The sequence below is a fragment of the Coleofasciculus sp. H7-1 genome (assembly GCF_057473865.1).
Genome location: NZ_JBYCCT010000053.1, coordinates 1 through 115,343, shown reverse-complemented (window position 1 = coordinate 115,343; position 115,343 = coordinate 1). Strand labels below are relative to the sequence as shown.

105 protein-coding genes, 1 tRNA gene and 4 pseudogenes (1 of these 110 running past the window's edge) are annotated in these 115,343 nt (G+C 47.3%); 45 read left to right on the top strand and 65 right to left on the bottom strand.

Features of this window, described 5'->3' with window-relative positions; genetic code table 11:
• Together psbQ and AC2VDX_RS13370 are read right to left on the bottom strand one after the other, a co-directional pair.
• Window positions 1–249 carry the 5' portion of a photosystem II protein PsbQ gene (psbQ, locus tag AC2VDX_RS13375; protein WP_378179265.1) on the bottom strand. The gene continues 222 nt to the left of window position 1, outside the view, so 249 of the gene's 471 nt are visible here — the first part of the coding sequence; it begins with the start codon at window positions 247–249; its stop codon lies off the left edge, out of view.
• 79 nt (window positions 250–328) lie between these two features.
• Window positions 329–1,180: an alpha/beta fold hydrolase gene (locus AC2VDX_RS13370; RefSeq protein WP_378179268.1), complete on the bottom strand. Its 852-nt coding sequence runs from the start codon at window positions 1,178–1,180 to the stop codon at window positions 329–331.
• Window positions 1,181–1,619: 439 nt separating this feature from the next.
• On the opposite strand from AC2VDX_RS13370, the gene AC2VDX_RS13365 reads away from it, so the two are divergent.
• Entirely contained in the window at window positions 1,620–2,051 is a 432-nt protein-coding gene (locus AC2VDX_RS13365; protein ID WP_378179271.1) for a hypothetical protein, read from the top strand.
• Between the two features lie 125 nt (window positions 2,052–2,176).
• Here the strand turns inward: AC2VDX_RS13365 and AC2VDX_RS13360 are convergent, their stop codons facing one another.
• Window positions 2,177–2,689, bottom strand: coding sequence for a hypothetical protein (locus AC2VDX_RS13360; RefSeq protein WP_378179274.1), 513 nt, complete (start codon window positions 2,687–2,689; stop codon window positions 2,177–2,179).
• Window positions 2,690–3,144: 455 nt separating this feature from the next.
• Window positions 3,145–3,561, bottom strand: a complete 417-nt coding sequence (locus AC2VDX_RS13355; protein WP_378179276.1) for a thiol-disulfide oxidoreductase DCC family protein — start codon at window positions 3,559–3,561, stop codon at window positions 3,145–3,147.
• 99 nt (window positions 3,562–3,660) lie between these two features.
• Between AC2VDX_RS13355 and AC2VDX_RS13350 the strand changes: the two genes are divergently transcribed.
• Both AC2VDX_RS13350 and AC2VDX_RS13345 read left to right on the top strand, forming a co-directional pair.
• Window positions 3,661–4,374, top strand: a complete 714-nt coding sequence (locus tag AC2VDX_RS13350) for a hypothetical protein (protein WP_378179279.1) — start codon at window positions 3,661–3,663, stop codon at window positions 4,372–4,374.
• A 253-nt stretch (window positions 4,375–4,627) separates the two neighbouring features.
• On the top strand, window positions 4,628–6,316 hold the full coding sequence (locus AC2VDX_RS13345; RefSeq protein ID WP_378179281.1) for a potassium channel family protein: 1,689 nt from the start codon (window positions 4,628–4,630) through the stop codon (window positions 6,314–6,316).
• Window positions 6,317–6,374: 58 nt separating this feature from the next.
• Here AC2VDX_RS13345 and AC2VDX_RS13340 read toward each other — a convergent pair whose 3' ends face one another.
• The 6 genes and pseudogenes from AC2VDX_RS13340 to AC2VDX_RS13315 all read right to left on the bottom strand — a co-directional run.
• Window positions 6,375–7,484 carry a hypothetical protein gene (locus AC2VDX_RS13340; RefSeq protein WP_378179284.1) on the bottom strand — a complete coding sequence of 370 codons (1,110 nt, stop codon included), beginning with the start codon at window positions 7,482–7,484 and terminating at the stop codon, window positions 6,375–6,377.
• A 172-nt stretch (window positions 7,485–7,656) separates the two neighbouring features.
• Window positions 7,657–9,654: an iron uptake porin gene (locus AC2VDX_RS13335; protein WP_378179286.1), complete on the bottom strand. Its 1,998-nt coding sequence runs from the start codon at window positions 9,652–9,654 to the stop codon at window positions 7,657–7,659.
• Between the two features lie 210 nt (window positions 9,655–9,864).
• Entirely contained in the window at window positions 9,865–10,737 is an 873-nt protein-coding gene (locus AC2VDX_RS13330) for an MBL fold metallo-hydrolase (RefSeq protein ID WP_378179289.1), read from the bottom strand.
• A 141-nt stretch (window positions 10,738–10,878) separates the two neighbouring features.
• On the bottom strand, window positions 10,879–11,589 hold the full coding sequence (locus AC2VDX_RS13325) for an SDR family oxidoreductase (protein WP_378179292.1): 711 nt from the start codon (window positions 11,587–11,589) through the stop codon (window positions 10,879–10,881).
• 296 nt (window positions 11,590–11,885) lie between these two features.
• Complete coding sequence (locus tag AC2VDX_RS13320; RefSeq protein WP_378179295.1) at window positions 11,886–12,776, bottom strand: hypothetical protein; 891 nt, start codon at window positions 12,774–12,776, stop codon at window positions 11,886–11,888.
• A gap of 222 nt (window positions 12,777–12,998) precedes the next feature.
• Window positions 12,999–13,266: pseudogene (locus AC2VDX_RS13315) on the bottom strand (pirin family protein); the annotation flags it as partial.
• A 443-nt stretch (window positions 13,267–13,709) separates the two neighbouring features.
• Here AC2VDX_RS13315 and AC2VDX_RS13310 point away from each other — a divergent pair.
• Window positions 13,710–14,270, top strand: a complete 561-nt coding sequence (locus AC2VDX_RS13310; RefSeq protein WP_378179298.1) for an opioid growth factor receptor-related protein — start codon at window positions 13,710–13,712, stop codon at window positions 14,268–14,270.
• A 264-nt stretch (window positions 14,271–14,534) separates the two neighbouring features.
• Here the strand turns inward: AC2VDX_RS13310 and AC2VDX_RS13305 are convergent, their stop codons facing one another.
• On the bottom strand, window positions 14,535–15,320 hold the full coding sequence (locus AC2VDX_RS13305) for a DUF3891 family protein (protein WP_378179301.1): 786 nt from the start codon (window positions 15,318–15,320) through the stop codon (window positions 14,535–14,537).
• A gap of 425 nt (window positions 15,321–15,745) precedes the next feature.
• On the bottom strand, window positions 15,746–16,642 hold the full coding sequence (locus AC2VDX_RS13300) for an alpha/beta fold hydrolase (RefSeq protein WP_378179304.1): 897 nt from the start codon (window positions 16,640–16,642) through the stop codon (window positions 15,746–15,748).
• A gap of 131 nt (window positions 16,643–16,773) precedes the next feature.
• On the opposite strand from AC2VDX_RS13300, the gene AC2VDX_RS13295 reads away from it, so the two are divergent.
• Window positions 16,774–18,828, top strand: coding sequence for an S-layer homology domain-containing protein (locus AC2VDX_RS13295; protein ID WP_378179307.1), 2,055 nt, complete (start codon window positions 16,774–16,776; stop codon window positions 18,826–18,828).
• Between the two features lie 328 nt (window positions 18,829–19,156).
• Here AC2VDX_RS13295 and AC2VDX_RS13290 read toward each other — a convergent pair.
• Window positions 19,157–19,348: pseudogene (locus AC2VDX_RS13290) on the bottom strand (phage integrase N-terminal SAM-like domain-containing protein); the annotation flags it as partial.
• 584 nt (window positions 19,349–19,932) lie between these two features.
• Here AC2VDX_RS13290 and AC2VDX_RS13285 point away from each other — a divergent pair.
• Both AC2VDX_RS13285 and AC2VDX_RS13280 read left to right on the top strand, forming a co-directional pair.
• The gene (locus tag AC2VDX_RS13285; RefSeq protein ID WP_378179309.1) at window positions 19,933–20,175 is read left to right on the top strand and encodes a DUF433 domain-containing protein; all 243 of its coding nucleotides are present in this window, start codon (window positions 19,933–19,935) and stop codon (window positions 20,173–20,175) included.
• Window positions 20,159–20,533, top strand: a complete 375-nt coding sequence (locus tag AC2VDX_RS13280) for a DUF5615 family PIN-like protein (RefSeq protein WP_378179312.1) — start codon at window positions 20,159–20,161, stop codon at window positions 20,531–20,533. The genes AC2VDX_RS13285 and AC2VDX_RS13280 overlap by 17 nt, the downstream gene beginning before the upstream one ends.
• Window positions 20,534–20,648: 115 nt before the next feature.
• Here the strand turns inward: AC2VDX_RS13280 and AC2VDX_RS13275 are convergent, their stop codons facing one another.
• On the bottom strand, window positions 20,649–21,125 hold the full coding sequence (locus AC2VDX_RS13275) for a hypothetical protein (RefSeq protein WP_378179506.1): 477 nt from the start codon (window positions 21,123–21,125) through the stop codon (window positions 20,649–20,651).
• 34 nt (window positions 21,126–21,159) lie between these two features.
• On the opposite strand from AC2VDX_RS13275, the pseudogene AC2VDX_RS13270 reads away from it, so the two are divergent.
• Window positions 21,160–21,264, top strand: a pseudogene (locus tag AC2VDX_RS13270) (hypothetical protein); the annotation flags it as partial.
• 145 nt (window positions 21,265–21,409) lie between these two features.
• On the opposite strand, the gene AC2VDX_RS13265 reads toward AC2VDX_RS13270, so the two are convergent.
• Complete coding sequence (locus AC2VDX_RS13265; protein ID WP_378179314.1) at window positions 21,410–21,940, bottom strand: hypothetical protein; 531 nt, start codon at window positions 21,938–21,940, stop codon at window positions 21,410–21,412.
• A 160-nt stretch (window positions 21,941–22,100) separates the two neighbouring features.
• Between AC2VDX_RS13265 and AC2VDX_RS13260 the strand changes: the two genes are divergently transcribed.
• The 7 genes from AC2VDX_RS13260 (at window position 22,101) to AC2VDX_RS13230 (ending at window position 30,241) form a co-directional block, all read left to right on the top strand.
• On the top strand, window positions 22,101–22,223 hold the full coding sequence (locus AC2VDX_RS13260; RefSeq protein WP_378179317.1) for a hypothetical protein: 123 nt from the start codon (window positions 22,101–22,103) through the stop codon (window positions 22,221–22,223).
• Between the two features lie 81 nt (window positions 22,224–22,304).
• Window positions 22,305–23,669: a hypothetical protein gene (locus AC2VDX_RS13255; RefSeq protein WP_378179320.1), complete on the top strand. Its 1,365-nt coding sequence runs from the start codon at window positions 22,305–22,307 to the stop codon at window positions 23,667–23,669.
• A 62-nt stretch (window positions 23,670–23,731) separates the two neighbouring features.
• The gene (locus tag AC2VDX_RS13250) at window positions 23,732–24,649 is read left to right on the top strand and encodes a histone deacetylase family protein (RefSeq protein WP_378179323.1); all 918 of its coding nucleotides are present in this window, start codon (window positions 23,732–23,734) and stop codon (window positions 24,647–24,649) included.
• 107 nt (window positions 24,650–24,756) lie between these two features.
• Window positions 24,757–25,890: a glutamate--cysteine ligase gene (gene gshA / locus AC2VDX_RS13245; protein WP_378179326.1), complete on the top strand. Its 1,134-nt coding sequence runs from the start codon at window positions 24,757–24,759 to the stop codon at window positions 25,888–25,890.
• Between the two features lie 275 nt (window positions 25,891–26,165).
• A complete protein-coding gene (locus tag AC2VDX_RS13240) occupies window positions 26,166–26,630 on the top strand; it encodes a tRNA (cytidine(34)-2'-O)-methyltransferase (RefSeq protein ID WP_378179329.1) in 465 nt (154 codons plus the stop codon).
• Window positions 26,631–27,495: 865 nt separating this feature from the next.
• The gene (locus AC2VDX_RS13235) at window positions 27,496–30,045 is read left to right on the top strand and encodes a peptidoglycan DD-metalloendopeptidase family protein (protein WP_378179332.1); all 2,550 of its coding nucleotides are present in this window, start codon (window positions 27,496–27,498) and stop codon (window positions 30,043–30,045) included.
• Between the two features lie 123 nt (window positions 30,046–30,168).
• Window positions 30,169–30,241 (top strand) — tRNA-Met (locus AC2VDX_RS13230).
• A 65-nt stretch (window positions 30,242–30,306) separates the two neighbouring features.
• Here the strand turns inward: AC2VDX_RS13230 and AC2VDX_RS13225 are convergent.
• Window positions 30,307–32,364, bottom strand: a complete 2,058-nt coding sequence (locus AC2VDX_RS13225; RefSeq protein ID WP_378179335.1) for an amylo-alpha-1,6-glucosidase — start codon at window positions 32,362–32,364, stop codon at window positions 30,307–30,309.
• 145 nt (window positions 32,365–32,509) lie between these two features.
• On the opposite strand from AC2VDX_RS13225, the gene AC2VDX_RS13220 reads away from it, so the two are divergent.
• Window positions 32,510–33,115: a peroxiredoxin gene (locus tag AC2VDX_RS13220; RefSeq protein ID WP_378179338.1), complete on the top strand. Its 606-nt coding sequence runs from the start codon at window positions 32,510–32,512 to the stop codon at window positions 33,113–33,115.
• 126 nt (window positions 33,116–33,241) lie between these two features.
• Here the strand turns inward: AC2VDX_RS13220 and AC2VDX_RS13215 are convergent, their stop codons facing one another.
• Both AC2VDX_RS13215 and AC2VDX_RS13210 read right to left on the bottom strand, forming a co-directional pair.
• Window positions 33,242–34,564 carry a tetratricopeptide repeat protein gene (locus AC2VDX_RS13215; protein ID WP_378179341.1) on the bottom strand — a complete coding sequence of 441 codons (1,323 nt, stop codon included), beginning with the start codon at window positions 34,562–34,564 and terminating at the stop codon, window positions 33,242–33,244.
• Between the two features lie 4 nt (window positions 34,565–34,568).
• On the bottom strand, window positions 34,569–35,942 hold the full coding sequence (locus AC2VDX_RS13210) for an NB-ARC domain-containing protein (RefSeq protein ID WP_378179344.1): 1,374 nt from the start codon (window positions 35,940–35,942) through the stop codon (window positions 34,569–34,571).
• A 229-nt stretch (window positions 35,943–36,171) separates the two neighbouring features.
• Between AC2VDX_RS13210 and AC2VDX_RS13205 the strand changes: the two genes are divergently transcribed.
• Window positions 36,172–36,504, top strand: coding sequence for a hypothetical protein (locus AC2VDX_RS13205; protein WP_378179347.1), 333 nt, complete (start codon window positions 36,172–36,174; stop codon window positions 36,502–36,504).
• A gap of 168 nt (window positions 36,505–36,672) precedes the next feature.
• Window positions 36,673–37,215: a peroxiredoxin family protein gene (locus AC2VDX_RS13200; protein WP_378179500.1), complete on the top strand. Its 543-nt coding sequence runs from the start codon at window positions 36,673–36,675 to the stop codon at window positions 37,213–37,215.
• A gap of 288 nt (window positions 37,216–37,503) precedes the next feature.
• Here AC2VDX_RS13200 and AC2VDX_RS13195 read toward each other — a convergent pair whose 3' ends face one another.
• The gene (locus AC2VDX_RS13195; RefSeq protein ID WP_378179349.1) at window positions 37,504–38,109 is read right to left on the bottom strand and encodes a hypothetical protein; all 606 of its coding nucleotides are present in this window, start codon (window positions 38,107–38,109) and stop codon (window positions 37,504–37,506) included.
• A gap of 297 nt (window positions 38,110–38,406) precedes the next feature.
• Here AC2VDX_RS13195 and AC2VDX_RS13190 point away from each other — a divergent pair, with 297 nt between their 5' ends.
• On the top strand, window positions 38,407–39,807 hold the full coding sequence (locus tag AC2VDX_RS13190; RefSeq protein ID WP_378179352.1) for an efflux RND transporter periplasmic adaptor subunit: 1,401 nt from the start codon (window positions 38,407–38,409) through the stop codon (window positions 39,805–39,807).
• 74 nt (window positions 39,808–39,881) lie between these two features.
• Window positions 39,882–43,130, top strand: coding sequence for an efflux RND transporter permease subunit (locus tag AC2VDX_RS13185; protein WP_378179355.1), 3,249 nt, complete (start codon window positions 39,882–39,884; stop codon window positions 43,128–43,130).
• Between the two features lie 116 nt (window positions 43,131–43,246).
• On the opposite strand, the gene AC2VDX_RS13180 is transcribed toward AC2VDX_RS13185, so the two are convergent.
• The 4 genes from AC2VDX_RS13180 to AC2VDX_RS13165 form a co-directional block, all read right to left on the bottom strand.
• A complete protein-coding gene (locus AC2VDX_RS13180; RefSeq protein ID WP_378179358.1) occupies window positions 43,247–46,702 on the bottom strand; it encodes a GAF domain-containing sensor histidine kinase in 3,456 nt (1,151 codons plus the stop codon).
• A gap of 273 nt (window positions 46,703–46,975) precedes the next feature.
• Window positions 46,976–47,434 carry a riboflavin biosynthesis intermediates N-glycosidase gene (gene ybiA, locus AC2VDX_RS13175; protein ID WP_378179361.1) on the bottom strand — a complete coding sequence of 153 codons (459 nt, stop codon included), beginning with the start codon at window positions 47,432–47,434 and terminating at the stop codon, window positions 46,976–46,978.
• 558 nt (window positions 47,435–47,992) lie between these two features.
• On the bottom strand, window positions 47,993–48,835 hold the full coding sequence (locus AC2VDX_RS13170; RefSeq protein ID WP_378179364.1) for a tetratricopeptide repeat protein: 843 nt from the start codon (window positions 48,833–48,835) through the stop codon (window positions 47,993–47,995).
• Window positions 48,836–49,065: 230 nt separating this feature from the next.
• Window positions 49,066–50,199 carry a geranylgeranyl reductase family protein gene (locus AC2VDX_RS13165; protein ID WP_378179366.1) on the bottom strand — a complete coding sequence of 378 codons (1,134 nt, stop codon included), beginning with the start codon at window positions 50,197–50,199 and terminating at the stop codon, window positions 49,066–49,068.
• 427 nt (window positions 50,200–50,626) lie between these two features.
• On the opposite strand from AC2VDX_RS13165, the gene AC2VDX_RS13160 reads away from it, so the two are divergent.
• Entirely contained in the window at window positions 50,627–50,806 is a 180-nt protein-coding gene (locus tag AC2VDX_RS13160) for a family 2 glycosyl transferase (protein WP_378179372.1), read from the top strand.
• 86 nt (window positions 50,807–50,892) lie between these two features.
• Here the strand turns inward: AC2VDX_RS13160 and frr are convergent, their stop codons facing one another.
• The 5 genes from frr to speB all read right to left on the bottom strand — a co-directional run bounded on the left by frr (window position 50,893) and on the right by speB (window position 55,231).
• Complete coding sequence (gene frr, locus AC2VDX_RS13155; RefSeq protein ID WP_378179374.1) at window positions 50,893–51,441, bottom strand: ribosome recycling factor; 549 nt, start codon at window positions 51,439–51,441, stop codon at window positions 50,893–50,895.
• On the bottom strand, window positions 51,428–52,156 hold the full coding sequence (gene pyrH, locus AC2VDX_RS13150) for a UMP kinase (protein WP_378179377.1): 729 nt from the start codon (window positions 52,154–52,156) through the stop codon (window positions 51,428–51,430). Before pyrH ends, frr begins: the two co-directional genes overlap by 14 nt.
• 108 nt (window positions 52,157–52,264) lie before the next feature.
• Window positions 52,265–53,476, bottom strand: coding sequence for an RNA-guided endonuclease InsQ/TnpB family protein (locus AC2VDX_RS13145; RefSeq protein ID WP_378179380.1), 1,212 nt, complete (start codon window positions 53,474–53,476; stop codon window positions 52,265–52,267).
• Window positions 53,477–53,686: 210 nt separating this feature from the next.
• Window positions 53,687–54,244, bottom strand: a complete 558-nt coding sequence (locus tag AC2VDX_RS13140; RefSeq protein ID WP_378179383.1) for a thioredoxin family protein — start codon at window positions 54,242–54,244, stop codon at window positions 53,687–53,689.
• 72 nt (window positions 54,245–54,316) lie between these two features.
• Window positions 54,317–55,231 (bottom strand): agmatinase, encoded by a 915-nt coding sequence (gene speB / locus AC2VDX_RS13135; protein WP_378179386.1) that lies wholly within the window; start codon window positions 55,229–55,231, stop codon window positions 54,317–54,319.
• Between the two features lie 352 nt (window positions 55,232–55,583).
• Between speB and AC2VDX_RS13130 the strand changes: the two genes are divergently transcribed.
• A complete protein-coding gene (locus AC2VDX_RS13130; protein WP_378179389.1) occupies window positions 55,584–56,528 on the top strand; it encodes an alpha/beta fold hydrolase in 945 nt (314 codons plus the stop codon).
• Window positions 56,529–56,624: 96 nt separating this feature from the next.
• On the opposite strand, the gene AC2VDX_RS13125 is transcribed toward AC2VDX_RS13130, so the two are convergent.
• The 4 genes from AC2VDX_RS13125 to AC2VDX_RS13110 all read right to left on the bottom strand — a co-directional run bounded on the left by AC2VDX_RS13125 (window position 56,625) and on the right by AC2VDX_RS13110 (window position 61,941).
• Complete coding sequence (locus AC2VDX_RS13125; RefSeq protein ID WP_378179392.1) at window positions 56,625–58,031, bottom strand: LCP family protein; 1,407 nt, start codon at window positions 58,029–58,031, stop codon at window positions 56,625–56,627.
• A 405-nt stretch (window positions 58,032–58,436) separates the two neighbouring features.
• A complete protein-coding gene (locus AC2VDX_RS13120) occupies window positions 58,437–58,835 on the bottom strand; it encodes a hypothetical protein (protein ID WP_378179395.1) in 399 nt (132 codons plus the stop codon).
• Window positions 58,832–60,112: a serpin family protein gene (locus AC2VDX_RS13115; RefSeq protein WP_486928177.1), complete on the bottom strand. Its 1,281-nt coding sequence runs from the start codon at window positions 60,110–60,112 to the stop codon at window positions 58,832–58,834. Before AC2VDX_RS13115 ends, AC2VDX_RS13120 begins: the two co-directional genes overlap by 4 nt.
• Before the next feature lie 185 nt (window positions 60,113–60,297).
• Complete coding sequence (locus AC2VDX_RS13110; RefSeq protein ID WP_378179401.1) at window positions 60,298–61,941, bottom strand: S8 family serine peptidase; 1,644 nt, start codon at window positions 61,939–61,941, stop codon at window positions 60,298–60,300.
• A 166-nt stretch (window positions 61,942–62,107) separates the two neighbouring features.
• Here AC2VDX_RS13110 and rpe point away from each other — a divergent pair, with 166 nt between their 5' ends.
• The 5 genes from rpe to AC2VDX_RS13085 all read left to right on the top strand — a co-directional run bounded on the left by rpe (window position 62,108) and on the right by AC2VDX_RS13085 (window position 65,156).
• Window positions 62,108–62,815, top strand: coding sequence for a ribulose-phosphate 3-epimerase (rpe, locus tag AC2VDX_RS13105; protein ID WP_378179404.1), 708 nt, complete (start codon window positions 62,108–62,110; stop codon window positions 62,813–62,815).
• A 178-nt stretch (window positions 62,816–62,993) separates the two neighbouring features.
• Window positions 62,994–64,229 (top strand): protein kinase domain-containing protein, encoded by a 1,236-nt coding sequence (locus AC2VDX_RS13100; protein ID WP_486928176.1) that lies wholly within the window; start codon window positions 62,994–62,996, stop codon window positions 64,227–64,229.
• Window positions 64,230–64,268: 39 nt separating this feature from the next.
• Window positions 64,269–64,469 carry a hypothetical protein gene (locus AC2VDX_RS13095; protein ID WP_378179407.1) on the top strand — a complete coding sequence of 67 codons (201 nt, stop codon included), beginning with the start codon at window positions 64,269–64,271 and terminating at the stop codon, window positions 64,467–64,469.
• Window positions 64,470–64,725: 256 nt separating this feature from the next.
• Complete coding sequence (locus tag AC2VDX_RS13090) at window positions 64,726–64,965, top strand: DUF2283 domain-containing protein (protein WP_378179410.1); 240 nt, start codon at window positions 64,726–64,728, stop codon at window positions 64,963–64,965.
• A gap of 23 nt (window positions 64,966–64,988) precedes the next feature.
• A complete protein-coding gene (locus AC2VDX_RS13085) occupies window positions 64,989–65,156 on the top strand; it encodes a hypothetical protein (protein ID WP_378179413.1) in 168 nt (55 codons plus the stop codon).
• A gap of 103 nt (window positions 65,157–65,259) precedes the next feature.
• Here AC2VDX_RS13085 and AC2VDX_RS13080 read toward each other — a convergent pair whose 3' ends face one another.
• The 3 genes from AC2VDX_RS13080 to AC2VDX_RS13070 form a co-directional block, all read right to left on the bottom strand.
• Window positions 65,260–65,784: a hypothetical protein gene (locus tag AC2VDX_RS13080; RefSeq protein ID WP_378179416.1), complete on the bottom strand. Its 525-nt coding sequence runs from the start codon at window positions 65,782–65,784 to the stop codon at window positions 65,260–65,262.
• 147 nt (window positions 65,785–65,931) lie between these two features.
• Window positions 65,932–66,384: a hypothetical protein gene (locus AC2VDX_RS13075; protein WP_378179419.1), complete on the bottom strand. Its 453-nt coding sequence runs from the start codon at window positions 66,382–66,384 to the stop codon at window positions 65,932–65,934.
• A 130-nt stretch (window positions 66,385–66,514) separates the two neighbouring features.
• A complete protein-coding gene (locus AC2VDX_RS13070; RefSeq protein WP_378179422.1) occupies window positions 66,515–66,703 on the bottom strand; it encodes a CsbD family protein in 189 nt (62 codons plus the stop codon).
• 729 nt (window positions 66,704–67,432) lie between these two features.
• On the opposite strand from AC2VDX_RS13070, the gene uvrB reads away from it, so the two are divergent.
• Complete coding sequence (uvrB, locus tag AC2VDX_RS13065) at window positions 67,433–69,430, top strand: excinuclease ABC subunit UvrB (protein ID WP_378179424.1); 1,998 nt, start codon at window positions 67,433–67,435, stop codon at window positions 69,428–69,430.
• A 41-nt stretch (window positions 69,431–69,471) separates the two neighbouring features.
• Here uvrB and AC2VDX_RS13060 read toward each other — a convergent pair whose 3' ends face one another.
• From AC2VDX_RS13060 to AC2VDX_RS13050, 3 genes are read right to left on the bottom strand one after another with little or no spacing between them, the layout of a single operon-like run.
• Window positions 69,472–69,849, bottom strand: a complete 378-nt coding sequence (locus tag AC2VDX_RS13060) for a type II toxin-antitoxin system PemK/MazF family toxin (RefSeq protein ID WP_378179427.1) — start codon at window positions 69,847–69,849, stop codon at window positions 69,472–69,474.
• Complete coding sequence (locus AC2VDX_RS13055) at window positions 69,842–70,255, bottom strand: hypothetical protein (RefSeq protein ID WP_378179429.1); 414 nt, start codon at window positions 70,253–70,255, stop codon at window positions 69,842–69,844. The genes AC2VDX_RS13060 and AC2VDX_RS13055 overlap by 8 nt, the downstream gene beginning before the upstream one ends.
• Window positions 70,252–70,449 (bottom strand): hypothetical protein, encoded by a 198-nt coding sequence (locus AC2VDX_RS13050; RefSeq protein ID WP_486928175.1) that lies wholly within the window; start codon window positions 70,447–70,449, stop codon window positions 70,252–70,254. Before AC2VDX_RS13050 ends, AC2VDX_RS13055 begins: the two co-directional genes overlap by 4 nt.
• 11 nt (window positions 70,450–70,460) lie before the next feature.
• Here AC2VDX_RS13050 and AC2VDX_RS13045 point away from each other — a divergent pair, with 11 nt between their 5' ends.
• From AC2VDX_RS13045 to AC2VDX_RS13010, 8 genes are all read left to right on the top strand, one after another.
• Entirely contained in the window at window positions 70,461–71,030 is a 570-nt protein-coding gene (locus AC2VDX_RS13045; RefSeq protein WP_378179502.1) for a Uma2 family endonuclease, read from the top strand.
• A gap of 180 nt (window positions 71,031–71,210) precedes the next feature.
• Window positions 71,211–71,780: a Uma2 family endonuclease gene (locus tag AC2VDX_RS13040; RefSeq protein WP_378179504.1), complete on the top strand. Its 570-nt coding sequence runs from the start codon at window positions 71,211–71,213 to the stop codon at window positions 71,778–71,780.
• A gap of 772 nt (window positions 71,781–72,552) precedes the next feature.
• Window positions 72,553–73,521 (top strand): hormogonium polysaccharide biosynthesis glycosyltransferase HpsE, encoded by a 969-nt coding sequence (gene hpsE / locus AC2VDX_RS13035; protein WP_378179434.1) that lies wholly within the window; start codon window positions 72,553–72,555, stop codon window positions 73,519–73,521.
• Window positions 73,522–73,775: 254 nt separating this feature from the next.
• Window positions 73,776–74,921 (top strand): DegT/DnrJ/EryC1/StrS family aminotransferase, encoded by a 1,146-nt coding sequence (locus tag AC2VDX_RS13030; RefSeq protein WP_378179437.1) that lies wholly within the window; start codon window positions 73,776–73,778, stop codon window positions 74,919–74,921.
• Between the two features lie 119 nt (window positions 74,922–75,040).
• Window positions 75,041–75,925 (top strand): cyanoexosortase B, encoded by an 885-nt coding sequence (gene crtB, locus AC2VDX_RS13025; protein WP_378179439.1) that lies wholly within the window; start codon window positions 75,041–75,043, stop codon window positions 75,923–75,925.
• Entirely contained in the window at window positions 75,922–76,680 is a 759-nt protein-coding gene (locus AC2VDX_RS13020; RefSeq protein ID WP_378179442.1) for a cyanoexosortase B system-associated protein, read from the top strand. Before crtB ends, AC2VDX_RS13020 begins: the two co-directional genes overlap by 4 nt.
• Window positions 76,681–76,725: 45 nt before the next feature.
• The gene (locus AC2VDX_RS13015; RefSeq protein ID WP_378179445.1) at window positions 76,726–78,183 is read left to right on the top strand and encodes a polysaccharide biosynthesis/export family protein; all 1,458 of its coding nucleotides are present in this window, start codon (window positions 76,726–76,728) and stop codon (window positions 78,181–78,183) included.
• Window positions 78,184–78,350: 167 nt separating this feature from the next.
• Window positions 78,351–80,531 (top strand): GumC family protein, encoded by a 2,181-nt coding sequence (locus AC2VDX_RS13010; protein ID WP_378179447.1) that lies wholly within the window; start codon window positions 78,351–78,353, stop codon window positions 80,529–80,531.
• A 221-nt stretch (window positions 80,532–80,752) separates the two neighbouring features.
• Here AC2VDX_RS13010 and AC2VDX_RS13005 read toward each other — a convergent pair whose 3' ends face one another.
• From AC2VDX_RS13005 to leuB, 11 genes and pseudogenes are all read right to left on the bottom strand, one after another.
• Window positions 80,753–81,478: a rhomboid family intramembrane serine protease gene (locus tag AC2VDX_RS13005; protein WP_378179450.1), complete on the bottom strand. Its 726-nt coding sequence runs from the start codon at window positions 81,476–81,478 to the stop codon at window positions 80,753–80,755.
• A gap of 204 nt (window positions 81,479–81,682) precedes the next feature.
• Entirely contained in the window at window positions 81,683–82,015 is a 333-nt protein-coding gene (gene petJ, locus AC2VDX_RS13000) for a cytochrome c6 PetJ (protein WP_378179453.1), read from the bottom strand.
• Between the two features lie 157 nt (window positions 82,016–82,172).
• Window positions 82,173–82,592: a plastocyanin gene (gene petE, locus AC2VDX_RS12995; RefSeq protein ID WP_378179456.1), complete on the bottom strand. Its 420-nt coding sequence runs from the start codon at window positions 82,590–82,592 to the stop codon at window positions 82,173–82,175.
• A 137-nt stretch (window positions 82,593–82,729) separates the two neighbouring features.
• Window positions 82,730–83,221, bottom strand: coding sequence for a photosystem II cytochrome PsbV2 (gene psbV2, locus AC2VDX_RS12990; RefSeq protein WP_378179459.1), 492 nt, complete (start codon window positions 83,219–83,221; stop codon window positions 82,730–82,732).
• 84 nt (window positions 83,222–83,305) lie between these two features.
• Window positions 83,306–83,797 carry a photosystem II cytochrome c-550 gene (gene psbV / locus AC2VDX_RS12985; protein ID WP_378179462.1) on the bottom strand — a complete coding sequence of 164 codons (492 nt, stop codon included), beginning with the start codon at window positions 83,795–83,797 and terminating at the stop codon, window positions 83,306–83,308.
• Window positions 83,798–83,975: 178 nt separating this feature from the next.
• Window positions 83,976–84,170, bottom strand: a complete 195-nt coding sequence (locus tag AC2VDX_RS12980) for a translation initiation factor IF-2 N-terminal domain-containing protein (RefSeq protein WP_190414291.1) — start codon at window positions 84,168–84,170, stop codon at window positions 83,976–83,978.
• Between the two features lie 72 nt (window positions 84,171–84,242).
• The gene (gene accD, locus AC2VDX_RS12975; RefSeq protein WP_378179466.1) at window positions 84,243–85,181 is read right to left on the bottom strand and encodes an acetyl-CoA carboxylase, carboxyltransferase subunit beta; all 939 of its coding nucleotides are present in this window, start codon (window positions 85,179–85,181) and stop codon (window positions 84,243–84,245) included.
• 42 nt (window positions 85,182–85,223) lie between these two features.
• Window positions 85,224–85,437, bottom strand: a pseudogene (locus AC2VDX_RS12970) (hypothetical protein).
• A gap of 54 nt (window positions 85,438–85,491) precedes the next feature.
• Complete coding sequence (locus AC2VDX_RS12965) at window positions 85,492–86,313, bottom strand: prepilin peptidase (protein ID WP_378179469.1); 822 nt, start codon at window positions 86,311–86,313, stop codon at window positions 85,492–85,494.
• A gap of 90 nt (window positions 86,314–86,403) precedes the next feature.
• Window positions 86,404–86,667 (bottom strand): hypothetical protein, encoded by a 264-nt coding sequence (locus tag AC2VDX_RS12960; protein WP_378179471.1) that lies wholly within the window; start codon window positions 86,665–86,667, stop codon window positions 86,404–86,406.
• A 100-nt stretch (window positions 86,668–86,767) separates the two neighbouring features.
• The gene (leuB, locus tag AC2VDX_RS12955; protein ID WP_378179474.1) at window positions 86,768–87,856 is read right to left on the bottom strand and encodes a 3-isopropylmalate dehydrogenase; all 1,089 of its coding nucleotides are present in this window, start codon (window positions 87,854–87,856) and stop codon (window positions 86,768–86,770) included.
• Window positions 87,857–88,787: 931 nt separating this feature from the next.
• On the opposite strand from leuB, the gene AC2VDX_RS12950 reads away from it, so the two are divergent.
• On the top strand, window positions 88,788–89,738 hold the full coding sequence (locus tag AC2VDX_RS12950; protein WP_378179476.1) for an ABC transporter ATP-binding protein: 951 nt from the start codon (window positions 88,788–88,790) through the stop codon (window positions 89,736–89,738).
• Here AC2VDX_RS12950 and AC2VDX_RS12945 read toward each other — a convergent pair.
• Window positions 89,735–89,872, bottom strand: a complete 138-nt coding sequence (locus AC2VDX_RS12945; protein WP_378179478.1) for a hypothetical protein — start codon at window positions 89,870–89,872, stop codon at window positions 89,735–89,737. The genes AC2VDX_RS12950 and AC2VDX_RS12945 overlap by 4 nt on opposite strands.
• A gap of 49 nt (window positions 89,873–89,921) precedes the next feature.
• On the opposite strand from AC2VDX_RS12945, the gene AC2VDX_RS12940 reads away from it, so the two are divergent.
• Both AC2VDX_RS12940 and AC2VDX_RS12935 read left to right on the top strand, forming a co-directional pair.
• Window positions 89,922–91,643, top strand: coding sequence for an ABC transporter permease (locus AC2VDX_RS12940; RefSeq protein ID WP_378179480.1), 1,722 nt, complete (start codon window positions 89,922–89,924; stop codon window positions 91,641–91,643).
• Between the two features lie 112 nt (window positions 91,644–91,755).
• Complete coding sequence (locus AC2VDX_RS12935; protein WP_378179482.1) at window positions 91,756–93,351, top strand: hypothetical protein; 1,596 nt, start codon at window positions 91,756–91,758, stop codon at window positions 93,349–93,351.
• 62 nt (window positions 93,352–93,413) lie between these two features.
• Here the strand turns inward: AC2VDX_RS12935 and AC2VDX_RS12930 are convergent, their stop codons facing one another.
• The 3 genes from AC2VDX_RS12930 to AC2VDX_RS12920 form a co-directional block, all read right to left on the bottom strand.
• Entirely contained in the window at window positions 93,414–94,328 is a 915-nt protein-coding gene (locus tag AC2VDX_RS12930; RefSeq protein WP_378179484.1) for a succinate--CoA ligase subunit alpha, read from the bottom strand.
• 182 nt (window positions 94,329–94,510) lie between these two features.
• Window positions 94,511–95,812, bottom strand: coding sequence for an ATP-grasp domain-containing protein (locus AC2VDX_RS12925; protein ID WP_378179486.1), 1,302 nt, complete (start codon window positions 95,810–95,812; stop codon window positions 94,511–94,513).
• A gap of 132 nt (window positions 95,813–95,944) precedes the next feature.
• Window positions 95,945–96,856 (bottom strand): SDR family NAD(P)-dependent oxidoreductase, encoded by a 912-nt coding sequence (locus AC2VDX_RS12920; RefSeq protein WP_378179488.1) that lies wholly within the window; start codon window positions 96,854–96,856, stop codon window positions 95,945–95,947.
• A gap of 231 nt (window positions 96,857–97,087) precedes the next feature.
• Here AC2VDX_RS12920 and AC2VDX_RS12915 point away from each other — a divergent pair, with 231 nt between their 5' ends.
• On the top strand, window positions 97,088–98,995 hold the full coding sequence (locus tag AC2VDX_RS12915) for a hypothetical protein (RefSeq protein WP_378179490.1): 1,908 nt from the start codon (window positions 97,088–97,090) through the stop codon (window positions 98,993–98,995).
• A gap of 395 nt (window positions 98,996–99,390) precedes the next feature.
• Here the strand turns inward: AC2VDX_RS12915 and AC2VDX_RS12910 are convergent, their stop codons facing one another.
• Window positions 99,391–100,170: an ABC transporter permease gene (locus AC2VDX_RS12910; RefSeq protein WP_486928174.1), complete on the bottom strand. Its 780-nt coding sequence runs from the start codon at window positions 100,168–100,170 to the stop codon at window positions 99,391–99,393.
• Between the two features lie 138 nt (window positions 100,171–100,308).
• Window positions 100,309–100,512 carry a hypothetical protein gene (locus AC2VDX_RS12905; protein WP_486928173.1) on the bottom strand — a complete coding sequence of 68 codons (204 nt, stop codon included), beginning with the start codon at window positions 100,510–100,512 and terminating at the stop codon, window positions 100,309–100,311.
• A gap of 103 nt (window positions 100,513–100,615) precedes the next feature.
• Between AC2VDX_RS12905 and AC2VDX_RS12900 the strand changes: the two genes are divergently transcribed.
• A complete protein-coding gene (locus tag AC2VDX_RS12900; RefSeq protein ID WP_378178119.1) occupies window positions 100,616–101,740 on the top strand; it encodes a DegT/DnrJ/EryC1/StrS family aminotransferase in 1,125 nt (374 codons plus the stop codon).
• Window positions 101,741–101,835: 95 nt separating this feature from the next.
• On the opposite strand, the gene AC2VDX_RS12895 is transcribed toward AC2VDX_RS12900, so the two are convergent.
• Window positions 101,836–102,585: a DUF561 domain-containing protein gene (locus AC2VDX_RS12895; RefSeq protein WP_378178117.1), complete on the bottom strand. Its 750-nt coding sequence runs from the start codon at window positions 102,583–102,585 to the stop codon at window positions 101,836–101,838.
• A gap of 228 nt (window positions 102,586–102,813) precedes the next feature.
• Here AC2VDX_RS12895 and AC2VDX_RS12890 point away from each other — a divergent pair, with 228 nt between their 5' ends.
• Window positions 102,814–103,929 carry a protein kinase domain-containing protein gene (locus tag AC2VDX_RS12890; RefSeq protein WP_378178115.1) on the top strand — a complete coding sequence of 372 codons (1,116 nt, stop codon included), beginning with the start codon at window positions 102,814–102,816 and terminating at the stop codon, window positions 103,927–103,929.
• Between the two features lie 124 nt (window positions 103,930–104,053).
• The gene (locus tag AC2VDX_RS12885) at window positions 104,054–104,218 is read left to right on the top strand and encodes a hypothetical protein (RefSeq protein WP_378178113.1); all 165 of its coding nucleotides are present in this window, start codon (window positions 104,054–104,056) and stop codon (window positions 104,216–104,218) included.
• 27 nt (window positions 104,219–104,245) lie between these two features.
• Here AC2VDX_RS12885 and AC2VDX_RS12880 read toward each other — a convergent pair whose 3' ends face one another.
• Window positions 104,246–105,481: an isomerizing glutamine--fructose-6-phosphate transaminase gene (locus AC2VDX_RS12880; protein ID WP_378178111.1), complete on the bottom strand. Its 1,236-nt coding sequence runs from the start codon at window positions 105,479–105,481 to the stop codon at window positions 104,246–104,248.
• A 228-nt stretch (window positions 105,482–105,709) separates the two neighbouring features.
• The gene (locus AC2VDX_RS12875) at window positions 105,710–106,765 is read right to left on the bottom strand and encodes a hypothetical protein (protein ID WP_378178109.1); all 1,056 of its coding nucleotides are present in this window, start codon (window positions 106,763–106,765) and stop codon (window positions 105,710–105,712) included.
• Window positions 106,766–106,919: 154 nt separating this feature from the next.
• Between AC2VDX_RS12875 and AC2VDX_RS12870 the strand changes: the two genes are divergently transcribed.
• Window positions 106,920–107,855 (top strand): phosphodiester glycosidase family protein, encoded by a 936-nt coding sequence (locus tag AC2VDX_RS12870; RefSeq protein ID WP_378178107.1) that lies wholly within the window; start codon window positions 106,920–106,922, stop codon window positions 107,853–107,855.
• 10 nt (window positions 107,856–107,865) lie between these two features.
• Here the strand turns inward: AC2VDX_RS12870 and AC2VDX_RS12865 are convergent, their stop codons facing one another.
• The 6 genes from AC2VDX_RS12865 to AC2VDX_RS12840 form a co-directional block, all read right to left on the bottom strand.
• On the bottom strand, window positions 107,866–108,720 hold the full coding sequence (locus tag AC2VDX_RS12865) for an MBL fold metallo-hydrolase (RefSeq protein ID WP_378178105.1): 855 nt from the start codon (window positions 108,718–108,720) through the stop codon (window positions 107,866–107,868).
• Window positions 108,721–108,727: 7 nt separating this feature from the next.
• A complete protein-coding gene (gene aroC / locus AC2VDX_RS12860; RefSeq protein ID WP_378178103.1) occupies window positions 108,728–109,822 on the bottom strand; it encodes a chorismate synthase in 1,095 nt (364 codons plus the stop codon).
• Between the two features lie 389 nt (window positions 109,823–110,211).
• Complete coding sequence (locus AC2VDX_RS12855) at window positions 110,212–110,772, bottom strand: Uma2 family endonuclease (RefSeq protein ID WP_378178101.1); 561 nt, start codon at window positions 110,770–110,772, stop codon at window positions 110,212–110,214.
• A gap of 163 nt (window positions 110,773–110,935) precedes the next feature.
• Window positions 110,936–112,090: an outer membrane beta-barrel protein gene (locus tag AC2VDX_RS12850; RefSeq protein WP_486928172.1), complete on the bottom strand. Its 1,155-nt coding sequence runs from the start codon at window positions 112,088–112,090 to the stop codon at window positions 110,936–110,938.
• Complete coding sequence (locus AC2VDX_RS12845; protein ID WP_378178099.1) at window positions 112,087–112,815, bottom strand: C39 family peptidase; 729 nt, start codon at window positions 112,813–112,815, stop codon at window positions 112,087–112,089. Before AC2VDX_RS12845 ends, AC2VDX_RS12850 begins: the two co-directional genes overlap by 4 nt.
• Window positions 112,816–112,824: 9 nt before the next feature.
• The gene (locus AC2VDX_RS12840) at window positions 112,825–113,214 is read right to left on the bottom strand and encodes a hypothetical protein (protein WP_378178097.1); all 390 of its coding nucleotides are present in this window, start codon (window positions 113,212–113,214) and stop codon (window positions 112,825–112,827) included.
• Between the two features lie 200 nt (window positions 113,215–113,414).
• Between AC2VDX_RS12840 and AC2VDX_RS12835 the strand changes: the two genes are divergently transcribed.
• Window positions 113,415–114,812 carry a helix-turn-helix domain-containing protein gene (locus AC2VDX_RS12835; protein ID WP_378178095.1) on the top strand — a complete coding sequence of 466 codons (1,398 nt, stop codon included), beginning with the start codon at window positions 113,415–113,417 and terminating at the stop codon, window positions 114,810–114,812.
• 85 nt (window positions 114,813–114,897) lie between these two features.
• Here the strand turns inward: AC2VDX_RS12835 and AC2VDX_RS12830 are convergent.
• A partial coding sequence (locus AC2VDX_RS12830) for a photosynthetic reaction center family protein (RefSeq protein ID WP_486928099.1) occupies window positions 114,898–115,343 on the bottom strand: 446 nt, incomplete at its 5' end.

Genomic DNA, 115,343 nt, shown 5'->3' with positions numbered 1-115,343 from the left:
CATAAATGTACCCACATCTACCCACTGCCGTTGTTGGATTATGGTTTGCAATTGATTGATGCGATCGCGCTGTTCTTGAATTGCCGGAAGCGATCGCCCAATCTCCTCAATCTGAGCCGCCGTGTAGCTAGGAGCCGATTTTGTTGCTGCAGTCCCACTACCGCAACTAATCGTAAATGTCGCTACCACTGCCAAAATTAAACCCAAAATAGACCGATAACGTGCCATCATCCTTTTTTTTGAAACCATGAATCAAATTTCCCCTGTCATTTTAGAGAAAAATGGGGAAAGCGCGAGAAGGAAAGAGAAAAAGAGATGATATTACCCATTACCCAATTGCCTGACGACGCAGAAAGCCTTGAATCGCATCGCTGACCTTGTCCGACCAATGGTCTTGAGGATAATGCCCGACTTCTTCCATCTTCATGATTTCTGCCTTCTGGATGGAACTAGCCAGCTGTTGCGCTTGAGTGAAGGGAAGCCAAGGGTCTTTCATCCCCCAGGCAATTAAAGTTGGCTGCGTCCAGCTACGAAAACCGGATTCTATTTCTGCCATAGACTGCTGAAGTTGGAGATTCCGCACGGTAAATAGGAGACTTCGCCCCGCATCCGAACTTTTGAGGTAGGGACGGCGGTAAATGTCTAAATCCTTCTCTGAGATCACGTAACGGCTACCACCTTCTAAGGTTCTGTCCACTAACAGCGGGTCTTGCGTTATCATATCGCCGACAAAAGGCAGACCCAGTTGTTGAATCTTCCAAGGCAGCTTGGCAGTCGTTGACACAGGTGTATTGAGGATAACCAAGCGCTCGATTTGGTCTGGATGACGCAGCGCATACTGAAGTCCCACAGACCCCAAAAATCCCTGAACTACCAGATAGAATCGCTCGATTTCCAGGTGTTGGATGAATTCTGCTAGCGCGTTAATGAAGGTATCGGGTGTATAAGCAAAGTCTCGTCGGTCTGGTTTCGCCGAGAAGCCAAAACCAATCCAGTCAGGCGCGATCGCTCTATACCCTTTCTCTGCTAATGCGGGCATTACCGCACTCCAGCTGTAACTCTGCGACGGCAACCCGTGCAGCAGCAAAACTGGCAGTTTATCAGTCCTACCAATCGGATTCTCTTCTCGGTAAAACCATTCCAAGGAACCGATTTTGATTAATTGCTCATTGGTTGACACTATCTTTGCCTGCACATCTCCCGGTTGGAAAGAGCTTACCGCAAAAGCGGGAATCTCCGGCAAACCAAGTCAACTTTTAATTTTACTATTCTGGTTAAAATTGCATCTAAGATTCCGCTGCTGAAATATTAAAAGTTAAATGATTTTTTGATAACTTGGCATTTTTTTATGGTATAGTTATTATTAGTTTAAATTTATTTTCAATGCTCATTCTTTATAATGAAAATCTGAGCGAAACTTTGAAAAATGGACAGATTTCCATTCTCTAAGTATACCTTAAAAAAAGACAATTGTATAGTATCCAGCTTTACCATTCTTATCGCGTCACCGAATAAACTTAAAAAAGGATGCTCAACCAAGTTGCGAAGTGGAGAACATCCTGTTATATTTAAACGCCAAAACAACTGAAAAAGCGCAAGTTTAGGGGAACCCAAACGAAGTGAATGCAGCTGAACAGGCCACAAACATACAAGTCGCTAGTAAGATTGCTGCTATTGTCAATCTCTTCAAATCTGAGTTTTCTGATGCAAAGGCAGATTTAAAACCTTGGGCAAATGACCCGGATACTAGAGAGTTAGTCGATCCCGATTCAATTGATATCGGCTTCCATTTTCCTGGCAGAAGTCGCTTATTTCAAAGCCGCAGCATCTTGGTGCAGATTCGGTTTTACGAAGACCCCGTGACAGGTATTCGCCGCGCTATCGGTGTCGAAGCAGCGGGTTTTGACCATAAAGGCAAACAGTGGCTTCTATCGACCGTTGAAGAGTGGCAGTTTGTAGGGGAATCACAGCCAGCGGCTGAAGTGAGGGAAAAGCTGAAGCACTTTTGTCGGCAAATATTTGAACTGTTCAACAGCGAAGAAATCGCTTAAACCGAATTAGGTGATACCCGTTGCCAAGTCTTTGGAAACCCCATCCCAACCGTCCTGAATAAAAATTTATTCCCGATCTTCCCTCGCAAAAGCGGGGGATACGGGAAGAGAGAAATTTTAGCTAATTACTCGACGACTTGGGTTGTCTGAGCAATAATTACCGGCTTGCCTTCAAATTCGGCTTCCATTTTCTTCTTGACATTCAAATCGTTGGTGAAGTTATAATCTTTCTCAAAATCAGCCAGGACGAACTTACGAACTTGCCCTGTCACCGTAACATTCTTGCCTTCAGTGATAGGAACTGCGGCAGGAACTGCATTCAAAACCAACACTTTTTCGCCACTGAATATTTTTTCGTCTTCTAACCGAAACGCTTTGGGACCAACAATTTCTTCAACTTTGCCACTTACCGTCACAGTCTGACCGATCAGTTGATCCGTGTTTTGAGCAACTTTTTCAACGGCTGTGGTAGGTTCAGGGGCAGCCGCTTCTTTCTCGACAGTTACGCAAGCAGGAACAAGCATGACAAGCAGCGAAGCTGCGATCGCGCCGCCACTGTTCCACAACCCTTGGGAAAATCTCTTCGTTATGACTTGCTTTCTATCGGCAACCCGGTTATTCGTAAATCTATTGTTCATCGCCAAAATCTCCTCGCATCTACTCGCAGCTAGTCGCTACAGCAGTAGATAACCCCCCGATATAACTCGATCTGGACTTACGCAAATATCACCACATCTGCCACCGCAACCCCCTGGGGATTGCCTCTACAAAAGGCTATATGTATAAGCTTTGCGTAAGTCCTGTTGATAAAGTTTTTCCCACTGTTTTTAAATGACCGCCCCAAGGCAGCAATTGTAAAGCCACGTCACCAGCTTTTAATCGGCGACTTGTCGCAATGGGACAGCAACTGCTAACAATTATTTTAAAAGCGAAAACTACTGCTTAGCGTCTACCTGGAGAAGGAAAACTTTGAAGCGAGCATCCCAATTCTGTATGGGAGAAGCATTCGGATAGATAAATTATCTTTTCACAGCAGTAATTTAATGCCCGAATGCTTCGCCCCTACTTTTCCACCTAATGTTTTTGTGGTTTCTTACTCCGTCACACATCCTGTGGAACAAAAACTAACTGGGTAACTAGATTGATAAGTAGAAGAACGCTTGCCAAAGATGGTGTAACGGTTATCGCGGATTTGTTCGTAAGTGCGATCGCCCATCCACTTCACTCCCGGTAAAGTTCGATATGCATCCACAAATACGCTGCCCATTGGCAACAATCGCCCAATTTCTTCTGCCGCATCACTTCCCTGCCACCGTCTCCCAGGCGTATCGGCATCAATCAAAATCATCCCCATTTCACAATCTTGGGATGTAATTCCAAAGTGGTTGAGGGCTTCTGGATCTTGCATCGGGATGTACTGAAACATCTGCCCCTTATCTAAACCTTCCAGCAGTTGCACGAGGGTGACGCAGAGATTGCAGTTGCCGTCATAAATTACGTGGTAAGTCATTGAGCTAACATATTTTTTTAGAATTAATTTGAAACGGATTTTCGACTCATACACCCAGGCTGTAGAGTAAATTTAACTTCAATAACTCAACATCTGAATATGGAAGATACACCCTTTGATATCCATCAACTTGACGATCTCGACTACGACGCAGCAGAGCCAATTCTGGATGATTACCAGGATACCCTAATCAACCTGTTTGCTAATTCTCCCGAAGGGCAGACCTATCTTGAAACTAACCCAGAAATGGGAGCTTGGATAGCACAACTTATTTACTACGGCTACTGCTACGAAAGCTTCACCCTGCCCAAGATGACCAAGAATGATGTCAAAACCGTTGTAGAAGGTCTGTTCCCCAGAAAAGTTTCCCTCCTCTCCCCGGAAGAAGCTGATGATGCAATTCCAGAACTAATGGCGTTTTGGCAATTTCTGAAGCGCGAATTTAAACTCAGCAATGCAGGCTCAATCTTGACCTATCTGCGCCAAATTCAACCCAAATTCAAGAACATCATGAATGACTCCTCCAGATTTGGTCTGGCAAAGTCATTCTTTGCGATGGGTCAACAAGCAGGCTTTGATATGACGACTCCAGAAGGATTAGAAAAATTCCAGCAGTTCTATAATGCCAACATTGCCCCTAAAATTGCGGCTCAAAACTCTGAATCTTTTGGAATGTTCGGTGGACTACTAGATTCTTTAGCAGCTGAGGCTGGTGCAAGCAAAGCCACAAGCTCTAAAGTTCCCAAGGAAAAGCAGAAAAAGACACGCAGCACCAAGCAATCCCGCACGCGCAACAGCGCAAAAAAGAAGTGAGTTTGACATCTTGCATCATTCTCAATTAGCCTCAAAACCCGCCAAGAAATAGATTTTTTGGCGGATTATTGTAACTGGTGCAAAATCTAAAGGATTTCAAAGCGCGATCGCCTGCGTGGTGTACTCAGCGCATTGCTTGTCGCGATCGCCTGAAGGCAAGCAATGCCTTAGCGGTGTATTCAGCTACAGTCCTTTGAGCAGAACTCAGTAAGAATATTCAATTGCACGAATATTTAGGCAGTGATTAGGCGGGATGAAACCCAAAATTATTGTCTGCGGCTTGGGTCTGACTGGGTATAAAATATTTTGCTTGCTAAGACAGCAGGGAGCGAGCGTGATTGGCATCCACGCCGAATCGATTCCTGATGAAGATTATGATGTCGTAATAGGAGAATTACGGGCAGCTTCTACCCTGAAAGCAGCGGGGATTCAGGAAGCCCAAACGTTAGTGCTGGCTGGGGAAGACGAGGCGCTGAACTTAGCGATTCTCACCCAAGCACGAATTCTCAATCCTCGGATTCGGATTATCAATCGGTTGTTTAATACTAGCTTGGGCGATCGCCTCAACCAGACGCTTGCAGATCACGTCACCATGAGCGTTGCTGCCCTAGCAGCACCCGTGTTTGCCTTTGCCGCCTTGGGAAGTCAAGCGATTGGGCAGTTGCGGCTGTTTAACCAAACTTGGCCCATCCACGAAGAATATATCGATGAAACGCATCCTTGGATCGGTTGCAAGTTAAGTGACTTGTGGGATGACCGTTCTCGGATGCTGATTTACTATTTGCCGGTAGACAGTCAGATGGATCTGATTTCTGCCGTAGTGTATGGGCAAAAGTTGCAAATAGGCGATCGCTTAATTGTTGGCACCCAACCCAGCGTCCGCACCTCCCGCAAACCCGCACTTCCAAAACTGCTCAAAGTCTTTACCAACCTACGACAGTTTCAGCAACACGGTCAACCGATAGCGGTTGTTACCCTTGTCCTCCTGATCACAGTTTTTATTGCCACGCTCACTTATGTTTGTGTCGATGCAAAAATTTCTGTAGTTGACTCCCTTTATTTTTCGGTTGGCATGATTACGGGTGCCGGTGGTAACGAGAAAGTCGCAGAACACGCACCCGACAGCATTAAAATCTTTACCGCAATGATGATGCTAGTCGGTGCTGGTGTAATTGGGATTTGCTATGCTCTCCTCAACGATTTTGTTTTAGGCACCCGGTTCAAACAATTTTGGGACGCCGCAAGGGTTCCAGCGCGAAATCACTACATTGTGTGCGGACTCGGTGGCATCGGGGTTCAAATCGTCAACCAACTCCATACCCACGGACATGAGGTAGTTGTCATCGAACGCGACGCCAACAATCGCTTTCTCAACACTGTCCGCGCTTTGAAAGTGCCAATAATTCAAGGAGATGCCAGTTTATCTGCCACCCTAAAAGCTGCCAATGTTGACAAGGCAGACGCCCTCTTAGCTGTCACCAGCGACGATATGGCGAATTTAGAGATTGCCCTCAGCGCCAAAGGGATTGCACCGAAGTTAGCCGTCGTAGTGCGTAATCAAGACCCCCAGTTTGCATCCCAAGCGCAAAAGGTGTTTGAATTTGATGCCGTGCTGAGTCCGACTGAATTAGCCGCACCTTCCTTCGCAGCAGCGGCTTTAGGAGGACGAATTTTAGGCAATGGAATAACTGGCGATAGTCTTTGGATTGCCTTAGCCACCATGATTACACCGGGGCATCCGTTTTGTGGCAAGCGCGTTCAAGAATCGGCAATGGATGCCGACTTTGTGCCTTTGTATATTGAAACCAACTGCCAAACGATTCACGGCTGGGATGTTTTGGAAACTTGCCTCAGTGCTGGCGATATTTTGTATTTGACGATGCCAGCAAATCGGCTAGAGCAATTGTGGCGCGTGACGCCTTCTCAACTTCTAGCTAGTTGATGAGTCTGTACTAGCTAGAAGCTTTGGTCAATAATGTTTTGACGCTTTGTAGGGACGGTTAATGCAGCAGCACTCGACTCCGAGGCCCAACGGGTTGCTCAGATGTCGTCAGCTCAATGGGGCAGCCTGCCGTCGGCTCGTTGGCAGAAGATGGGACACTTGTTGAGTTGCTGCCTTGCTTGGGCGTACAACTGGTTGCGGCTGTCGTGGAATCTAAGATCGCATGATTGACCGCAGTAGAGTCATTGCGGCTGAAGAGTGAGGGAGGCACATTTGTCCCGGATGGGGATGGGGTTCCTCCACTGGCTGGACTACCGCCACTGCTGATGGGTGCTGGGGCGGGTGTTGCGGAAGATGTGGGTGCTGGGACAGGTGTTGGGGCAGGCGCAGGTGTTGGGGCAGGCGCAGGCGCTGGCGCTGGTGCAGGGGCTGGTGCAGGGGCAGGGACAGGTGTTGGGGAAGGTGTTGGAGTAATCAAGACGGCATCCGCAGGCACTTTCACCTGTAATTTCACCGGCATACCACCGGCAGGGATAGTAAAGGTCGGAAGCGGTTTTGGCACGGTGGGGGGCAGACCATTGCCGAAATTGTATTCAGATCCAAAATCAAATACCGTGGGGCTAGTGCCTCCATTGGCAGCGCTATATCTAGGCCCTTGACCCCTAATTTCAAATACACCTTGATACTGTTGCCCGGTTTTGGGATCGGTGACAACGCCTTCCCAGTAACCTCTGGCGACAAATTCATCCTGAATTGTTCCAAATAAGGTGGTTCCTACTTGTCCGGTTTGGTTTTTGGGTTGAAGATTGCCGCTAGTCAGAACCGGAGAGGTAATGGTTCCATTCGTAGAGACAACGGGAATGCCGCGAAAGTCTACATACTGAGTGCCATCCGCTTTGGTTCCTACATAGCCAGGATTGGGTGCAGTGTACACGAGGACGCCGTTGCGGAAATATTGCCCTGCGGCATTGGTGTCAACTCTAGTTGTGCTTTGGTTAAAATTTGGGTTAGCGGGGGGAAGGGTAAAGGTACCCGTGACTGTGCCAGTACTGTTAATGGTTACTTGGGCAAAAGCACCATTCGCTCCCAAGCCAACGATCGTAGCGGTTAAACTACTGCTAATCAGTAAGCTCAAACTCAGGTGAGTTTTTGAAGATAGCGATCGCATAAATATTCTTTCCTATCAGTGTTAGCCAAAAAATAGAGCGATCGCATTGATGGCAAAGCAAAGCTTCCACCAATTTGTGCCTCACTCAATCACATATACTGGGGAAATTTGCCGAAACCGCAACGGGTTATTTCATTTATCAGAGCTTTTTCGCTTTTACTAGCTTTTGTCCTTAAAACCGGAAAGTTGCTCTCACCGTTCCCACTACTAACGTGTCATTTGCCGCATTATGGTCGGGGTTGAAAACCACCAACACCCCTGGAGTCAGGAAAATGTTATCCGTCAATCTGGCTCGATAAAACAGTTCTAGGTGCAAAGCAGTGTCACGACGCCCTCCCGGCGTTCCACTCAAATTGGTCAAAAAGTTGGGAAGATTGAAGCCATCCGGCAAGGTACTGGAAGTAATTTTCGGCGGCTGTCCAAACAAAATCCCCCCCAAATTTCCTCTCCCCAATAAGTCAGGAAACGCAGAAAATAACATCCAATTTGTAGTTTCCACAGAACCCGAAAGATTCACCGGATCTGAAGAAGTCCAGCCTCCCCAAGTTCCCAAAGTCAATCTAGGGTTAACGCGCCAAGCCAAAGTCGCTCCCACGGCGTGAGTATTAAAGGCAAAAGAAGTAGATGGCGAAATAATCGGTGCCAGGGGCGAGATTAATTGATTGTCGCCGGTGCCGATACCCAGCAAACCATCGGGAGAGTGAGAATAGATATAGTGCAACCCGATATCTAGATTATTCGTAGGTGCAATTGTTAACTGCACGCCTGCGCTGGTTCTACCACCGAATAATCCACCTTGGCTGCTATTAGTTGTAAAGCTAGGAAGTTCAGCACTATAGACGGCTTGTAAACTTAGGCGCTTGTTAATTTGCCAGTCAAATCCAATGCCGCCCGTACCGTTGCCAATTGACAGAATGGGGTTGCGCTGACCTAATAAGGAAATGGAACCATCTCCCGAACCTTCCAAAGGATTGATGCCGCGAAACGTATTAGCAGGGTTAACACCAGCCGCACCAACAATAATGCCAAAGTTATCCGTGACTGGAAACCGATAGGAAAGGTCGCTCAAAATCAGGTCGTTGTTGGTTTCTAACTCAGTCGATAACCGACCCATATTCGTGAAAACATAGGGTGCAGAAGAGGCGAGATTTCCACCCTGAAGACCCGTCAGCAGTAAATCCTGCCCTGTAAACGAGGTTGCCAGAGATACTTGAACGTTACTTGCCAGAGTCAACTGAGCCTCACCAGAACGTTCCGGCACCCCATCTCTGGGGAACAAATCTACATCCACTTGATTGCTTCCCTGCAAGCCAAAAATTGCTTGCCCAAATAGTCGAGTATTGGTAGAAAATTGCTGATTTTCGAGCTGTGCGGTGCGACTTTCTAAGTTATCGACTCGACCTTTAACTTCTGCTAGTTCGGCGGCATAATCTTGTTGAAGCCGTTGCAGGGTCGCCAAATCATCTTTAGGAATGCCTTGGAGTTGTGACAAAATTGCTTCCAGGGCAGCATTCAGGGCGGCGGCAAATTCGTAGCGACTGAGGGCACGGTTGCCGCGAAAGCTGCCATCCGGGTAGCCGGAGATGACTCCATACCGTTCTGTCAGGTTTTTTAGGGCTTGGTAACTCCAATCTGCGGGAGTAACATCTGTCAGTTGATCGACTGATGTCATTTGCGCCATTGGATCGTCTGATTCATCGCCGTCAGTCGTGTCTTCTAATACCAATTTACTGTTTTGCTGCCACCTATCAGATCCCCCGCCCCCCTGATTAAGGGGGGTTGGGGAGATCGTCTGTTGCACAGGATCGTTCGGCTGAGTTGTTGCGGGTATCTCTTGGGAGGCATTCGTAGAACTCATTTCCACCAACGAACCTCTCCCCCAACCCTTCTCCTGCAAGGAGAGGGGAGTAATATTCCCCCTTCCCTGGTAGGGAAGGGGGCGGGGGGTTAGGTTCTCCAATCGACTGGTTTGAGAAGTCAGGCGATTGGAGGTTGAGAATTCTGGCTGCGTGACTTCAACCGTGACGGCAGGCTGCAAAATGGGTTGAGGCTCAGTTGCATCGAGCGATCGCGATCGCTCGGATGGCTGAGGCATTGCTGCTGAGAGTGGCAAAGTTGAGTTTTTCCCAGCAGTTAACAGTCCGACAACTACCAGGCTGAAGTCGCTCATGAGATTCTAGTCATTCTGGATACATAGCCGTTACCTTTGACAAGCGAAATTACTAACTTCAGGAAATCAAGTAAAAAAAACGGCACCCCCGTCGGGAATGCCGTTGCGATATCAGCTTTTCGCGTCAAAAGTTACGCATTTAAGCGCTATCTTTCTTACATGGTGTGCTTTTAGCTCCCTTGTTCAAGGGGTTGGGAAATCAAAAAGACCTTAACGCGCTTCCATCCAGGCGATACACTGCTGCATCTGCTGGCGCATCGTTTCGGCGTCAGCATGGTATCGGCGTCCGTGACCGGGTAGCACCCACTCAAAGGAGTAATTAGCTAGCGATCGCATTGATTTGAGCAATTCAGGCCACGAGTACCAACAGACATCGGGGAAGGCAAACAGGTGATTTAGACTTGGCGACCAAGCGAGATGATCTCCCGCGAACAGAAATTTATTTTTGTACAGTAAAACAGTGTGACCTTTTGTATGACCGGGCACTGGGATAATTAACAAATCTGGCTCCAACTGTACTGGTTCTAAGCCAGTTAGTTGAATTTCCACATTGCGAGTCCCAGCATCGATATCATCGGTGTGAAGGATGCGCTGACACCCAAAATGCTCGGCATACTTTTGATGATCCGCCACATCATCTCGGTGCGTCAAATACATATAGCGAATCTCCCCCATTTCCTCTAGTCGCTTCACCAGAGGAGGCGTAAAACGGGGAGAATCAACTAACACATTGCCTTCCGGTCGCACAATTAAGTAGCTGGCAGCGCCATAGGAATTTTCTGCATGATAGCCGCAATGATAGACATTTTCAGCCACTAAAATCGGAAAACTGTGCTGAGCGTCTTTAACGTCTTTTGGCTTCTCGACAGTCCCAATCGAAGCGGTAGGACAAGACAAAAGAGCCTGCATTGCTCTTAATCTTTCAGCCTCATTTTCTGGCTGATGATAAACTGCTGACTGCTCATCGGTGCGATAAAATACCTCTGGAGTCATCCAGCGACAAGTATCGCAATCAATACAAGTAGTATCGACGTAAAAATCGCCACTAACATTTTCCGGGTGACGCTGAGTTAAATGAGCCATAATCTAACCTAATTGGATTTTTTTAAAAAACTTTTGGTGCAAAATCAATGCCTTAAAGTGGTTGATGCAGCCATCAATATTGGACGCTCGAACCAGGGAGATAGAAAATGCTCAATTTGCAGAAATAGGATGCTATTGTGCTTACCAAGGGATGGGTTGGCGATCGCGGAAAAATCCACCTGTGGGGCCATCATCAGGAAGGGTAGCCAGCCACACAATTGTTTCAACTCCTTGCTCAACAGACCTTGTAGCATTTGAGCCACCCATATCAGTTCTCACCCAGCCAGGACACACAGAATTCACTAAAATATTGGTGCCTTGCAACTCATTGGCAAAAACCCGCGTGAGGGCATTTAATGCGGTTTTGGACATTCGATAAGCGGGAAATCCAGTTTTCATGTCGGATAACTGTCCTGCTCCTGATGATACGTTAACAACGCGCCCATAGTGATGTTTCATCAGCGGAATTAACGCTTGGCAAAGTAGTAATGGACCGTGTAAATTTGTCTCCATCGTTTCGCAGATGGTACTAACCTTGGCGTTGAATATACTACCCTCTGAATCTCCTAAAGGATCTCTAGCAATTCCAGCATTGTTCACCAGAATATCTAATCGCCCAAACTGATTGCGAATAAACTGAGCAAGATGCTCAATACTCTCTGCATTGGTGACATCAAGCGGATGAGCAACCACATTCAAGCCTTCAGCTTGCAATTTCTCAACCGCTGCTTTCCCCTTTGCTTCGTCACGACTGGTAAGAATAACTTGGATATCTCTCTTTGCCAGTTGTCGGCAAGTTTCAAACCCCAGTCCCCGATTGGCACCCGTGACAATTGCGGCTTTCTTCATCATATCTCCTCTGCTCCCGCTGATTCCTCTGTTTCTACTCTAGACTTTTTTGCTTTTATTGAGTGTTCAGTGAAAGCTTCAGGATTGATTTATAAATGAAGTCTCAGCCGATTCTTTGGCAAGTTGCTCAGAATCTGGTTAACTGCTGGTAATTGCTATAGCAATCCTATTTAAGTTGTGCGCGAGTATTCGCCTTAGTGTAGAGACGCGATTAATCGCGTCTCTACAGGGAGAGTGCGAATCTATAGATGAGCGTACAGGAGCAAAATTAGCAACACGAATACGGTTCCCTGCACGCATTACGGCGCAAGCCACAAAGCAACATTACGCACATAAGTTTTGATATTTTCTAGGGCGCGTGGCTCTTTGTTCATGCCATCGCCGGGAGGCTCATCCACAAAGCTGGGACAACCCTTTTCGATGTCCCAGTTGTAATCGACAAAATGGTGAAAACTTGATGCAGCAACTGCACGTCCTAGGGTGTTACCGCGAGCGTCTTTTTCACGTTCGATAACAACAGCCAGATTAAAGGGACGACCTGTAATTAAGCTTTTGCCCATTGCAATAACACGAGCATTCTTTGCGCCTGCGGGAACTCCGATTGCGCCCTCGTGGGGATGAGTTGGAAAATATTCGACCAATCCAGAAGGTGAATTGGGATTGTGTAGAAGTTCGTGAATGGGTTCTGTGGGCGTTATTTTTTGATAGTCGCCGTTGCGTCCAGAATGATAGTTAGGCCAGGAAATATAGGTTGTGTAGGGGTCGTCAATGCACCAGCGAGATTCGTCGGGGTCTGGATTTTTGGTGTTGAAAAAGTGGATCGCGCCGATGTCACCCAGACCGCACATTGAGCAACCCATATCTTGATGATCGCGGGTGGTGAGGATACCTCCACCGCGTTGGCGAAATGCATTGATTCCTGCACAATCTTTTTCCGTCAGACCTTCGCCAGTATCTAATGCAAATAGCCATAGCTGGTCAAAATCTGAGCGGTCGAGGGTGCTTAAAATCGGGTCGTTGCCATCTGTATCTGACACGCGATCGCGTTCTGTCACTTCAAACAGGAGATTCCCCGCTTCATCTGTCAGGGACGCGAGATAGTCGCGTAACAACGAGAAGCGCCAAATGCTCCAGTCATCTTCTGTTGTCGGGATGGTTGTCTGTAGGAGAATGCGAATTGGTTGTGTCATAGTTTTCTACTCTTTTTAGATTAATTGGATTGGCGAGAATCCTCGGATGGCTGGGGAGACTCCGCCCCTACAGCATTCCCTTTTGCTGACTCACAGGTTGGCTAACAATCGGAGACAAAAACTGACCCAAGAAAAAAAAGGTGGTGAGTCCGCCCAAAAGACGCTAGCACAGTGCCTCTGGTGACTCAGCAGACAGCCACACGGTCAGATTTGGCATAAACACACTTTCCCATTACTCAAGCTATCTTGATGCTCTATAGCACCTTCTAAGACGTAGGTGAGGATTTCCATGTCATGATGGCTGTGGGCACCGAAACCAGAACCGGGTACGACTCTATCTTCGTTAATCACCCTGAGAGTGCGAAATCCCATCCGCTTCGGGTCAAACAAACCCCCAAAGGAAAAGGTGTGATAGCTATCCAGCTTGCCCCAGCTTGGTGTAACCGCGATTCTGCCTGTCGTGGATTAGGTTGAGCGGATCTTGACTCATAGCTTGCACCTCGGTTTGAGTAGTTAGGCACGGGTGTCAGTTCATGCGATCGCTAAAGCGCTAGCAGCTACATTGGCATAGTTGAAATCATCAATGGTTATTTTAACTAATGCAACTGTTAATAACTGTTTTTAGCGCTACTGGGCGACTGTGGCTTTTGTGAGGGAGGCGAGATAGTTCCATAACGAGAAACGCTAAATACTCTAGTTATCTCCTCGGATCTGAATGGTCGGAAAGCAACAGAATCAGGACTTACGCAAAGCTTATACATATAGCGTTTTTTCGGGTTCAATCCCCCTGTGGTTGCCCTTACTATGTGGTGATGTGCGGCGAGTCCTAAGAATGCTCCCTCGATCTTTCTCTAGCCTCTCTCGGCTTACAATGAGCGCAAATCTAGCTGATTGCCCAGATGTTAACATTCGATTAATTGCAGAGGAACACTTATGACAAAATCATCTGACAAAGAATTGGTTGCTAAACCATCCCCGGCTCTTGTAGCTTTCTATCTTAGTCAGCGTCCCGATTCAGAAGGACGGATGATCGACGATATCTGGTCATGGAATTACGAAAAACTTGAGCGAATTCATGACTACATTCAGTGGCTTTTTCCCCTGAAAGATAAAAGTGGTTACAATCCTAATGCACTGGTTCTAGATGATGAAGTTGTTCAAGCTTTTCGGACAGATGCCCTACTCAAAACACGTCTGCAAAAGTCATTTAAAATAATGCTCAGGTTTTATGGACTGAAATGTAATGAAGGAAATATCAACAATATTCAAATAACAAAATCTGACAAATATCAAGATAGGAAACGGACTTGGATTGAGCCTCTGAATCATAATTACCTTCGGATTGCCAGAATTTTAAAATGTTTAACAACTCTGGGATTGGAAAATTACGCTCAAGCTTTTTTCAAATGTTTAGATAATATCTACTCAGAAGATAGTCAAAAAATTGGAAGCGACACTTATGCTTTTTGGAAAAGGGCAATTGAGATGAGTTAATTTGGCGGGGTTTATTGTTCAAATGATAATGGCAATCAACCCCGAACATTCTCATAAAAACCGCCGATAAAATCTCCTGTTCTTTTATAAAAGAACGGGCGATATTCATTTCCCTAGAAAATCTGTCTAGTAGAAGTATTTGACAAAAAAAGCAAAATATATAGTCAGTAGGGGCGAATGCGAAAGCCCCTACCGAATCCTTTATCGGTAAGCACAATATGTTGCTTTGATCAATACCGATTAATTACATAATCCAGTCGGTACTTACACAGGGTGCAGGTGAGTTTTAATCGTCACCCAAGGTGCTTTAGCGATCGCGTTCCGCATCGTCTCCTCGTCTCGGAAGGTTTCCGATAGATAGCGTCCTTCGCAAACCAGCGTCACCGCGTTCTCTGAAAAAGGCCAAGGACTCACCGCCACCTGGGTGGGATCGCCTGCTACTGGCGTCAGCTTCAGGGTAATTTCGCCGTCAGCGGTGGGAACCTTCTCCACTGAACGCTCTTTAGTCAGCTTCATGCACAGGATCAGCGATAAGCAATCCCAGATTGCCACTAACTGCCGATTCCGAGCGATCGCTTCTGGTGTGCTGTAGGGTGCGTAGTTCGGATCGTTGCGGAGGGTCGCAATTAATTCCTTCTGGAAAGCCTGTTCGCGCCCCAGGAAGTCCTGCACGAGATGGACATCTTCTGGCGAGTCATTGCTAGCGTCATAGTTCTCGTAGAGGCGCGTACCGTGCAGCGAAGCCAACAGCGCTGGATATCTTCCTTGCGCGATCGCTAATTGTCCGGCTTTTGACCAAATATCTATATGGATTTTTCTCGGTAATTCCGTGAAGCTGTGCGGCAAACCTGTTTTTGGGTTGAAGGTGGGCGTTGTTTCCCAGGACAGCCAGCCAATATCATGTTGCTCGGCACCTAAGCAAACCTCTTCTCTAGGTGCCAACTTCCCAAAATACTCATTTCCCCAAGCTTGTGCCAATTGACCCGATACCCACGCATGGGCAAGCTGCGCGATCGCTATCAGCCCCTCTGGTTCTTTGCGATATAGCATTAATCGTTCCTACCGCATCTTCCTAAATATACTCGGAATGAGTTTGATGTATCGCGATCGCAGCAAGCCGTGCTGCATCCATTTAAACCGTTCGCGCCCCACGAGTCTGTCCACTCCGGGATTGATTTCCTCGAACGGCATCGGCGGTGAATGGGGTAATCGTAATTTCCCTCCTTTTTAAGGAAGGCAAGAAGGGATCGAGGATGTCGGATACAACGTTAGGTTAACAGGACTTACGCAAAGCTGATACATATAGCGTTTTTTCGGGTTCAATCCCCCTGTGGTTGCCCTTACTATGTGGTGATATTTGCGTAAGTTTTGGTTAATGAAGCGCGATCAAACTTGAGGGGACGCTCTAGCGAAGCGTGTGCTAGAGCGTCCCCTCAAGTTCAAAAGTAGGCGCAACAACAGATGAACCGGAAGTTTTATTGACTGCTCATCTGAGCCAACCAATCCAAAATCAAAGGATTCACCACGTCCGGTCGTTCATCATGGGGACAGTGACCCGTTTTGGGAATGCCCACAACCTTCACGGGTTGCCCATTCTCACTTAGCTCTTTGTAAATCGCCGCACCCTGAATCGGCGTCCAGGGGTCATCTTCTCCCCAAAGTACCAGCAGCGGGTGTTGTATTTTTGGCAACAACTGGGCTGGGCTAGGGCCAGGAGGTGCCGTGAGAATTGAGGCAAAAACCTGCTGAGCGCCCGTGTCGCAGGAAGGATCGTAAAGCATATCCACCAGTTCATCAGTGATGGCTTCAGGGTTCACGTAGACCTGTCTGAGAGTGCGACGGAGACGATCTTTCTGACGGATGCGGTTAAACAGGAACGGACCTGCGACTTTGGAACTTACCAGCTTGGTGAAGGCTCCCATCACCAGCCGCAGGGGTAGATTTAGCTCATCGGGGCGATGATTCAAGCCACCGGCACAGTTAATCAGCACGCCACCAGCGGAAATTTCTGGATAATTCACCACTACCATCAAGCTGAGTAATGCCCCAATCGAGTTGCCCACAAAGACTGCCGGTTCCTGAATATGAGTTTCCCAGAAATCCTTAATCAGTTCTTCCCACAACTGGAGAGTGTAATCTAGGGCTGGCTTGTCCGAACCGCCAAATCCGAGTAAATCCAAGGCAAATACCCGGTAGCCCCCGGCGGCTAGGGCTGGCATATTCTTGCGCCAGTGTCCAATGGAAGCGCCAAAGCCATGAATCAGCACCAGAGGGCGACCCGTGCCCATGACTGTGTACTGAATCCGGTAGCCTCGCCAAGTCCAGTTTAATTTTTCAAAGGTACTTGCTGTTTTTAGCTGCTGAGTCGTCACGATAATTATTAAGATTAGTTAACTATTTTTCTATCGTAATCGTCTCTATCATAAAAAAAAGGTAAACCAGGAACATCTAACCGACTTTAAAAGTCACGCTACCCGTTTTGATTAGGTGTGAGAAGAGATTAATGAAGCGAAGTTCCTTGGTGTTTTTAGGCAGCGTGGCATTGGCTGCTGCCGGTTTAAGTATGACAACGGTTGCCCCGGCGATCGCGCAAGTTGGACAAACAACTGGCAATCTGCCCTTATCGGGTCGAACTCTGCTCAGCCAAGCCGAAGACGATACCGCCCAGCTGCCAAAAGCAGTTGCTGAAGCTGTTTTAAAGGATGCTGCCCAACGGACAGGAATGCAAGGTTCTGACTTAACCATTCTTCAAGTGGCTAAGCAAACTTGGTCAAATGGTTGCCTGGAGTTGGCAGAAGCGGGTGTTTCCTGCACCGAGGCAATGGTTCCCGGCTGGCTGGTGCTGGTAGCTAGCGCCAAAGAACAAGGATTTTGGGTTTATCGCACCAACGAATCTGGTTCGCTGGTGAAGTGGGATGAAACGGCGACCCAGACGCTGACGGCTCGACTCCGGTCGGAAAGCACAACTGGGCAACAGACGACAACCCGTCGCACGGAAACCACCGAGCAAAGGAGTACCGTCCGCACACAGCGGTCTACGGTGGCAATGACCGAATCGGCAGGGAACTTTAGCCTTGCCGTTCTGCAACCTTCTGGCAGCCTCACAGAGGTGATTACTCGCGTATCCGTGAAGGCGAAACAAGGCAACAGCTATTCCCAAGAGCGGTATCTCGGCGACTTCAAATACAAAATCAAGCAAAAAGCGAAGTTTGTCAAAGGAGTGAATCCGGGCGATCGCGTTGTGGTGCGTCTGTACGACCAAAACCGCTTGATTGGCTTTAGCGAGTTTGAATGCTTGTCTGAAAACGCCGCCGTTAACCTAATTTTGTCAGGAAATCCGTCTGAATCCCGTGTGGTACGGACTGTGTACGGCATTGACGCCGACGCAGATGGCAACATCGACAGCGGTGCCACCACCTACAACTACTACACCCAAATCGACTCTCAGGAACGAGTCACATTCCTGAGCAGCGTCGAGCAAATTAACGTCAGTCAGTTCCAATCGAGCGAGATTTCGACCTCGGCGGCGACCAGCGTTTATTCCAGCTCATTTACCAGCGGTGAATCGGCGCTGGCGGGTGAGACAATGAGCATTTACAGCTCAGAAATGGCTGCCTTGTTGACATCGGCTCCCGGTCAGCTGGTGCAGGTGATTGAGGTAGAAGCCGATAACGCTACCTACGAAGTCAGCCAGCTGCTGGCAAAATATCAAAACGTGGGAATGAGTCGAGCCATCCAGACGAGTTTTCCAGATGTCCCGCAGGGCTACTGGGCAAAAGATTTTATTGCCCAACTGGCGGAGTTAGAGATTATCGAAGGCTTCCCCGATGGTCGCTTCCGACCGGATCAGCCGGTGACTCGTGCCCAGTTTGCGGCGATGCTGCGAAAAGCGTTTGAGATGAATAAAGTCCGGAATGCGATCGCCTTCCGTGATGTCTCCTCCGATTATTGGGCGTACAGTGCTATCCAAGAAGCTTATGAAATGGGCTTTTTAGGCACTGTTTCCCGCAATGCATTCAACCCCACCCAAAACCTTTCTCGCCTGGATATCTTAGTGGCATTGGCGAAGGGAATGAATTACTCTTCTGCCAGTAGCACCACCGAAACGCTGCTGCAAGTTTACAGCGATGCCTCTACCATCCCTAGCAACGTCCGCAGTTTGGTTGCGGCGGCGACAGAACGGGGTCTGGTGGTTAACTATCCCAATGTCCAGTCACTCAAACCCAATCAAGTAGCCACCCGTGCAGAGGTGTGTGCTTTCCTCTACCAAGCCTTAGTCAGCACTGGGAAGGCTCAGAACATCGCCTCGCCTTACGTGGTGGGAGAAGGTGCGAAACCCCCCAAAGTGCGCGAAGCTGTTGATACCCGCGAAGAAGAAATCCCCGGTGATAACCGTGAGGTAGATGACACCCGACGCCCAAATCAGCGTCAGAATTGCAACCAAGGGGTCGGTAATGGGCCTGAAGGTTGCGATCCGGGCAATTCCAATCGGAACAAGCCCAGTAACGACGAAGGAGCAGGCGCAGCACCTGGAAATCCGGGTCGTCAGGGTCGGTAACAGTTAGTCTGACGACTAAATAAAGTCGCAGCTATCCAAATAAAGCTTGCCAGCGCGGGCTTGATAAAATCAACCGTTACTCCACAGTTTTCAACAACTGTGGAGTAATCGCTTTTACAGGCAGATACATTGGCGAAAAACTAATATCAAATTTAGTTGCTCGTTACTCTTTTTCTTAGCCTGCTCTCGTCAGGCTTTGTTTGTATAGCCGCGACTTCTAGTCGTTCGGCGTTTATGTTAGTCTCTACAAACCCAACACAATCCATGAGTTGTGTTGGGTTTCGTTCCTCAACCCAACCTACGTGAACTTTGGTGTTTTTAGCTTTAACTGTTGGACTGCCAGATCGGTCAGAAATGCCTCAATCTCTGCTCGCCCCATCTCACGCGGATGCCGCTTTTCATGGAAGAGGATAAAGCGCCTCACCCATTGCACGTAGGTTTCTTCCGTCCGGTAGGCATAATGCTTGAGCCTGATCACTTCACGCAGTTGATCTAAGAGCTTTTTGGGGCGAGGTTCCATAACCATGCAGTCACAACAAAGTATGTGTCTAATAATACTCGTAGTGCTAGCCGTACACATCTGAAGATATGCGGAAATTTTCCTGATATCCACCTCGATCGGCGTATTATGAAGAATCTTTCCTCAGATCCACCTGTTGTGGAGGGATCTGAGGAAACAATCTGCCTATCCCCTTTTTTGGATGGATCTGCGGAAAAATTCCGTCTAATCAGTTGTTAGACATCTTGTAAAAATGGTAACTCTGTTAAGTAGTCGTACAGAAATAAGTGAGCTACTATGTCCACGTCCAATCTATGTCCCAAGTGTCAAACTACGCAGACAATTGAACATAATGGGGGCAGTGGTGTTCAAATTGTGGCAAGTTTGCAGTTCCTCCCACATTGCGTCATCCTCCCACCTCTTACTCTGAGCAAAAGCAAAAATCCTCGCAGCCGATTTTACTGACTTGCTCTAGTTGCGGGCGCAAAGATAGCATGGGAGACGGTTTATATGATGATGGAGAATGGATATGTGGAGCTTGTATTGCAGGCATGGCTTATCCTCGTTGAAGGTTAAAATAATAATGAAACGCTGGAATTACTCTAATGAGACTAGATCGTATTACGAGCAACCCAAAACGGATGAATGGGCAACCCTGCATTCGTAATCTTCGCCTTACGGTTCGTCGGGTGATTGAGCTACTAGCAACTTATCCTAATCGAGAAGAATTACATCAAGAGTTTCCAGAGTTAGAGGATGAAGATATCCGACAAGCCCTAATTTTTGCCTCTTCCTATTTGGATGATCGCATCATTGAGCTTCCTAATCGCTATGAAACTGTTGCTTGATCAGGGATTGCCACTCTCTGCGGCAGCATTGTTACGTGATGCAGGTATCGACACTATCCATGTTGGTGAAATCGGGATGTCTGAAGCTGAAGATGCAGACATCATCCAGAGAGCCAGAAATGAGGGGCGTATCCTTGCTACTCTTGACGCAGATTTTCATACACTGCTGGCCCTTGATGTAGCGATCACTCCTTCGGTCATTCGCATTCGGATTGAAAGATTACGTGCCCAGGCGCTCACAAATCTTTTGTTGACAGTAATCGCTGAATGCGAGGAGGATTTAGAACAAGGAACAGCTATTACGGTTGAGCCGAGCCGTATTCGTATTCGCCGTTTGCCGTTGGTGCCAGATGTCTAACAATCCCGTTGCACACCGACCGTACAGAGTCTCTTTATTGAGTCCGAGAAGCTACTAGCGGCGGGTGAACGGGGGCGTTAGGCTTATCCTGAAAAGTCCTCTCAGGATGAGAAAGTCATAACTGGTTTGTATCCAGGGAGATTACCTGATCGGGTGCCAGAATACCTCCAACTGCGATCGCTTCCAGTCTTTCAGTTTCCTGGGGATGCTGAGTCTTGACTTTGGCGATCGCCTCCTCAATCCCTGCTGCCTGAGCAATGTATATCTGCGTCTCGCCTCGCAACACCCAGATTGGCTTAGCCCAGGTATGTCGGGGCTGTAGTACTGCTTTGTGGATAATTTGGTGGCTTACCTGAATGAATTGCTCTAAAGCATCTTCAGAACAAAGCTCAGCAATTTGCGACTGCAATAGTTCTTTGAGTTCTTCTGTTGGAATATGTTCTGTGACGTTTGTTGAATCTAGCAAAGATGCAGAACTCAAAGACTTACCGGGAGCTTGAGGAACCAAGGATTCAATTTGGTGCTGAATCTGGATTGTAATGGAATCAAAATCCGGCTCTATCAAAATCTGCCCTAAATGCTCTCGTAACAAACGCTTCAGTTTCTCATCGTCGAGAACTATTCCGCTTTTTATTCTGGATGAGTGCCATCAATTAACCACCCAGTCCCAAAATGCCCTCCTCAAGTGCATTGAGGAGCCACCCCCTCATGTGGTCTTTATGCTCTGTACCTTGGTTAAAAAGTCGCATCCGCAAAAAACTGGAGCAGTTTGATTGTCTACGAGATGCCATTGAAGATGTGCTTCGCACAGTGTCCTAACCGCCTTGGCGGTTGCTATATAATAATTCTGGATTTTATTTAATCCACATTCCTTAGTTACGACAATTGTTGCTTCAACTGCTCGATCAACTGTCTCAGATTTTCTGGGCTGAGAATGGCTTTCACTTCCACCTGTTGCTGAGTATCCCGCAGAGTGAGGATGTGGTTTTCACCTTCCTTGGCAGCAAATTGCAATTGGGGATATTTTAATTCAATCTTTTGATAGATGGTTTCTGGTATCCCTACCCGAATGACAAGTTCTTTTTGAGATTGGGGATAGATATAAAGTTGCTGGCGAAGGGTATCGAGTTCGAGTTTGATAGGCGTAGTGCTGCGTTCTCGATCTTCGTTGATTTTACGCCAGTAGAGAGTGATACCGCGAATTTCAGGGATTTGAATCTCAAATACTTCGTCAAAGCGTTGGGGTTCCCAGTCGAGTTCGGTGGCATTGCCTGTCTGAGGAATGATTCGCTGTCGCCAAGTGATTTTATTGTCGGCGAGACTTGCCCACCATTCGCGGATGGTAGCAAAGTTGTTGGTATTGTCGGGGTTATTGCTGCCCTGTTCCCAGATGATTTTGTGTTGCATTTTCTCTCCTCCCTCCCATCGCTTGCTGATTTCTCTTCTCTCCATCCAGTTTAAACTTCTTCCCTTGCCGGAAGTTGCTGTGACATGCAGATGTAGAGGCGTTGTATACGGCGTATCTACAGCGATCGCTCGTTTGCCCTATCTTCAAGTCTAAAATCAGATGAATTCTGTGCGGGTAAGAGATGCTACGCCAGATTTAGCGATCGCTTCTAAACCTACCTTGAGCAGGTTTCATCATACACTTTATATTGGTTCTCAGTCCGCACCGGCAGACTTTGTTTAAAAGTTCTCGCAACTTCTGCTTCCTTGCTTCTGAAGTGGGGTTGGCATAGCCGTGATTTGAATCGCCAGGTATTGTGGCAATATGTTTACTCTTCCGATGAACCTGTTATTTCTTCCTAACGTGGATCTATTTGTTTACCACCTGAGAAACGGGTTGGGAGATGATGCAGAGCAAATCAACCAAAACCAGCTCGCGTTTTGGGATAACTTCCCGTTAGAATTGCAAAGAATACTTGTCTGTGCTGACGATTCAAATTTTAACGATCCAGAATATTTAGAATTATTGCGCCTAGCTGGGGAAACTGAAGCTTATTATACTTTTCAAGATCGCAGTGAAGGATATCCAGTCAAAGGCTTTTATTATCCCGTGCGATTTAGCGATAGTTATGGGCTTTTGTTTAATTGCCACATTAACGATCGAGACTATCTGCAATCTTTTAAATGCTTTCCCACCCTCAAACATCTAGCTGCTGATAAACAAGGCAATCTCGGAAAAACCTGGATTGTTTCCGGAATTTTGCCTCGGAACTGTGAAACCCCTTTAGAAACTCTCGCCCAAGAAGCTTACGAGATTCTGAGGTTTGGGAGATGGCAACAGCAAAAGCCAAGTCAAGGAAAATTTTTAGGGGCAACAGTTTTTGAAGTGTGGCAACCTCCCCAGGGTTGGGACATGGAAGAGAATCGCCATGTCCTGGTTATCTTTTATCCCGATGTAGCCGCCGAAACCGAAGCTGCTAAATATTATGAGGTCTGGATGCGGTTATTTTACTACCGCAATAAAATTCTTTGGGCTTATTGTGAAGCGCAAAAACTCAGACAACAATTGCAAGAGAATTTTGGCTATATTTTTCAAGCTGGTGAAATGCTGAAGCAGCTACCTTTAAAAGAATTACAGAGAATTTTAGAAGTTAATATAAAAATATTGTCCCAGTATGCTTCAGACTTAAACCATCTAGAAATTCAGTTGCACGCGATTGAGACAAATCAGAAAAAATACCAAGAACATTTAAATTATCTGCTTCAGGAATCTAGCAAATATGGGGAAACCGAGCTGGATTTTCTGGCACATTTTAACCAAATAGTCAAGCAATATGAAATTCAAATTCAACAAGATCGTGGCAGCTTTAGCCCGGCGCTGAGAGTGCTAGAAGATGTGATTAATACGATTCGAGGCATCGTCGAGATTGAACAAGCTAAGCGCGATCGCAACCTGGAAAATATTATCGCCGCTGCCAGTTTGGGAGTCGGAACCGCCTCAGTCGCCGCCTCTGCTTCCTCAGCGCTAATAAAAGATTTTACCCAGCCTTACCCCAACCAAATCGACAACAACCAACTATCCGCAGTCATCCCCTTGGCGAATTTGCTCATTGTCATATTATTCAGTATTGGTTTAGGTTGTCTGGTTAGCGGGTTTGCCTGGAAAATTTTGCGATCGCGTAGCGTCTGAGGAAGAGAATCGCGCCGTTAATCCTCTCTTCCTTTGCGTCTGGGCAGTTCAAAATCTTAAATATGGACTTGCCAATTATTTACCACCCCGATTATGTCGCACCTCTCCCCGAAGGGCATCGCTTCCCCATGCCCAAATTCAGCAAACTCTACGAAATGCTCTTAGGCGATCGCGTGGCGCATCCAGAGCAAATTCATTCACCCGAACCTCCCCCACCAGAGTGGATAGAACTCGTTCACACCCCAGAATATGTCCAAGCATACCGTGAAGGCACCCTCGACGCCAAAGCCCAGCGACGAATCGGCTTGCCCTGGAGTCCCGCACTGGCGAATCGCACCTGCGTGGCGGTGGGAGGTACGATTCTCACCGCTAAACTAGCACTTAGTCACGGTTTAGCTTGCAATACTGCGGGTGGCACTCATCACGCCTTTCCCAGTTATGGTTCTGGTTTCTGTATTTTCAACGATTTAGCCATTGCTGCCCGTGTGCTTCAACATCTGGGACTGGTGCGCCAAATCCTGATCGTGGATTTAGATGTCCATCAAGGAGACGGTACAGCCGTTATTTTCCAAGAAGATAGCAGCGTCTTCACCTTCTCAATGCACTGCGAAGTTAATTTTCCCGGTACCAAGCAACAAAGTGACTTAGATGTTCCTCTACCGATTGGGATGGAAGATGACGCCTATCTGCAAACTTTAGCAAAATATCTCCCAGATTTGCTGTCACAAGTCAAGCCCGATCTCGTTTTATACGATGCTGGAGTCGATCCTCATGCTGGCGATCTCTTGGGCAAACTCGCCCTCACAGACACCGGAATATTCCGCCGGGAGATGCAAGTTTTGAGTACCTGTGTGGCACTCGGCTACCCAGTCGCCTGTGTGATTGGCGGGGGTTATGCTGACGATCTTGATTCCCTAGTTTATCGGCACTCCCTTCTCCATCGAGCCGCCAGCAGTGTCTATCATCAGTACCAACTTTGATGCCAGACTAGGGGCAGAGGAGCCGTTTCGTCTTCCTCGATACACTTTTAAACGGTAACGCTATACCGTGCCCGTAGTTCCTACTCACTCATCTGAGGAAAAACCCCTTGCTATCAAAAGGCTTTGAAATTGAAATGTATACTGGCACCCCCAATGGTGACATTGTGGGTTTATCCGATCGGATTGTGGCTGACCTAGACGGGTTCATGCGGGAGCCAGATAGCCGCAACGTGGAATATATCACAGAACCCTTTTATTGTTACGACCGATTATTGTGTGCCTTGCTACGTCCTAGACGGCAACTCCGAGAGTATCTAAAACGCCTGGGAAATTACACCCTGATTCCAGGGAGTACGCTGTCTTTAGGAGGAAGCGATCGCTTCTGCCGATCTGATCCCAGCAATCCTTACCACGACTACATTGAGAATACTTACGGTACCAAAGTTGTCACCGCCAGCGTCCACATCAACATCGGCATCAGCGATCCAGAAACCCTAATGCGGGCGATTCGTCTCGTCCGTCTAGAAGCACCCTTATACCTCGCCCTCAGTGCTTCTTCCCCGTTTTTGGAGGGTAAAGCCACTGGCTATCACTCGACTCGCTGGGGATTGTTTCCCAAAACCCCAGCCCGCGTCCCCTTATTTGAAAGTCACGCCCACTTTATCCAGTGGACGGAAGCCCAATTAGCCGCCGGGACAATGCAAAATGTCCGCCACCTCTGGTCATCCGTGCGACCGAATGGCAACCAGCGCCCCTACGACCTCAACCGCCTGGAACTGAGAATTTGCGACCTAATTATCGATCCGGTTGCCTTGCTGGCTGTTACAGCCTTGCTAGAAGCCCGACTTTTGCAGCTGATTGATGACCCCAGCCTCGATCCGCTGGAAATGAGTCAATTGTCTTCAGAAGACTTGATTACTTTGACAGACGCCAACGAAGACGCCGCCGCCCGTCAAAGTTTGGATGCAACTCTGAGACATTGGCAAGACGGCAGACCTATTCTGGCGCGAGATTGGATTGAAGAAATAACCGGCGAAGTTTGGGACATTTCTAAACAGATGGGCTTTCGCTGTTTCCTGTCACCCCTGAAAAAAATTCTCCGGGAAGGAAATTCTGCTCAGCGGTGGTTAAATCTCCAAAACCAAGGTTTTGACACTCCCAGCGTGATGATTGACGCCATTCAAGCGGTGGCAGACCAAGAACGCGAACTGGAAGACAAATTGTGCCACCTAGTTGCCTGAAGCACTTCAAGGATCGAGAATGAAGCCTGAAGGCAGAAATTTATCCTCAAGGCTTCATCTTTTATCCTCGATCCTTGCTTAGCCCTTCATTTCTTTTTTTGCCTTTTTATGGTTTAATTTTTTGGCGAAAAAGAATCCTTCGGAAATTAGAATATTTAATCAATTTGATCTGGGTGAGTCATATAACAAATATGTATAGGTTCCTCTCTCTTTAGGTATAATTTGGGTTCCCAGGGTGGATTTTAGTGTTAGAGCCAGAGTAATTAGTAAGTCTCATGCCGTTTGTTGTTCTCTACAAGCCGCAAATTCCGCCCAACACCGGCAATATTGCCCGGACCTGTGCTGCGACTGGGACGGAATTGCATTTAGTCGGGCCGTTGGGTTTTGAAATTAGCGATCGCTATCTGAAACGTGCCGGTCTAGATTACTGGCCCTACGTCAATCTGCACTACCACGTTGGTTTAGAGGATTTTCAGGCATTCCATCAGCAGCGAGGGGGGCGATGGATTGGCTTCAGCGTTTCTGGAAGCCATAACTACCTTCAGTTCCAGTTTCGGGCGGATGACTGGCTATTATTTGGCAGCGAAACAACTGGACTACCCCCAGAAGTTCTCGCCCTTTGTGCCAATACTGTCTATATTCCGATGTCACAGCCTCACGTTCGGAGCCTGAACCTTTCTGTTAGTGCCGCAGTCGGTTTATTTGAAGCCCGTCGCCAACTGGGCATTTTGTCCGGCTGAAGGAGGCAAAGATGTCCTTTGCTCATTGACAGTTATCAGTCTTTAGTCAGGTGTCCGCGAATTGAGTTAAAGGTTAGAAAATTGGTTTGACCTTTTATCCGGTAATCTGCAACGTGTTGATAGGCAACTGTTTGTGACCATTGCTGGCTGACCCATTCCTCATGACTTCTGACTCAACGCTCGGTGACTAATGACTCTTTTTCCTTCCTAGAGAGAGTTTATTCTCCGTCCTTTAGCTATCTAGAATACCGAATGAGTGCGGCTTTGATAAGAAATTTCTATGAACAAAAGGAGCTGTAACGTCAAATTGATTGATAGATTTTTTTATCCAAAATCTTTCAATGCTGAGTGTCTAAAACCATCTCAAATCAATCTTTAGGAAGATTTTTAGTAGGATTAGGTGAGTGCGACCTACCTCTTTTGTTAGAGCAATCGCCATAATTCTACGGTTGTTGTTACAGGCAAAATCAGCTTAAAGTCTCATGTTGTAATGAATCAACAGCAGGATGCCAACACTGAAAAAGTTGTTTTCTCAGTCTTCCGGAGTCAAGCAAGTCAAACAAGTATGTTCCAATATGCACGCCTTAAGAAGGAATACACCCTTAACTTGCCAGCTCTTGACAAAAGGCTCCTGATTAACGCAATGATGAAGTCTTCAGCAGGGTGGGTCGAATGTAGGCCGTGCATGATTGAAAATTTTCCCAGTCATGTAAACTTGTCTAAATCAAAAAAGCAGGGTAATCTTGCCTAGGTATCATTACCGGCAGTGATCCTGATCACTTCTTTGATGTGATTTGTCCCATTGACTGGTAAAAGAAAATCATTCAGGGACAGTTAAGCGCTCGTCATAAGTAGGAGGTCGTGTTTGAAACGCCCATTCACGCACAAGATTAAATCAGTTCCTTCCTGTGCAGCAGACAAAGATGCGAAAGCGAATCTGTCCGCAGGAAAGCTTTCCGGGGGAGAGTCAGGTTTATTGAAGCCAATTTCTCCAGAGGTTAACCGTCGGGCTCGCACCTCTGCCGCCATGATTGGATTGGCAATCTCAATGGGCACCTCCAGCCTATTGCTGCCGCAACAAGGCGATGAAGCAAAGGCAGCCGATCCGGTTGCCGCAGAGCCAAGTGTTAGCAACGCTCCAGATGCAACGGATATTGCTGTTGCCGCCCCTGCCTCAAAGGTGGAGCCAGAAACAACTTCTTCAGTCGCGCCATCGTCAGCAATAAAGCCGGAATCCACATCTGTCGCTGCTTCCCCGAAGGTAGTAGAGCCGGAATTCACATCTGTCGCCGTTTCCTCGAAGGTAGAGCCGGAAGCTAAAGCAGAATCGATCCCAGCACCGCGCGTCATCGAACACAAGGTGCAGCAGGGGCAGACGATTTGGCAATTGTCGAAGAACTATCAGGTAGAACCTGCCGCGATCGCCACTTCCAACAACATCAAATCCAGCTCAGTTCTTCCAGCTGGACAAGTGGTGAAAATTCCCTCAGTGAACGGCATTGTTCACGAAATTAAACCAGGCGATACCGTCGAAAAGCTATCTGAGTCTTATGGTGTTCCCCCGACCCAGGTGCAGCAATCATCTGGAGTGACAACATCGGATGGACTGCCGGTGGGTCAATCAGTCACGATTCCCGGCAACGTAAATGAGCTATTAAAAGCAAGACAAGACGCTGCCATGAGCCGCTTAAAGGAGCAGCGGGGCCGCTTGCAGAATAGTCTGGCGGAGTTGCGGTCTGAGGAGCCTACAAAAGCATCTGCTGGGCAATTAGAAGTCACTAAACCAGCCCAAATTGATAACCCTGAAGCTGCTGAGGTAGAAATAGCCGCTCCCAGGGTGCAAATTCCGGTCGTGGTGCAGACGCCAGGGGAAAATGCCCCCAATCAGGTAATTAACCAACTCCCGTCCGCACAGCCACGAAATATCGCGGTGCAGATGCCAGGGGAAAATGCCCCCAATCGGGTGATTAACCACCTCCCGTCGGCACAGACACGGGAAGCGCTAGAAGCATCCCCGCTGCCGATAGGGGTGAATGAAAGCGTACCAATCCCAGTACCGACCTTAGCGACCAACCAAGCGCTGCCAATCCAGACAGTGGCACCCGCACCGATTGCCGTCGTCGAACCCAATGGGGTAACGGCAGATGTGTACCAGGTCAAGCCGGGAGATACGCTGGATGCGATCGCTCGCACCTACGGCGTTTCCAGGGCAGAACTGCTCCGGGTAAATCAGTTAGATAACCCGAACATGATTCGAGTTAATCAGCCACTGAAAATCCCCCAAAAACAGACTGTAACTTTAATCCCTGGTCTTAATACCGCACTTAGACAATCCAAGTCTAATGTTGCTGTACCGAATCTCTCCGTTCCTACTTTGCCAACCACTGTTCCCTTACCAGTGGCAGCAACACAGGTACGGGTGCAAAGTAGTGCTAACGTACCTAGTGCTAACGTACCTATCGTCAAACCAGTGCTGTTAGCGGATAATCCGTTACCCATTGCCATACCCATTGCCGATAGGAAGCTTCCTCAGTCTGCTGGCTTGAAGCAAAACTCCGAGTACAGCACGCAGATTGAGAAACTACGGGAAGACATCATCAAACTACGGCAGCAGTATCGTTCCCAGCAAAACGGGGATACCGCTAACTCACAGAACGCTCGTGTTGCTAACATCGCGGTGCCAGTTACTCCCGCACCCGTGCTAGTTGCACCTGTAGTCAACAACCAGTTGCAACGCTCTGAATACCCGACTCCTATCAATCCAGAATTCAGCCCCAATCGTTACAACGAAGCCGTACAAGCAGAAATCCAAAAGCGGCAACGGCAACAACAGCGATCGCAGGCTGCAATCGAAATCAAAGTGCCCCCACCTGCTACACCACGGGCTAGAACCCAGCAGCCACTGGTGGCAACGGCACCCGCCGGAGCGGACACTTATAACCCGACCCTCCGACCCCCCTTCGGACAGCAAGTTGCTCCAGAGCTACCACCCCTCCCTGGTTCAAATCCCTACCTGCCGGATAGCCCAGTCCAATTCAATGGCTACATCTGGCCCTCAAAGGGCGTTTTGACCTCAGGTTATGGTCGGCGCTGGGGACGGATGCACAAGGGGATTGATATTGCTGCTCCGGTTGGCACACCTGTAGTGGCGGCAGCTCCTGGTGTCGTGGTCTATGCACGCTGGAATTCTGGTGGTTATGGAAATTTGGTGGACATTCAGCATCCTGATGGCAGTTTGACTCGCTATGCCCACAACAACCGGATTCTAGTGCGAGAAGGGCAAACGGTCGAGCAAGGAGAGCAAATTTCTGAAATGGGCAGTACCGGACGCAGTACCGGGCCACACTGTCACTTTGAGTTGCATCCATCTGGAAAAGGAGCTGTCAACCCGATAGCTTTGCTACCCCGACGCTAAAAAAAGGCAAAAGTAAAAAGACAAAAGAAAATATATTTTCTTTTGTCTTTTCTCTTTTCTGGAGTCAGGGGTAGCAATAATCCCGCCATTATGCTACGATGATAAGGTTGTTCAAGAAAAGTTGGCTCTGTAGCTCAGTGGTTAGAGCAGGGGACTCATAAGCCCAAGGTCGCAGGTTCAAATCCCGCTAGAGCCATTTAAAAGTGAAGTCAGGACTGAAGAATGAGTGAGCTGGTTATTGTACTCATTCCTCGGTTGTAATTAGTCGGAATAGTGCCGGATGAGTTCGGCAACAGACCAAGCTTGAGCGATCGCTCCTTGAGCTACATGAGGCGGATCGCCATCAAAAATTTCCGAAACCGAACCCAGGCAGGCTGAGGACTGCAAGTGTTCAATCATTGGCTGCCAATCAAAAGGGACGGGTTCTGAATCGTAGAAGCGCGTCCTGGCTCGAATAAAAGGGCCAATCAGCCAACTCCAAACCGTGCCTTGGTGGTAGGCGCGATCGCGATATTGGGGATTCCCAGCATAAGTCCCCACATAGTTGGGGTCAGCGGGGTCGAGACTGCGGAGACCGTAAGGTGTCAGTAAGCGATCGCTTGCCACCTTGAGGACAGACCGCCCTTGCTCGGCGGGAAACCCGCAATGATAGAGCGAAAGAGCCAAAACTGCATTGGGACGAATTGAGGGGTCCCGCACGTCATCCGGTGCGATTGTATCGTAGAAATATCCCACAGTCGGATTCCAGAACTTTTGCAGCGACCCCTTCACCTGTTGCGCCTGCTGAATATAGCGTTCTCGCTGATTAATTCGCTTCTCTGAATTCGCTCCCCCTTCCCTTAATAACAATTCTGCCCACCGGCTAGCCCAACACAAAGCAGAGTACCAGAGAGCGTTAATTTCTACAGGTTTACCCCGACGAGGCGTCACCGGCTGACCATCAACCACCGCATCCATCCAGGTAAGCGCCACTCCTGGCGCATCCCAGGTAACTAGCCCATCGGTGGCATCAATGCGGACATTGTAGAGGGTGCCAGCCATAAAGCTTTTGTAAATCTGCCGCACCACAGGATATTGCTGAGCCAGAAAATCCCAATCCTGCGTTGCTTCCAGGTAAAGTCCCAAAGTTTCAATCCACCACAGCGATGCATCAATACTGTTGTAGAATGGCTCAGCTCCAGTATCTGGAAATGCATTGGGAATCAAACCATTGCGACAATAGCGCCCAAAAGTTTCCAGCAGTCCCTTAGCTTCCTCATAGCGCCCAGTCGCTAAAGCCAGTCCTGGTAGAGCAATTAGCGTATCGCGTCCCCAGTCATTAAACCAGTGGTAGCCAGCAATAACAGTCGAGCCAGCAATAGATGCGCGGTAGACGATAAAGCGATCGCCTGCTCGCAACAGCTGCTGCCAAATACCATTGTCCCTTGTTGATGGTTCGTTGCCATGAACCATCAACAAGGAACTATCAACCGCTTTGGGTCGTTGTTGTACCTGCACTGCTTGCTCAAAGTCTAGGGAACTGAGGTGTGGTTGTTTGGAGTTGCATAATCCCACTTTCGCTTCTAGGGTGAGGGAGTCTCCCGGTTGTAGGGGTACTGTCAGGTATCCAGGGCTGTAGAGGTCTTCCTTGTCGCCCAATCCCCGCCGGTTCTCTTCTGGATAGTGATAATGCCAATACCAAACCGTGTCTGGTTGATAGCGACCCTTACTCCAGCGCAATTGCCAAGGAGTCCCAGTCCAGTCAGAACGCATCGCTTGCAGATAAATTTGCTTTTGACCGACTAATTGCGAGAAGGACAATCCTGAGGCTGCGGATTGCTGGTGGTGAAAGTCGCGATCGCCAATCACCGGGCGTAACCTCAGCGTAGCCAACTCAGTGCCTTCATAGCGGTACTGGATCAAAATCCGGTTACAAAACTGGGGAGTGGCTGATTGCTCAGTCTGTTTTCCGCTACCTACTATCTCTGACCTACTTTCTATTAAGCCATAGGGCATCACCAGCTGCCTGCTTAGCTGCCAGTTATCCTCACCCCAAACCCAACAGGGAAAGGGGTCAATCTTAAAAGAACGCAGCAGCTGGTACCCCCAAGGGTCAATCTTGCCATCTGTCCAAAAATTGGTTCCAAGTGCAAATACCCGTCCTCCTACATCCAAACTGGCATCCAGGTGAGACAGTAATAAAGTGCGCTGACTCGGCGGATCGAGGGCGGCAATTAACCAACCGTGATAAGTCCGAGTCCGAGCATCACAAACCGTTCCACTGGCAAAACTTCCTAACCCGTTGGTGAGTAGCCACTCGCGCGTATCTAAATTCTTCATTCCTACTCAAACTCGTTATGAGTATGATATAGTTGTTACAGTTCGTAAATCAGCCGTCGTTGCGTCTAGGGTAGACCTCAACTAGATTACCCTTGACTCAGCACGAGTCAATGCAAAATCTATTCCATTTAAGGAGAATCCATTCATGACCCACCACACAGAAGGCTGTCTTCGGGTTGGACAAACCGCCCCAGACTTTACCGCAACCGCTGTGGTCGATCAGGAATTCAAGACCATTAAACTGTCTGACTATCGTGGCAAATATGTAGTCTTGTTCTTCTATCCTCTTGACTTTACATTCGTTTGTCCTACAGAGATTACAGCTTTTAGCGACGCTTATCCAAAATTTCAGGATCTCAACACTGAAATCCTTGGCATCTCTGTTGACAGTGAATTTTCCCACTTGGCATGGATTCAAACAGACCGCAAGTCCGGCGGCGTCGGCGACCTGAACTATCCCCTCGTTTCTGATATTAAGAAAGAAATTAGTGCTGCTTTCAATGTCCTCGATCCAGAGGCAGGCATTGCACTCCGGGGGCTGTTCATCATTGATAAAGAAGGCGTGATTCAGCACGCTACAATTAACAACCTGGCTTTTGGTCGCAACGTCGATGAGACTCTGCGGACGCTGCAAGCAATCCAGTACGTACAAACTAACCCCGATGAAGTTTGCCCCGCTGGTTGGCAACCGGGCGACAAGACGATGGTTCCCGACCCCGTTAAGTCAAAGGTCTTCTTTTCTGCCGTCTAAAAAATTTCTAGTGGCGAGTCAGTTTTATAACTGATTCAGTTGTGAATAAATCAAAACCCCAAGACATCTGATGAGATTTTTCTTATCAGATGTCTTGGGGTTTATTTTTTTATGATTGCGATCGCGTTAACTCCTGTAACGCCAGCGCACGATATCTAGATGCTGGTGATTGTATGCGATCGCTTTTTCATACTCTCCCAAGGCGCAATAGGTAGCACATAAATTGAGTAAGAGCCGCTCCTGTTCTGAAAAGTCATGGATTTTTTGTGCGATTGCTAAACTATTCTGCTGGTACTCAATTGCCTTATCATATTCTCCTAGAGAGCCATAGACACATCCTAGATTTCCCAGAATACCTAGCTCTCCCTTATCGTTTTCGAGTTCACGATAAATAAGCAAACTCTGCTGCCAGTATTCAACTGCTTTAGTATAGTGGTGAGATGGAAGATGATTTTGTGGCTGATGCGAAATACCAAGTTTACGATAATTAAAGTAAAATAATTTTTTATTTTGTGTTAATTTGTTTATATATGGATTTGTTGAAGACATACTATGATAATAGTCTCCCAAATTAAAATGAGCGCCGCCCAAAATTCCTAAAACATCTGCTTCCCCTCGACGATGTTGAATTTTTTTACAAATAGCTAAACTTTGGTTAAGGTAATCAAGCGCTTCAATATCTCGGTTTAAGAAACAATAAATTCCTGCCAAATTTCCTAAAGCTGCTGCCTCTGATCGGTAATTTTGGAGTTCTCGTGCAATCTCTAAGTCCTGCTGTGTGTACTTAATTGCTGTGTCATAGTTCTCTAGGGAACGGTATACAAGTCCAATATTTCCTAGAGCCTGTCCTTCTAACTGACGATCTCCTGATTTCTGTGAAACGGCTAAACATTTCTCATGGTATTCAAGTGCTTTAGCATAGTTTCCAAGTGAATCGTAGGCATTCCCTAAGCCTCTCAAAGCTAGACCTTCCAACTGCTGGTCTCTATTTTCCCGTGCGACAGCTAAACACCACTGATATCCCTCAATTGCTTTGTTGTAGTTCTCCAAGTGATAGCAGGAATCACTTAAACCATATACGAGCTGAACATCTAAACGGGAACCTAATTTGTCTAGAAGCCTGCTGTATAAACTAGCACGTTCATGATAAATACCCCAAAGTTCTAGTTGATTATGTAATTGCTCATTGGTAGGTGTATTGAGGCGAGTTAAGAGTATTCTACTAGCTTCTTCCCAAGCTTCCACTTCGCAGAGATGGTGAAATGCTTCCAAGTAGCCCCGCACTTTCTCTAGATTGGTTGCATCTGGCTTGGGTTTGTACTTTGTTAGCCAGTTGATGACGGCTCTGTAACGGGTGCGTTTCCAATGCGGATGAATAAATTTAATGGCTGCTGAATCGATACCTAGCTCAGCCAAAACCAATTCACTAGGCGGTAAAATATTACTCATTTTATTAATCCAGTTGTTTTAAGTGTTCAAGTGCTACACTGCGGATTAAATTGTGCTGTCTTAGTAGGAATTGATCGTCTTCAACAACTTCCTCAGCTAGATGGCGATTTCTTAACACCTCCAGCGCAGTCTCTTGCTGATCCTCATTGCAGTCCCAATCTTCCAAATGACTCAGCCAAAACTCCTCCGGTACTGGACAGCGATACACAGAAGCTTCGCAAAGCAATCGATAGGCATTAAGGACATCTCTCTTCAAGCGTCCAAAAGTTTTTTCCAGCCGATGTCGCACATTTTTTCTCAATTCACGAGTATATCGATCTAGCTGCCACTGGTCATCTGCTGATGCTGTTATTCCTTTCGTTTTGGCTTCCTCAATTGCCTTCTCGACTTCTTCAATTTCATGCCCATATTTGTTCCAGTAAACCACCACATTGCCATAAAAAGGCTTACTGCAAATTTCTCCTGAAATCACTCGCAAAGCTAAAGGATGTCCCTCATAAGCACCGCCAATCCGTTTTAGATACGGTGTGTTTGGTGAATCTGTGTCAACCTCTAGCCCAGTTTTATCGAACAACTCTAACCGTTCTGGTTCTGTAAGTCCACTCAAGACTGTACAATCCCAAAAGTTTTTGTAACGTGCTGGAATTTGCTCTGGCAAATCCTGGGAAGTCAGAAGAATTCGACTTTGGCAAGATTCTGCTGCTAGCAAACTTTCAAAAAATCTTACCCACCACTCATCTTTAAAATCATTCCATCCTTCTTCTTCATTCCCTTCTAAAATAAGTTCCAGCGAATCTATCAGCACCAGATACCGATTCTCTCGCAATCGCTTGACTAGCAAATTTAGCAACCGATTTGTATCTTTGCGGTCTTCTGGCGTAATGGGTTCTCCCCACTTTTCCAGCCATCGAGTTGCAACGCTGGCAAAGTCTGAAGTTTGCTGCTCGTTTTCAAAATTTTCTTGGTGAAACTTAGCCCACTCAGGCTGCAATTCCACTACTAATCGTTCAGCCAAAGCTGTTTTACCAATTCCCGTGATGCCAAGAAGGATTAATAAGCGGCACGAACTTTGAACTTTCTCAGTAAGTTTGGTAACTAGCTGCTCTCGACCAACCCAGGCATCATCATAAGCAAAAAACTCTGCTCTCGAATTTGTGTTAGACAATGGACTGTTATCAACAATCTCTTCCCAATCCTCAATTCCTACAGCTTTACAAATCCCGACGAAGGCATCTCGGTCAATTGGTATGGAGCGCCAAAATCGCTTCAAATTATGCTTTTCACCCCAGATAGCAGCTTGTTTGTTCCATCCTTTCCTCCTTCTAGCTTGATTGACGATTTCTATCCCCTGCTGGGATGCTCTGATAGTAGCTGCCATGCTTATCCTGTAATCTCTATCGACACATATTTAACTTTTATAACTTCTCCCGACTTCTAACTTGGCTCAGTTTTGGCTCAGTTTTGAAATCTGAGCCAAAGTTGCTACCAAACCAGAGCCATCAAGCCCAGACAGCTCAGGCATTGTAGATATGTCGGCTCTAGGAAGCAGCCAACAGCAAATCGCTTCTTCCTGGTAAAAACAATCGCTCTGAATTAGGACTAAGACAATGCAAGCTGAAAAATTCGTCCAACTGGAACTGCCTGTAAACCTGGAGAAAATTGACTACCTCAAGCCAATGCAAGAAGCAATTCAAAATATCCTAGACTTAATCTGGAAAGGGGTAATTTTGCAGATTTCGCCACCTGCTACGAAACAGCTAATGAGTCAGCATGGAAAACTCATCGCTTTTAGTAATGGCGAAGCTTACATTAAAGTTTCATCACTGGCGATTTTCCGAATGGCTGAGAAGAAGTTGCCAGATGTAGAAGCAGCTTTCAAGAAAGCTTTCGGTTACAAAGTCAAAGTTAGTTTAGTCATTGGCAAAACTCTCAATGGATAAAAAGGACACGCCAAGAGCTTAAAATTAAGTCGCATTTCTAACTTAAGAGGGATGCGATTTTTGTTGGGGATGAAGGATGCGATCGCTCTCTCGTCCACGATTCGCCCCGGTTCGCAAAAAAGTAAAGAACTATTACAATTACAGCAATCAAACCAAAATGATATACCAATGCTGACATCTACTGACTTTAGCGGACTGTTAAATCAACGCTTCTTTCAGAATTTCTTGCCGATTCCAGCAACCAGCCGTTTAAACCTGGGAGAAACGACTCCAGCATTTGAACTGCCGGACATTACTAATGGGGGTAAAGTCAAGTTATCGGATTACAGGGGAAAGCAACCCGTCATCCTTGCCTTCACCCGCATCTTCACCGAAAAGCAATATTGCCCATTCTGCTTTCCTCACATCAAAGCGCTGAATGAAAACTACGAGCGCTTTACCAGTTTGGGCGTCGAGGTGTTGATGATTACCAGTACCGACGAACAGCAGAGCAAAATTGTTGTCAAAGATCTGGGTTTAAAGATGCCCTTGCTCAGCGACCCCAGTTGTCGGACGTTTCGAGCTTACTGTACGGGTCAAGCTTTGGGTGCGCCTCTGCCAGCCCAATTCGTACTTGATAAACAGGGAATTCTGCGCTATAAACATTTGTTCTCCTTCCTCGACCATAACGCTGAAGTGGAGAAGCTGCTAGAGACGCTCAGCGGATTGTAGATTACTGGAATCATCCCAACAAGTTGTTTTCAGACCCTACTCTGTCTGAAGGCAACTTGGTCAGGACTTACGCAAAGTTATGGAAAGACGAACCGCGAAGGACGCTTCAAGACACAAAGGAATAAGAGTTTCAGAGAGTTCTTGCGTAAGTCCTATTGGTATTAAGTAGGCGGGATTAATTATTTGTAGTAGTGGTTAGCGATAGCGTAACCCATGCAGGTGTTGGGTTTCCTACGTCAACCCAACCTACGAAAATGTACTATGTCTGAAGGCAACTTGGTATTACTATCAGGGAAGTGGACGAGAAACCCTGTGGAAAAGCGGCACATCGTTAGCCATTGAATTAGCCATCAACAGGATATTTGACCGTTCTATGGTGGGAAAACTAACGCGATAAATGAAGTCATCCTGCTGCCACATTACTGAGGAAAATTCATAGGATGGCTTTTGCTTTGGTCCTTCTAACAGATATCCTCTAATATCCTTCCTTAAAGTGATGCGATCGCCTGCTGCTTTATGTTTTTCTAATTCTCTCATGGCATTCAGAGAAGTCTTTCTCTCAACCGAAAAACTTCCGACTAAGCACGGTTGGGGGTTACTGTAGCAGGTAAAAAGGCTAACAGTATAAATTAAGGGAGTTTCTGACGGGAAGACGCGGACAATCAACTCAGCAGGATTTACATCGGAGGGGCCGCTGAGTCGAATTTGGGACGGCAAGCGCATGACCAACCCAGGCGGGATGCTGCTTTGAATTTTCTCTAAATGGGAAGTAAATACAGGAGCGGGACGAGCTTGTACGGGCACGTTCTCAGATACCCTAATTACTACACTCCCAGCCACTGCCAGAACGACTGACAGATATAGATTTTTAACCCGCAAGAATTGGTAATGCAAGGATTTGAGAATTTGTCAAGGGTTTTAAAAAAAGCATAGCATCTGGAATCCTGCTCTGGGCGATCGCTCGCTGAAAACCAGAAGGCAGATGCCAAAGATCCGCCCTTAAGGCTGACCAATAGAACTGTCTTTGCACTTTATGATTTGTAAAGTGAACGTTTGTAAACTATCAGCAGTCTAAATAGATAGGCAGGCACAGAGCTAACCTGTTGCCTGTGCATCTCACCGCTGGACTGCCCCGCCGAATGCGAGTCCGAACAGTGTCCTGATTGGAACACCCAAGTGCAACTTAAGCGTATGTCTCCTGATGTATCTGCTGCTCTCTCTAGGCAGCAAGCGAGTCAAAAATCAACAAGCAAACTGCAAAATCAAAAAATTTCCCTATTTATATTGATATTTGCTGTTTTAGGGATGCCTTGGTTGACCAGTTGTGGCATTCTGCCGAAAGCTGAAGCGGAGGCTCAATCTCCAAGAGGACAACAAGGGGAGGCAGGAAAACCTACGCCAGTGGATGTCGCGATCGCTCGCAGCGAATCTCTCCAAGAAGATGTACAATACATCGGCACCACTCGACCAATCAGAGAAATATCGGTGCAACCCCAGGTGGAAGGACGACTGCTCTCGCTTAAGGCAGATGTGGGAGATGCGGTGGCTCAGGGTCAAATTGTTGCCCAGTTAGATGACACAACATTGTTAACTAGCGTGAATCAGGCGCAAGCAGAACTCGCAACGCTCCAAGCGGAAGTTGCCCGCGCCCGAACTCAGGTAGCCAATGCCCGGACACAGGTGGAACAGGCAAAAGTTGAATTGCAGCAAACACAGCGGGATGCGGCTCGACTGGCTGGATTGGCGAGACAAGGCGCGATCGCTCAGCAACAAGCAGAATTAGCCCAAACAGAAGCTCAAACGGCTCAACAAGCTTTGCTCTCTGCTCAGGCACAGGTGGGTACAGAACAGCAAGCAGTCGCAGCGGCTCAAGGCAGAGTCAAGGCGCAACAATCTGTACTGGCTCAAAGTCGCGAACGTCAATCCTATTCAGTATTAACTTCCCCAATTAGCGGCGTTGTCGTTTCTAAAGGGTTAGAACCGGGCGATTTAGCGAACCCAGGTAGTGAAATCTTGAAAATTGGAGATTTCAGCCGCGTCACAGTGGTGGTGCCAGTTTCAGAATTGGAACTGTCAAATATCCGGGTTGGACAATCGGTGCGGGTGCAATTAGACGCCTTCAAGAACAAGGAGTTTCTTGGAGAAGTGGTTCGCATTTCTCCGGCGGCGAATGTAGCGGCTCGTCAAGTGCCGGTAGAAGTCACGATTGCCAACCCCAAGGGTGAGATCGGCAGCGGCTTGTTGGCACGGGTCAGCTTTTCGTCAAATACGTCCCAACGGGTAGTGGTGCCGCAAACGGCGCTGCAAGAAGCAGGAGGGAGAGGGGGCAGAAGTGCAGAGGAGCCAGGGAGCCGGGGAGCCGGGGAGCCGAGGAACCCAAAACCAGCGGCGACGGTGTTTGTGTTGACCGGAAACAAGCAACAGCCAAGAGTGCAAGCTCGACCGGTGACAGTGGGCGATCGCGTAAATGGAAAAGTAGAAATTCTGTCGGGATTAAAGCCGGGAGAGCGATTTGTCAGTCGCGCTGGTAAGCCGCTCAAAGATGGCGAACCTGTACGCTTAAGTGTTTTATCAGAAACCAAAGCGCCGTAAAGTTTTGAGTTTTGACTTCTTAATTCAAAACTCAAAATTCCGAATTAACTCAAAATTCAGAACTCAAAATTATTATGTCTGGATTTAGCCTAAGCGCGATCGCCATCCGCCGCCACATCGGCACACTCATGCTTACCATCGCCGTGTTGGTGCTGGGAGTGTTCTTTCTCTCCCAACTCCAAGTAGATTTGTTGCCATCTATCACCTATCCCCGGATTGGCGTGCGGATAGAAGCGCCTGGGATTTCCCCAGAAGTGGCAGTTGATGAAATTACCAAGCCACTAGAAGAAACTTTGAGTACCACACAAGGAGTGGTGCAAGTTTACTCCCAAACCCGCGAAGGGCAGGTGAGTTTAGACTTGTACTTTGAACCGGGAGGCAACATTGACCAGGCGCTAAACGATGCTACTGCTGCCTTTAACCGGGGTCGCAGCAGGCTCCCCAGTACCATCGAAGATGCCCGCTTATTTAAAGTTGACCCCTCCCAGCTGCCCGTTTACGAAGTGGCGCTGCAATCCTCTTCGCTGGGAGATGCGGATTTGCGGGTATTTGCCGATGAAGAATTATCCCGCGAACTGGGTGTAGTTAATGGTGTCGCCAGCGTCGATGTGGCGGGTGGGGTGGAAGAAGAAGTGCGTGTGCAAATTGACCTGAATCGCTTACAGGCGCTGGGGGTGAGTTTGGTAGATGTTTTAAATGCTTTAGGCGATCGCAACCAGGATATCTCTGGCGGTCGTCTGCAAGGCGCTGACTCCGAACCGCTAACCCGCACCGTCGGACGCTTTCAGAATGCTCAAGAAATTAGCAATCTCTCCTTTGAAGTTGGTTCCCCAACCGCTAGCTCAGGAGGAGCAGCAAGCCCTACACTTTTACCGCAATCTCGCGTTTATCTAAGAGATTTTGCCGAAGTCATTGATGGTACAGAAGAACAGCGGGTATTTGTCTATCTTAATGGGCAACCAGCGGTAAAACTCAGCATCCAAAAGCAACCGGATGCTAATACTATCGAGGTTGTGGATGGAGTTAAAAAACGCATCGAAGAACTGCGGCAAGCTGGGGTGATTCCTGAAGACATGAAACTGCTGGCAACGCTGGATGAATCGAGATTTATCAGCAACTCGATCTCCAACGTGACCAGTTCCGGATTGCTGGGTGCAGGGTTGGCAGCGTTGGCGGTGATGCTATTTCTCGGTAGCGCCCGTCAAACTTTAATTATTATCATCGCCATTCCCCTAGCGACCATCGCGGCGATTATCTTAATGCAGCTATTTGGACTCTCCATCAACATTTTCAGCTTAGGTGGTTTGGCACTAGGTGTGGGGATTGTCGTAGACAACTCTATCGTGATGATGGAGACGATTGCCGAAGGTGCTGGCATGATTCCGGGTCAGGATAGCAAAGCCCGCCTGAATAGTCAGCAAGTAATCGATCAAGCAGAACGCAGCGGTCGCGAGGTGGAATCGGCACTTATTGCCTCTACTACTACCAACTTAGTATCTGTGCTGCCGTTTTTGCTGATTGGTGGCTTTTTCTCCCTGCTATTTAGTGAATTAATTCTTACCATTAGTTTTTCTGTAGCTGCCTCCCTATTGGTGGCGCTGACAGTTGTGCCAGCACTCAGTTCCCGGTTGTTGGCAATCCAGTGGTCGAGTGGCGTGGGTCAGTTTTGGCCTTTGCGCGAATTTAACCGCCGATTTGAGGCAGCGACTGGCAGCTATACCCGCTTTTTGACTGGAGTAGTGCGTTATCGGTTGTTAGTCATCGCCGCTATTTTTCTGCTTTTCGGCGGCAGTAGTTTTTGGATGGTCGGTCAAATTCCTCAAGAAATTCTGCCTCGGATTAATACAGGTCAAGCAAATTTGTTTGCCCAGTTTCCTCCCGGAACTAGCGTGGAAACTAACCGCAAAGTGATGAAACTGGTGGACGAAATCCTGGTTAAACAGCCAGAAAGCGACTATGTATTTAGCACAGCCGGAGGTTCTCTGTTCGGCAGCAACACCAATGCCAATCCCCTACGAGCTTCCAGCTCAATTACCCTGAAGCAAGGTACAGATGTCGAGAAGTTTGTCGAAAAAGTCAATCAGGAGTTTAACAAACTTAACTTGGCGGGGATTCGTCTGCGGCTGAATCCCGGTCAGGTACGAGGGATTATCCTAAGTAATTCGCCAGTGCGGGGGGCGGATGTGGATATCATCCTCCAGGGAAACGATGAGCAGCGGTTGCAACAGGCAGGGCGGCAAGTGCTGCAAGCCGTGGATGAGCGAGTAAAAAGTGCAACTTTCCGACCTGATGCTGACTCTCGACAACCAGAAGTGCAGATTCGACCGGATTGGGAGCGTGCAGAGGAGTTGGGGTTGACGACGCAAGACATTGGGCAAACGATTCAGACGGCAATCGAGGGGTCAGTACCGACTCAGTTGCAAAGAGGCGATCGCTTAGTGGATGTGCGCGTACAATTCAATGAAGAATCTGTGCAACGCGCTTCGCAACTGGCACAATTACCCTTATTTGTCAATAACAACAGCTTAGTTCGGCTGGGTGATGTCGCTACCATTTCCGAAGGTCAAGCGCCTGGTGAAGTTCAGCGGATTAACCAACGACAGGTTTTTATCATTGCGGGTAGTCTGAGTGAAGGAGCTAACCTCAGCGATGCCCTGACAGAGGTAGACGAGGTACTGGGGAATTTGCGATTACCCGAAGGCGTGAGCGTGCTTCCCAGTTCGGCAGAGGAAACGAATCAGCAGTTGCAAAACTCCTTGAAAATTTTAGGAGGTTTAGCCGCTTTCTTGGTTTTCGTCGTCATGGCGGTGCAATACAACTCCTTGATTGACCCCTTGGTAATTATGCTCACGGTGCCGCTGGCTTTAGCGGGGGGCATTCTGGGGCTTTATATCACCCAAACTCCTATCGGTGCTACGGTGCTAGTCGGTGCGGTGCTGCTGGTGGGTATTGTGGTGAACAACGCCATCATCATGGTGGAGTTGGCTAACCAGATTCACGAACAGGAAGGCATCGACCGACAAGCGGCGATTTTAAAAGCGGCTCCCATGCGCCTGAGAGCGATTATGATGACCACCATCACTACGGTTCTCGGCTTGTTTCCTTTGGCACTGGGAATCGGGGAAGGCTCAGAATTTCTGCAACCGCTAGGCGTTGTGGTGTTTTCCGGTCTATCTCTGGCGACGCTGCTAACCTTGTTTATTATTCCCTGCTTCTACGTGCTGCTGCACCAGTTCCCGGTTAGCAAGCAGGTACTGAAATGGCAGCGATCGCTCTCCAGAAAATTTGCCCGTAAAACTTTTTCTAGCGATCGCAAGTTCTAGTTGATGCTGTCTTCAGCCGAGTCTGGTGCTTGACAGATGAACGAGCCCGAACCGACTCTTGTCAGCGCTTTGCGATCGCGCTCGTTCGCTTTTTGCCACAGCATCAATTGCTTCTTTCAATTTTGTGGATGAACGGGAATTTCAATCCAGAACTCAGTACCCTTGTCTGGTTGAGAAGAACACTTAAAGACGCCGCCGTGTTTTTCCACCACAATTTGATAGCTGATCGACAGTCCCAAACCAGTGCCTTTACCAACCGGCTTGGTCGTGAAAAAAGGATCGAAGATTTGCGCCTGCACTGCCTCTGGCATACCAGGGCCATTGTCAATAATTTGAATCACCACATGAACAGGATCGGGGATGGAGGGATGAATAGGAGAATCTGTTTCATGCTTTATCCTTCCTTCTTCATCCTGTATTTTTTCATCTTTTATTCTTTCTGCTTCCTCCTTCAAAAAGGTGCGAATAGTAATCTGACCGGGTGAAGTTTTCACTTCCGATTGTGTTAGAACAGCCTTGTCACTTGCGTGCTGCACAGAACCAGCAGCTTCTCCGGTTGCCATCGGGTAGGAAGATTGACCCCAGTCGTTTTGCGGCTCCAGCGCGTCAATCGCATTGCTAAGGACATTCATAAACACTTGATTGAGCTGACCGGCATAGCACTCAACTAAGGGCAGATCGCCATAAGCCTTTACAACTTCAATAGTGGGAGCATTGCCCTTCCCTTTGAGTCGATGTTGCAAGATTAACAGCGTGCTGTCTAAACCTTCATGGATATCCACCCGTTTCATCTCGGCTTGGTCAAGGCGAGAGAAATTCCGCAGAGACAGCACCAGTTGACGGATTCTGTCAGCCCCCACCTTCATCGACGACAGCATTTTGGGCAGGTCTTCAGCAATGAATTCCAAATCAATTGCTTCTGCCCGTTTGGCAATCTCCCGATCGGGATGGGGATAACGCTCCTGGTATAGATGCAACAGATCGAGCAAATATGAAGCGTACTCGCCAACGTGAATGAGATTGCCGTAAATAAAATTAACCGGATTGTTGACTTCGTGAGCCACACCTGCAACTAGCTGCCCCAAACTCGACATTTTTTCGGTCTGAATCAGTTGGGTTTGGGTTTGTTGTAATTCTTGGAGGGCACAAGCGAGTTGTTCTGCTTGGTGTTGGGTTTGAGCGAGTAATTCTGCTTGCTGTAGCGCGACGCCGAGTTGAGCGGCAATTTGGGTAGCAAAATCAATGGACGGGGCGTCCCAGTATCGCGCTTGGGAGCATTGATGAATACAGAGCAATCCCCAAAGAACGTCTCCTTTGAGCAGTGGCACCACCAAGTTAGCTCGAATTTGAAATAGGGAGAGAATTTGGAGGTGAAAATCTGTTAAGCCTGCATCGTAGATGTCAGCAACCACCTGAATCTGACCTTGATGATACTGCTGGGCGTATTCCCCTCCAAAGCAGCGATCGCGGATTTTCATGGTTAAAGCCGAGACAAAACCATCTCGAACATCCTCAGAGACAAACTCTCCCACTTCCCAGTTCGACTCCGGATCGAAGCGAAAAATGCCGACTCGATCGGCGTTGAGCAGGTGCCGAACTTCAGTCACTGTTGCTTTGAGAATGGTATCGAGGTTCAGAGAGTCTCGAATTTTAGTAACCACTCTAAATAATGCTTTTTGTTGTTCCGCTGCTTGCTTGATGCGACGAGTTTGCGCGGTAGCAGTAGCAGCGGCACTACGGCTTTTTTGGTAGAGTTCGGCTTGCTGAATTGCGATCGCGGCTTGATCTCCCAGCTGCTGTAGCAGCTCGACTTCGGCAACATTCCAGGCTCTCGGAGCATGACACTCATGGGCAATTAGCAGTCCCCACAGTTGTTCGCCCATCCGAATCGGTACGACTAGATTGGCTTGCACCTGCATACTCTGCAAAAACTCCCAATGACAAGCAGTGATATTTTCCGTTTTTGCATCGTTAATCGCTCGCACCCGCCCTTGACTATAAAGCTTCGCATACTCCTCTGGAAAGCAATCTTCCGGTCCCGTCAAACCCAACACTGAGGGCCAGTTGCCATTAACGGCTTCCACCACCACCAAGCCATGCGATTTTCGGGTGAGCTGGTAAATCACGACTCGGTCTGTGTCCAGCAGCAGTCTAACTTCCCGAACGATGGTTTGCAGGATGGTTTGTAAGTCCAGGGTGCTGCGAATTTGGTCTAATACCTTACCGAGGACTTTGGCAAACTCTAAGGACTGTTGCAACTGGGTGGTTCGCTCTTGAATTTGATGCTCCAGGTTGCTATTGAGAGACTGCACCTGTAAGTACAGCAGATACTGCTCAATCGCCATTGAGAAATGATGACCCAAGGCTTGAGCGAGTTCAATTTCTTCCTGAGTCCACGCTTGTGCTTGACCTCGTTTCAGTTCCCTCCATGCCTCAAAAGAGTTACGGGGTTGCAGTTGTCGCTGATCGGGGTCAAAATTTCCAGCCCACAAAGTTTCCGTGTCAATTTCATTGCGGAAAATGCACAAATATCCCAGAAACTGTTGACGATACTGGAGGGGGACAATGAGTATGCCCCGAATCCGAGTCGTGCGGAATGCTGGCGCGAGGACTCGCAGATGAGCTTGTTTATAGAGATCCGTCACTGCCTTGATGGGATTGCAGGCAATATCTTGTAACTTTAAATATTCCTGCCAAACGGGATGCTCTTCAAGCGGACGATCTTTGCCGATGGCTCCTAGCATGGGTTGCTCACCGCAGGCAAATAGGGTTGACTGACTTGGGTTTTCTGCCGCTATGTAAATTCTGCCACCACAACCTTGAAAGGCTGCAACCGTTTCCGCAAGGGCGTCAGAGAGCTGAATCGTTGGCAGCGCATGGAGCAGGGTTGCAACTCGGTTAATCCGAGCTTCCCGCGTCGCTTGGGTGCAGGCTAGTTGCAGTAAGGTGGATTGAGCGATCGCAATTGAAACTTGATCCGCTACTAACTGGACGATTTGCAGTTCTTGTTCCGAAACCGAACGCGGTTCAGAGTGATGAGAGACTAATAAACCCCATAGTTCCGCCTGGGTCTGCTGCGTGCGGGCATCATGATACAGAATCGGCACCACGAGGGAAGATTTCACTCCCATTGCCGTGAGATATTCAATATGGCAGGAATCTACTGGGCGATAGCGAATATCTTCCGCCTTCAAAGCAGCACCCGTCTGGGCGCAATCCAATGAACTCAGACCAATTAACCCTAAGGAAACATCGACAATTGAGCGCTGGCGAGCCTTAAGAAACTTCTCGCGGGCGTGGGGAGGAATGTCATCAGCCGGAAAATTTAGCCCCATCAAGGATGGGAGGCGATTGTCATCAATCGCCTCGGCAATCACTTCTCCACTGCCATCAGCATGAAACCGATAAATCATCACGCGGTCGGTTGCAAGCAATGAGCGAATTTCAGCGACTGTCGATGACAAAATTTCTGGCAATTCTAGCGATCGCCGAATCCGATTCGTGATTCCGTGTAATAAGCTTGCTTGGTCTATTTCTTGCTGCATTGTTTGCGTATTATCACTTAAGCTCATTCGCTTTATCCACCACGTCTATAAATTCAGGTCTGTATGAATGTTTTTTGTATAGTTCTATTTTGTAACTAAAAAGTCATGATGGGTATTCGTAAAACTATTGATTTTATCAAACTTTTAAACTTATTGTTAAATTTAATATTATTTAAAAAATTTGATTCAAAAATATTGACAGTCTACTTAAATTGTGGTAGATAAATTTAAAAATTATTTTCCCTAAGAAAATCGCTTGCTTCAGGTTAGCCAAATATACAAATTTAGAAAGGAGTAATGCTACTTTTTTCCTAACCGTTGCCGGATTTCTTGACGGACACTCATCAGAATTTTTCCCAAATGATTTTGTCCAGTTTTTTCTACACCGCAACCCCAATAATAATCGGTGGGAGAATCCTCCACGATCGGGCGATCGCCAGTAGAAAGCAGAATAGATTGAATCTCTAGGTGAGTCAGAAACTTGGTTAGCACGGCTTCGCGCATAATTTGGGTTTTCACTTGTTCCCAGTCCTGACGGATGTGGCGGGTGCGATCGCGTCCCAGTGTCGCGGCTTCCATTGGCGTCTTCGCGCCAGCGATCGCCCGGATTAACGCTTCATCTTCAGTACCAACAAATTTTTGCGCTTGATAATAATGCTCCACCGTCATCCAATCTTGACCCAGCAAATGAATCCCATGAGGAGAAAAGTTGGAAAAACATCCGTAGGGATCGTCAACTTTGTAAAAGTAAATCGTCATGTCGAAACAAGTAAGAGTGTTTGTCCCAGTTCTACCATGCTTGTTGCTGCAAGGGATGCACTCTAGTAGCCGACTTTAAACCGATCGAGTACTCAGCGTCATCAAAGTTGAGGATGTTAAGCGCCTGTTGCCAACATCCCGACCCAGCTTTGGGAGTGTCTCCCCGCTGCTAGTTGTCTAGTTACAGTTCCAGAAAAAAGTTATCCATACGCCAATACGGTTCATTTAGAGCTAAAAATCCAAAATCTGCGTAGGTTGGGTTGAGGAACGAAACCCAACACGCATAAGCATTTGTTGGGTTTCGTTCCTCAACCCAATCTACTAGCACGTCTAGACTAAAATGCTGGGTTGATAAAATTCGCTCTCATCAAATTTTGCCAACATTATAGGCGTCGCTTTACCCAACAAATTAGTGTTGGGTTTCGTTCCTCAACCCAACCTACAACTTCCAGAAAAAAGTTATCCATACACCATTGTAGGGGCACGACAATGCCGTGCCCCTACTCCTTGAATCAAAAATCCTATCCTCTTTTCAGGGAATGGGAGTGTCAAAACTGGTTACTGTTTTCCCAATGCCTTTAATCCCTGGTCAATTTGGTCAGCTTGCTGAGTTTGACCTTGCTCTTTAAACAAGTCTCTGGCTTTTTTCATAGCTTCGATTGACTCAGACTTTTTACCTTGTTGATTTAGAGCTACCCCTAAGCCAAAGTAAGCAGGTGCTGCTTTCGGAGCAATTTCAGTGGTCTTTTTGAGAGCTGCGACTCCCTCATTTAACTTTCCTTGTTTGACCAAGGCAACCCCTAAGAAATAGTGTGCATCTGCACTTTTAGGGTCAATTTCAATTGCCTTCTTGAAAGCCTCAGTCGCTTCGGGTAATTTCTTTTCGCCTTGGGCACCTAAAGCCACTCCCAAATCATTGTAGGATTTGGCGTTTTTTGGCTCGATTTCAATTGACTTTTTGAAGTTGGTAGCCGCTTCAGGTAATTTGCCTTGATTGACCTGAATAAATCCTAAATCATTATAAGATTTGGCATTTTTGGGATCGATTTCAATTGCCTTTTTGAAAGTAGCAGATGCTTCTTCCAGTTGCTTTTCTTGAACCTGAACAAATCCTAATTTATGATATAGTTCTATATTTTTAGGATTACTTGCAATTGCCTTTTTAAAAGCGTCACTTGCTTCAGGGAATTTTTTTTGGTTGACCAGAATAGTTCCTAATTTATTGTAAGTTTCTGCATCTTTGGGATTAATCTCAACGGCTTTGTTGTAGTCAGCGATCGCTTCGTTTAATTTGCCTTGCTGAGCTAAAGTATTTCCTGAGTCAACATACTTTTTAGCGTCAGCCTCTGATTTTTGACAACCTAGTGTCAGGAAGCTTAAGCATCCCGCTACTACAATCATCAGCCCGAACCTGGATAACTTTGCAGTCCTAGAAGACATAACCTAGCAAGTTTCTGGATGAAAGCCCCAATATAACACATGAGGAAATTTCATCACTGACGATTTTAAAGGGCGTTGCACGCTCAAAAATTTGATTTTGTGGAGTGGGCAATGCCTACCAAATCTTATCTGGGTGGGCTTTTGCCCACCCAAAAGAAGTTAACCCTCAACTTTCTAAATGCTCAATCGTTTTACCCACCCATTCCCGGTATCATGCTCTTGCTGAGGCGTTTGATAGCACTGTCTGCCACTTCAGAGTAACGACTTTCTCCGCACAGGATCTTGCCCATGCGCTCAGTGGCAGCAGGGCGCTTAACACCGACTCGATAAGCAATACCAGGAATTCTGTAGAACACTCCTGCTAAGCGTTGCGCCCATAGCATATCCGATCCCCATTCTTGGGCGATCGCGTCGGTATATCCTTCCAGAGCATTGCCATCGCCGGAGAGGGATTTGTCAATCGCTTCCGCTGCCTTCAAGCCGCTAAACATTGAGGGACGAATTCCCTCAGCAGTAAACGGATCGACAACACAGGCGGCTTCTCCGGCTAAAACTGCATTTTGCGTATGCAGCGTTTGATTGCCATCCCACAGGCAAAGGGGATGACCATATTGCTGGCTAGTATTGACCTCTACGCCGAAGGACTTGGCGTACTCAGCCAAAATTTTCTTAAAGTCTTGAGGTTCACCGCCGATAAACGTGCCAACACCGATAGAATAGCCGTCTGCTTTGGGAAAGTTCCAAATATAGCCATTTTTGACCATCCCAAATTCAAAATGGATCTTTTGCTCGTTAGCATTTTGGACGGGTACTTCTGCCTCCAAGGCTCCAGCCAGACGCCGTTTGCGCTCTTTAAAGCCCAGCCACTTAGCCATTGGCCCTTTGGCTCCGTCTGCGGCAATCAGATAGCGACCTTCAACAGGTCCATTGGCGGTGTTGACTTGCCAGCGATCGCTTTTAAACTCAATCCCCGTCACTTCAGTGCTGTCTCGCAGTTCTGCGCCTTGTTTCTGCGCCTGCTGCATCAGGAAGTTGTCGAAAACGTCTCGCCGTACCATCCAAATCGGTTTTCCCGTTTCCAGCTCTACTTCCACTGGATCGCCCATTTTCCAGGTATAGCGGAGTGATTTGAGTTTTAAGGAAATCGCTGGAGAAAAATCAAAATCAAACCACTCTTGTACCGCAGGCGATACTCCACCCCCACACGGTTTGTAACGCGGCATTGCGTCTTTTTCTAGGACTAAAACCGAACGCCCTCCCTTAGCTAGATGATAAGCTGCGGTTCCACCTGCTGGCCCAGCACCGACAATAATGCAGTCAAACATCGTGTTAATTTTTGCTCCTGAACACACTTGCATTTAAGCCTGTCAATCGAAGAATCTACATCCTCACGCTTGACACTCACTGGTAATTAAGCTTAATTGCTTTCCCTACCAGTTGGCTATTTGCGTAATTATCCCTATCTCAGTAAAACGTATACAATTTCAGGCTTTCAGGTTTTTTAGCCTAAATAATATTCGCCTCGATTTAGATTGTATCTTTACTTCTAGAAGACAAACCGTGTTTTCCAGTACGTAGTCGTTCAGCTTTTTCTTCCAGACAACTAGAAAGTGCGATCGCTATGTTTATTCAATTCATTAATTTTACTGAGTGCAAAGTTTGTATAAAGCTTATAGGATGGGTTCATGAAAGCTTTATAAAGTCGCTTACCGACTATTTTGTGCTTCTACTATTTTCATAAGGGGAAAAGCGATGTTCTGGGAATTACGCATCCAATACGCCAACGGCAACGAGAAAGTTTTACGCACCTGCAAAAATCGAGAAACAGCCCTGCGGTACATCGATGCGATCTACTCCCAGGGCTATCCTATGCACGTTGCTTTCCTAGTTCGTCCTGCCTTTTTAGATGGACAAGCGCTCCAACCTGCGTAGTATCAGTTTTTAGCCCTTCGTCCTGAGTTTGTTAGCTTTTGCGCGATCGCTTTTAACGAACGACCCATGACAAGTGACTAATGACTTTAAACGGTAGTGATATCTTTCTCTTTTTCGGCTAACAGCTCATCAACTTTGGCAACGTACTTGTCAGTTAGCTTTTGAATTTTTTCCTGTAAGTCTCTCCCTTCATCCTCAGAGATTTCACTATTTTTTTCTTGCTTGCGAATTGAGTCTACGGCGTCGCGGCGGATATTGCGAACAGAAACTCTACCTTCTTCAGCATACTTGGCAGCGATTTTCGCCAGTTCTTTACGGCGATCGCTGGTTAGAGGTGGAATATTCAATCGAATGACCGAGCCATCATTGCTCGGAGTTAAACCGACATCTGATAAAGAAATGGCTTTTTCAATCAGGTTCAAGCTGCCGCGATCGAACGGTTGAATGGTAATCGTACTAGAATCTGGTGTATTGATACTTGCCAGAGATTTCAGAGGGGTTGGGGAACCATAATATTCCACCGACACCCGGTCGAGGAGGGAGGAGTTCGCCCGTCCCGTCCGAATGGTATTAAAAGACCGCTGAGTCGCCTCAATTGTCTTTTGCATATGATTTTCAACATCAGCTAATTTCACAGAATCCTCCTACAATTGTTCCCACAGCTTCTCCCATAACGGCGCGGTGGATATTGCCCCGCACCGAGAGGTCGAACACAACGATCGGGATGTTGTTGTCTTTGCACAGGGCGATCGCGGTACTATCCATCACTCGCAGATCGTGAGTGAGGACGTGCCCGTAGGTCAGGCTCTGATAGCGACGCGCACCTGGGTTGAGATGGGGGTCTGAATCATAGATCCCATCTACTTTGGTTGCCTTAAAAATTACATTCGCATCAATTTCCGCCGCTCGCAAGGCAGCGGTCGTATCAGTGGTGAAGAAGGGGTTTCCCGATCCCGCCCCAAAAATCACTACCCGTCCTTTTTCCAAGTGGCGAATAGCACGACGCCGGATGTAAGGCTCCGCCACTTCCTGCATTGCGATCGCTGTTTGCACTCGTGTCGGGACTCCGATTTGCTCCAAGGAGTCTTGCAAGGTCATCGCATTCATCACCGTTGCAATCATCCCGATGTAGTCGGCTGTCGCCCGATCCATGCCAGCCGAAGCTGCCTTGACACCGCGAAAGATATTGCCGCCACCTACGACAATCGCCATCTGAATGCCAGTTGCCACGACATCTGCGACTTCCTGAGCGATTTCCTGAACCACAATTGGATCGATTCCATAGCCCAGGTTGCCCATTAAAGCTTCACCGCTCAGCTTTAGTAAAACGCGCCGATAAGTTATCCCCATGCCCAGACTATTGTCTCACTCAAAATACCTCCACCATAAGATAACAGTAGAGGAGTAAGTTTTGTGATATTATCCCCAAATTCAGTTAGTGAATTACCTACACCAACCCTAACGGGTATGGAGTAGGCTTCCAATTTCAATGGGAGCAACCTCGGAGTTCGTGGATTTTTTACGTCCAGAACCATGAGGATTTACACTCCCTCGATTGGCAGTAGCGCTGATTCCCAACGCCAATAATCGCAAGCCTTCATTTCTGATATTGATTGCCGCATTCACGTCTCGGTCATGTCTCTGACCACAGTGAGGGCAATCAAAGAATCGCACAGACAGATCCATTTTCGGAATCTTGAGCAGCGTGTTTGAACAAAGGTGAGAAGACGGAAAGAAGCGGTCTACTTCGAGATACGTCTTGCCATCAAACTCAGCTTTGTACTTGAGCATCGTGCAGAACTTCCCCCATCCAGCATCGCTGATAGCTTTTGCCAGGTTATGATTCTTCACCATGTTTTTCACTGCCAGATTTTCCACCACCACAACTTGGTTTTCGTTGACTAGCTTGCGAGATAGTTTGTGGAGGAAATCAACTCTTACTCGTGCAATTTTGCTGTGAACCTTGGCAACCATTTTTCTCGCTTTGGTGCGAGTTTGACTACCTTTCACTTTTCTCGATATCTTCTGTTGTTTCCGTTTTAAGTTATGAGCGTGTTTTTTAAGATGTCTGGGATTCTGAAACTTTGAGCCATCGGAGGTAACGGCGAAATCAATCAATCCCAGATCAATCCCAACCGCTTTACCCTCACTGGTGATCTCAGTCTTTTCAATGCCATCGTCTATCAGCAAAGAAGCATAGTAGCGTCCGTCAGGAGTCTTTGAGACTGTGACGGTTTTGAGCTTTCCTTCCGGTAAGGCACGATGAATCTTGGCTTTCACAATTCCCAGTAGCCCTGGAAACTTGATCGCGGATTTGCTCGTGACTTTCACGTTGGCGGGATACTGCACTGATTGACGGTCAAACTTGGTCTTGAAAGCAGGATATTTCGCCCGTCCTTCAAAGAAGTTTTGAAAAGCTTGAGACAGATTCAGCACCGACTGTTGAAGGCACTGCGAATAGGTTTCTTTCAGCCATTCAAACTCTGTCTTGAGCAGTGGAATGCGTTTCTTCATGTCGAGCGCAGATACGCCTTTACCCGTCCCTTTGTAGGTCTCTGACATCAAAAAGAGAGACTGATTCCACAGCCATCGCGTTGCGCCAAAGTCTTTGGACAACTGGATAACCTGCTCATCAGTGGGGTAAATTCGCACATGAGTTGCTTTCAACATCCCATTACTTTATCGCGAATCTAGATTGTTGATAACACTGGTTTGTGGCGAGTTCTGAGAGAGTGTTCATTGCGGTGCTGATATCCTTTCTCGTCAAACATTGGCAGATATCGCCCCGCAATTCACGCGCCTTTCATCCCACACCAACGCTTGAGTATGGTGTGGGGATTCCCGTCTACCTAGCTAAAGTGTGGACCTTGAGACTACGTGTTAATGACGCCACTTTACCGGGCTGCCTACCGCCTCGGTTGAGGCTGGAGTAATCACCGTTTTTCCTTGCAGCAAAGAAGCGATCGCATCCCGTAAATAATCCACCTTCACCGCTGCTGGATCTTGGGAATTATCATCAATCCGTCCGCTGTAGCGAAGTATCCCGGAATTATCTAATAAGAAAACCTCCGGCGTTGTCTGTCCCCCGAAGCAACGAGCGACATCCTGAGTAGTATCTCGCAGATAAGGAAAATTCAGACCGTGAGTTGCTGCCAAAGTTTGCATATTCTCGAAGCTGTCTTCAGGAGACTGGACAGCATCATTGGCGTTGATGCCAATCAGGGTAAATCCCTGGCTTTGAAACTCGCTTTGAATCTGAGTTAGCCTGCCCAGATAGGACTGCACGCATGGGCAATGATTGCACATAAAAACAACGCCCACAGCTCGATACTTTTCTAAATACCGAGCCAGGTGGTGGACTTGATTATCGCTTCCCGGCAATTCAAAATCCGGAGCATAACTACCAATAGGAGTGCCGGTCTTTTCCATTACACTCATTTACTTATCCTTGGGTAATTACAACAAATTCGGACAGGGCTACAGTAGTAAGGGACGGGGCAATTCCGGTGTCTATTCGCTTTGGGAGAACGCCTGATAACCGATTAGTTTATAGACTAATTTTGCAGCGGTAAATTGTGATACTACGGAATCTACAATCGGTGCCAATTCCATGACATCACAACCAATCACCTCGTAATTTTGAAACACTTGCCGCAAAAAAGAGAGTAGGGAGTACCAATTTAATCCACCGGGTTCTGGAGTGCCGACACCAGGCATCAGGGTGGGGTCAATTCCGTCAAGGTCAATAGTGAGGAAAACTCGTTTGGTGGGGATACTAGCGATCGCTCGTTCTATCCAATCCGCTTGCATAGCAATTTCTCTCGCCCGAAACACGATCAAATTTTTCTCTTTGATCAGATCGGCTTCTTCTTTGCAAATCGCGCGGATGCCGATTTGTACGGTTGGCAATCCCATCTCCACAATCCGCCGCATCACGCAAGCATGGTTGTGAATCGAGCCTTCGTACTCATAGCGCAAATCGCCGTGAGCATCTATTTGCACGACCGTAAAGGGTTCATTAGGGTAGGCTTTTCGGTATGCCTCCACCAGACCCGTGGTAATGCTGTGTTCGCCACCCAGACCAATGACAAACTTGCCGTCAGCTATCATCTGAGACGCTGTTTCGCAGGTAACTTGCAGCATTTCCTCTGATGAAACTGAACGACCGTTGCGCGTGTCTGCAATCGATTCAGCCGTATAAATTCCAATGTCTTTGCCAGTTTCCCAATCTAGCTCCTCATCATAATATTCCACCTGCCCAGAGGCTTCTAGAATCGCATCTGGCCCATTTTTGCAGCCATTTCGATACGTTGTCGTCGCCTCATAAGGAATCGGCAAAATCACCACCCGCGCGGCATCGTAGGTAGAAGCTACATCAGGGCCAAGGAATGGCAGAACAGAAGTAGAAGTTTGCACCGTACTCATCACCAACTAAATTTCATCAGGGAGTCACCAATCTAGATACTGACATACTCCCCGCTTTGAGTGCTACGCACAGGTGAAAAACTAGGGCTGGGAAATTGGAAATTGAAAATTGGAATTCTCCGTGCCACTTTCCGCTTCCTTTTAGATTCCTCACCTGATTACCAGGCTTATCTACACTTGACATCCGAGTTTTTACGGGATTTTCGATTCAGTTGCTCAAAATTACTGGAATCAGTGTTTTCTAGAGTTTAAGAATTGTAAAATTAGGAAAGCTAGCTCTACCCGTGGCGTTGAGAGCGCACTCAAGGCGCGACGGGATAGAAATCAAAGATATGCGATCGCTATCTATCCCATGACTCCATCTTCCTCCACCACTCCAACCGCACCCACAACTGCCCACATCGTCACGAAAACTTGGACTTGGCAAGGTTTTCCCATCTGCTACCAGACTCAAGGAAACCTAGGGCCAGCGGTTGTGCTGGTGCATGGATTTGGGGCATCTTGGGGGCACTGGCGCAAAAATATCCCAGTGCTGGCTCAAAATTGCCGCGTCTATGCCATTGACTTAATTGGCTTTGGCGGTTCCGCGAAACCCACGCCAGGGGGGAAGATTTCCTACACCTTTGAAACTTGGGGACAGCAACTCGCTGATTTTTGCCGCGAGGTGGTGGGAAGCCCCGCTTTTTTAGTCGGAAATTCCATTGGCTGTATTGTGGCAATGCAAGCAGCAGTAGATCATCCAGATATTGTCTTGGGAACTGCCCTAATTAACTGTTCTCTGCGGCTGTTGCACGACCGCAAACGCGCCCAGTTGCCCTGGTATCGAAGCTTTGGGGCACCCATCGTTCAACGACTGCTGGCAGTCAAGTGGATTGGCAAATTCTTCTTTAGCCAACTTGCCAAGCCGAAGGTGGTACGGAAGGTTCTCCTGCAAGCCTACAAGCATCCGGAAGCGGTGACAGATGAACTGGTGGATATGCTTATGGCACCGGCTTTTGATGAGGGGGCTGTGGACGTTTTTGTAGCCTTTACACGCTATTCTCAAGGGCCACTGCCGGAAGACCTGCTGCCTCTTTTGCCCTGCCCGACAATCATTCTCTGGGGAACGGAAGATCCTTGGGAACCCATAGAACTGGGGCGAGAGTTTGCCAATTACCCGAAAGTTGAGAAGTTTATTCCCATAGAAGGTGTCGGGCATTGTCCCCAGGATGAAGCGCCTGAGTTAGTTAACCCGATTTTGCAGGATTGGATATTGCAGCGGTACTCGGACAATCAAGTTTTAACTGAAAATACTTAGAAGTGCTGGAAAGCGATCGCCCCCAGCACTTCTAAGCAGTCACCCACACTAGAAAAATCACCTGTTTGGGAATTGGTAGTTGAGAAAATTACCCATTTAAAATGAGTCCCGATTAGCATTCCTCTTCAGCCAGTCTTGACCCAGCTGAATCGTCACATCTGAAACCAGGTTGCCGGTACTTTCAACACGCACTTCCCCAAATCCCAGCGAACGGTAGATAGCTTTGGCACTATTTCCATCTCCCTGTTGAGCCACCAGGTGCGTTACCCGCAACGGTTCGGGCCACGGGTCGTCAACGTAGACGTTTCGGTAGCCAGCATTCTTGAGCCTGTCGATTAAGGATTGGACAGCCTTCATATCACCCGTGCTATCTTGAATCGCCACCCGGATATAGGCAGGGTCATTTGCTTCGCCACCGTCCAATCCCTGGTCAAAATGCTGTGCCATCATTGTCTGGATGCGGCGACGATTCGGCAACCAGTAACTCACCTCATGATGCCCGTTGCCACTAAAGTCACCAGGTACCATTAACATTTGCACTTGGGAACGGTCTGTCTTGACACCATAACCAACCAGGGCTAACAACTCCTCAACCGTCAAGTTGGTGTCAATATGCGACTGGATAACCGAAAGAATCTTCGGCATTCTCGCCAAAGTGGTTGGATTCAGTGCTTGTTCCATCAGTGACCGCATTACCATTTGCTGCCGCTGAATCCGACCGATGTCGCCATACTTGTCATAGCGGAAGCGCAGCAATTGCAGCACTTGATTGCCATTGAGATGTTGTTTTCCTGCTTTCAGGTTGATGTACAGGTGCTGGCTATCATCTCGATATTTCATATCCCTGGGGACGTAGACGGTAACGCCACCCAAGGCGTCCACCAGCTTTTCTACCCCCTGAACGTTAATTCGGATGTAGCGATCGATTCCGACTCCGCTGAGGAGTTCGCTAGTTGTCTTAGCACTCAGCGCTGGCCCCCCCTCCAGATTAGCGGCATTAATCTTGGTAACGCCGACCCCCTCCACAAAGGCGCGGGTATCCCGTGGGATAGATAAAGCAGTAATTTTTTGCGCCTCCGGGTCAAACCGCAGCAAGAGCATGGTATCTGATAGACCCTCGAAGGAGTTCACCAGTGCGTGGTATCCCAGATTTTTCGTTTCAGCAGGGGGGTGATCTAGGTCAGAGGAGATAACCTTAATTCCCATGACTAAGATATTGACGGGGCGGGTCAATTCTGGCAACCGCATACTGGTACGAGAGATGCGATCGCCATCAAACACCGCTGCTTCTTCAGGACTTAGGTGGCTTTGCAGCAAGGGCGTACTGGAAAAAGACACTGCTAACAAAGCTCCCGCAGTTGCTGACAGCATTGCCACCCCAGTTAAGCCCAATCCAAGCCAAAGCCAGTTCACCTGGTTTCGTTTTTGAACAGGCTTTTTCTTGATGGGTTGATTGGGTGGTTGCCCCCACGGGCGTTTTTCAGGAATTTTTCGGGCTGACACTGGCTTCCTCACACACGCAAAAAAGATAGCACGAATTTGTGTTCAAGGTAGGGGCACGGAATCTGGCAATCTGGAGCTGGGACGTTTATCTCTAACAAAACCCGTCCTTAAGAAGGATTGCACTAGAACACTCATAGCAGTTTTTCTACCGATTTATTGCAAAATCAGGCAAACACTGGCAAGAGTTTAACCTCATTTGGGTAGAGATGCGTAGGCTAGAGGGAGAACCAGCTATCAAGGGCATAGCTCGAATTGGATTCGACCTTCCCCATTCCTTACTTTTGTTCAAGGAAAGTATCCGGATACAAATGGGTTGCACTCGTAACTCCGATTGCTTTTTTGAAAGAATACTTTGCGCCTACAACCTCTGTGCCTCGTCCCAAACTGAGGCTGAACAATACACGCTTAGGACAAGTGTTTGCGAACGACTCCCTCCGCAAGCTGGCTAACACCCGGAAGACGTACAGATTTCCGTTGCCACAGACGCACCATCAACCATAAGCTGACCAAAAAATAACCCGATGTCAGCAGGCCATTGATAAATAACAAGCGCAGGGTTAAAGTTTCTGAAGCTTGTGCAACTCCAGCCCCCAATAAACCGTATGCCAACAGCCAACCGAGAGCCAGCGTCACCGACAGTCTGCTCACAGTTTGTTGTTGCCGGTTGCTATCACGTCGGTACAGCGTCCAGAGGGCTGGGAAAAAGCCAACCACAGGAATCAAATAGATAAACAGCTGGTAAAGTGGGGTTTCCAACCCGTCCCTCTTGATGTCTTGATTTTCAAACGGGTCAATGTCTTTCATTTTGGTTCCACAATAGACCCCATAAATAGAACGGTTCCAGTTTGATTATCTCGAATGCAAGCGAAAAACGGGCGGTTAACAATCATCTCGAAGGGTTCCTCTGCCATCGGTGCAGATGTTGTCACTACACCGATGGCAGTGACTGCGGCTGCTTCGGTTCCGGCTTCGTTCACTTCCACAAAGGTTTTGTGCTTGACTTGATTGAGCTGGAGTGGGATAGAACTCATCTGAGTAAAATTAGCATTTGAGTTGAAAGCTACTTCCATACCCAGCGCTTTGAGAGCGTCGTTGAGTTCTATGTCGTAGTCCATTTTGAAGCGAGGCATCTGGATAAATCCCGGTTGCTTTTTGAATTGGGTCATCCATTGCTCCCAGTTTTCAGTATTTAGCTGCTGGTAAAAATTTGTCAGTTTAAAATTTTCTTTCGGCAGAAAAACATACAAACTAAGTTTTCCTTTTCCGTAGGGTAAGCTAATGGCTTGAAACTGGTCGTTTTCGTAGTATTTATATTTATCCCTTTGCGACATCATTGGGTGTTGTTTCTGAGTCCCATCAGAAAGATAGAAAGGTTGGGTTGTTGTTTGCCTCTTGTCGAATTTGTTTGTCCAAGTTCCTTTGAAGTAAAGAGCGTTGATCAAAAATAGCACTTGATCGGGTGGAATTTCGTTGACAATCGAATTAATTTTGCCGCGAGTATTTTGTTTTACCCAGTTATTGATGACAGATGGAGCGCTGGGGTTGGTAAAGTCTAATTCTGCAATTTTTGCCTGGTAAAATTGGCGGTTTTTCTGAAGAAATTCCGGATTGAAAGAGACGCCCTTTTTTGCCCAGAGAGAGTTAGCAATGGTCAGTTGCACTTGGGGGTCGGGATTTTCTAAGAGCGCTTTCAAGGCGTCATTGGCTTGATTGACTTCCTGTAGGCTTAATCCTTGGAATTCCAAAGTTTTTGCCATTGCTTGTTGAGTATCGCCGCTAGCACCGTTGTAGGTCATCGAGAGCGCGATCGCTACACTAGAAGGCGAGACAAAAATATTCTTGCCGCTGTCCTTGTTTAAAATTTCCTTGAATAGTTTGAACCCAAATTTTGTATTAGCAGCAACCAGTCTCGAATCCACGGGTTTTTTCTGGCGCTGACTGATGGTAGGAGATGTCTCAGGCTGCCTGGGTTCGCCCATTACCGCTTGCGGATTTTTGACCATCGACCATCCTAGTAAACCGAGTAGGATGATACTGATTGATGCGATCGCTACCATTAGACTGAACATTGGTCGCTTCATATAGCTGTTTATATTGCCGTAACATTCCTTTTCTAGAATGACGGGTAACAGCCAGGGACGTTCCAGTGGTTACGGTTTTGGCAACTGAACCAGATCGCACAAGGTTTAAGGAGTGTGTCTATACAAGGCGCGATATCTTGTTAAACGCAGCCGCATATTCTCCAATCTTAAATAGCGATTCTCTTTTAATTTTGACTTTTGAGTAGCTCTTTAGCGGGTACAGTCCACCAAGCTAAGGCATAGGCTTGAGTATTTTCATTTAATTTCTGACGATATTGGACGCGGATTTTGTAGCGACCCGTGGCAGGAATTTCATGAAAAATGTGTTCTACACTATCAACATCACTTTCCGAAGACCAGATACTCTTACTGATATCATTATCTTCGACTCGCATCAGGTAGATATCGAGATTGTTTAAGCCGCGATCGCTAAAACTTTCCCCCACATCAAACTGCTTGTTGTTATTTTGATCTTGCAACTCCACACGCCTGTCCCAGGCAAGCGTGATCGACGCAAAACTCCCTTGCTGCAATGGTTGGTTCAACACATAATCCTGAAATGCAGACTCCTTCACCGTGCGGTAATCCCAACCTACCAACGGCACCGGCTTTTCAGAGTTCCACTGACCAGGACTAAATTGCTGGTAAGCCCGAAAAGTATTCATCTGTCCGGTACCCATTTGGAAGTCTAGTGGGATTTTTCGGTCTTTGTAAGCATCGGAGGCTAACCAGTCGCGGTTATCTTTGGTCAAAATTGTGCGACTCATGGCTTGCCGCAGTCCATCGCCACTATCTTTGATTTTTTCAGCGGAGTTCAGCAGGACGGCTTTCATGACTTCATGACGACGGGCATCTGGAGTCCAGTTGGGCTGTTGTGTTCGCAGCTGGCGATCGCTATATTCTTGTAATAACGCTACAGATGCGGTGACATGGGGAGCCGCAAAACTCGTCCCAGTAACCCGACTTTCCTTACCCTTAATATCTAATAACTCGATATTGCTACCGGGTGCCACCAAATTAATCGCGCGACGCGGGCCAACATTAATTTCACGGTCAAGCAGACGCTTCCCAATGCCGATGGGCGCAGCACTCAAGTTGGCAAAATCTACTTTGGTAAAAATTCCCTCGCGGCGCGTAGTATAAGCAACATTGACGCCATTATAGTTATCCGTGGGAATCGGAATACCGCCAGTCCCTTGATTCCCCGCCACCACATAAAGCGAGTCGTGGATGCGAGCAGACCAGTCAATACACTGTGTTAGCAGAGCGTTGCCATCCAGAACCGGGTTCGGTCGAGAATCTCGCTCCAGAGACTCTCCAAAACTAAAGTTAATTGCCCGGACATCGCTCCCATTTTGCATTGCCACATACTGAGTGGATAGGCACTCTTCCGGTTGACCTGTCTTTTGCGGGGCGCCAACAGCAGAAGCATAAAGTCGTGCCTCTGGTGCTATTCCCGGTAAACCTTTATCCGAGCTAATCATCACGCCTGCTACCATTGCGGCGTGCCCATCGACATTGCTATCCGCTTTAGCTGGGGTATCTCGATAAAAGACTCGCATTAGGGCGAAGGCTCGATTCCGGGAAACCGCTTTATCCAAACCAAATTGTCCCGGTCTTCCAATCTCTACCTGACCGAGAGCAATCTTACGACCCAATAAGTTATAAGGAGCAGCGTGTAGCCTTTGGGCATCAATGCCAGCTTCTCCCAGTGATGAGGTTTCTTTAGCCAGAGAGGAAGGAGCGGTTAAGGCGGTAATTCCCAGTCCCCAAACAAGCCATGTTAGTTTTTTAAAAATCTGCTGGTGAGCCAACGCTTGCGTCTCCACTGAAGTTTTGAAGGTTGAAGGTTGAAGATTGTAGTTTCAAGGTTGAAGGTTGGAGATTGAAGGTTAAATTCACACTTCATCGTTCATACTTCATACTTTTTTAAGGCTTGCCGCGTCTTTTGTTAAACTTAATACCAGACGAGGACGCAGGAGAGTAGAAATAACCATGACCCAAACGCCATCCCAGAAGCCGATTGTTATCGCTCCATCAATCCTATCAGCTGACTTCAGTCGATTGGGAGAGGAAATTCGGGCGGTGGATGCCGCCGGTGCAGATTGGATTCACATTGATGTGATGGATGGTCGCTTTGTCCCCAATATCACAATTGGCCCGCTGATTGTAGAAGCGATTCGTCCTGTTACCCAAAAGCCGCTGGATGTCCACCTGATGATTGTGGAACCAGAAAAGTATGTGGCAGATTTTGCGAAGGCGGGGGCAGATCATATCTACGTTCATGCGGAACACAACGCTTCACCGCATCTGCACCGGACTCTAGGACAAATCAAGGAACTGGGTAAAAAGGCTGGTGTCGTTCTCAATCCTTCTACGCCGTTGGAGTTGATAGAGTATGTGCTGGAGATTTGCGATCTGGTACTGATTATGAGCGTTAACCCTGGTTTCGGCGGTCAAAGTTTTATCCCAGAGATGGTGCCGAAAATCCGGAAGTTGCGTCAAATGTGCGATGAACGCGGTTTAGATCCCTGGATTGAAGTGGATGGCGGACTCAAGATAGATAATACCTGGCAGGTTTTGGAAGCGGGAGCGAATGCAATTGTCGCCGGTTCTGCTGTGTTTAAGGCGAAGGATTATGCACAGGCAATTGAAGGCATTCGCAATAGTAAGCGTCCTTCACCAGAATTAGCTGCGGTGTAAGAAGAATTTAATAATATTGCCCTTAGAGACGCGATTAATCGCGTCTCTACTAGATGAAAAAAGCCTGCGATCGCGGGCTTTTTTTGTTGTTAGATAGAGGAGAATGTACAAAAGTTTTAGCACGTCCCTATCTTGATACCGTGCCAGAATGAGTAACAGCATTTAGCAATCGTGAAAGATGGTTTGGACGAATGGGCAAGCATTGTTTGGCGATCGCTATATTATCGCAAAGAGGCTAGGCGAAGGCGGTATCGGCATCACCTATCTTGCCAGAAATAAACGCGGCGAACTGCGGGTGATTAAAACCCTGAGAGAACAAATTCTCAATCATCCAGCTTGGATAACGCGCCAAGCTAAATTACGGCAAGATTTCCGCGATGAAGCGCTGCGGCTGGCTTTGTGTCGTCACCCTCATATAGTGCAGATTGAAAATGTCTTCGATGAAGGGAATCTGCCTTGCATAGCGATGGAGTATATCGAAGGCGAAGACTTAGACCAGCGTGTCATCCGGATGGGGGTATTATCGGAACCAGAAGCGCTACACTACATCGGGCAAATTGGCGATGCTTTAACGCAAATTCACGAACGCGGCTTGCTACATCGGGATCTCAAGCCCAATAACATTATGTTACGCAGTGGTAAATTGGAAGCTGTGCTGATTGACTTTGGCATTGCTAGAGAATTTATCCCCAATGCTATCCAGACGCATACAGAAAATCTGACTCCTGGCTATGCGCCACCCGAACAATATATCCCTAATGCAGAACGGGGAGAATACATAGATGTCTACGCCCTAGCCGCTACCTTGTATAGTTTGCTTACCGCAGAAGTGCCAATGCCTGCGCCTGCGAGATTGCAAAATATTCCCCTAGAACCACCGCAACGGTTAAATCCCAACATCAGCGACCGAGTAAATGAGGCAATTATGCGGGGAATGGCGCTTAATCAAAAGTATCGCCCGCAGTCGGTGCAGGAGTGGTTGGATTTGTTGGGATGCGATTTAGGGGCAGGTTTAAGGAAACAATCCTCTATACCACCAATAACACCCCAACCAAAGTCAGTAACACCCGTTACAGTGGTTCCTCCGCTATCACCAAATCCCAAACCGCAAATACACAATCCAAGCCCATCAATACCTGCTGTAATTATTCCTCACACTTGGCAATGCGTACAAACTCTCACAGGTCATTCCAAGTGGGTTAATTCCGTCGCCTTTAGCCCGGATGGGCAGCTACTCGCTAGTGGCAGTCTCGACGACACTATCAAGATTTGGCAACTGGGTACGGGCAAACAAATCCGCACTCTCACTGGTCATTCCAAGTCGGTTAATTCCGTCGCCTTTAGCCCGGATGGGCAGCTACTCGCTAGTGGCAGTCTCGACGACACTATCAAGATTTGGCGGTTGTCTTCTTAAAAAAGAGCAATTTAATAGAATGTTTAGGAAGTAATAAAGGTGAGCGTTAGGCTACATCCCCATGCTCAAGCAAGATTAATAGAGCGTGGTGCAACTGAGGCAGAAGTTATTGTCACTGTTGAAGGTGGTGCAACATTTCCTGCTCAATTGGAGCGAACAGGCTTTAGGCGTAACTTTCCCTTCAATGCCGAGTGGCGGGAAAAATTTGGCTCTTCATTACTTGGTATGCTAAAAAGTTGATCCCAAAACTTGAAAGGCTTACCTAGCAAGGTATAACAATTTTGGACTGTATTTTCTATTTAATAAACGCTAAATTGGCTTAAATTTATGGCTAGTATAGCTTGTGGCGCTTCTTGACTATAATTTAGCATACCAACTACGGAAGAGCCAAAAATTTTATGCTACGAAAAAGGTAGAGGTTATTGCAGTTAAAGAAAACGAAGAAGACTGGCTGGTTATCAATGTAATTGTTAAATTCTTTTGAGGACAATATTTTATGAAACTAACTTACGATCCAAGATACAACGTCGCTTATATTTATCTACAAGAAAAAACAGTGCAGGTAGAAACCATCCAGGTGAGCGATGAAATGAATGTGGATATAGCGCCTGACGGCACCATTTATGGAATTGAACTACTTAATGCAAATCAACAATTAGGAGCTGATAATCAGGGAAAGTTGATTGTAGTAAATGAAGCTTTGGGAGAATCTTCTGAGATTAAACTGGCACTATGAAAGCATAGGAATTTCTAGTCAAGGTGACATCCGAAGGAAAACTTGAATTTCCAGAAACCTTCTTAAAACACTTGCCAACTAACCAAGAAGTGAGAGTGATTATTCTGGTGAATGAACCGACCGATACACAAGAAGAGGAAAAAGCAGCTTGGCATCGCCTTGCCGCCGAACAATTCTTTGCTGACTACTAACTACACAAATTGTCGCGTACATAGTACCTAACAAAAAAAGGGTATCCAATCAAATTGAATACCCTTTTTTTAACAAGCTAATGCTGTTTCATGTGTGCTGGCTTTAGTGCCTGCGACCGCCTAGCCACTTAGCAGCCATGACGCCAAATACAGCGGCAACCACTGGATTGCTAAGAAACTTCATGATAGCTGGTTTGTCAGCTAATACATCTTGGAAAATGTCAGGATGAGTGTGATAGGTAAAGGTAGCCAGCTTGCTGACATCATCCGCACTCATATGGTTGGTGTGATGGGTGGAGAGACTTAATTGTTGCTCTAACTGGCGGTCATTGAGTCCTCTTTCCTTTAACCGCTTGAAGAACTCCCGCGCTACATCATCCCGTTCGTTGGGTTGAATCTGCGCGATCGCTTTTTGCAGTTCTGGCTCCATCTGGCTGACGGGAATGCTGTCCGGATGTAGCGACCGACCAAACAGTTGACGGCGTTCGTCTCTAGAAGAGCGTTGAGCAAAGTCATCAAAATTTTGATAGTCGCTGCTGGGATCGGTTGGAGCGTCCTGCATAGATTCGGAGTTACCACCAGCCAAATCATTCATGATTTGACGCTTATATTGTTCGCTGCTGGTCATTTTCTTATCTCCTGATTCAAAAGCTAAAAGAAAAAATCGTAAATTCTGGGTAGAGACGGGATTCCTCCTATCTCTACAAATGCACCTTCTGAAGTAGTTGAAGCTAGATGAGCTACCCCAGCTTTTACCGATTTCCCCTTAGTTAGACTAAGCGCCTTGATACTGAATCTGTTTTGACTGATCGTCATACTTGGCTGTCAAAATCAGTTTTTTATCTGGCGCATACATCAAAACGGTTAAATCTTGGTTGGGAAAATTCTTGTGGAATCCTTGGGCTAAAGAGCTTGCTAAACCTTTGACTTCATTAGGACGGACTTGCGGCGTAATCACAACTCCCAATTTGTTGTTATCACGGACGTAGGCATCCTTGACCAATCCTTTAGCTGTCTGGACTACCCAATTCCCAAATTCCTGACCGACTGGAGTGCTACCGCGTTCCAACTGTTGATAAGCGACAATGCTATTAGCACCGCTACTCGCACCTGGTAGCGTTCTCGGTTGAGTTGCTTGGCTAGCTCCACTACAAGCTGTAGCCGTGGAAAGGAACAGAACCAAGACTAAAGCCGTAAAAATTTTACGAAATTGCTGAAGAAAATTCACCTCAGTCTCCTATTAAACTCATCTTTGTCAGACAGAATCAAAGTGTTATCTGTCTGTGGTATTGGCTGGATTAAATAAGGGAGAAGGTCTAGATGAATCTCTTCAGTAACTAGACCTCCGTAGTCAAGTATTAGGCGTTATCAACCAAATCTTTTGCTTTATCTTTCACGTCTTCTTTGGCGTGACCCACTTGGGCTTCAGCTTGCTTGGCTTTGCCTTCAGCTTTATCTTCTGGATCGCCAGTTATGTTGCCGAGCGCTTCTTGGGCTTTGCCTTCGATATTTTTGCCAGTTGCTTTGGCTCTATCTTCAACGCTCATTTTTTTCTCCTAATTTTTAAACAGTCTTCCTTTAGAAGATGCGTTAAATTTGCTTTTGGCGCAATCTTCTTTTGCGGGTATGCATTCAATGTATCTGTTTTTTTTTACATAGCCTTCTCTCCCCAGATAGAAAAGATGGGGATCGCTGTTATTACTCTTTACATATACTGAAAGAATGAGTAGTTTCTACTGCTAAAGGTAGATGATATTTCAATAATATTCTTAATTGTTTTAGGAAAAAATATCGGATAGACTAAAAAAAGTGGGACGATAATCCCATTTGACGAATTGCCTGCAACAGCTCTCCCGAACCTTCGCAATGGGAGCGCCGCTGCGCTAGAAAAAAGCGGCTTTCCAGAATCGCAAATGTAGTGCTATAAAGTAAATGGGTATAAGTGAATTAGTCCAAAGTGCTAACAGAGCGCGGTTGCGAAAAACTGTGATAGCACAATTTCATCTGCAAGCAATATTGAAGCCAATCAACTAATCAGCGATCGCTTTACCGCTTGCATAGAAAAAATAATTATTATAAATATTTGTTAAAATATTTATGCCATCCTCTATGACCGTGCATGGCAGTGACAAGTCAGGATTGATTTCTGGCGATCGCTAGATGAGCAAGGCATAGAAGATCGCAAATGGGTAGGATGAGACAAGAGAGATATCTGGTAATGTGCCGACCAAGCTCCAGGCACGAAAAACGATTTTCTTAAAGCTTCTTAAAACTGTATGTCGCAATTTTGTCTGCAAGCTCCCTTTCAACCGATGGGCGATCAGCCGAACGCGATCGCACAACTCACGAAAGGCTTACTCGCTGGCGATCGCTTTCAAACCCTACTGGGAGCGACGGGAACGGGCAAGACATTCTCAGTAGCAGCCGTTATTGAGAAAGTCGGCAGACCCACGCTGGTGCTGGCGCACAACAAAACTCTCGCCGCTCAATTGTGTAACGAATTGCGGGAATTCTTTCCCCCAAACGCGGTGGAGTATTTTGTCAGTTACTACGACTACTATCAGCCAGAAGCGTATATTCCCGTCACCGACACTTATATCGAGAAAAGTGCCGCAATTAACGACGAAATTGATATGTTGCGACACTCCGCCACGCGATCGCTTTTTGAACGGCGCGATGTCATTGTCGTGGCTTCCATTAGCTGTATTTATGGTTTGGGAATTCCCTCGGAATACCTAAAAGCCGCGATTCCTTTAAAGATGGGACTAGAAGTGAATCAACGCGAGTTGCTGCGAGATTTAGCTTCCGTGCAGTATAGCCGCAACGATGTAGAAATGGGGCGAGGAAAGTTCCGAGTTCGGGGCGATGTGCTAGAAATTGGTCCTGCTTACGAAGACCGGATTATTCGCGTAGAATTTTTTGGAGATGAAATTGACGCCATTCGTTACGTTGACCCCGTAACCGGCGAAATTCTTCAGAGTATGGACGCCATAAATGTGTACCCAGCGCGTCACTTTGTCACCCCAGAAGATCGGTTAGAAGCGGCTTGCAACGACATTGAGCAGGAACTAAAAGATCGGCGGTCAGAATTAGAAAAAGCCGGGAAATTACTAGAGGCGCAACGACTCGATCAGCGCACTCGCTACGATTTGGAAATGTTGCGGGAAGTAGGATATTGCAACGGCGTTGAGAACTATTCCCGACATTTAGCAGGACGGCGTGCGGGAGAACCGCCAGAGTCCTTGATTGATTATTTTCCCAAAGATTGGCTGTTAGTGGTGGATGAATCTCACGTCAGCGTTCCGCAAATCCGGGGAATGTACAATGGCGACCAAGCACGAAAAAAAGTGCTGATTGAGCATGGTTTTCGCCTTCCCAGTGCGGCTGATAATCGTCCTCTGAAGTCGGAAGAATTTTGGGAGAAGGTGAATCAGTGTATTTTTGTTTCTGCAACTCCCGGTAACTGGGAGATAGAACAGTCAGAGGATCGAATTGTACAACAGGTAATTCGTCCGACTGGCGTTATCGATCCAGAAATTTTTGTGCGTCCCACGGAAGGACAAATTGACGACTTGTTGGGTGAAATTAAAGACAGGATTGACAAGCGAGAACGGGTGCTAGTTACTACTTTAACTAAGCGCATGGCGGAGGATTTGACAGAGTATCTACAAGAACGAGGAATTCGAGTCCGCTATCTGCATTCAGAGATTAACTCGATTGAGCGAATTGAAATCTTGCAAGAGTTGCGCGAAGGCAATTTCGATGTGCTAATCGGCGTCAACCTGCTGCGAGAAGGATTGGATTTGCCGGAAGTGTCTCTGGTGGCAATTTTAGATGCAGATAAAGAGGGTTTCTTACGCGCAGAGCGATCGCTCATTCAAACCATTGGTCGCGCCGCTCGTCACATCCGGGGTCAAGCGATCCTCTATGCTGATAATCTCACCGATAGCATGATCAAAGCGATTGACGAAACCGACCGGCGGCGGGGGATTCAGATGGCATATAACAAAATGCACAACATTACACCCCAGCCAATTATCAAAAAAGTCACTAACTCAATTCTGGCTTTTCTGGATGTGTCGCGGCGGCTAAATACCCAACAGTTGGAAGAGGTTTACGAACAGGCGGACGAGCTTTCCTTAGAACAAATCCCAGAGTTAATTACCCAACTGGAAGCGCAGATGAAAGAAGCAGCAAAGAATTTGCAGTTTGAAGAGGCTGCAAAATACCGCGATCGCATTAAGCACCTGCGAGATAAATTACTAGGTCATTAGTATTCCTTAAAACCCAGTTTCTTCAAGAAACTGGGTTTATTTTATATAGTTAAAAACCTGAACATTGCCTTCAAACCATCTTCGATAGGCTGATACTCGTCAGGAGTTAAAGTGCCTCGGTAGCGCAAGACGCGCCGGACATCTATAGCACGTATCTGATCTAATAAAACTATTGAGTTACGTCTAATACCCCCAACTCCAGCTGGAAGAAACGGGTACAAAGTCGGGTTTTCCGCCACCCAGTCTCCTGATTGTGCTGTCGTGGGAACGACAACAACAAGCGAAAAACGCACAGACCCCGTATCACCAGGCAAAGCAACAACGACAGCTGGACGTTGACCTTGTTGTTCGCGACCGAGGGGAGTGTGAATCGGGAACTCAACCAGTAAAACATCCCTGACACTGAATGTGTTAGTCACGGGGTGGCGCTACCCCTTCATCTTCCACAATAACTGCCCCAACGCCGGGAATATAGCGCACAGGCTTACCAATTGTGAGCGGGTCTTCATCTCCCCAGTCATAGGGTTCGCTGTCCTCACCCAGGAAGATATCCCGCCAAGGTGAGTTTTCTAGGAATTCCTCAGACAGATGAGGCACAAATTCCATTATTTCTGCCACGTTCACAGGAATTCCTGTGAGTTTGATTAGACCCTCTAGGATAGCAGCTAGGGTAGATAGCTCTATGTGACGCTGCTCTTTTGGTTTTTCTACCAGTCGGTAGATAATTTCAGGCTCAACTGCATCGCCGACAACGGCTACTAACTTGTCGGCGGTGAAGCCTCGTAACTTTAGGTATTCAGCTAGTTTCCAACGAATTTCACTCATAGTTTTAGTTTAAGATGCGGTGAAGTGGAGCGCGATCGCATCAAATACATCCTTTGCAATTGAGAAGCGATCGCACTGAATTCCCCAAACTGTGCGGGATAAGTTGCAGATGCGATCGCATCCATCCACCAATCAGCTACCTGGAAACCAAATTGAGCAACCTTTATAATTGAGGTCACAGACTCAGGCATCACTCGTGCAGCCTATGAACGCCATCACGCTGAATATTCCCCATCTGACAGCCGAGGGGTTTGCTCAATTGTGTCAAGCTAATGAAGACTTGCAGCTAGAACGTGCCGCAACTGGAGAAGTAATATTAATGCCTCCAACATATCCTTGGACAGGCAAGCAAAATTTCAGCCTGCTTGCCCAACTTGCTGCCTGGATTGAACAAACTGGGCTTGGTATTGGCTTTGATTCCTCCACTGGCTTTACCCTTCCTAATGAGGCTGTCAAGTCGCCCGATCTCAGCTGGGTGAGTAATGAACGATGGGAGGCATTAACCCCCAGCCAGCAAAAAGAGGAATTTTCGCCTCTATCTCCTGATTTTGTGATCGAGTTGCGCTCTGAAAGTGACTCGCTCCAGAAGCTGCGGAAAAAGATGCAGGAGTATATTGACAACGGCGTTCGCTTAGGCTGGCTGATTGACCCGAAGACGAAGCAAGTGGAAATTTACCGTCCAGGGCAAGATGTAGAAGTGTTGCAGTCTCCCACAACTGTATCTGGCTGTGATGTACTGCCAGGATTTGAGTTGAATTTGAATAAAGTTTGGTGAAGTGCGATCGCGCTTCTCCTTTGTTTGTCTCCTTTGCGCCTTGTCGGTTCAAAAATTCAATAGCGATGGGAAAACAGGGTGAAGGAGCGATCGCATCCATCCACTAATCAGCTACCTGGAAACCAAATTGAGCAACCTTTATAATTGAGGTCACAGACTCAGGCATCACTCGTGCAGCCTATGAACGCCATCACGCTGAATATTCCCCATCTGACATCTGAGGGGTTTGTTGAACTAGCCCAAGCTAACCAAGACTTGCAGCTAGAACGTGCAGCTACTGGAGAAGTAATCATTATGCCTCCAACATATCCCTGGACAGGCAAGCAAAACTCTGGACTGAACGCCCAACTATGGCTCTGGAATCGACAGACAGGCTTAGGCATAGTCTTTGATTCCTCTACAGGCTTTACCCTTCCTAATGGTGCTGTCAAGTCGCCTGATGCTACTTGGGTGAGTAATGAACGGTGGGAAACTCTTACCTCTAGCCAGCAACAGGAACAGTTCTCGCCTTTATCTCCTGACTTTGTGGTGGAATTACGCTCTAGTAGTGATTCCCTAGAAAAGGTACGGGCAAAGATGCGTGAGTATATTGACAACGGCGTTCGCTTAGGCTGGCTGATTGACCCGAAGACGAAGCAAGTGGAAATTTACCGTCCAGGGCAAGATGTAGAAGTGTTGCAATCTCCCACAACTGTATCTGGCTTTGATGTGCTACCTGGATTTGAGTTGGATTTGAATCAGGTATGGTGAAAGCTGATTTTTGGTACGCGATCGCATCCAACACGAATACGATTAACTGCTAAAACATCGCTACACAGATGCCAATTATCGGTAGAATCTGCATCCTGCATCCATCGCTCCTAGTTCAGCATATCCCAGAAGGTCGCTAAGCAAGGCAGGCAAAGGATTTCTGGCAAATTCATCAAGCGCAATTTATTATCATCCAAGCCAATCACTTCATCCAGAAACCATGCTCTGAATGAAACTAAACCTCACCCTAAATTTCTACCTTTGGGTTGTGGTGAATAGTACTAGCGATATCCGTACAATGTTGGCGATCGCCATCTGGAACTTCAGATGCTGTGAGTGCAGTTAAACTTTATAAGAGGCGACTCTTACTTTGTCGTATCCCTCCCACAACCCCAATGTTCAGGGTGCCACGAGAAAACCTAGCTCTAAACTTGTCTCTGGCTTTGAATCGTCATAAATGTCGATTTCTCGCAGGCGTCCACCCACAGCCGAGTCCTCAACCCGCCTCATCAGCCGCTGACGACGATCTTCCAGATTACGCAGTGCTGAAACCAGAGAAATTAAATTTGCATCTACATCTTCGATCTTGTTTGCAAAGGGCGGTGCTTCTCGATAGTGTTGGCAATTCGCGCAGTCCTAATTATGTTCGTGGGGTGACGATTTCAACCAGTAATTCTGGGCATACTAAGAGCATAGAAGAGCATCATTAAGCCTGGGAATGTAACATATGCTTAGTTACGAGCGCATATCTGAAAAAACTGCTCTGAAACCGATGTCTGTTGATTTTACTGTAGCCATTCCGACCTATAACGGGGAAAACCGCTTACCTGATGTACTAGAGCGACTGCGATCGCAAACTCATACCGAGCAAATTGCCTGGGAAGTTCTAGTTATTGATAATAACAGCTCAGACAACACCGCAAAAGTTGTTCAAGAATACCAATCTCACTGGCCTGTAGCCTATCCTTTAAGGTATTGTTTTGAACCCCAACAAGGACTTGCCTTTTCCCGTCAACGTGCAGTCCAAGAAGCCAGAGGTAAATTGATTGGATTTCTCGATGACGATAATTTACCAACATCAACGTGGGTTTCGGCAGCCTACACATTTGGGCAAAAGCATCCGAAAGTTGGCGGTTATGGAAGCCGCATTTATGGCGACTTGCAAGGAACTCCTCCCCAAAATTTTGAGAAAATTGCCTGTCTGCTGGCAATCGCAGACAGAGGAGCAAATGCTCTATGCTACGAACCCCACAAAAAGCTGCTACCACCTGGGGCTGGATTAGTTGTGCGTCGCCAAGTCTGGCTGGAAACTGTGCCTAAAAATTTTATTCTTCACGGGCGAATTGGCGACAATATGCTGGCAGGAGAAGATTTGGAAGCGCTATTACATATTCAACAAGCTGGATGGGAAATTTGGTACAACCCTGAAATGTGTATTTACCATCGAATTCCCTACTGGCGCTTAGAGAAAGAGTATTTAATCAAATTATGTCGCGGCATTGGTTTGAGCCGCCATCGGACTCGGATGCTCAGTGTCAAACCTTGGCAGCGACCCCTCGCTTTTTTTCTGTATATGTTTAACGATTTACGTAAAATCTTATTTCATCTAATCAAGTACAAATTTTCGTTAAAAGATGATATTGTAGCCGCTTGTCAAATGGAGCTTTTTATTAATAGCCTCATTAGCCCTTTTTATATTTGGAAAACCCAACTACGGACTTATGATATAAAAATTAATTAAATTCTATATAGAGAATTTCCTGGTTATCTTGTAACTATTCTCAATATAAAAGCTTTACTTTCTCTTCATATAGGGAGTATTCGTCTCGCTTAAACTGGTCTTTAGCTGGATCAATAGTGAAAACTCTATGGAAGTAATCAGCCTAAAAGCGTAGGCTTCTCGCCCCATCAGTGCTGTTGATATATCCAAAGGCATTCTTGTTGGCAATTCAAAAAAACTCTAGGAACTATCCCTAACTTTAATCCCCACACCGTATGAACAATATCACGACAGCAATTCCCTTTGTGGATCTTCAACTCCAACACCAGCCTCTTCAAACACAGATAGAGGAGGCAGTGCGGGGTACGATTCAACGGGGAGATTTTATATTAGGTCAGGCTGTGGCTGACTTCGAGGCGGCGTTTGCGAGTGCCTGTGGTGTGGCTTATGGCATTGGGGTCGCTTCGGGAACAGATGCGCTAGCGCTCGGATTAGAAGCCTGTGGCATTGGTGCCGGGGATGAGGTCATTTTACCCACCAATACTTTCATCGCCACTTTGATTGGCGTCACCCACGCTGGTGCCACACCAATTTTAGTCGATTGCGACCCCCAAACTGCGCTAATTGACTTTACAGCCGCCGAAAAGGCAGTCACACCCAAAACCAAAGCAATCGTTCCGGTGCATTTGTATGGGCAAATGGTTTCGCCTCGCCAACTTTTGGACTTCGCCAGCGCCCACAACCTGATTGTATTTGAAGACGCCGCTCAGGCTCACCTGGCAGAGCGAGAAGGTTATCGTGCTGGTTCTATTGGCAAAGCAGCAGCTTTTAGCTTCTATCCCAGTAAAAATTTGGGGGCATTAGGGGATGGAGGCATGGTGATCACCGATGACGAAGCGATCGCGCAGAAAATGCGATCGCTCCGCAATTACGGTTCTTCCCGTAAATATTATCACACCGAATCCGGTACCAACAGCCGACTCGATACCCTGCAAGCCGCTGTCCTCAACATCAAACTACCTCATCTTGCCGACTGGAATCAGGCACGTAATCAAGCAGCCCAGCAGTACGATGTTTTACTAAAGCCGCTGGCAAACTCCGGAATTTTTTCCCTACAAAACCAAAATGGGAACGGTCACATTTATCACCTGTATGTTATCCGCATCACCAAAGCTTGTCCCCTCGACCGGCAGACGATTCAAGACAAACTAGCGGCTGTTGGCATTCAAACCGGCATCCACTACCCCATTCCCTGTCATCTTCAACCCGCCTTCGAGAATCTCGGCTATCAAGCCGGAGACTTCCCCCAAGCCGAAGCCCTAGCACTAGAAATTTTATCCTTACCTATGTATCCAGGCTTAAGCGATACCCAAGTCCATCAGGTCATTGATACCTTGCAAACCTTGTGTGTTAGAACCTGATAAATTTTCAACCCAAAGAACGCAAAGGGAAGCGCTCTCGGTACGCCAAGGAGAATTCTAACTTTGCGTACCTTTGCACCCTTAGCATTAAGTAAAGCTTAGATAATTAAGGTCAAACTATGCAATTTGAGCGAAAGATTCCGATTGCCATTGAGCGCTACTTGCTAGAAGGAACCATCATTGCTCTGCTGGTGATTCTGTATGCTCCGCTTTTATGGCACTGGTACGATGGCTGGCTGAACAAAAATATCAGTATTGAACATGAATATTACAGTCACGGTTTAATTGGTTTGCCTTTTGCCGCCTATATCAGCTGGTTAAATCGACAGCATTGGCGTCAATTACCAGATACAAGTCATCCACTAGGCGCAGCCTTGCTGGCGTTGGGCGGGGTATTTTATCTCAGCGGCATTACTGACCTGATAAATTTATCCTTTCCCGCTGTATTAGCTGGACTTTGTCTGTGGCTGAAAGGAGTTCCTGGCTTCAAACTTCAAAGCTTTCCCTTGTTGCTCGTATTTTTGGCAACGCCGACGCAAATTCCTTACTTGCTGGCTCCCTATACCTTACCCCTCCAGCGATTTATTGCCGGAACGGCTGGTTTTATCCTGACTCAGTTCGGCATGGATGTCACTGTCAACCAGATTTACTTGTTCGTGGGTGGACGAATTGTAGAAGTTGCGCCTTTCTGTGCAGGTCTTAAGATGTTATTCACCAGTTTCTACGTAACCTTAATGCTGCTTTACTGGACGGATACTTGGAGGTCTCGCACAAAGACAATTTTGTTAATCGTGGGTGCAGCGGTCATCAGCATCAGTGGTAATATCGTCCGCAATACCCTGCTTACCTTCTTTCATGGCACTGGTCAAGAAAAAGCTTTTGATTGGCTGCACGAAGGCTGGGGCGGCGACGTTTATTCTGCCTGTATGTTGGGGTTAATTGTGCTTCTACTGATTTTGATTGAAAAATATAGCTCAGATGCGCCTCAAAAGGATGAAGCATGAAACTGCCCAAGTTATTGCAGCGCTTGCAATTTTCTAAAGTCGTCGTCCTATGTTTTCTCATCGTGCTAATGGCAATTGGTGCAGTTCCTAGTTACTGGACGGGACACTGGCCTTGGGCGCATCCTCCAAAAATTGCCAACCTCAAGCAGATGAAAAATTTACGGCAGACTGGGCTATCGCTTCCCGACTGGCAGACTCAACAACAGCATACCGTAACGATTGGCGGTCATAAATGGTCAATTCAGGAACTCCAGCGGGATGAAAAAACCCAGGTAACTTTGCTGCTTTTGCCCCAAGATGACAATAAGGCTCAGCCAGAGGTTGAGTGGATGGACATTAATGGATTTAAGGAGTGGCAGACAGATCAAGAGCGTCGCTTGCACTTTAAGGTTGAAACTCCTTCGCAAGCAGGAACGCACAAAACAAAAGAACCCGGAACTTCTCCTGCACGTCCGACATCTTCCAATGTTGAAGCTCGTTTCTTTCGCGGTTGGACTCGGCAGCAGACCTTCGCTGTGCTACAGTGGTACGCTTGGCCTGGAGGAGGCAATCCTGCTCCCAGTGGCTGGTTCTGGGCGGATCAAATGGTGCAGTTGCATCGTCGCCGCTTGCCTTGGGTTGCTGTTAGCATCTTGATGCCAATGGAACCTTTGGCTGAGGTTGACACAGCTCTGCCGCTGGCTAAATCGCTCGGTCAAACGGTTCAAGCCGCCTTGATGGCAGAGGTTTTACGTCCAAAAGTTATTAGTCCTTAGTTTTTAGCTAATGACTAATAACTACTGAATAATGACTACTGACTAATGAGTAAAATTCAGTTGCGTCGCTTTACAGCCCTCTCCCTCGTCAGTATCCAAACGACTGTTTATACGCTGTTGGGTGGTGTCTTTCTCTGGACGCGACAGGCAACAGCAACACCTATAGCTGGACACTTTGACACTCAGGCGCAGTTGCCGCAATTTCCTGTGGTGGTGCCTCCTGCTGCCGTTGACCCTACAAGCCCGCCGCCACCTGTAGGCTATCCTCAAGAGCAACCGCTTCTGGAAGGCACTGCGTCGCCGCAGTTTAGCCGCTACCAGTTAGGAATTGGAGATGTAGTTAGCGTTGTGGTTGAGCGTCCTCCAGGTACCTACCGCTTGGGAACGGGAGATGTAATTAGCATTTTGGTTGAGCGCTTTCCAGATTTGAATCTTCAAACCCCTATCGATCTAGACGGCAACATAATAGTTCCGCTACTGGGAAGAGTGTCGCTCAAAGGTCTTACCGTGCAAGAAGCACAAGAAAAAATTCGTTCCGGCTTAACCCGCTATGTGGTTGATCCGGTTGTATTACTCTCACTCTCTGGGTTGCGTCCGGATTTAAACTTTCAAGCCCAAGTTAATCAACAAGGCGATATTATAGTGCCTCAACTGGGAAGGGTGTCAGTACAAGGTTTGACTTTAGAAGAAGCACAAGAAAAAATTCGCTTAGGTTTAAGCAGCTTTTTTATCAATCCTAATGTGACTTTAACTTTAGCTTCGGCACGTCCAGCCCAAGTCACAATTAGCGGCGAAGTGGTGAAACCCGGTTACTACACCCTATCACCCGGATCTCAACTGTCTGCGGCACTGCTGGTTGCTGGCGGCAGCACCACTCTAGGAGACCTGCGATCGGTTTTGGTGCGTCGCGCCCGAATTGATGGTTCGACAATTGAGCAACGGGTTGATTTGTTTACGCCGCTGCTAAATGGACAATCACTCCCCAATTTACGCTTACAAGATGGCGATGCAGTGGTCATCCCGAAGCTAGAAGTTGCCACAGATCAAAACTACGATCGCTCGCTAGTTTCTCGCTCCACTGTGTCTCAGCAGCAGATCAACATCCGAGTTTTGAGCTACGCTGGTGGGGGAATTGGTAGTATTAGCTTGCCCAACGGTAGTACATTTGTTGATGCTTTAAGCGCTATCGGCCCCAGTCCAGATAATTCTAACCTGCGGGATATCGCCCTGATTCGATTCGATCCCGAACGCGGCAAAGCGGTTACTCAGAAAATAGACGGGAAAGCAGCGCTACTGGGAAATATTGCTCAAAATGTCCCGCTGATGAATAACGATGTCATCGTGGTGGGTCGTAACTTGATTGGTAGAATTACTTATGCACTGAGTACCTTTACTCAACCCTTCCGGGATATTTTGGGATTCGTGCTGTTTTTTGACCAGCTAAGAGAAAATGCTACTAACCTCTTTGGCCCAACTAACGATAATAATGATAACTCAAACTAAAGAAGCCGGTAATAAATTCCAGCTTACAACAAAAATATCTGAGAAAAGAGATGTTATAAAATGCCAAGTCAAAGCAGCAAAATAAGAAAAATATTTAGTGTGAACTTTTAATTTCTATTTGTTTTTACTCCTTATTTCCTCACTAGCCCCTAGTCCCGAAAACGACCATGACTCCTCCCATTGTTAAGCGTTATCTGATCGCCCTCGATCAACATAAATGGATTGGATTAGCTGGCTTTGCTATCATTGTCGGTGCGTCAGCTGTCGTGGGTATACAACCAGCACCAGCTCCCGTTTTCAAAGCCGCAGGCGTGCTGGCTTATAACGGGCCGATTGCTCCATTTTCGACGACGACGCAAGCGATTCAAAAGCAGGGTCAAGAGCTAAATGAGGATACGCTGCTAGCAGAGAATGTGGTCAAAGCAGCAGCAACGCGGGTGAAAGTAGACACAACACAAATTGCCAAAAATGCGAAAGTAAAGCTGCCGGAGGAGGACGGGCCGAAGGTTATTCAAGTTTCGTACAGCGATAGCGATCCGAAGCGAGCGGCTGCCACCTTGGAAGCGCTGATGCAGGGAATGGTGGAACAAAGTCGTTTGATTAACAGCTCCCGACTACGAGCGATTATTGACTCCATCAGTGCCCGGTTATCTCCTGCTGAGACGCAACTTAGAGAGGCTCAACAGAGACTGGAGCAGTATATTCGCACGGAGGGACCAGCACTGGTTGCCGCTCAGGATGGGAGGACACTGGGTGCAATTTCTGGCAGCGAAGAGCAGCAACGTCAGATTCAGATGACTTTGGAAGGAATTGATACCCAAATTCGCAGTCTACAAAACAAGTTGGGTTTGACGGCGACTGAAGCTTACACGTCTTCTGCCTTGAGTGCCGACCCAATTATTAACAGCTTGCGATCGCAAATTCATCAAACTGAAACCCAGCTGCAAATTCTCAGCCGGGATTTGCGGGAGGAGCATCCTCAAATCATTCAGCTGAAAAAACAGCTAACAGCCTACAACGAACTGCTGTCGGCGCGAGCATCGGAGGTGATGGGTGGAGACGGTTTGGCAGCACCCTTGCCCCCCAGTCAAATTCGCAGAGACAGCAGCCTCGATCCAACGCGGCAAGGTATGGCAAACACTCTGGTAGCTTTACAAACCCAGCGCGAAACGCTGCAACAGCAACTACAGTCTAGCCGCAAAGCCGAGCAGCAACTCCGGGCTGAATATGTAAAAATCCCCAATAAGCAGCTGGATCAAGCACGACTACAACAGCAAATTCAGCTCAAACAAGGTCTGTACGATAAGATGCAAGTGGCATTAGTAGATGCCAAGGCAGCAGAAGCCGAGACAGTCAGCAGTCTCACTATTGCCCAACCGCCACAAGTTGCCGCTAGCGAGCAGAAGAGCCAAAGCTTACCGTTAACGGTAGCAGTGGGAGCTTTGGTCGGGGTGTTGGTTGGCGGCGGATTGATTTTCCTGTTAGCGATGCTCGATGGCACGTTCTACACGGTCGAGGAAGTGCGGGCGGCACTACGACAACGGGATGTGCTGGTGCTGGGTGAAGTGCCTTTCGTCGCCCTCCAAGATCCGCAACTGGGCGAGACGCCGATTTTGCTCCAGCAGGATTCCGTTTATCACGACTATTACGAGCGCTTCCGCAGCAATCTGCGGCGAGCGAGCGATCAACCCTTGAAAGTGGTGTTATTGACCAGCACGATTAGCCAAGAGGGTAAGACAGTCAATGCTTATAACCTCGGAATTGCATCGGCTTTTGCTGGCAAGCGCACTCTGGTGATAGAAACCGATTTGCGATCGCCTTCTGAGTCCAAGTTCCTGAAAGTCGCTCCCGATCCTGGTGCTAGCCTTGAACCCCTACGGTACTACACTCAGTTAAGTGAGTGTATCCGTTTAGTCCCAGACATTGAAAACCTATACGTGGTGCCCAGTCCCGGCCCCGTGCGTAATGCCGCTGCGATTCTGGAATCCAGCGAACTCAGGCGGCTGATCGAAGATGCGCGAGGTCGTTTTGACTTAGTAATTCTCGATACCCCTGCCTTAAGCCGGTGCAACGATGCCCTCCTATTGGAACCCTACGCCGATGGTATTGTGCTGGTGACTCGACCGGGTTTCACCCAGGAGAGTATTTTGGTAGAGGCAATCGATCAATTGACCGCAGCAGAACTGCCACTCGTGGGAGCGCTGATCAATGCGGTAGACACCCCAGTGCAGGTTCCCAGCGTGAAAAATGAGGACATTGAAGCCGACATAGAAGAAGAAGAAGAAGAAGAATTAGAGCCTTCCCATTCTCGGTCAGAACAAGTGCCAAGTGAGTACATTAAGCGCTAGTCATCTCAAATCCGCTTCGGGTATCCGAACCAGATGGAGGCTGCTAATAACAAATGGCTAACCGCTCATTGTAGAAAGATCGCGAGCAGTTAGCCATTCGTAAAAAACCAAGCTGTAAAGCGTCTAAAAAAACCAGTTTAGATTCTTGGTTGTAGCAGAGCAGAAGAAGTGACCGCTTTTCCTGATTTTCAAAATATGCCAGCTCACTCGGCAACCGCTTGCTAAAAAGTTTGTTGTTCTGGATGGTTGTCCGAGTCGGAAGAAAACAATCCCAACAGCGGTGCTAAGATTGCCCCGAAAATAAAGCCACCAGCGTGTGCCCAATAGGCAACTCCACCTTGCTCCATCCCAATATTCGTAGGCGCATTCAGACTCGCGACGCCATAAAAAGCCTGCTGAACAAACCAAAAACCCAGAAAGAAAACAGCAGGAACGCGAATCGTGGTGAAGAAGATACCCAAAGGAATTAATGTCAGCACTTGTGTTTTGGGGAATCTGAGAATGTAGGCTCCTAAGACACCAGCGATCGCACCACTTGCCCCCAAGGAAGGAATGCCAGAATTCATTGAAAAATACCACTGAGTTAAAACCGCTAGAATCCCGCACGTCAGGTAAAAAATTAAGTACTTGACGTGACCCAGCTTGTCTTCAACGTTGTTGCCAAAAATCCAGAGGAACAGCATATTACCGGCAAGGTGTAAAAACCCACCGTGCAAGAATTGCGATGTCACCAGTGTCAGCCACTCCGGTACCGGCTGATTCACAGGTATGCCACTAAAGCTAGCAGATAACTCTCTAGGAACCACAGCAGCAAGGTGAAAAAAACCTTCCAGCTGTTGTGGGGCCAAAGTCAACTCATATATAAAAGCCAAAATATTCGCAGCAATCAGTCCATAAGTGACATACGGAGTGATGCTTGTAGGATTGTCATCACGTAAAGGAACCACAGGCGTCTTTCCTAACTATCCAAGCAAAAGCTGGAAACAACATAACTTAATTTCTTCCTAGCTGTCTTTTCACCTCTGGATAGAGATCCAGTATGAGACGCTCTCCGTGAGAAGGTAGAGGCAATGATAAACCCGTAAAACATTAAACCCCTCTAGGTACACTAGAGGGGTTTAATCATGGTGCATGAGGGAACTATTGTCAGATTACCAGCCCTGTGCAGCCTTTTCCATGACATAGCCAGCAACGTCCTCAATTTGCTTTTTATTCAGACGTCCTTTGAAGGCTGGCATGGCATTTTTTCCATTCGTTACCTGGTTGACAATGGCATCCATCGAGTTCATCCCATACTTGTCTAGAGCATCCTTCTTCAAAGTTTTGTTAGCCATAATCACGTTACCGCCGCCCACGTGGCAAGCAGCGCAGTTAGCGCTGAAAATTTTAGCACCACTGGCTGTATCAGCTGCATTGGCTGGGCGAGTCAAGGCAACTGTCAACACCGCAATCGTCAACAGTAAAACCGATAACAGTTTCCTCAACTTGATTCTCCTCTTCTTAACAAGTACAGTCATAAAAAAAAGCCTTGCAGAACTATTCTAAGCTTCTTCAAGGCTTTTGCTATCACCAAAGAGGAGAAGAAATCTTAAACCTCAAGGGTGATTATGATGGAATTGCCAGTACCAAGGAGCGGTGCTATTAACCCTCTACTGTAATTTTACCAACCATCCCAGCGCCCCTGTGAGGTTGACAATAGTACGTATAGGTGCCCGGCGGTGTGTCAGATGAGAAAGTCGTCTCGTAGGACTCTCCTGGAGAGTTTAGCAACTTGGTGTGAGACAGTTCCTTAGCCAGCGCTTTATCTCCGCTTGGCACTCCCTTATCATCAAAAACAGCATTATGGGGAGCTAGTTTATTATTGACAAACTTTACTGTGTCACCCGGCTTGATTGTGAGTTTAGCCGGTTCAAACTTCAACATCCCGGCATCCGTGCCCATTTTAATCGTATAGGTTTCTGCTGATGCAGGAGAAGCTGACAACACAAAGCTAGAGACTACTAGCAGAATTGTGCAAATTAGTAAACCTAAGCTTCGGGGAATTGTCATTCTCAATCTCATCGTTTCCTCCCAAAATTGTCAATTAATTTTGTTTAGTAATATTTTAGCTTTAACGTTTACATCTGTAGAAGATTAAGACATTTTTGCTTTCTATCAATCGGAAGCATTGGCAGATGCATCCTGAATAGACACGGGGTTCATAAATCATTTGTACCCCATCCCGGTGCTACCTGTGCGGCTCTGAGAACAAAGGCTGCTATAGTTTCCACCTCCTGACGCGCCATCCAACTTTCCGGTACTTGACGACACCAAAAGCTTTCTTCGCCCCCGTCGTAGGTCATCGGCTGCCGCAGGAAAGCCACGATGCTGTTGATGGTGTCGCGAGGTGGAGTGGCACCATTCAAGTCCTTCAGGGACAAAGACACAGCGGGATTTGGCAGGGTAGCGCCGCCGACATGACAATTTAGACAGTGTTGTTCAAATAACTGCTTCCCTGCCGATAAATCTTCCGCAGAGAACTGGCGAGTCTGACCTTGCCCATCTAAGTCTATGGAAATGGGTTCGGTAACTCGCAGGTACTGCCGAACGTAGGAGGCTGCGGCTTGAGCCGGTAAACTGACCATCCAGACGCCCAAGCAGATGCCCAAAATCAAAAATAAACGGCGAAGTGAGAATAATTGACGCAGCATTGACCGTGTTACGAATTGACAAAATGCAAAAAATATGAGTTATGAATTTATTCAAAATTCATAACTCATAACTCATAATTTTACTTAGCGCACGGCTTTACCGCCTCCCCACTGTTCGCCGAGGATTTTCGGCTGTAGGAGGATATGACCGGCGATCTCAAACAGGTCATCATCTGTGAGATTTCTCATCACCGTATAAATATCGGAACTCTCTTTGCTGGGGTGTACTTCAGAGATTGCAGTTTCCCCATCGTAGGTCGTGGGATGATGCATATAATCCACCAGAGCGGCAATGTTGTCGCGCGGCGGGTTTGCCCCAGCCAAATCGTCCGGGCCTAGACCGACATTGAAATCAGTCTTGGTGACGCCCCCAGCATGGCACGAAGCGCAGGCATAGTTAAATAGGCGTTTGCCTTCGGCGACTTGTTTTAAGTTTAATGTCACCTGCTGACCTCGATCGTTTACTTGTACGGTGCGAACTTCGTCAGTCAGTTCGACTGCCATTACCCGACTGACAAGCAATCCGAAAGTGAAAATTACAGTGGCTAAAGCCAGACTTATGTATCGCTTAAGCATGGTTCTCCTTAAGAAATTTGGTGCGAGTTTTTGATCCACAACACAGCTGGACTCAATCTTATAAGCCGACCCCTAAGTTGCAGGCTTCTCAACCAATCATCTGGACAAAAAGAAGCAAGCCGATTGCCAGAAAGGAAAATCGACTGTTGGGACTCAGGATAGTTGGTCGGGATTAATTTTACCCTCCGTCAGTGCCCGATCCCTGTTTTTGAGACAGAATCTTAGAAATGATGGCCTTGGCATCCTCCAGAGCCAGACGGCTCTGTTGGGTTTTATAGGCGATTCCCAATTGTTCGCACAGCTTGAAAACCTCCTCTACTGGGAGGTTATAGTCTGCTGCGATTTCGGCAATGGACAGGTCTGCAAAACCCATGATGATTGAGAGAGATTGAACCGCTCTAATATCAATATCATCCCACTCTTGCGGTCGCTTTCCCTTCCCTGTCTAGTTGCTTGGGATCAATCTAGATATTGGGCGATCGGAGTCGAGAGTTTCCGATAGTGGTAGGGGGGGCGGTGCAGGGGGAAGTAGTTGGTGCAGGCGAATGAGCTGGGCTAGAGTTTTCTTTAACTGAGTGCGGGGCACAATGGCGTCTACAAAACCGTGCTGGAGCAAATACTCAGAGGTTTGAAAATCATCGGGGAGCTTTTCTCGCAAGGTTTGTTCGATCACGCGACGCCCTGCAAAGCCAATTGTGGCTTTTGGCTCTGCGAGAATGATGTCTCCCAACATGGCAAAAGAAGCAGTGACGCCGCCAGTTGTGGGGTGAGTGAGAACCGGGATATACAGCAGTCTGGCGTCTTGATGACGCTCCAATGCCCCGGAGATTTTCGCCATTTGCATCAGACTTAACATTCCCTCCTGCATCCTGGCACCGCCGGAGGCACAGACAATGACTACGGGCTTTCTTTCCCAGGTGGCTCGCTCAATCAGGCGGGTAATTTTTTCTCCGACGACAGAACCCATGCTACCGCCCATGAAGCGGAAGTCCATGACACCGAGGGCGACAGGCAAGCTCTCCAATTGCCCCATTCCTGTCTGTACGGCGTCCACCAAGCCAGTTTTGTCTTGAGTTTCTCGCAAGCGATCGCAATATTGTTTGCGATCGCGGAACTTCAGCGGATCGGTGGGAAACACCTGCTCGTCCAACGGCATCCAGGTATTGACATCGATCAGCTGGTGGATGCGTTCATCGCTGAACACCCGGTTGTGATGGTTGCACTCCAGGCAAACCATATCGTTTAAGCGGAGGTCTTTGGTATAGGCAAGGACAGCACACGCCTCGCACTTTGTCCACAGTCCATCCGCAATCTCACGCTCTTGCCGCTGTTGACTAATTGGCTCTGATTTTCGTCGATTTGCAAACCAATCAAATAGAGACATGAAAACGGTTAATTCCTCTTATTAAAATGATTTTCCGGCGCTTTAAGCTTGCTCTTCCTGAATCGGACTCAATAACAGCAGGGCTGTCCACTGCTGGTGCGATCGCACCTGTAAGGCAGTAGGACTCCCCGCACCGAAATAAGGTGCCACACCGACGCCCGTGAATCCGACTAGGAATTTGATGAGCCGCCAGCATCTGCTGCATTAATTCAGCTTCCCAGCGAACGCAATTGGTTTTTAGGGTAATCCAAGACACTGGAATATCTTACAATACGGCAGTATTGCGGTAAATCAGGGCAGGGGGAATGGGTTAACTGAGGGGGAAAAAGAGTTGCAGGTAAGCAGACCAAATCGCCTCTCCCCAAAAAGTGGCTAAGAGCGCTCCCAGTGCCAGAAAGGGACCAAAGGGCATGGGTCGGTGCCTCTGGTGCCAGCCAAGCGCGATCGCGCCCCCACCGGCAAAGGCTCCCACTGCACAAGCCAAAAACCCAGCCAGTAGCAAATTCTTCCAGCCCAACCAGGCTCCCATCATTGCCGCCAGTTTAGCATCTCCTCCACCCATTGCTGCTCGCCCAAAAGCGATCGCTCCCCCAAAAGCAATGATGTCAAACAACCAAATTCCGACTACACCACCCACAATGCCTGACATCAAATGATTTGCACTTTCCGCCCAACTTGCTGCTGGCAGAAAACCGGCGATCGCCTGAAACACTAAACCCAAAATTAATCCCGTTTGAGTGAGTGGATTGGGCAACGTCATTGTGTCTAAATCGATCAGCGATAGTGTTAAAAGCCAGCTGAAAAAAGCCCAGTATCCTAGCGTTTGCATTGAGACTCCAAACGTCAAGAAAACTAGCAAAAACAGCATCCCTGTTGCCGCTTCTACCAGTGGATAGCGCCCGGAAATCTTGCTTCTACAGTGGCGACAGCGCCCCCGTAACCACAGCCAGCCTAAAATTGGGACATTTTCACGCTTACCCAGTCGATGCAGGCAATGGGGGCAACGAGAAGGGGGCCAAAGAATCGATAAGCCTGCTGGCAATCGATAAATTACCACATTCAGAAAACTGCCAATCGAGGCACCCAATGCGAAGACAATCGCCGCAGCAGGCAACGCCATCAAGTTATCCATAGCAATTAGTCACGAGTCATGGGTCATGAGTCATTGGTCATTAGTAGTGGGTTGGTCATGACTAATGACTAAGGACAATTAGACTAATAACTAATATATTTCCGACTCAATTTGACTAAAAGGCACAAAACATTCTTGCGGCAACAGAATCGGTTTGCCTGCAAAAATCAGCTTGCCCCGATAGGTATACCGATCGATCGCCACCCCTAGAGGGCGCTGTATGCGGTCTGGATGGACTTCCGAGTAAGTCCGATAGATTTGTCGAGCTGCTCTGACGATGCTGGGGTCTAGCAACACGGGGATATCTATCCTTTCCGTCCGATTTTCTAACCGTTGCTGTGAAGTGTAAACCACTCGTCTACCCCTGATATTTGAGCTAGTCTATAATCTACCAGTGCAATTACTGCAATAGATATAACAATTTTTGTTGCAGTTGAAGATGAAATTTTCTTGTCTACTGTTCTAGGGCTTGGATCAACGCATTGCCCATTGCACTGCACCCTAAAAGATTCATCCCCTCAGACATGATGTCACCCGTGCGATCGCCCTGCTCCAGAACTTGCATCACCGCTTGCTCAATTTTATTGGCAGCAGCAGGCTGGTCTAAGCCGTAGCGCAGCATCATCGCTGCACTCAGAACCTGCGCCAGCGGATTTGCTTTATCCTGAAGAGCGATATCGGGGGCAGAACCGTGGACGGGTTCAAAGACACCAGGACCAGATGCACCTAAACTGGCAGAAGGTAACATTCCAATACTGCCGGTAAGCATAGCGGCAGCATCAGACAGGATATCACCAAATAGATTACCAGTTACAATTGTGTCGAATTGTTTAGGCCAGCGAAGAAGTTGCATGGCAGCGGCGTCTACATAGAGGTGAGACAATTCTACATCTGGATATTCTTTAGATAGAGCAGTTATGCGATCGCGCCACAACTGCGACACTTCCAGCACATTTGATTTATCCACCGAACATAGCTTCCCACTGCGTTTTTGCGCTGTTTCAAAGGCTACTCGCCCAATTCGGTCAATTTCTGCTTCCGTATAAGCCATTGTATTGACGCCGCGCTTCTGGCCCGTTTCCGTAGCAAAAATCCCTCTCGGTTCCCCAAAGTAAATACCCCCAGTCAATTCGCGCACCACCATCATATCGACGCCCTCGACCACTTCCCGTTTCAACGACGAGGCATCCACTAACTGGGGTAAGATTTTTGCTGGACGCAAATTGGCAAATAAACCAAGACCAGCCCTGAGTCCTAGCAAACCAGTTTCCGGGCGTTGATGGCGAGGGAGGTTATCCCACTTATAACCGCCAATAGCGGCGAGTAAAACAGCATCACTATTGCGGCACCTTTCTAACGTTTGGGCGGGTAGCGGTTCTCCCGTAGCGTCAATTGCCGCACCACCCAAGAGGGCTTCTTGAAATTCAAACTGAATATCAAATTGTTTCCCGACAAGTTTCAGCACGTCTACCGCCACTGCCATAATTTCAGGGCCAATGCCATCGCCAGGGAGTAGGGTAATACGGTAGTTCTGCTGTGTCATAGGTCGTTCAAAACTCTTGCGAGTTATTAATCATACAGGGGAAATGTACCTAAAAAACACTTAAGATTCAGATACAATCTGCCCAGTTAAACCTAAATAGGTGCAGGTATACCAGCAATTCCTCTGATTGCTAGTTTTCCACCAAAAAAGAAGGCGATGAGGGCAGCCATTATCAGGATGTCTGAAAATTCGGTTATGCCACCATTCATATCTAAGGGCAAATCATTCAGTAAATGCCACTAACAATGAGAAATTGCCGCTTGTAGGCGTAAGCCTTGCCGAATGGTATCCTTCGCCCCTACAAGATACCAAGACTATTTTTTCAGCATTTTCTCAGGTCGATGTCAGATAATTTACTAACTAGCTTTGCAAACACTTTTTAATTCATCAAGTGGTTGCAACGGAAAAACTTAATATTAAATAATAAAATATCTAAGACTTATTTGCAAGCATTTTTTAAATAATTTTAAACAAATGATATGATGCATCTCAATTGTGAAGGGTTCAAAAAATATCGGGGAGTTTTATTAAAAAATATTAATAAAAAGGTTCGCAGAGAATTATCAAAGATTGCATCTGTGCTATTTGAGAATTGGAAGAACAGAGAATCGGAATTTTAACTAACGACATTGACAGAGCTAAGGACTTACGCAAATATCACCACATCTCTTGGGCAACCACAGGGGGATTGAACCCGAAAAAATGCTATATGTATAAGCTTTGGGTAAGTCCTGTTGAAACTGCTAGCCGAACCAAATAGCAAAATGCTTTATCTGACTGAAATTATCACGCATTGGGGCAAATTAAGGGTTTACAACGCTAATCGCTGCTGAAATGTTGTTTAAATTTCAGAAACGCTCGTGGCAAATGCTGTAGGTAAAGGCTACGCTAGCACTCAAGCAAGCCATCTTATAGTCAACCCTCAGCAGCTATGGCAAAAGAACTGGCAATTCAAACTTGTGGACTCACCAAGCAATTCGATCGACATATTGCTGTTAATGATATTGATTTACAGGTAAAAGCTGGTGAAGTCTATGGACTAATTGGACCGAATGGAGCCGGTAAAACAACGTTGTTGCGGATGTTGGCGGCGGCTGAAGAGCCAACGACGGGCGAAATTTATATTAATGGCGATCGCCTGCAACGCGATCACAGCAACCCTACCCTGAAGCGGCGACTCGGCTATCTACCCGATGACTTCCCCCTGTATGACGATTTGACAGTCTGGGACTACCTAGACTATTTTGGGCGTCTCTACCGCTTGCGAGAACCACACCGCAGCCAGCGCCTGCGGGAAGTTTTAGAACTGGTGCAGCTAACGGGTAAGCGCAATAGCATGATTGTCACTCTCTCGCGGGGGATGAAACAGCGCCTGAGTCTGGCGCGGACAATTATTCACGAACCGATTTTGCTGCTGTTGGATGAACCCGTTTCGGGATTAGATCCACTTGCCAGGATGCAGTTTCGGGAAATCATCAAGGTATTGCAGGAAGCAGGGATGACGATTGTCATTTCGTCACACGTCCTCAGCGACTTAGAGGAACTTTGCACTTCAGTAGGCATCATGGAACTCGGCTTTCTAGTAGAAAGTGCGTCACTCAAGGAACTTCGCCGCCGCCTCAGCCGCCAGCAAATTTTCTTGTCTACGTTGGGTAAGCTAGAGTCACTTGTATCAAAACTGAAAAACCATCCTTTAGTCGAAGAATTGGAGGTGATGACCGGACAAGAGCGCGTGCGCCTTTACTTTGCGGGTGGTCAGGAAGATTGTGCTAAGTTGTTGCGATCGCTTGTTGAATCTGGCATCCCTCTAACCGAATTTCATTGCACTCAGGAAGACTTGGAAACCATCTTCCTCAAACTGGGACACCAGCAAGCATCCTAAGACAGGACTGAGGGATGAGGGATGAGGGATGAGGACTGAGGGATGAGGGATGAGGGATGAAGACTGAGGGATGAGGGATGAAGACTGAGGGATGAGGACTGAGGGATGAGGACTGAGGACTGAGTTATTAACAATGCTCATTTTTCACTCAGCACTAATTTTGATTTTGGAGATTTTTTAGTCATGAAAATTAATTGGAGCGACCGGCTGGGAGATGGGAATCCCCAGCTGTTACGAGAAATTAAAGGGCGTCTTAAACCCCGAAATGTATTAATTGCAGTAGCGATCGCGCTGATGGGTCAAATGCTACTGCTGATGAGTTTAGCGACTCAACTGCCGGTTGATACTGGTACGGGCGATATCTACAGTAGATATTGCCTAAACAATCGCCCTGGTTATGGGCAGAGGTGCCTTGTAGACTCCCTTGGCAATTTGGTCATTAACTGGCAGTTGTGGTGGCTAGATGTGTTCGTGTGGCTGAGTGTTATTGGCTGCTTGACCGTCTTGGTGGCTGGCACCTATATGCTAATTAGCGACCTATCGCGGGAAGAAAATCGCGGCACGCTAAATTTCATTCGCCTCAGTCCGCAGTCTACAACCAGTATTTTCAGCGGCAAATTGCTGGGAGTGCCGATTTTACTTTATCTCCTAGCCGGTCTGGCAATTCCTTTGCATTTGTTGGCGGGTCTGTCGGCTGAAATTCCTTTAGTTCTAATTCTGGGCTTTTATGGTGTCGTTGTTGCCAGCGCCGCTTGCATCTATAGCGCCGCCTTACTTTATGGCTTGGTCGCTGGTGGACTCGGTGGATTTCAATCTTGGATTGGCAGCGGCATCGTGCTGATGTTTCTGAGCATCATGACTAGCATGAGCCTTAACAGCAGCCCACTCATCCATAATTCCCTAGATTGGCTGCATCTGTTTTCTCCTTCAATTGTGCTGGCATACCTGATTGATGCCAGTTCTCAAGGAAGTGCCTATTCAACGGGAATGGTGCAACTGGAAGCCTGGAAATGGTTTTACTTACCTCTAGGTGCCAGCGTTTGGAATGTCATCGGCTTTAGCGTGCTGAACTATGCGGTGGGAACCTTATGGTTTTGGCAAGGGATGAAGCGATGCTTTCACAACTCCGGTGCTACTCTACTGAGCAAGCGGCAGAGTTACTTGCTGACAGCTTGCTTTGAAGTGGCTGTTCTCGGATTTGCCCTAACCCTACCAAAATGGCGGACAGAAAATCCACAATCTATACCAAACGGACTGTTTGATAATTTTGGTGCTTTACTCTTGTTAAATCTGCCGCTGTTCTTGTGTCTGATGGCGGCTTTGTCGCCTCACCGGCAAGTCTTGCAAGATTGGGCGCGTTACCGACGGGAGAAAACGTCTTCTCGCGTGAAAAACTTGGTGCAGGATTTGGTATGGGGTGACAAAAGCCCCTCAGTGGTAGCAGTAGCGCTGAATTTGCTGATTGCTTCAACCATCGTGGTGCCCTGGATACTCCTTTGGTCGGCAAGTGCGTATAAAGCATCGGCGCTGGCGACCATCCTGCTGAGTGTAAATTTAATTTTGATTTACGCAGGCGTTGCTCAGCTAATGCTGTTCATGAAGACGCCGAAGCGATCGCTCTGGGCAGCGAGTACAGTGGCTGGATTGATTATATTGCCCCCAGTGATTTTCAGCTTGCTGTCACTCGCTCCCGCTAAAATGCCTGGTATATGGCTGTTTTCCGTCTTCTCCTTGGCTGCGGTCAAAGATGCTGCCGCGCCTAGCCTGGGTCTGGCAGTGCTGGGTCAGTGGCTAATGTTCAGCTTGTTGAGTATTCAGACAGCGCGACAGTTGCGACAAGCGGGTGAGTCTGCGTCGAAATCGCTGATGTCCAGTCGTTCCTCTTTGCCTGCCACTGGCGTATAGAGAAGCGATCGCTCGAATCGAATTTGCGGACACAAAAAAACAAATCTAGAAAAACCCGTTTTCTGCCTCGAAAACGGGTTTTTCTCAAAACTTGTGATAAAGGAAAACGGCGATGAACCTACCTGGGATGGAGCGATTAGGTGACTGGAATCCTCAGTTTCTGCGCGAACTCAAAGGACACCTGAAAACTCGCAATTTAGCGATCGCTATCGGTGTCTCTTTGCTTGGTCAGTTCCTACTGGTCATGTATTTTTACGAACTGCTAAATCTTGATGACACTTACAGCAGCTTCTGCGTAAGAAACAGCAACTACAACTGCCGTTTGGATGCTGTAGGTCAGATTATCATCGACTGGCAGCAGTGGTGGCAGACCCTATTTGGCGTTTTGAATTGGATTTTGCCACTTATTTTATTACTCGCTGGGGTCTATATGATTATCAGCGACCTTGGCAAAGAAGAGCGTCGAGGCACCCTCAATTTCATTCGATTGAGTCCCCAGTCTAGTCAGAGCATTTTGACGGGGAAAATCCTGGGAGTACCTATTTTACTTTATCTGGGTGTAGCCTTAGCACTGCCATTACATTTGTGGTCTGCTGTTAGTGCCGGTGTACCTTTTTCCTTTCTGGTGAGCTTTTATTTGCTCTCAGGTGCTAGTTACTGTTTCTTCTACAGCGCTGCCTTACTCTATGGATTTTTGAGCGGATTTCAAGCTTGGTTAGCCAGCTTTTTAACTTTTGTATTTGCTTTGCCTTTGCTAAACGTAATTAATTCGTCTGTGTACCTGTTTACGCAGGCAAATTTTGATTGGAGCGATTCGGGACGATACAGTTTGCAATGGTTTTATATACCGATTGGTAGTAATCTGTTGTTAGGTGACGCCTTTGCAATTCTAAATTTTGGTTTGTGGACTTACTGGATTTGGCAAGCTTTAAATCGGCGTTTTTCTAATGCCAACGCCACGATTATCAGCAAAAAACAAAGTTACTGGATAGTCGCTTGCTTTGAATTACTGCTTCTAGGATTTTGTCTGCAAAACAACAACTTAAATCCGGCAAGATTTGCTGAATCTGGGTCTTTGTGGGGAGTGCTGTTCATTATAGAAACCGTAAACCTGCTGTGGTTTTTGGGTTTAATTGCTGTTTTGTCCCCTCACCGGCAAGCCTTGCAGGATTGGGCGCGTTACCGACGGGAAAAGGTTTCTAACCGGAAAGGTTTCTGGAGTAACTTAATGCAGGATTTGCTGTGGGATGAAAAAAGCCCATCACTGGTAGCAGTAGCAGTAAATTTGGGAATTAAAACCGTAATTTGGGGTGCTTGGATTCTGTCTTGGCCCCAAAATTCTGACAAGATTTCAGCTATTTTAGGTTTGATCTTGAGCCTAAACTGGATCTTGATATTGGCGGGTATCGCTCAGACGCAGCGATCGCTCTGGGCTAGCATAACTGTAACAGCCTTGATTGTATTCCCCCCAACCTTTTTCAGCTTGCTGTCGATGCCATTTTATCAAAGCTCTGGTGTGTGGCTGCTTACCGCCTTTCCCTGGATAGCTGTAAAAGAAGCCTCCGCAATTCCCGTTTTTCTGACAATCTTGGGACAGTGGAGCGCTACGACATTGTTAAGCTTACAATTGACGCGGCAGATGCGATTAGCAGGCGAATCTCCCTCCAAAGCAATCTTTGCCAATCGTCCATCATTACCCGCCCGCTAGAACACTTCGGTGAGGGAGAAATGTAGCGACTGATTCTCCCCTCTTTCACTCAGTCCTCAGCACTACTTCTTGAGCGCCTTTTTCACCAAATCTGGAATTTGGGAAGGGCGCTCTGCTATTGGAATTTTCGCTTGCTTGAAGGCGGCAATTTTTCGGTTTTCAGGTGTCTGTTCGGCGGCAAGTTCAGCCTGTGAAGAAGTGAGCATCGCTTCCTGACGCCAAAAACCAAGTGCATTCCCTGGACCTAAAAGTTTTTCTTGGGGAAGCAGGCGACCTACAAAGTATACAATTACTGGCTTATCAAGTGCTGCGACGATGTATTCTGCTGCCGCCTGTTCATCACTAAAACCGATATGGCTAACTAAAACAATTACCTTCGTGTTTTTATCCCCTGCCAAAATTTCCAGCCATTGTACGACAGAAGAGCCGACAAACGGCTCGCTGCCAATACTGACGGCAATCGACTGACCATAACCGGCTCGTGTCATTTCCCAGGCTACTTCGTAGGTGAGATTGCCGCTGCGGCTGAGCAGTCCCACCGAGCCAGGACTATAAAATTCAGTTTCATGAGTGCCCACTAAAACCTTACCTGGAACAATAATCCCAGAACTGCTGGGACCGACGATAAGAGTTTGAGTCGCCTCTGCCTTTCTGAGCAGCCGAACCATATCCAGGGGAGGAATCCCACCCGTAATCAGAATAATTTGTCGGATACCTGCGGCGATCGCTTCTAGCGCCGCATCAAGCGCCGAGTAAGGCGGTACAAAGATAATGCTCATGTCAACCGCTCCGACCGACTGTATCGCCTGCTCTACCAGGTCGAACACCGGAATGCCAGCCAACGTTTGCCCTCCCTGACCAGCACTGACCCCAGCCACTACCTTAGTGCCGTAAGCGGTCATTCGGGCAGTGTAGGTTGACGCAAGTGGTTCTGCGATGCCTTGTATCAGGATTTTACTGTCTGGCGTTAATTTCATGATCCTTTAACCAAAGTCTATTTTCCATGCAACGCGAACAGCACATCAGGTCTATTACAAATGTATGTATCTAACACCTTCCACATATCTATTCAGGTTGAGAGGAGCGAGTCAACGTCCTGAATGTAACTCTATTGCCAAGCAAAGCAGGATGAAGGCTCGACTGCTAAAATCAGCTTGCCTCACGGTTTGGTACTGGGAGTCCCGGATCTACTTTTAGCTGCGGCTTTGGCTAGGGAAATAGCTTGGTCAACGGCGTCATCCAGATTATCGCTCCAGTGTACGGGCATGGCGGCTAGAGGCTCTTGGCTTTTGTCGAGTTGACCACCCGCCAAGCGGACAACAAAGTGGGGAAGCAGGGTGAGAAATTCCGGTCGGCGATCGCCGATCCGGGTGCGAGAGTCCTTGGGACTGGGTGTGCTAACCCGTCGAGTCATTCGCTGCGGATGCTCTGGCATTTCATTGACTTTTAGTTGCAAATACGCATCAATAACTGCAACGACTTCCTGACTCGCTGCGGGACTGCCCAAAATATTAACCAGTAATACTTTAATGTTTTTATTTTGAGTGAGACGCTCCAGCGCTTGTTCGAGCTGTTCTCTCCAAGATGCGGGTGTCAAATTTCCACTCGCCTCCTCACCCACAATTAGGCAAAGTCTCGGCTTGCCGCCAGCGCTGTAAACCAAATCAACCATTGCCATCGCCAAGCTGGTGCCGTTACAGAGAATCCCAATATTACCATCTCGATTCAGCCAGTTCTGAATGGGTAGAAACTTACCTGGATCAATTTCTCCAGGCGTTTCCTTCGCAATATCGGATTGAGGCATTTTTGCCGCTAGAGAAGCCAAATCGGGATGGCGTCTGAGGGCAGCATCATTGACTGTAATTTTGCCATCCAAAGCCATCAATTCGCCTGTAGGACTCACACCCAGGGGATTGATTTCCACTCCATCCAAATCGTTTTGGACAAACAGATGGTACATCTTTTCGACAACGGTGCTAACTGACTGGATCAAGGCACCTTGGAGTCCCATTTTGAGGGTCAGATGGCGGGCATAAAAGGGGGAAAATTCTTGGTCAACGACGACTTGCGAAAGTCGCTCCATCACCGCTTCCAAGTTCATGCCTCCTTGTGAGGAACCCAGCAGCACTGGGCGACGAAGGACGTAGTCTATGGTGACGGCTAGATAAAATTCACGAGTGACATCGTATTTTGCTTCTGCTAGCAGCACTTGGGGATATTCACCCAGAATCGGCAAATTAAAAATCGTCCGTGCCGCCGCGATCGCATCGATCGTATTTTCTGCAAACCGAATTCCACCAGCTCTACCCCGTCCACCAGCACGCACCTGCGATTTTAGGACAACTGGGTAGGGAATTTGCAAACCCTTCAGGTCTCTGGAATGGTCAATTCGTTGAGAAGGCAAAACGGGGATGCCCATCTCCCGAAATAATTCTTTAGCTTGATATTCTAGTAAATCCATGAATGGCAATTAAGGATGAGGGATGGGTAATGGGTAATGGGTAATTGAGAAAGTGATTGGTGATTAGGCAGTAGTAACAAACCAAAGACTAATGACTAATGACGAGTGACAATTACCCAATCCCGATTACCCCTATTTCTGACGACTTTGCCAGTCTTTGGCGACTTTATCAATTCCATAGAAACGCTGCCAGAAGGCATCAACCGCCCTGGTAGGCAACACTTTGTTCATTAAAAACAGCAGAATATCTCCCCCAGTGGCAGCCACGTAGCGGGGACGAGGGTGACGGTCGGTGAGCGATCGCGCAATCACTTTAGCAACCCGTTCGGAAGTCCAGGCTCGACCGCTGGTTCGTTCCTCTAGTCCTTCTAGGCGCTCAAAAGCAGCGCGGTAAGGTGTATCTTGCGGAGTTGCTACAGCCTGCTCAACCCGTTGCGCTGCTACAGCGAAAAACTCCGTGCTGACTGGTCCTGGTTCAATCACACTGACTTTGATATTAAATGCAGCTAGTTCCATGCGGAGCGCGTCGCTAATTCCTTCCAAGGCAAATTTAGAGGAACTATATAATCCCCCAAAGGGAAACGCCAGCCGTCCGCCTAGGGAACTAATATTAATAATTCGTCCACCCCCGCGATCGCGCATCACTGGAATTAAAGCTTGAATTAAGGCAAGTGGACCAAATAAATTGACCTGAAACTGCTGCTGCACTGCCTCAAATGGAATTAACTCCACAGGCCCCATCTGTCCATATCCGGCATTATTGACCAAGGCATCCACGCGCCCAAAATGGTCAATCGTTTTACTTGCCAAAGCTTTAGCCTGCTCAACTTGAGAGATATCGGTGGGAACAACCAGCACATCAGCACCAGCTTTGCGGCAGTAAGTTGCTACTTCCTCCAACTTTTCCTGGTTTCGAGCTGCTAAGACGAGCCGGATTCCCAGGGACTGAGTGGCTAAAAGTTGCGCCAGAGCAGCGCCAATCCCAGTAGAAGCTCCTGTAATCAGGATGACTTGTTCAGATAGCGGTGGAGTATCGGTCTTCATAAGTTGAGTTCTGTCTAGCTAACACCTTAGCCGCGTGCCCGTACAGTTGTTAATGGTAAGCCCTAGCCTTGCTTGCACAGCCAATTAGCTGTAGCTAGGACAGATTTTTAGATTTTTTAATTATTGCAAGCACTACTGATGCGATTCCTCTGCTTGAAAGTAGAAAATTGAGCAAGCTTTTTAGCTGTCCTGCCTCAAAATGGAAGAAAGTGAAACGGAGGGTGTTGCTGGATGGAAACAGTAGCCCGCGAAAGTGAATTACAGGTACTGGGGCGAATTCTACAGAATCGCCTTTACTCGGCATTACCGGAGAAGATCCCCTTTCAAGTTCGGTGTGCCTTACCGCAGGAAGCGTTAATTATTTTGACGCAACACCCAGCGGATTTTCTGCCTGACCCGCAACAAACCTTTAGAACGTTAGAGCAAACTCTCAAAAGTCTGCAACCGGAATTTGCCCACCAAGTACAGCTGTATCTAAGAGTAGTAGGGCAAAAGCAACCGTATGCTTTCCATGCCTTCAGTATCCCCCCGCCTGTTGTGTCAAGGTCAACGACTGCTCTCGCTGATGAGACGGTTGTTGTCGAGACCATCCCAAATCCGACAGAAGTCAAAAATCCGCCCAAAAAATTGAGGCGCGAGGCGGCAATTCCGGAAAATCTCCCCAGCGATATACCAGCGGCAGATGACAGCATTGGGGTGGATGCCGATCTGCCAGCAGCAGAAATCGCCCAAGCACCGACGATTGATGAATCTTCTTCCCTCCCCGCCGATGAACTCACTTTAGAGTCGGATGAGTCGCCGGAGGAGGTTAAAAGCGAGGCACCACCGACTTCACTGGCTGGTAAACTACAGCGATTGCCACTGCCGGTACTGTTGGCAAGCGCTGGGGTGAGTTTATTGACGTTTCTGCTCACTCTCTACGCTTTGACACGTCCCTGCGTCATCGGAACCTGTACGCCGCTACTCACAGCACAAGAGTTGAGCCAGGAGGCATCTGCAACCCTTCAGCGACCAAAATCTGGGCAAGAAATACTAGAAGCAAGAGAGAAACAACAAGAGGCAATCCGCCTTTTGAAGCTGATTCCATTCTGGTCTGGTTCTTATTCCGAAGCTCAGAAGCAATTGAATGACAATTCTCAGCAAGCCGAATTGCTCGATCAGCTGGTAATGGCTTTGAGTAAAGGTTCAGCGGCGGCTAGACAGAGCCAAAATCCTCCCCATTCTGCCGCAGAATGGTTAGAAATTCAGAAGCTATGGCGAGAAGCGATCGCGCTTTTGGAACCTGTGCCCAAAAATAGCACGGTCTACCAACTGGCTCAGCAGAAAATTAAGGACTATCGCATAAATTTAGCCGCGATTAATGGGCGAGTGAATGCCGAACGACAGGGGCTAAAAAACCTCGACGCTGCAAAAGAAGGGCTTCAGGTAGCAGAAGCCCGTGAAGGAGTGGCTAATTCGCTCTCCACTTGGCGGTTGGCTGAAACTAACTGGGAGATGGCGATTAACCGGCTCAAGGCGATTCCTGTCGGTACTACTGCCCGTCCGGAGGCGCAGCAACTGCTGGCGACTAATCTGCCCAAATTGTCAGCAGCACGCGATCGCAAAAACAAAGAACAAATTGCCGCTAACGCCTACAATTTCGCTCAAAACCTCGCACGCAATGCCAAAAATTACGAACAGCGCAACCAATGGACATTAGCGGTGCTGAACTGGCGCAATGCAATTGTTAACCTTCAAAAAATTCCCAGAGGCACTTTTTTCTACAATCAAGGCGATTCCCTGATGAGTTCTTATAAAGCCGATCTCAGGCAAGCTGAAATACAACTAGGGTACGCCAGTCTTTTGCAAAAAGCGGGTACCGATCTTGTTAAAACCTGCGCCGGGACGCCGAAAGTCTGCGAATACACTGTCACCAGTCAGCTAATCAGAGTTCAGTTGACACCCGCTTATATGCAGATGGTGACGCAAACCGTAAACGCCGCACAATTGAGGGGAGATTCTAATGCTCAAGCTGGGATAGCCGCTCATTTGCGAACCCTAGGAGACGCACTGGAAGCGATTAGCGATAATGCCCGTATCCCTCTTGAACTGTACACTCCAGATGGCTCGTTGATTAACAAGTATCCCAAAGTTAGCTAGGAGTAAAAGCCTCAATTAGTATCGGTTATGTTTTCTGTCTTAACCCAACAAATCCTTATGTCGGGTTAGTTTTAGCTGTTGCGACTTATACCATTTCACTTTTTTGCCGCTACATTTAAGCTTCTCTTCGCCCCCCAATTGAGCGGGGGGTTGGGGGGATCAAATGTGTAGGATTATCAAGGGAAATTGGGATTACATCTTGCATCTCAGGACTTACGCAACATCACCACATAGTGTGGGCAACCACAGGGGGATTGAACCCGAAAAAACGCTATATGTATAAGCTTTGCGTAAGTCCTGATCTGTCACACCAATACGCCAAAGATGCCATATCGTAATAAGAATGGGGCAAAATTTGAGTCAAACTAACCTTGAACAGAACCAATTTTTAATTTTTAATGATTCTTGAGTTGGGCTTCGTTAGTAAAAAACTGGCGACAAAGCCCTTGGGTAACTAATAAAGTTGTCACTAAGTTAGTAAAAGCAAGCATAAACATAATTAAGATTTGGTAGGATGCAGCATTCATCGGGTCAACACCACTCAATAGCTGACCTGTAATAATTCCCGGTAGTGTTACGACTCCGACAACCATCATTTGGTTCAGAGTGGGAATCAAACCGGCGCGGATGGAATCTTTGCGGTACTGTGCAACAGCCTGTTGTGGGGTTGCACCTAAGCTCAGGTGGGTTTCAATTTCGGCGCGGCTGGCGTTGACGGTGCTGCTCAAACGTTCACCCGCGATCGCTGCTCCATTCATCGCATTTCCTAGTACAATTCCCGCTAAGGGAATCAGGTACTGGGGTTCATACCAAATTGGCGGCTGAAGGATCAACAAAGTGGTGTAACTCAATGTCAGGGCGCTACTAACCAAAATCGACCCCCACACCACGGGCAATACCTGGGGAATTTTCTTGCCGATGCGATTGCGGGCAACAATTGCGGCAATGCTCAGCATCACCATCAACAGTGCCAAAACTGCCCAAGGATTTTTCCAGGCGAAGACGAAGGCTAATACATATCCAACGCCCAACAGCTGGATAATAGTGCGACCAGTGGCGATCGCCAATTGCCCTTCTAATCCGAGTTGTTGAATCCTGGATAAACCAATGGCAACTGCCATCATGCCTAACGCCAAGACAAGGTCTGTAAAGTTCAGTGCGATTAAAGAATCCACAGGTCAAAATGATGTCTCGCTTTCTTCCTAATTCTGGCAGGGTTGAGGAAGTTTTGAGGAGGGAGGAGGGAGGAGTTAGGACTGAGGACTGAGGACTGAGGACTGAGGACTGAGGAGGGAGGAGGGAGGAGGGAGGAGTTAGGACTGAGGACTGAGGACTGAGGAGGGAGGAGTTAGGACTGAGGAGGGAGGAGGGAGGAGTGGCTTGGTGAGAAGTGGAAGATGGTGCTGTCGTAGTTTTTGGGTGAGTGCTGAGGAGTGAGGAGTGAAAAGTGAGGAGTGAGGAGTGAGGAGTGAGTGCTGAGGAAAGGTTTCCCCTGCCTTCCCAAGCCTGCGAAACAATTTTATAAGTTCGGCATTCTGAATCAAAAAGGATGGTGAGGCGTGGATTCCCTTTCTGAGCAAAATTTGGTTCTATGTAGATAAAAATTTGTGGTGTCAACGAGTGAATAATATTCCCCCCCTAGACCTGTCGCGGCAGTACAAAATTATCAGTGAAGAAGTGAGTGCAGCCGTTCTAGGCATCTTGGCTTCTGGTCGTTATATTGGTGGTCCTTCGGTTGCAGGCTTTGAGCAACAGTTTGCAGCTTACGTGGGCGTTTCAGAGTGTGTGGCGTGTAATTCTGGTACAGATGCCCTTTATCTGGCTCTCAGGGCTTTACAGATTGGGCCGGGGGATGAGGTAATTACGACGCCTTTCACCTTTATTGCCACTGCTGAGGTAATTAGCGTGGTGGGGGCGACGCCGGTTTTTGTTGATATTGATGCCCATACGTTTAATTTCGATATCAACCAGATGCAAAAGGCGATTACCGATAAAACTCGCGCCATTATCCCGGTTCACCTGTTTGGGCAGCCGGTGGATATGACGGCAGTTATGGACGTAGCACAGGCTCACAATCTAGCGGTGATTGAAGACTGTGCCCAAGCCACAGGTGCTGAGTGGGCAGGATCTAGAGTCGGCAGCATCGGGCATATTGGCTGCTTTAGTTTCTTTCCTACCAAAAATCTGGGTGCCTGTGGGGATGGCGGTGCTGTGACGACGAACGATCCAGCGATCGCTTCTGCTGTACGGATGCTGCGGGAGCATGGAATGCGCGATCGCTACCATCATGAAGCAACTGGCGTCAATAGCCGCTTAGATGCTCTACAAGCCGCCATTCTGCAAATCAAACTGCGTTATCTGGATACGTGGAATGACCTGCGTCGCTCGGTTGCACAGCATTACCACCGATTGTTAGAGCCGGTGCCTGGGGTGGTGAAGCCGCAAGAAACGCCAAGAGGTCGCTGTATCTGGAATCAATACACGATTCGCCTTACCCAATCTGGTAACGGCAGCTATCGGGACGAGGTTCGCAATCGGCTACAGCAGCAAGGCGTCAGTTCGATGGTTTACTATCCCCTGTCTTTACACCTACAGCCGGTCTACAAGAATTTAGGCTATAAACCTGGTGACTTCCCTGTGGTGGAGCAAGTCTGTCACGAGGTTTTGTCCTTGCCCATGTTCCCAGAACTTTCTCTGGAGGAACAGGAGCAAGTGGTTTACAGCTTGAAAGACTGCTTGGGCTAAGGGAAAAGTGATGAGTTTTAAGTTTTGAGTTTTGAGTTAGTCGAGATTTATTCAAAATTCAAAACTCATCACTCATAACTTCTACCGCTTAGCGATTACGCATGAATACGTTCGCGGCTGACAGTGGATAGCGCTTCCACCAAGCTACGAACAGCCGCCACCATCGCGACTTCGCTATTGAGTTGGTTGATGGCTGAACCGACGCCGACACCGGCAGCACCGGCAGCGATCGCCATCGGTGCGGTGACGCTGGAAATCCCGGAAGCACACAGGACTGGGACACAAACAGCGCGGGAAATTTCGTAAGCTGCCGCTAGGGTGGGAGCCGCTTTTTCAATCAGTCCCAGCGTACCGGCGTGAGTCGGGGTTGAGGAAGTGCCTCCTTCAGTTTGGATAATATCGGCACCGGCTTTTACCAACGCTTCTGCGAGTTGAACTTGCCGATCTAGCTCCAGAATGTGGGGCACGGTGACAGACAAGGTAATATTCGGCAGCAGCGATCGCGTCGAGAGCGTCAGCGCCAACACTTCCTCTGCCTCAAACCGCCGTCCCTGCGCGTAAAAACTATCAAAGTTGCCGATTTCAATCAAATCCGCTCCAGCTTCCACTGCGATCGCCAACAGTTCTGGTTCTACTGCTGAAACGCAAATTGGCAGGTTTGTCAACTGACGAGCCAACCGCACCAAACTGGGATCGGCGGCAATATCAACGAAAGTAGCACCGCCTAAGTCGGCTGCCTTAACAGTGGCAGCAACGCGCTCCGGATCGAAGTTATTCAAGCCGGTAATAATTTTTAAAGCACGGCCTTGGTCAAAGACACGCTGTAGTGTAGTATGCATGGTCATAAGCTCTAATTGGTTCGCAAATTTTGCATCTTAATTGTACAGACCGAATCATCCGGTCTCTACATTCAAAAACGATCTACCTGGATAATATGACTGCGGAAGGGTTGTGCATCACCGTTGATTGCAATACCATCAGGAAATAAAAATCACTCTCTGCTTTTTATCACATCCGGGATCTAGACTAGGAGCATAGCGCAGATCCTGCCCTCCTCCTGCCAGTGACGAGCCATGAATTTTCCTCCCACAAATCTGTCAACTTTTCACTCAGATGTTTTACAGCAAACTGAACTGGGGCAGCTGTGTGGTACCGAGCGGTTGTTTCGCGATCGCTATGAAATCCTGCGAATGTTGGGCAGAGGTGGCTTTGGTGTCACCTTTTTAGCCAGAGATGCCAACTTGCCGGGAGATCCTTTGTGCGTGATTAAGCAGCTGTGCCCAAAGTTTAGCGATCCGATTGGACTGCAAACAGCGCGGAAACGCTTCGAGCAAGAAGCAAGAATCCTCAGTAAGTTGGGCAGTCATTCTCAAATTCCCATGCTGCTGGATTACTTTGTAAACGAAGGAGAATTTTATTTAGTTCAAGAATATGTGCGAGGGTATACCCTAGCTCGCCTGGTGCGGCGCGGAGGTCCCTTATCGGAAGAGGGCGTTAAATATTTCCTCCGTCAAATTCTGCCATTGTTGCAGTACATCCACGGCAATAATGTGATTCACCGCGATATTAAGCCCCAAAACATCATCCGTTGTCAGGACGATGGGAGACTGGTACTGATTGACTTTGGCGCTGTCAAAGAGGAGATGGTTCCTTTAAGCGATACGGGAAGTCAGAAGCAAACTACCCAGTTCATTGGCACGGTTGGATTTGCACCGCCGGAACAATTTTCACTGCGTCCTGTTTATGCCAGCGATATTTATTCACTAGGGGTGACGTGTCTTTACTTGTTAAGTGGGAAAGCACCGCTAGAATTTGATAGCGATCGCTCTACGGGTGAGATTCAGTGGCAGGATGCGGTATCAGTCAGTAAAGACTTTGGCAAAATTCTTAACAGAATGCTGAAAATCTCGTTGCGCGAACGTTATCAATCTGCGGGAGTGATTATGCAGGCATTTGGCTGGGAATCGCCGCAAGACAATTTAGCGCAGTTTATGACGACTCAGCGTCCTTCCGAGAAAGGTTCAGATCGGAAGAAATCGGAAGCAAATTCACAAAATTATATTCCTCCTACCGCCAGAACAGCGATCGCTCTTCGAGATTGGAAAGCCAGGTGGCAGGCAAAGCAACGGGAGCATCAAAAAAGAAGCCATCATGGCATCATCAGCAGTTCTGGTCATTCAGGATTTTAGAAATTGGTAGCAGGTAAATTCTAGTTAGTTATTACACTATCTATAGGTACGGGCTTTCGCATTTAGGCGGGAATTTCTCATTGTTTGCAGCAGTTTATTTCCCGAATGCGAAAGCCCCTACAAGATGCCAATATTACTTGATTGGACGCCAGTAAAACTTCAGAATCGTAAAAAAGGCTGGGTTCTGAACCGCTATGTGTACGATTCAGAAACCGATTACCGCGTCAGTTTTGTGCGGACTCGCGGACAATGGCGGCTGCGTTACTTCTTGCCAGGAAATGGGAATTAAGCGATCGCAATTTCTGGAATAAAGATGTTATTCCCCAGCCAAAGTTTTTGTCAAATTCCTAGGACGATCGACATCCAATCCCCGATGAACAGCAGTGTAATAGGCTAATAGTTGCAGCGGGATAACTGTTAGGATGGGAGAAAATAGTTCGTCTACTTCCGGTACAGTTAAAATATCATCAAATAGCTCTATAGCCTGTGGATTATTGATGGATGTCACCCCAATCAGGTGAACCCCCCTTGCCTTTGCTTTCTGGACATTGGCAAGGATTTTTTCGTACACAGTTCCCGGCATTGCGATCGCTACTACAGCTACAGTGGAATCTAGCATGGCAATGGGGCCGTGCAGAAACTCTCCAGCATGATACCCTGTTGCGTGAATATAGCTAGTTTCCTTCAGTTTTAGCGCTCCTTCAAGCGCAATGGGAAAGTTAATCCCGCGCCCTAAAAAAATGCAGTCTTGGGTATGGATAAAATCTTTTGCTAGCTTCTCGATAACGGGCTTTTGCTGGTGCAAAATCGTGTCAATTTGAGCCGGAATTTGGTATAATTGAGAGAAAATTTGATGTAGGCGATCGCTCGATAGCGTTTGGCGGCAGTATGCTACATCAAGAGCCAAACAGTAGAATGCTATTAACTGAGCGACAAAGGTTTTGGTGGCAGCGATCGCTACTTCAGTTCCTGCCAAAGTCTGAATGGTACGATCTACCAATTTTTCTAGAGAACTTCCCGCCTGATTGGTAATTCCTAAAAGTCGAGTTTCACCAGAACGACGCTCTTTTTCTATCTCCAAGGCAGCGAGAGTATCTGCGGTTTCTCCAGACTGGGTAACGCCAATAACTAGGGTGTTAGGAGTTGGGGGCGATGGAGCCTCCCAAAATTCCGCAGCACACTGTACGATTGTTGGCACTTTCGCAACCTGTTCCAGCAGATATTTACCCACTAAGCTGGCATGAAGACTGCTGCCACAGGCAAGAATTTTAATTTGGTCTACGCCATCGTATAATTCAGATGAAAAACCTAGATTGAGAGGCTTTTTAGTAAATTTAGGAAGTGGCTCTTTACTGCTAAAGTGAATTTCTAAAAACGCCTCTAGACAAGTTCTTACAACTTCTGATTGCTCATGAATTTCCTTGAGCATGAAGTTTGAATATATCTTTTCTTCAGGAGAATTCACGTTTCCTCTGATAGGATTAAAACGATTTTCAATCGGGAGTCTTTCAATTTTTCTCGTTCCCAGCCTCCGACTCGTACATAACAGCAAAATTTTTCCACCAGTTGCTCTTAAATAGAAGGGGAAAGGGGAGAGGAAACCAATCGGTTATTTTTGTCATGCTGCACTAGGAATGTCGATTGTATTGACTGCTGCCTCTAGGAGGTAGAGCCTGCTAGAGGCAGTATTGCCGGACTTAGCCAAGGAACGAGAATAAAAAACCTATTCTTGAAAGGAAATTGTCCCCACTTCCATTACCGATTACTTACTGCCAACAGCTTAGCGATGAGGAAATAACTTCGGCTCAGTCGCAGGTTTTGCGGTTGCCTGGTTAGAGGTAGGTGGTGAAGCCGATGAAGTTGAGCGCAACTCTTGATAGAAACCGAGAACTTTTTCTGTATAAGGGCCGGTTTCGTTGCTGTTATAGCGGCTAGGATCGCCCGTCATCCACCAGGAAGCAGCCCGTTGTACGGCTACCGCCTCATTGTTGCCACTAGCCTGAAACTCGTCCCGCAGCACGTCGCGCATGACACACACCAGAATGCTTCGTGCGGTTACGGGACTGCCTTCAAATTGCGTCGGTGTTAGTTCCCGATTGATACATTGTTGTGACCAGCGGGGGATGTTGTCTGGTTTAACTTGCCACTCGCTGTAGAGTCCATCATCAGAGGTGCCAGTTTGCGGCGCTGCCCGTCGTAACGCTTCCACCAGCGCCCCTACATGGGTATCAGAAATCTTTGCTGAATCGGTAGCAGCCGCCGCTGTGACAGGGGGTTTTGCGGGTGGCTGGTTTGAGTTGGGTGACGGTGTGGGAGTTGGAGTTGGTTTAGCCGGTGGCTGGGTAGCAGGTTTGGGTTGGGTTGAGGCTGGTGATACTGCGGATGGATTTGAGCGCAACTGTTGGTAGAAACCGGAAACTTTTTGGATATAGGAGGCGATGTCTTTGCTGTTATAGCGGGTGGGATCGCCTGTCATCCACCAAGCGGCAGCGCGTTGCACCGCTACGGATTCATTGTTACCCGCCGCTTGATACTGTTGGCGAAGAATATTGCCCATGATGCACTCTACGACTTTCCGTGCGGTGACGGGATTTGCTTCAAATTCCGCTGTGTTGAGGGAACGTCCGGTACATTGTTTTGACCAGCGAGGGATGTTGTTCGGTTTGATTTGCCAGTCGCTGTAGAGTCCATCGTCCTGTTTTCCGGTTTGGGGTGCTGCCTTCCTTAGCGCTTCTGCGAATGCCGCTACTTTAGCATCTGTTATCTGTGCTTGAGCGGGCAGTGCTGACAGCCCAATGCTGAGGATTGCTCCCCACAGTAACCACTGTAATCGCATGGCTTGCGTCCTACGAACTTAAAACTCTTTTTTATCCTAAGTGGTAATTCAATGATGCGCGATCGCTCGCGATGAGAATGCGATCGCGGCACTTGCTGCAAAATTAGAGGATATCTTGGGATAATCGGTGGCTGTCGAAAAATCCTCAACCAGCATGAGCAAACGACCCAAAATTCTCTGGAAGCGATCGCTAAGTGCCATTGCCCTTGGTCTGGTGCTGTTGCCCCCGCTACTCTATGGTGTCTTCTATGGTGTTTTGTGTCTAAGTCGTCCACCCCGCACCGACATTCAGCAATCGCTATTTCAAGGTATCGTTTATCGGCGCATTCCCCGCTCAACACCGCGCCCCCTGACGATCCACGTTGTCACTATCGACCTAAAAGCGCCAGGAATTGGGGTGTTGGTGACACCGGGAAAACCTACCCAAGGAAAAGAAACGGCAGCACAAACGACCAGTGACTTTTTGCGGGAATTTAACTTGCAGTTGGCAATTAATGGTAGCTTTTTTTACCCATTCCAAGAGCAATGGCTGTTATATTATCCCCACAGTGGCGACCCCGTGAACGTTTTAGGGCAAGCGATTTCTAAGGGCGTGACCTATTCTGCTTTCGAGCGGGGCTGGCCTGTTTTGTGTTTTTCTAAGGATAATCGTGCCCAAATTAGCAAGCAAAGTTGTCCTGCGGATACGGCTCAAGCTTTGGCAGGTGGCGAAATAATCATAGAACGCGGCAACTTAGTGGCGATGAAAAATAACCGCGATCAAAAAAAGTTGTTTCCGCGCACAGTGGTTGCGACTGATGAACGCGGCGAGAAATTGTGGCTCATTCTGATTGATGGTCGCCAGCGTTTCTATAGTGAGGGCGTCAGTATAATTGAGCTGCAAAATATTATTGCCGAATTGGGTGTTTATCGGGCATTGAACTTGGATGGCGGCGGTTCGACAACGCTGGTGGTAGCGAGTCGTGGGGGGAAGCTCACGCTCAATTCACCGATTCATACTCGCATCCCCAGGCGACAGCGCCCAGTGGCGAACCATCTGGGCTTTTATGCGCGACCTTTAAAAATTAAAAATAAACAATCTTATTTTTAATTTTGCATTTTTAATTTACCTGCACAATCATCCCTTCACGCGCGAGGAACGAACCAGGCGAGACTTCTTGAACTTGTGTCTCAATTTGATCGAGAAAGTCATCGCTGTGGTTTGGTTCGTGGTGAAAAATCGCCAACCGCTTGACACCTGCTGCCTGCGCCACTTTCACCCCTTCCTGCCAAGTGGAGTGTCCCCAGCCGACTTTGGGAGATTTAGGGTTGTTATACTCCTCGTCGGTGTACATGGCATCGTAAATCAAGACATCGGCTTCGCGAGCTAAGTGCAGCACATTTTCATCTGGGCGATCCGACAAATGTTCCGTATCCGTACAGTAGAACACTGTGTGTCCTTGCCACGTCACCCGATATCCCATCGCGCCGTTGGGATGGTTGAGCGGGCCGGTTTCAATGGTGATATCATCCACCTGAAAGGTATCGCCACAAATTAGCTCGTAAAACTTCAAGTCAGCTTCCATGCCTTGCAGTGGCACTGGAGAATTTGAGTGCATCACGCGATCGCAAAAATGCTGTTTCATCGAGTCTGCATCCGGTGGCACTGCCCCGTAAATGTGGAAGCAATTGCCCTCCATAAAAGCTGGCTTAAAAAATGGTACTCCTTGAATATGATCCCAGTGATAGTGAGTAAAAAACATATAAGCTTCCACTGACTGCTGCTGGCTTATCAAATCTTTAGATAGCAGGCGCAAGCCAGTGCCGCCATCAAAGATCAGACGTTTCCCGCCTATTTGCATTTCTATACAAGAAGTATTGCCACCGTAGCGAACGGTATCTTTTCCAGGGGAGGGGATACTGCCTCGCACACCCCAAAACTGAAGCAAAAACTCGGAAGAAGGGCTGGTTTCCATTTCACTCTCAAGGCTTTAAAGTACCGCACTGACCCTGATGGCGTAGCAAATGATCGCAAAGCACCAAAGCCACCATTGCCTCTACCATAGGCACCGCTCTAGGCAAAACGCAAGGGTCGTGACGCCCCTTAGCTGCTAGTATAGTCTCTTCACCCTCGCGGGTCACGGTGCGCTGTTCTTTGCGAATTGTGGCTGTTGGTTTAAACGCCACTCGAAGAATAATATTTTCTCCGTTGGAGATGCCGCCCTGAATCCCGCCGGAACGATTTGTTTTGGTGCGAATTTCGCCGGTTTCGTCAATCGAGAATTCGTCATTATGTTCGCTGCCCGATAACAAAGTCCCGGCAAAACCAGAGCCAATTTCAAATCCTTTACTTGCTGGTAGAGACATGACACCTTTAGCCAGGTCTGCTTCCAGCTTATCAAATACTGGCGAACCTAGCCCTTTAGGTAGATGACGGGCAACACATTCTACAACTCCGCCGATGGAGTCGCCTTCTCGCCCTACCTGCTCAATTTTTTCGATCATCCGCTCTGCACATTCTGCATCAGGACAGCGGACAATATTACTTTCTACTTGTTCTAAGGTAACGGTATCGGGATCGACGACGCCTTCTAAGTCTTTGATGCGCTTGACATAGGCGATAATTTCAACTCCGGCAACTTGGTGAAGGATTTTTTTAGCGATCGCGCCAGCGGCTACTCGTCCAATTGTCTCCCGCGCCGAGGATCTGCCGCCACCCTGCCAGTTGCGAATGCCATATTTAGCATCATAAGTCGCATCAGCATGAGAGGGGCGATATTTCTGCGCCATTTCATCATAATCTTGGGGGCGAGTGTCCTTGTTTCGCACCAAAATTGCGATTGGCGTTCCCAGGGTTTTGCCTTCAAATACGCCAGAAAGAATTTCGCAGGTGTCAGCTTCTTTGCGGGGTGTGACGATTTTACTTTGTCCCGGACGCCGCCGATCGAGTTCTACCTGAATTTCTTCGGCAGAAATTTCCAATTGCGGTGGACACCCATCGATAATCACGCCGACGCCGCCGCCGTGGGATTCGCCAAATGTAGTGATGCGAAATAGATGCCCGAAGGTATTGCCCATAATACTTAAGGAGGGTGCATAGCGATTTGTATCTTAACAGCGATCGCTCCCTATGATGGGGTGTGGTCAATCATTTGTTGCTTGGTAATGAAGAACTTTCCTTGTCTCCCTTGTCCTCTAGACGCCAACAGGTTTGGTTTTGATCGCACCCCTTGAAAGGGGCAAAGGCGTTAGCTTTCCCCGAAATGCGTTTTGCCCTCGTGCATCACCTCCATCCCCATACCGGCGCGGTTACGGTTGATGATGTCCGCGCATAGCAGAAAATAAAGCACTATCAAATACACCAGTGACACTAAACATAAACGGAGCGATCGCACAAGGCACACAAACCGGGGTTTTTTAAAAAAATTCGGTTTCTTCTTAGCTTCTCACCTAGAATTTTGAATGGCTTACCTTGGTATCCTTGCCAATTGAAAAACCTGCTCAGGCGTTATTTCCAAACCCTCAAACAGAGTATCAATTAACGGCGTATCTCCCATATAAGTCTGCGGTGGCGCATCTGGATAAAAAACCGTAATGCTTCTCGCTTGACTATCTACCACCCAAACTCGCAACACCCCCGCATCTAAATAATCTCTTGCTTTAGCGGCCAATTGCCCAAAAGTTTGTCCGGGTGAAATAATTTCGATAACTAATTCTGGAGGAACAGAACACGCTCCATCCTCCTCCCAATCTAGCGGAAACCGATCGGCACAAATGTACATAATATCGGGCGTTGGTACCCAGTCTCGACCTCTTCGAGTTAATTTAATCCCTAATTCTGGACAAACCTCACCTCGTCCAGCACACCATTCATCCAACAACTGAAGTAGCACCCTAGTAAGCCGAGAATGAAATTTTTTTGGTGACATTTTTGGTATTGCCTCACCATCCACCAATTCGTAAGTCACATCGCCTTCTGGTAACGCCAGAAATTCTTCTAGGGTAAGTTGGTTTTTTGCTTGGAGCATAGATATTCGCCCCTTTATACCATAAAATTGCCAACGGAAAAGCGTCTCCCAAAAGGAGAGTTCTTTTATTTTAGCTAGTACTTCAGCACAGAAACCGGGTTTTTCCAAAAAACACAATTTTTTGTTGGCTTCTCACCTTGGCAAAAAAATTAACATAGTATTATTACAGCAATTTTCGACATTTTTTTTGATTTTCAGGAATCTGACATCGCAAATCTTCTATACTCTGTTTAAGTTCTCTAATTTGCTGCTGCAATATTTCTATCTGAACATCCTTTTCATATAAACTTTGATAAATTTTCTGAACAGCCATATTTGGACTCTCTGCTAACATATTGTTATCCCTAATATTGCCATTGCTCATGTTAGACTGAGAACCAATGCCAGAATATGAATTAGGCTCTTTGTTTGTTAACTGAGTAGAGGTAGCAGAACTGCTAGATAGAGGTTTTTCTGTAGTATTAGTAGCCCAACCATTGATTGACTGAGAAGGAATAGCAGATGTATTATTATTATCCTGGGTTCTTTGTCGTTGACCACCAACAATTCCTCGACCTCCCCACTCAATGCCAACTCCTAGTCTCGTATCTCCACCCCGCATACTAAGAGTTGTGCGTAGCCCGATATCCTGATCTCCTTTATTATCCAAATTGTAACCAGTGCGGAATGACAGCGAAGTTACAGGCAAATTAGTATCGCCGATAGGTATGGCGTAGTTAGCATAAGCACTGAAATTAACTCTCTCATTCGCTATAAACCCCGCTCCTATTCCTAAATTCAGACTGCTATTAGCAGAGTCTAACGGTTGAGAATATCCCAGAGAACCTAAGACAATTACAGGATCTCTGATTAAACTAGCTTGACCTTGAACTGTCACTGTCCAAGGGTAAGCAACACCGACTGAAAAACGAGGGTCTAGGGTAGATCCAGGCTTGGGACGGTATTCTACAGACAAACCAGCGCCAAGGTCAGTGTTAGTTTCTGTTAGAGTTTGAGTACGATTGCTAAAATCTCGTTTTTGCCGGCCAATGAACAAATTAGGGTTAACATTGGCTGAAATACTTAAATTACGGCTGAAAGTGTAGCTTCCTGAAACAGAAAAGTTAATTGATTGGTTGAAGGTCTCAAAATTAAATGGAGTCCCTTCTCGATCAAAATCAAATCCGTCTCGTCCAGAGGGTATGTAATTGACACCAAAAGTGTAGATGTAGCCTCCCGTTTCTTCGTCTGGTAGTCGCAAGGGGTCAATGGGAACTTGAGCCAGTGCCGGTTGACAGATCAGCAAAGCGAGCGGCAGAATCAGGACTATTTTCATCATAATTTCCTTCTCAGTGAGTTGAGCCTTGCTAAACGGAGTTCTGCCCAACGTAGCGTTTCGCTTTGCTGTTCTTTTGCAGTGGACATCAAGTTTTCAGGTGGAAGTGGTACAAGGCTCACACCACTAAAACCTTGCTCATTTACTAAAGCGCGAAGTGGTTGAACGCGCCGTCCCCATGATGGATCTGCTAAAATTACCCAATCCCCTACCATGCCGACTGCTAAAACATAGTGCATTTGAGGTTTTGTGACGTGCAGAACAACAGGGAGTCCCCCTTTGTGAAAGTAGTCGGCTAACGATGCTAGGGTAAGTCGCATCCCCCTAGCTTGAATGCCTTTATCACTTAAAGCTTGTCTTAATGCTAAGGCGGTGACTCCTCTTTCTTCTGGTTTTTTCCCACTTCCTTCCATCGCTTTTTCTGACAGTTCTAAAATCTCAGATTCCGCTGTCGGTTGACCGTAGTAGTGAGTCAGTAGGGTTGCTACAGCCGCCGGGCCACAGGTGTAATAGTTAGTCTGACCTATGACTCCTTGATAGCGAAGGGTGCGATAAGGAGTGATCGGATCAGCAAAACTCGGAAATACAACCGATCCCAAAATACAAACACAATTAAAAACTAAACATAAGATATCTTTAAATTTACTTGCTTGCTCTGGCTTCACAGTTTTTTTTGCCCGATAAAATAGCGTTCCCAAACAAAGCTTGGGAACGCTGGCTGACAGCATTCAAATGAGTTATCGAACGAATACTCTCAGCCCGTTAATCTTTTGCCCGTTTTGGAAAAAACGAACTCCATTTTTGGCAGCACTACCGCCAGGAATCAAGCTAAAAGCAGCTCCCTTAGCACCTGCTATAGCATAGTCTTGCCAACCACACTGCTGCCCGGGGCGCTGACACTCTGCATACTTGAAGGCAAGCTCTAAACCCGTACCTGCTGCAACCCAGACCCACTCTCCTTCAACTTGTGCTAGTTCCGCATCACTCATCATTTGTCCTTCAGGTAACACAACCTGCTGTTGTTGCCTAGGTGTAGTTGGCTGTGCCAGTGAATCAGCAAAGGCAGGAGCAAGTGTCATATTCGTCAAGAAAACGGCTGCACCTGTTGCAGTCAGTAACTTTTTCATTGTAATAATCCTTAAATTTTTGTATGTTTCTATGTGAAAATATAAACTACTCCTTATAAATTTAACAACTCAAAATAGTAGGGTTCAGTACCCAATTTTTCTAAGTATACTAAAGCAATTTGGTAGGATTTAGTAGGATTAGGTTGACAAAGTAGAAGGTGGTAAGATATATTACACAAAATATTAATCTATATCTCCCCATGAATAATATTGAAGATGTTTTACAGTGGGCTGATAGCTTAATTTTTGATAAAACTGGAAAACCTCTCACACCTATACAGGAAGCAATACTAACGGGTGTTTTGCAACAACAAAAATATCCTCAAATAGCCCAAACTTTTAAATGTAGTGAATCTCACGTTAAAAAAGAAGGTTCTAAATTATGGGAAAAGCTGCGGGAGGAATTAGGGGAAGACCTCAATAAACTTAATTTTCGTTCTAAGTTAGAAAAAAAACATAGTGTTTCTCAACTTTCCCAATTAGGTCACTGTTTATTACAAGTTGATAATGTTAACATTGGTGGTCAATTCATACAAACTATTAAAGATCCGCAAACGCGATCGCACTCTCCCGCTGAATCTCCACAAAACCAAGAGCGATCGCCCATAATAGATTTAACAGACGCACCAGAATTACTTAGCTTTTACGATCGCATCTCAGAACTATCCACCCTCAAACAGTGGATTTTACAAGCACGCACGCGCTTAATTACGATATACGGTTTAAGTGGAATTGGCAAAAGTGCGATCGCGCTCAAACTCATTGAAGAAATCCAAACCGAATTCGATTATATTATTTGGCGAAGTCTCAGTAACACTCCTACACTTTCAACACTGCAAATCGAACTAAAACAATTTTTTTCGCGATCGCAACAAACCCCATTACCCACAGTCATCGATTATTTTCGCGCCTCTCGTTGCTTAGTAATCCTTGATGACGTGCAGAATATTTTTACAAGCGGTCAATTAGCAGGTCAATATTTAGCTGGGTATGAGGATTATGGCAAATTTTTTAAACAACTTGCCAACTTATCTCATCATCATAGTTGTTTAATTCTCGTCAGTTGGGAAAAATCTAGAGAAATCGCTACTTTAGAAGCAGAAAATAGACCTGCACGAACATTACACCTGAAAGGGTTAGGAGAACAAACAGGAGAAATTTTGAGAGAGAAAGGATTAATTGATGAAGAAAAATGGACAGAATTAATTACCATTTATCAAAGTCATCCTTGCTGGTTAAATATCATCGCAACAACAATTATAGAACTATTTAACGGTAGCGTTTCCCGGTTTTTAGCAGAGGGAAATGATATATTTTTAGGTGACTTAGAACCGCTTTTAGAATATCACTTAGAGCGTTTATCGGAGTCAGAAAAACAGGTGAGCTATGGGTTAGCGAGTCAAGCTGAAGCTGTAGATATTTCGCAACAACCAGCAGATAATGCATTATCCAAATCTGAATCCTGGAAAGCCATACAATCATTAGCGCGACGCGGCTTAGTAGAAAAAGTGCAAGTAGGAGCGCGATCGCACTTTCACCTTAATCCTGTATTCAAAGCATACATTCAGTCGAAGTTTAATCCTCTCAAGACAAAATAGTAACACTCCCTGGCAAGAGTTTCTCCTCAAACAAAAAACGCCCCCCTTTCGGAGAGCGTTTTTATTTAGCTAGAGTCTCTAGCGATTAACCATTGATGCTTGGAGCAACTAGAGCCACTGGAGTAGACTCACCTGCTGCCAAGTCCAGGGGGAAGTTGTGAGCATTGCGCTCGTGCATCACTTCCATACCCAGGTTGGCGCGGTTGATCACGTCTGCCCAAGTGTTGATCACCCGACCTTGGCTGTCAATCACTGACTGGTTGAAGTTGAAACCATTCAGGTTGAATGCCATCGTGCTGATCCCTAAAGAGGTGAACCAGATACCGATGACGGGCCATGCACCCAACAAGAAGTGCAAGGAACGGCTGTTGTTGAAGGAAGCATATTGGAAGATCAACCGACCAAAGTAGCCGTGGGCGGCAACGATGTTGTAGGTTTCTTCTTCTTGACCGAATTTGTAACCGTAGTTCTGTGATTCGGTTTCGGTGGTTTCACGCACCAAGGAGGATGTTACCAAGGAACCGTGCATGG

What these genes read in the sequence shown, in the direction of transcription:
- AC2VDX_RS13360 (WP_378179274.1), bottom strand. Translation starts at nt 2,689, where the DNA reads ATGAACAATAGATTTACGAATAACCGGGTTGCCGATAGAAAGCAAGTC.
- AC2VDX_RS13355 (WP_378179276.1), bottom strand. Translation starts at nt 3,561, where the DNA reads ATGACTTACCACGTAATTTATGACGGCAACTGCAATCTCTGCGTCACC.
- AC2VDX_RS13350 (WP_378179279.1), top strand. Translation starts at nt 3,661, where the DNA reads ATGGAAGATACACCCTTTGATATCCATCAACTTGACGATCTCGACTAC.
- AC2VDX_RS13345 (WP_378179281.1), top strand. Translation starts at nt 4,628, where the DNA reads ATGAAACCCAAAATTATTGTCTGCGGCTTGGGTCTGACTGGGTATAAA.
- AC2VDX_RS13340 (WP_378179284.1), bottom strand. Translation starts at nt 7,484, where the DNA reads ATGCGATCGCTATCTTCAAAAACTCACCTGAGTTTGAGCTTACTGATT.
- AC2VDX_RS13335 (WP_378179286.1), bottom strand. Translation starts at nt 9,654, where the DNA reads ATGAGCGACTTCAGCCTGGTAGTTGTCGGACTGTTAACTGCTGGGAAA.
- AC2VDX_RS13330 (WP_378179289.1), bottom strand. Translation starts at nt 10,737, where the DNA reads ATGGCTCATTTAACTCAGCGTCACCCGGAAAATGTTAGTGGCGATTTT.
- AC2VDX_RS13325 (WP_378179292.1), bottom strand. Translation starts at nt 11,589, where the DNA reads ATGATGAAGAAAGCCGCAATTGTCACGGGTGCCAATCGGGGACTGGGG.
- AC2VDX_RS13320 (WP_378179295.1), bottom strand. Translation starts at nt 12,776, where the DNA reads ATGACACAACCAATTCGCATTCTCCTACAGACAACCATCCCGACAACA.
- AC2VDX_RS13310 (WP_378179298.1), top strand. Translation starts at nt 13,710, where the DNA reads ATGACAAAATCATCTGACAAAGAATTGGTTGCTAAACCATCCCCGGCT.
- AC2VDX_RS13305 (WP_378179301.1), bottom strand. Translation starts at nt 15,320, where the DNA reads ATGCTATATCGCAAAGAACCAGAGGGGCTGATAGCGATCGCGCAGCTT.
- AC2VDX_RS13295 (WP_378179307.1), top strand. Translation starts at nt 16,774, where the DNA reads ATGAAGCGAAGTTCCTTGGTGTTTTTAGGCAGCGTGGCATTGGCTGCT.
- AC2VDX_RS13285 (WP_378179309.1), top strand. Translation starts at nt 19,933, where the DNA reads ATGAGACTAGATCGTATTACGAGCAACCCAAAACGGATGAATGGGCAA.
- AC2VDX_RS13280 (WP_378179312.1), top strand. Translation starts at nt 20,159, where the DNA reads ATGAAACTGTTGCTTGATCAGGGATTGCCACTCTCTGCGGCAGCATTG.
- AC2VDX_RS13265 (WP_378179314.1), bottom strand. Translation starts at nt 21,940, where the DNA reads ATGCAACACAAAATCATCTGGGAACAGGGCAGCAATAACCCCGACAAT.
- AC2VDX_RS13260 (WP_378179317.1), top strand. Translation starts at nt 22,101, where the DNA reads ATGAATTCTGTGCGGGTAAGAGATGCTACGCCAGATTTAGCGATCGCT.
- AC2VDX_RS13255 (WP_378179320.1), top strand. Translation starts at nt 22,305, where the DNA reads ATGTTTACTCTTCCGATGAACCTGTTATTTCTTCCTAACGTGGATCTA.
- AC2VDX_RS13250 (WP_378179323.1), top strand. Translation starts at nt 23,732, where the DNA reads ATGGACTTGCCAATTATTTACCACCCCGATTATGTCGCACCTCTCCCC.
- AC2VDX_RS13240 (WP_378179329.1), top strand. Translation starts at nt 26,166, where the DNA reads ATGCCGTTTGTTGTTCTCTACAAGCCGCAAATTCCGCCCAACACCGGC.
- AC2VDX_RS13225 (WP_378179335.1), bottom strand. Translation starts at nt 32,364, where the DNA reads ATGAAGAATTTAGATACGCGCGAGTGGCTACTCACCAACGGGTTAGGA.
- AC2VDX_RS13220 (WP_378179338.1), top strand. Translation starts at nt 32,510, where the DNA reads ATGACCCACCACACAGAAGGCTGTCTTCGGGTTGGACAAACCGCCCCA.
- AC2VDX_RS13215 (WP_378179341.1), bottom strand. Translation starts at nt 34,564, where the DNA reads ATGAGTAATATTTTACCGCCTAGTGAATTGGTTTTGGCTGAGCTAGGT.
- AC2VDX_RS13210 (WP_378179344.1), bottom strand. Translation starts at nt 35,942, where the DNA reads ATGGCAGCTACTATCAGAGCATCCCAGCAGGGGATAGAAATCGTCAAT.
- AC2VDX_RS13205 (WP_378179347.1), top strand. Translation starts at nt 36,172, where the DNA reads ATGCAAGCTGAAAAATTCGTCCAACTGGAACTGCCTGTAAACCTGGAG.
- AC2VDX_RS13200 (WP_378179500.1), top strand. Translation starts at nt 36,673, where the DNA reads ATGCTGACATCTACTGACTTTAGCGGACTGTTAAATCAACGCTTCTTT.
- AC2VDX_RS13190 (WP_378179352.1), top strand. Translation starts at nt 38,407, where the DNA reads ATGTCTCCTGATGTATCTGCTGCTCTCTCTAGGCAGCAAGCGAGTCAA.
- AC2VDX_RS13185 (WP_378179355.1), top strand. Translation starts at nt 39,882, where the DNA reads ATGTCTGGATTTAGCCTAAGCGCGATCGCCATCCGCCGCCACATCGGC.
- AC2VDX_RS13180 (WP_378179358.1), bottom strand. Translation starts at nt 46,702, where the DNA reads ATGAGCTTAAGTGATAATACGCAAACAATGCAGCAAGAAATAGACCAA.
- ybiA (WP_378179361.1), bottom strand. Translation starts at nt 47,434, where the DNA reads ATGACGATTTACTTTTACAAAGTTGACGATCCCTACGGATGTTTTTCC.
- AC2VDX_RS13170 (WP_378179364.1), bottom strand. Translation starts at nt 48,835, where the DNA reads ATGATTGTAGTAGCGGGATGCTTAAGCTTCCTGACACTAGGTTGTCAA.
- AC2VDX_RS13165 (WP_378179366.1), bottom strand. Translation starts at nt 50,199, where the DNA reads ATGTTTGACTGCATTATTGTCGGTGCTGGGCCAGCAGGTGGAACCGCA.
- AC2VDX_RS13160 (WP_378179372.1), top strand. Translation starts at nt 50,627, where the DNA reads ATGTTCTGGGAATTACGCATCCAATACGCCAACGGCAACGAGAAAGTT.
- pyrH (WP_378179377.1), bottom strand. Translation starts at nt 52,156, where the DNA reads ATGGGGATAACTTATCGGCGCGTTTTACTAAAGCTGAGCGGTGAAGCT.
- AC2VDX_RS13145 (WP_378179380.1), bottom strand. Translation starts at nt 53,476, where the DNA reads ATGTTGAAAGCAACTCATGTGCGAATTTACCCCACTGATGAGCAGGTT.
- AC2VDX_RS13140 (WP_378179383.1), bottom strand. Translation starts at nt 54,244, where the DNA reads ATGAGTGTAATGGAAAAGACCGGCACTCCTATTGGTAGTTATGCTCCG.
- speB (WP_378179386.1), bottom strand. Translation starts at nt 55,231, where the DNA reads ATGAGTACGGTGCAAACTTCTACTTCTGTTCTGCCATTCCTTGGCCCT.
- AC2VDX_RS13130 (WP_378179389.1), top strand. Translation starts at nt 55,584, where the DNA reads ATGACTCCATCTTCCTCCACCACTCCAACCGCACCCACAACTGCCCAC.
- AC2VDX_RS13120 (WP_378179395.1), bottom strand. Translation starts at nt 58,835, where the DNA reads ATGAAAGACATTGACCCGTTTGAAAATCAAGACATCAAGAGGGACGGG.
- AC2VDX_RS13115 (WP_486928177.1), bottom strand. Translation starts at nt 60,112, where the DNA reads ATGAAGCGACCAATGTTCAGTCTAATGGTAGCGATCGCATCAATCAGT.
- rpe (WP_378179404.1), top strand. Translation starts at nt 62,108, where the DNA reads ATGACCCAAACGCCATCCCAGAAGCCGATTGTTATCGCTCCATCAATC.
- AC2VDX_RS13100 (WP_486928176.1), top strand. Translation starts at nt 62,994, where the DNA reads ATGGTTTGGACGAATGGGCAAGCATTGTTTGGCGATCGCTATATTATC.
- AC2VDX_RS13090 (WP_378179410.1), top strand. Translation starts at nt 64,726, where the DNA reads ATGAAACTAACTTACGATCCAAGATACAACGTCGCTTATATTTATCTA.
- AC2VDX_RS13080 (WP_378179416.1), bottom strand. Translation starts at nt 65,784, where the DNA reads ATGACCAGCAGCGAACAATATAAGCGTCAAATCATGAATGATTTGGCT.
- AC2VDX_RS13070 (WP_378179422.1), bottom strand. Translation starts at nt 66,703, where the DNA reads ATGAGCGTTGAAGATAGAGCCAAAGCAACTGGCAAAAATATCGAAGGC.
- uvrB (WP_378179424.1), top strand. Translation starts at nt 67,433, where the DNA reads ATGTCGCAATTTTGTCTGCAAGCTCCCTTTCAACCGATGGGCGATCAG.
- AC2VDX_RS13055 (WP_378179429.1), bottom strand. Translation starts at nt 70,255, where the DNA reads ATGAGTGAAATTCGTTGGAAACTAGCTGAATACCTAAAGTTACGAGGC.
- AC2VDX_RS13045 (WP_378179502.1), top strand. Translation starts at nt 70,461, where the DNA reads ATGAACGCCATCACGCTGAATATTCCCCATCTGACAGCCGAGGGGTTT.
- AC2VDX_RS13040 (WP_378179504.1), top strand. Translation starts at nt 71,211, where the DNA reads ATGAACGCCATCACGCTGAATATTCCCCATCTGACATCTGAGGGGTTT.
- hpsE (WP_378179434.1), top strand. Translation starts at nt 72,553, where the DNA reads ATGTCTGTTGATTTTACTGTAGCCATTCCGACCTATAACGGGGAAAAC.
- AC2VDX_RS13030 (WP_378179437.1), top strand. Translation starts at nt 73,776, where the DNA reads ATGAACAATATCACGACAGCAATTCCCTTTGTGGATCTTCAACTCCAA.
- crtB (WP_378179439.1), top strand. Translation starts at nt 75,041, where the DNA reads ATGCAATTTGAGCGAAAGATTCCGATTGCCATTGAGCGCTACTTGCTA.
- AC2VDX_RS13020 (WP_378179442.1), top strand. Translation starts at nt 75,922, where the DNA reads ATGAAACTGCCCAAGTTATTGCAGCGCTTGCAATTTTCTAAAGTCGTC.
- AC2VDX_RS13015 (WP_378179445.1), top strand. Translation starts at nt 76,726, where the DNA reads ATGAGTAAAATTCAGTTGCGTCGCTTTACAGCCCTCTCCCTCGTCAGT.
- AC2VDX_RS13010 (WP_378179447.1), top strand. Translation starts at nt 78,351, where the DNA reads ATGACTCCTCCCATTGTTAAGCGTTATCTGATCGCCCTCGATCAACAT.
- petE (WP_378179456.1), bottom strand. Translation starts at nt 82,592, where the DNA reads ATGAGATTGAGAATGACAATTCCCCGAAGCTTAGGTTTACTAATTTGC.
- psbV2 (WP_378179459.1), bottom strand. Translation starts at nt 83,221, where the DNA reads ATGCTGCGTCAATTATTCTCACTTCGCCGTTTATTTTTGATTTTGGGC.
- psbV (WP_378179462.1), bottom strand. Translation starts at nt 83,797, where the DNA reads ATGCTTAAGCGATACATAAGTCTGGCTTTAGCCACTGTAATTTTCACT.
- AC2VDX_RS12980 (WP_190414291.1), bottom strand. Translation starts at nt 84,170, where the DNA reads ATGGGTTTTGCAGACCTGTCCATTGCCGAAATCGCAGCAGACTATAAC.
- accD (WP_378179466.1), bottom strand. Translation starts at nt 85,181, where the DNA reads ATGTCTCTATTTGATTGGTTTGCAAATCGACGAAAATCAGAGCCAATT.
- AC2VDX_RS12965 (WP_378179469.1), bottom strand. Translation starts at nt 86,313, where the DNA reads ATGGATAACTTGATGGCGTTGCCTGCTGCGGCGATTGTCTTCGCATTG.
- leuB (WP_378179474.1), bottom strand. Translation starts at nt 87,856, where the DNA reads ATGACACAGCAGAACTACCGTATTACCCTACTCCCTGGCGATGGCATT.
- AC2VDX_RS12950 (WP_378179476.1), top strand. Translation starts at nt 88,788, where the DNA reads ATGGCAAAAGAACTGGCAATTCAAACTTGTGGACTCACCAAGCAATTC.
- AC2VDX_RS12940 (WP_378179480.1), top strand. Translation starts at nt 89,922, where the DNA reads ATGAAAATTAATTGGAGCGACCGGCTGGGAGATGGGAATCCCCAGCTG.
- AC2VDX_RS12935 (WP_378179482.1), top strand. Translation starts at nt 91,756, where the DNA reads ATGAACCTACCTGGGATGGAGCGATTAGGTGACTGGAATCCTCAGTTT.
- AC2VDX_RS12930 (WP_378179484.1), bottom strand. Translation starts at nt 94,328, where the DNA reads ATGAAATTAACGCCAGACAGTAAAATCCTGATACAAGGCATCGCAGAA.
- AC2VDX_RS12925 (WP_378179486.1), bottom strand. Translation starts at nt 95,812, where the DNA reads ATGGATTTACTAGAATATCAAGCTAAAGAATTATTTCGGGAGATGGGC.
- AC2VDX_RS12920 (WP_378179488.1), bottom strand. Translation starts at nt 96,856, where the DNA reads ATGAAGACCGATACTCCACCGCTATCTGAACAAGTCATCCTGATTACA.
- AC2VDX_RS12915 (WP_378179490.1), top strand. Translation starts at nt 97,088, where the DNA reads ATGGAAACAGTAGCCCGCGAAAGTGAATTACAGGTACTGGGGCGAATT.
- AC2VDX_RS12895 (WP_378178117.1), bottom strand. Translation starts at nt 102,585, where the DNA reads ATGACCATGCATACTACACTACAGCGTGTCTTTGACCAAGGCCGTGCT.
- AC2VDX_RS12890 (WP_378178115.1), top strand. Translation starts at nt 102,814, where the DNA reads ATGAATTTTCCTCCCACAAATCTGTCAACTTTTCACTCAGATGTTTTA.
- AC2VDX_RS12885 (WP_378178113.1), top strand. Translation starts at nt 104,054, where the DNA reads ATGCCAATATTACTTGATTGGACGCCAGTAAAACTTCAGAATCGTAAA.
- AC2VDX_RS12875 (WP_378178109.1), bottom strand. Translation starts at nt 106,765, where the DNA reads ATGCGATTACAGTGGTTACTGTGGGGAGCAATCCTCAGCATTGGGCTG.
- AC2VDX_RS12870 (WP_378178107.1), top strand. Translation starts at nt 106,920, where the DNA reads ATGAGCAAACGACCCAAAATTCTCTGGAAGCGATCGCTAAGTGCCATT.
- AC2VDX_RS12865 (WP_378178105.1), bottom strand. Translation starts at nt 108,720, where the DNA reads ATGGAAACCAGCCCTTCTTCCGAGTTTTTGCTTCAGTTTTGGGGTGTG.
- aroC (WP_378178103.1), bottom strand. Translation starts at nt 109,822, where the DNA reads ATGGGCAATACCTTCGGGCATCTATTTCGCATCACTACATTTGGCGAA.
- AC2VDX_RS12855 (WP_378178101.1), bottom strand. Translation starts at nt 110,772, where the DNA reads ATGCTCCAAGCAAAAAACCAACTTACCCTAGAAGAATTTCTGGCGTTA.
- AC2VDX_RS12850 (WP_486928172.1), bottom strand. Translation starts at nt 112,090, where the DNA reads ATGATGAAAATAGTCCTGATTCTGCCGCTCGCTTTGCTGATCTGTCAA.
- AC2VDX_RS12845 (WP_378178099.1), bottom strand. Translation starts at nt 112,815, where the DNA reads ATGCTGTCAGCCAGCGTTCCCAAGCTTTGTTTGGGAACGCTATTTTAT.
- AC2VDX_RS12840 (WP_378178097.1), bottom strand. Translation starts at nt 113,214, where the DNA reads ATGAAAAAGTTACTGACTGCAACAGGTGCAGCCGTTTTCTTGACGAAT.
- AC2VDX_RS12835 (WP_378178095.1), top strand. Translation starts at nt 113,415, where the DNA reads ATGAATAATATTGAAGATGTTTTACAGTGGGCTGATAGCTTAATTTTT.